We start from the raw sequence: 115,343 nt of genomic DNA on the forward strand, positions 1-115,343 counted from the left end.
ACCATTAATTTGTTTAGTCGCTATTAACGGTAGAGTATTTTGTTAGGGCTGGCAAGCCTTTTTTTATTTGTGCAACCTTCTAACATTTTGGTTGCAATACTCTGTACTTTTATTATGCATTAAACAGCTGCCATCATTTTGTCGTGTTATATTATTTAAATTAAATTCATCATAAACTCTGTATGCTATTTCTTCTAAGAAAAGTAAATCAAGATGAATGTATTCTGTATCGCTTTTTTTATCTAAAGATGGAATATCTAATGGCTCAAATGATTGATCCACAATGGTAATTTCATAGATTCTGCTTAGCTTGAATACCCTAAAATCCTTTTTATCTATACAATAGGCCTGTAGATACCAGGCATTTGATTTATATAGTAATTTTGCCGGGTTTACGAGTCTCTGACTCATTTTTCCTTGAGAATTTGCATATTCAAAGTGAATTTGTACTCTACTTAAAATAGCAGTTTTAATTACCTCAAATTTATTATGAACATTATTGTATTCTCCCCATTGAGAAAAATCTATGTCTATCCATTGATGTATATGAGTTTGAAATAGAGCCTTTAATTTCAATATTGTTTTATTATTTGAGCCATTTTTAGTTACTTCTAAATGCTGTAATGCTACTAATATATTTTGCTGCTCTTCGGCCGATAACAGAGCCCTGTCCAAGACAAAATTGTCTACCAGATATACACCGCCATTTCTTCCTGTAGATGTATATATAGGGATTCCGGCACTGCTTAAGACATCAATATCTCTGTATATTGTTCTGAGGGAAACCTCGAATTTTTCAGCTAATTCCGAGGCAGTAGCTCTTTCTTTATTCAAAAGGTAATACATAATTTTAAACAAGCGGCTTTCTTTCAAAATGAACCCTCCTATATTTAGATGGAATTATATCACATAACTTGTACAACAAGTTATCGTAATCAAAGTTTGTACTTTCTGGATGTATAATTTGGATTTAAGAAAATCATTAATTGTTGAACATTATCAAGAGTGGGGTGGTGGAAATAAGCATATTGGCAAAAAGGCGCTGGTTATTGCTCGTTTCTGTAAGAAAGTCAAAAATTGACTTAATATGGGCCCGTTGGGATAAAGTCTCGCAATATAATATGTTGTTAACAATTTTGTGCAGGTGAATTACAGCCATTTTAACTATATTTAGTAACTTGTTGATTTACTCTATAATTGCATAGCTAAAAAATTAATATTTTTTTAATAATCATGTATTACAGTATAGACAACACGATAAATCAAGGAGGTAAAAGTATGGATAAGGTGTTTATAATGCTGGCAATTATATCATTTCTGCTATCCGCAGCATTATTTGTAGTAGAAATTGTTAAAAACGGCTTTAAAGGAAGTAATTTTAAGCCAGCTATTGTGTTATTTGTTATTTATATCTTTAGTGTGATTTCATTTTTAATTATCCATAACGCTTAGGGGGAAATAATGATTATTTTAAAAAATGTTAGTTTTAAAGTAGGAAAATATAGCATTCTAAATGGTATAAATATGGAAATGAAAAGAGGTAAAGTTTATGGACTATTAGGCCCTAATGGAGCGGGAAAAACCACGTTATTTAAAGCTTTATTAGATATAATAGAATATGAGGGAGACATCTTCAGAGGTGATAATAGTATGGTTATTGGCAAATTAATTGAATATCCTTCCTTTTATCCAAACTTAACTTGTGTAGAAAATCTAAAGTTACATGCCTCATATGCTGATATGGAGTACAATGATTCAATTGTAAATCATTTATTAGGAACAGTCGGCTTACCTGATGCCAAACATAAAAAGTTTAAGGAATTATCTATGGGGATGAAACAGCGGTTGGGTGTAGCAAAAGCATTGATGGGAGATCCTAATTTATTACTATTGGATGAACCTACTAATGGGTTAGATCCTATGGGCATGAAAGATATGCGAAATCTCATCGAACAGAACCTAAAAGACAATCAAAGAACAATTGTCATCTCTAGTCATAATTTAAATGAAGTTTCTTTAGTTACGGATACTTTCGTATTCATGAGAGACGGCAAAAAAATCCTGGAAATTGATAATAAAGAAGACAAATATATGTTTGGCAGTGTGCAACAAATACCTGATAATCCAAATATTAAACAAGATATTAATATTTTGAAGGGTAGTAAAGAAGATTTATACTTCATCTTGAGCGAAAACAATTTCAACAAGTTAAAGACTACAAATGATTTTGTATATAGTGATGTAGAAAAACTAACTTTAGAAAATTTATATATTAAGCTAATGTCTACAGATTTGATTGAGGTGAACAGCTATGTTTAGGTTGATCAAAAATGAATGGATTAAAATGAAGAGTGAAAAGGTAATCCTGGTCATTGTCATACTTAGCTTGATTCCCTTACTAATGAATTTCGCCAATTTTGCTGTTAATAATAGAGATATAAGCTTAGATGGTGGATTTTACTTTACCTATTACAACCAGTATTTTATGATGTTACCGATCATTTCTAGTGTATTAATCTCCTTTACTTTTTATATGGAATATAAGAACAAGATGTATTTAGATTGGATAACGTATAATATTTCGCGTTGTAAATTGCTTTTTTCAAAAATATTTGTATCTACAATTATTATGTTAGCTATTTGTATAATGCAATTAGTTATTCTGTCTGTTTTCTATTTTGTAGTAGATGGGAGTATTGAGGATATTCTTCGCTTAATTTCCTCTTATATTATCCTGAATGTAATAGTGATTATGACCGTAACTTTAGCGTTTGCTGCCATTATCCAGTTGACTAAGAATATAGTAGCAAGCATATCGATTGGGATAGGTATTTCTTTAATGTCCATGATTCTAATGGCAGCACCTTTTTCTTATTTTATTCCTACAACATTTGGGTATAGACTCGGATTATTAGTCATTGATAATGGATATTATTATGAAGGAGATGTGTCTCCAACTATTATTGGCATAGGCCTGTTTGTACTAATAAATACTATTATGCTAGTAATAAATTTGAGATTGATTTATAAAAAAAGCTTGTAAAGGAGAGAATAAGTTTGGCTATGGAAGACATACTTAAACGGTTAAACATCTTTGTACTCGAAGATGACCCAGATATATCAAAGTTTTTAAACTCATTTTTGAGTGATTATTTTAATAAGGTAACTGTCAAAACAGATAATCGATTTAATTATTCAGATTTTGACAACATAGATATTTTTTTGTTAGATATCGAAATACCGTTTGATAGTGGTTATGAGGTCTGTAAACGAATAAAAATGGTTTATCCTAACAAACCTGTCGTCTTTTTAACAGCACATAGTCAACTAGATGATAAAATCAAAGGATTAGAATTGGGTGATGATTTTATACCCAAACCGTTTGAACCTTTAGAGCTTCTTGCAAGGCTTAAAAATCTTTTGAAAGACAAATATGGGGATCTTATTTATTTAAATGAGATAATAGTTGATAAACGGGCACATTTGGTTTCAGATAGTGTAACGGGAGAAAGAATACCATTAAGTGAGACTGAAAATAAGATATTTTTTTACTTATACGATAACATTAATATTAGTCTATCAAGAGAGCAAATAATAAATCATGTATGGGGAGTAGAAGCCCGTAGCAGTCAAGCAAATTCCTTAAATGTGTATATGAATAGTCTAAGGAATAAAGTAGATATGGAAGGCGAATTAATTCAAACAATTTATGGTTATGGATACAAATTATTGGATTTAAAGGAATGATGCTATTGAAAAAAAAGATATACTTTTTAACGCTTATCTCTGTCTTATTTTTTCCAGCTGCTTTTATGATTTCAAATTATATTGTATTGGGAGCCCATTTAATACATGATTATATCAATGGGACTGATACTCCTTTTATAGCATATGAAAATTATATATATGTATTTTCTATTTTTTTCATTCTGATTTTATTATACGTTTTCTTCCTATCAAAAATTATTATAAATATTTCATCTGAAATAAGGCTGCTTTCTCATCTTATAAGGAATATAGCAAAAGATCAAAAATATCCAGAACCAGTCGCCCCTCAAGTATTGAAAAATAGCGAAATGAAACATCTGGGCGAGTCAATAAATATATTAATTGATCGACTAAAATACAATCAAGATAAATACAGGGAATCGGAAGAAATGAGAAAAAGATATTTAGATCAACTTTCACATGATATTAAAACACCGTTGTCTATCATTAAAATTAATCTGTTCTACCTAAAAACAAAACAAAACGTAGATGAAGCAATAGATGAAATTAATAAAAATGCAGATATAATCACGACCCTGAGCGAGCGGATATATCATAAGAATTATCTGAACTCTGACTCTATCATTACTCATATGTCACCGATTAATTTAAATAACTGTATAAATGATATTATCGAAAAATGGAAGAATGCTTTAAGTCACAAAAAAATAAAATATACCAGCAATATAGACTCTAATATTATTTGGGAATTAGATAGAGTATGGTTTGAAAGGCTTTTTGATAATATTTTGCAAAATGTTTTATATCACTCTATGGCTGGTCATTTAACAATAGAGGGTGTTAGAGATAATGGACAAGAACAGTTGATTATAACTGATGATGGTGTGGGCTTCGATCTGGAAAAGCAGCTTCAGCGATCTAATCAAAAGGGATTAAATATTATTCATGAAGTTCCAAAGTTGTTGAACCTTCATATTGAAATAGACAGCAGTGATTCTGGCACAAGGATTATGCTAACTAAAATATAGAGAAAGAATTATTCAGATATTCTCGCAGCGACAACGACTTAGATAAAAAATATAGAAATTAAACACGTAGTAAAAATGAAGAAATGCAATGTCTATTTTATCCTTTAAAATTAAAAAGCAAAAATCCGAATGTGTAATTCAATTCTTTATTTGTATAATGCATGTAGAAAAGAGGTGACTACATGCCAGCTAAATCAATTGGATTATTTCAAGGCATTGCTTTATATATAGCAATGGTTTTAGGATCAGGGGTGCTCTTTTTATCAGGTGTTACGGCTTCCATAGCTGGGCCAGCCTCGATAATTGCCTGGCTGATTGTGATTATTATTAGTTTTCCACTCGCATATTCCTTTGCTTGCTTAGCAAGAGAATATCCAGATGCTGGAGGAGCTGCTACTTTTGTACGTAATTCATTCGGGAAACATCCAGGGAATATTATCGGGTGGTTCTATTTTGTTACAGCAGCGGTTGGTCAGACCATTGTTGCTTTAACAGGAGCTTATTATTTAGGGAATGCTCTTGATTTTTCTCAGATTCAAATATCATTTTGTGCCTTATTGATATTGGCTATTGCGGGAATCACTAATTATTTCGGTATTCAAGTAAGTGGTAAAATTGCATTATTGTTAAGTGGATGTTTATTTCTATTGTTAGTAACGGCGATTGTATTGTCCATCCCTAGTATAAGCTGGAGTCAATTCGTTCCGTTCCTCCCAAGCGGAAGTGGTTCCATTGGATCTGCTGTAACCGTTATCTTTTGGGCGTTTTTTGGTTGGGAAGCAATTTGCAACCTGGCAAATAATTTTAAACAGCCTAAACAACATATCGTAAGAAGTACCATTATTAGTGTCATCATTATAGGTGTGCTTTTTCTTACGCTTAGCTTTATAACGATAGGGACGGGGACGTATGGTAATGAGGAGAGTGATTTATCTCCAATTGCGATTATTATGAATGATACACTGGGGGTGAATGCTCAATTGCTTACTGGTATTCTTGCTTTTATTATTTGCACAGGAACAGCAAACGCATTTGTTGCAAGTCTTACACAGCTTGGATATTCACTAAGCAGAGATGGAGCATTTCCTGCATATTTTTCTAAGTTACACCCAAAAATCCCAATCTCCAGACGCATGGTTTTGTTTGTCGTTATATTTGCTGGGGCGGGGATTTTCATTACAAGTGCATTTTCTCTTACATTTAACGATATTTTATTTATTCCAACATCCTTAGGGATAATCGTTTATATTCTTTCGATGGCGGCTGGTGTTAAACTGTTTAAAAAAGGAACATTACCTTGGTGGTGCTCATTAGCTGCCTTCGTTTTATGTGCGCTTGTTCTTCCATTTTTTCGCTCATATATCATGGTGCCGTTAATCGTGGTTTCTATCTATATAGCATATATGTTTTGTAAGGAAAACTGGTACAACAGAACAGACAGGAGGTGAACGGAATGGTTTATACAAACTTTTCTTTCAACGAAATGGTCAAAATCGCTAATAACTGTGACGATTCCTATGATGGTCTATTTTTCTATGCGGTAAAAACAACAGGGGTCTTTTGCCGTCCGTCTTGTAAATCAAGAAACCCTAATAAAGAAAATATCACCTTTTTTCAAACAGCTGAAGAGGCAAAAAGTGCTGGTTTTCGTCCTTGTAAAAGATGTCAGCCTGAAATGATCAATTTTGATCCGCTAATGGATATCATTAATGACACAAAATTATATATTCAGAGACATTACACAGAAAACCTTACCATGAAGCAAATAGCGCAAAATATCGGTATAAGCCCATATTACTTGGGACGGATTTTTAAAAGGCATACATCTCGAACGCCGCGTTCCTATTTAGAGAATATCCGTGTGAGTAAAGCAGTTCATCTTTTAAAACACTCGGATCTATCCACTATGGACATTTGTTATGAAGTAGGGTTTCAAAGTTATTCCAGTTTTTATCATGCTTTTCAAAAACAGTTAAAATATTCACCTCAACAATATAGAAAGAATTTTAGTTATGACCTTTAATAAAAACCAAAAATTATTTCTATATTAATCTAATTAATTTGAATAAGGATGAATGTATAATGAAATTAAGACTCGAATTGTTTGTGGACAATATAGAAAAATCAGTGGAATTTTATAGTGATATTTTGGAATTTAACATCCCGAAGGAAATCAATAAAGGTTACATACCTGTAAGTAATGGTGAAGTAGTTTTAGGTTTAGGAGAAATGAAAAAATTGCCTGACCATCATCCCATTAAAAATACTGGTTTTGATCAACAAATGGGTTTAGGGGTAGAAATAGTTTTAGAAGTTGAAGATATAGAGAATATTTATAACAAAGTAGTTGCAAAAGGTTACCCTATTCAGACAGAGTTAACCCAAAGGCATTGGGGAATGGCTGATTTTAGAATAATGGATCCAGATGGGTATTATTTAAGAATAACATCGAGTGATTGACTATATTTTTTGTGCTAATTGATGATTGTTTTAACAATGATTAAAAATCATAAAATATTGCCATTCCATTTTTTGGTTTCAGTAATTTAGAAGTTGTTATATTAAAACAGGCTGCTAGATTAAACTTATCTTTATTTAAAAATAAAAAACGTATTTTAAGGTGGAAAGGAGAATAACATGTACTCTATAGGCAAATTTTCCGAAATATGTCATATTCCCGTTAAAACACTACGCTATTATAGCGACATTGGATTATTAAAACCTTCCTACATAGATCCGGTAACAAACTATCGCTATTATGACTATGACAAAATTCAAAGTCTCAATAAAATTAAGCTTTTAAAAAGCTGTCAATTCTCCTTAGCTGCAATTAAGGAATTTATTGAGAGTTCTGATCAGATACAATGGAAAAACATATTAGAACATAAAATGGATGAACTTGAGGATCAAAGAGAACAAATTTCTAGACAAATAGAAGAAATGCACCGATTGAAAGAACAAATTGAAAAAGACGTTTCCATAATTCCAGGGCCACTTTTATCCGAATGTTTTATTGAAAGTCGAAGGGAAATACGGTCATACCGGATTCTCCGTTTCTTACTTTGGTCGAAGTGAAGGCTTAAATGAAAAGGGGCTCTGTGTAGCATTTGCCTCATGTGGTATTCCAGTTGGAAAACATCCGGGGATGAAAAAGCCTGGTGTAAAAGGACTGCAGTTTATGGTAATAGTGAGAGCTTTACTCGAAAATTGCAAAGATGTTGAGGAAGGCATTTCCTATTTAAAGGATATGCCTATTGGAACTAATATGAATCTGCTTTTGGCAGATGTTAATGGTAATGCGGCTTTAATAGAAACTTATGGTGGAAAAAAGTAGTAGAAAGAGAAAATGAAAAATTAGGATTTTTTATTGCAACCAATCATGCTGTAATGCCAGAAATAATTAAGTTAGAACACGGGAAATTAGAACAATCTGAAATACGTTATCATATCTTGGAAAATAGATTAGAAAATAATAATTTGATTACAAAGAATGAATTACAACAATTAATGTTAACGGAATTCCCTAATGGCGTAACAGTACACAATTTTGAAGAAAATTTCGGAACTGTTCATTCTATACTATTTAACCTTAGTGACAAACAATTAGAGATTTCTTTTGGTTCCCCTATCAATAATGAAATCTATAAACTTAAAGTAGGAGAAAATTTGCCTTTTAATGAAATAGAAGTTTTTATTAAGAAAAATAACTATGGGCCAAGCTTTTGGAAATTTGTTAAATAATATTTCTAATAACCGAATGCTATTCTTATTCTGGATTTTCCGAATTATTAAATATAGAAGGTATGTCTTATAATTTTAAATTTAGATCGTAAAGTTAAAATTATATTGCTTAATGAATTCATTATACAATTTAAGGATATGAAAATATTTTTATTAAGGAGGATTATAAATCAATCAGTCAATGATAGAGTTAATAAGTAGAAGAAGAAGACAGATTTTAGTGCATTCTTTTCTTTACTACCAGTTGAATCAAGCTATTATAGATGATGTTACTTATGATAAATGGGCAATGGAACTATACCAATTGCAAATAAACTTCCCCAAAGAATCCAGAAAGGCAATATATTTTGAAGTTTACAAGGATTTTGATGGCTCAAGCGGGTTTGACCTGCCTTTTACTAATCCAGATATACAAAATATAGGCTATAGGCTTTTACAATACCTTGAGAAAAATAAAAAGAGCTTTTAATATCTTTACAAGTTGAATGAATTTCATAATTCTAAGCACTTGTATCTCAAGCATTTTGAAATATAAAAAAGAAGCACTCCCTAAGTCTCGTATAATGGGTATTGAACCATAAAAAGATTAAAGGAGTCCTCCTTGGTATTTTTATTCATTTCGGCGTCATTACAATGACACCTTATTATGCTTAGGAGGGCTCTTTGTTGATCAATTATTAGATTTCTAATTTCTTCACTATTGGGATTAGTATATAGAATTTTGCAATAAATGTATGTTAAAGTAAATTTACAAGGAATAATTTACAATATTTGAGACAGTTAGTAGAGGAGGAGAGATACACCTATTTATGAAAGAAAAGACAAAAAATATAATTGGAATGACACTTTTAGTTTTATTTATTGTGGGAATTATAGTGGCAATTTACTTCTTTGGAATAACTGGAATTTTTGTAATACTCGGTGTCCAATATCACTTGTCATCGAATTTCTTTTTGGATTTGCAACAAACTGGATTGTTATTATGACCGTAGATGCGTTCATGAACAGTATTATTCTTTCTTTGGAAACAAAGTTAATCCTTTCACTTATATTAACCTTCGCTGAATTATTGTTTCAAGATAAAAAAGAAGATTAAGAAAATTATCTTAAGTTTGTTCAGTTGCCGGGAAGGATTGTGAAATAGAAGGGAATGGAATTTGGGTTCCCTTTGAGAACTACAGACAACGATAAGATCTAACACCAAAATAAGAAGATAAGATCATTTTGACGATTTTATCTTGCCTGGCAGGGTTTTAGCTAATGAGTGCAATAATTAAAGGTAATAATTATTAAATGATTCGTTTCCTACATAAAACGCGAAAAATATTCAAAATATGTTTATACAATATACTGAAGCGAAGCAGCGAGTGTATTGGGGGGAGATAGTTGAGCGAAATGAATATAGTAAAATTGGAAAAGGAATTAAATGAATTAGTTGCATTAATGACAAATAACAATTGGGATTTTCATCCGGATCAAAAACCTTCAAACGAGCAGATTATAAAAGCATATCAGGAAGGTTGGTATCAGAAGGATAGAGAAACTTTTTGGATTGAAAAAAATAATATAAAAGTTGGGTTAATTATTATCCATGATATTACGGATACTATTCCTTCTTTTGACATTCGCTTAGACAGAATCGCCAGAGGGAAAGGTATTGGGGAAAAAGCAGTTAATTGGATTACGGATTACATTTTTAAGTTACCTGATAAGAAGATTAGGATAGAAGCATATACTCGAAGTGACAACATAGCTATGAGAAAAACGTTTAGTAAATGCGGATATGTTAAGGAAGGATACCTGCGAAACGCCTGGGAAAATAAGGATGGTACTGTTTCAGACTCCATTTGCTATGCATTTATTAGAAGTGATTGGGAGAATAAAGAAATAACACCGATAAAACTTAATGATTTACCGTTTTAAATAATAAAGGGCTAAGAAAGATATTCATAACAAAATACGAGAGGTGAAAGCCGTGAAATTAGGTCTGAACAGTGATGAAGTGAGATTAATGGACTATACACCTGCATGGAACGAAGAATTTATGAGAGTGAAAGAAGAACTGGCAGAAAAAACAGCCCTTGAAGAAAATCGGATCCAGCATATTGGCAGTACAGCAATTAAGGGGATGTCCGCAAAACCAATCATTGATATATTGGTGGGTGTTGACGATCTGACTAAGGTAGATAAATCCTTATTTAAAGGTTTTAGTAGAGCGGGCTTCTTAAGACTGAAAGTGGAGAGACCGGGAGAAATTGTATTAGCAAAGTTTACGGATGACACCTATGAAGTAAAAACGCATTTTATTCACTTAGTTGAATATCAAAAGGAGCTATGGAATAATCTAATTTTCTTTAGGGATTATTTAAATGCAAACGAGGCTGCAAGAAAACAGTATTTAGAAATAAAATTGGAATATTTGAGGAAGTCTTCCACTGGAGTCAATGATTATACTGATTTCAAGGAAGCGTTTGTTAAAGATATTTTTAACAAGAGGAAGGATTAAACGCTAATAAAAATGGGGGTATATTTATGTTAAACGATCCATGGTTTACGGTTCGGAAAATTGATGAAAAAACATATGCTATTAGCGAGCTTGGACATTGGGAGAAAGTACATTCTTTTTTGTTGATAGGAGATACAAAAGCAGCATTAATCGATACGGGCTTAGGTATTGATAATATGAAGCGGATTACAGACCAGCTCACCAGCCTGCCGATTGATGTTATTACTACACATGTTCATTCCGATCATATTGGAAGTCATGGGGAGTATAACAGGTTGTTTGTTCATGAGGCTGAAAGAGATTGGCTCATTCATGGAATTGTCGGGTTGTCATTAGAGCAAATTAGACAAAATACCGCGAGAGATATTAGCGTTCCAGTACCGGAAAGTTTTGATCCAAATACATATAAACCCTTTCAAGGTGAGCCGACAGGAGTATTAAAAGATGGAGATATTGTGGACTTGGGAAATAGAATGTTAATTATCTATCATACTCCCGGCCACTCCCCGGGACATATTGCAATATTTGATAAAGATACCGGCTATTTATTCACTGGCGATTTATTATATGATGAAACACCCATCTATGCTTTTTATCCAACAACTAATCCTGTAGAATTAGTAAAATCGTTAGAGAAGCTAACCAAAATAAATAGTATCTCCATGATTTATGGAGCTCATAATACACTTGGACTTACTCCTGAAATTTTAAATGAGGTTAAAAATGCGGTGGAATATTTACGAAAGCATGATTTAATGCGATTTGGGACGGGAATTCATTATTTTAATGGATTTAGCATTCAATTTTAATTTTGAATATTTGAATAAATCAAACAGAAGCATTTTCTATAGGAGAAAAGGCAGGAATTTTCTTTCAGGAAATGCATAACCAGCCGCCTGATATAAAGGGATTTGGTAAGTTGAAATGCAATGGGAAAAATCTTGAAGGAAGCATACAGGAAGAAACTGAACGAATTTGGCAAGATGACAATGACTTTTACATAAATATATTACATAAATTGATTTCAACGCATGTAACATTTGATATGGAACGGATTGCAGCGAAGATTGACAGTATCATTGAAAAACGACGTAACAATCCGCAAAAAATAGCATTGGTAAATCAGGATATAACACCAGAAAATATAATGGGGAATAAAGAAATGATAAAAAATAGGCTGGAATTATGTTTAAACCAGTTAGAAAGTTTATGTATAGATTTAGGCTAGATTAGCCAGGGAAGGGGAGAAAAAATGAAAAGCGTTTGGATGATATTAATAACAGGATTAACGGCACTAACATTAGCTGCCTGCGGTCAAAATGAGTCCGATGCAAACACTATTTCTATCAGTGAATTAACAGAGAGAGAAGACGTCATACTTTCAGTTACTTCAGAGCAATCCTTTGTTTTTGATTTCAACATAGATGATGAATATAAAGAAGTAGCTGTATGGATTGAAAAGTATGAAGCAGGTAATTTGGTTGTTTATGGCAAACTAATAATGTAGGGATTGGCATTTAATTTATGTATGGCCCGTAGGGCATACATAAATTAAATACGCCACTTGCCAACTCCTCCAAATAACTTTAAACTCCTCGTTGGACCAACAACGTTCGACAGGAGGTTATTAGGAGATGTTAGCAGTGGCACAAATTGATTATATCAGACATGAGGTAAATCAAAAAGGTGAATCCTATGCCGATGTGGCAAGGAGAATGGAAGTTGACCCACGTACAGTTAGTAAGTATGCAAATCAGGAAGAGTTCAAAAGAAAGAAAAAGCAAAAACGAAAAGCACGGGTAATGGAGCCAGTTAAGCCCATTATAGATAAGTGGATTAAAGAAGATTTAAAGAAGAAAAAGAAGTATCAGAGAACAGCTAAAAAAATGTATGAGCAATTAAGAGATTTTCATAGCTTTACAGGGTCAGACCGCACTGTACGCGATTATGTATCCAAAAGAAAAAAGGAATTAAAGGAATCGATGACAGAAGCAGCCTTACCTCTTGAATCTATACCAGGTACAGCTCAAGTTGACTTTGGAACTGGGCCATTTAACTATGATTCAGAAACGATCGATTTACCGTACTTAGTGATGTCGTTTCCGTATAGTAATAGCTTTTATTTTCAAGTTTTTCCTTCGGAAAATACAGAATGCTTATTGGAAGGTTTACAACGGATGTTTCAACATATGGGCGGGGTTCCGAAGACGATACGATTTGATAATTTATCCCCTGCAGTGAACAAAATATTTTCTAAAGGGGAACGTGAATTAACAGATACATTTGAACGCTTTGTATTACACTTTGGTTTTCAGTATGAGTTTTGTAATCCAGGTAAAGGCAATGAAAAAGGCCATGTAGAAGCCATGGTGAAATATGTAAGAAACAACTTTTTATTACCGGAAAATAGGATTATAAACGTTGATCATTTCAATGAAACATTATGGGAAATGGCAGAAAAAGATCGTGATCGACTACATTACGATAAAAAGATCCTTCAGTCAAAATTGTTTGAAGAGGATTTAAATAGCTTTCTTATGTTGCCTGAAAAGGGATTTGAATGTGCTCGATATGAGGAATTGAAATCAGACAAATATGGAATCGTCAATGTAGATACAAAACAATATTCGACATCTCCAAGGTTTGCGCAACAAAAAATTAGAGTCCGTATTACTTATAACGAAATTGCCATTTTGAACGAAGATAACGAAGTGATTGCCAAACACACCAGACTCTATGGTGTAAGGCGGAAATCTATGATTTGGCAGCCTTATCTAGATTTATTGTCCAAACGACCAAGAGCTATAAAATATTCAAGTATTTACAACCAGTTTCCATCTATTTGGACGGACTATTTAAAGAACTGTACAGAAGAAGAACAAAAAAATGCTTTACGCCTATTAGGAGAACTTTTAAAGAATGATGATTTTTCATTACTCAATGAAGCTCTTACGATGGCTTCATCTCATGGCCATCCAAGTACGGATCAAATCAAGCATTGTTTTTACACTGTAATAAATCAAAGCAATACATATAAGGAGATAAGTCCAGCTATTAATCTACCAACTATGCCTGCGGCAACCAGAGGGCTTTCTCATTATGATTCTTTACTTCAAAGCGGAGGTGTATCTTGATGAAAGAGCAAATTGAAGCACATGCCAAACGCTTNAACAGCAGGCTCCTTCAAGGATCACTACTCACAGGCGAGGCTTTTCTGGAACAGTATGACACCGGTGGAACGGGAGCATATTATCGGTGCTTACAGCTTTGAACTTGGAAGATGTCTTCATGTACCTGTACGTCAGCAGATGGTTGACCGCTTGGCGAGAGTCAGTAAAGAACTCGCTGAAAAAGTTGCGGTAAAAGTCGGGGTTACGGTACCGGATGTAGAAGAATCCAAGGTTACGAAATCATCACCAGCTGTAAGCTTGATGAATACGAAATTCGTGGCGAAAACGCTAAAAGTAGCTGTATTTCTGGCAGAGGGCTTTCCTGGGAAGGAAGTGGATGCCCTGCTGAAACAGTGGAGAAAAGAAGGGCTGCATGTAGTGATTGTAAGCAACAACCTGGGTGAAGTAAAGAGCAATGAAGGAATGACGTATGATGTCGATCAAAACTTCCTGACAGGATCTCCTCTAAGCTATGAGGGTGCCTACCTGGTCGGCGGAACCGGAGTGGATAATTATTTCCATCATCAGGCCCGTACCTTTATTATGAATATGTACAATCACTTCAAGCCGATAGGTGCGAGGGAAGAGAGTGCTCACTTAATCAAGGAAATGGGTATAGAAGGGATGCCGGGCGTTGTGATGGATACAGATTCTCAGTTTGGCCAGAAATTTATTGATGCTATGGCAAAGCAGCGCTTTTGGGAGCGCCCAAGTTTTCTTTATAATGTGAAGGGGATTAATGAGAAATAAGTACATCTTTCGTTTCTATTTTATAAATGTTGAAGATGAGATAAAAAAATCAGTATCTCCTGTCTGAATAAGGGGGCCTGCTAATCAAAGTGAAGTTTACTTGTTTAGGGCCTTCTTTTTTATTTACTCTGCCAAGTAACCGGCGATTCGTTTTCAAAAGGTTCCAGTTGATTTTCGTAAGCGCTTGACATCAAAGCTGCCCATGGTATACTAGGTGACATAGAGAGCGCTTTTTATAATCAAATATTTTATAAATCAAATCTTTATATAAAAACGAAATAATTTAAATATAATTTCTATATGATAGTAACGATTAGGATTGTTATAGCATGCTTCTGAGCTACACAAAACCTATTTACAAATATCTTTATTTGTAAATAGGTTTTTTTATATTCTGATATCAATAAAGATACAAATATGTAAATTAATACAATATAGTGCAGGTAAGGAGGCCAATGAAATGAAAATAAGAAAAATCCTTAACAATAGTGCTGTTATTACAAGAGATAGTAATAATAAAGAGATTATTGTAATGGGAAAAGGGATTGCTTATAACAAAAAGAATGGTGATTCCATCGATCAGGATAAAGTTTATAAAACGTTTTCCGCTGACTCTCAGACAATTCACAGCCGGATAATTGAGATGATAGATGAGATTCCGGTAAAATACATTGATTTATCCGAACAGATTATTAATATCGCGAAGGAAAAACTTGAAACTCCTTTAAATGACAGTATTTATATATCTTTAACGGATCATATTTATACGAGTATTCAAAGATATCATGAAGGGATCCCCTTGAAAAATAAATTACAATGGGAGATCAAACATTTTTATCAAAAGGAGTTTGAAATTGGACAAGAGGCTGTGATGCTGATAAAAAACGAAACGGGCATTTCGATGCTGGAGGATGAAGCGGGTTTTATTGCTGTCCATATTGTCAGTGCTGAATTAGATGGAGAGGTGCATAATTCCTATCAAATAACAAATTTTATTCAACAGATTACCCACATCGTTAAATATTATTTTTCCATCGAATTTGATGTGGAATCGCTCGCATATCATCGTTTTGTTACACATTTAAAGTTTTTTGGTCATCGTATTTTTTTACAAAATAATAAAAAAGAAAATCCGCTTGATAATGATTTATTAGAAATTATTAAAGAAAAATATGTGCAGCCTTATCTATGTTCCTTGAAGATAAAAGAATATGTGGAACAAAAATATGATTATATTCTGGATAATGACGAACTATTGTATCTAACCATTCATATAGCAAAAATAATAAAGCAATAGCTTCTATAATAACCTTTAAGGCGGTGATTGATGAACGATAGCTCTGACAGAGGATGGTGACATTAAGTTGGCTAAACCTTCATTAATACATTTAAAAATGGAGGAGAAAACATGAAAAATGAAAAATTAGTAAATCAAATTATAAAGGCAGTAGGGGGAAAGAACAATATAAATAATGTCGTTCATTGTGCTACCCGTTTACGGTTTACTTTGAAGGACGATTCCAAAGCGGATGATGAAGAAATCAAATCCATAAAAGAAGTATTGTCCCTTGTGAAAAAAGGAGGGCAATACCAATTAGTTATTGGGAATAATGTGGATCGTGTCTATAATGATTTAGCAAAAGTAATTGGTATCGGTTCGGGTGACAATGGCAAGAAAAATGATGACAGGTCCGTCTTTGATAAAGTTATCGGCACGATTACTGGATCGATAGCGCCAATAATTCCGTTACTTGCCGGCTGTGGTATGGGAAAAGTATTATTGCTTGTACTAACGATGCTTGGCTGGTTAACAACAGAATCGGATACGTATATTGTCTTAAACTTAATGTTTGATACAGGGTTCTACTTCATGCCCGCATTTATCGGCTTTTCTGCGGCTAAAATTTTTGGAGCCAACCAGTACTTAGGTGCGTTTCTTGGTCTGGTGATGGTGCATCCTGATTGGATGGCTTTAGTGTCAGAAGGAGATCCTGTTACATTTTTAGGTATTGGTGTTTCCTTAGTTAAATATTCAGCAACATTGGTTCCGGCCCTGCTTGCTGTATGGATTATGTCTTATGTAGAACGATTTGTTAAAAAAATAGTGCCTGAGATGATTAAAGTATTCGCAGAACCGTTGCTGGTAGCTTTAATCAGCGTACCTTTAGCGCTAATTATTGTCGGTCCAATCGGCGATTTCATTTCTTCTTTAATTGCCCAAGGAAGCATGTTTGTTTATAATCATGGCGGCTTTATTGCCATTCCATTATTGGCAATGGTATATCCCTGGTTAGTGTCTATCGGTATTCATAAGGCATTAAGTCCAATTAGTATTGATCTTGTAGCGACCAGAGGATTCGACCCGATTATTCGTGTTGTTGCCCTTTGTTCCAATATGGCCCAGGCTTCTGCTTCCCTTGCCGTATCCATTAAAAGTAAAAATACTCAATTGAAATCTTTGGCGTTTTCTTCAAGTATGGCGGCTTTCTTAGGCGGAATTACAGAGCCTGCTTTATATGGGGTTAACCTAAAATTGAAAAAGCCTATGTATGCATGTATGATCGGCGGCGCAGTGGCAGGGTTGTTTGCAGGTATAATGAAACTGAAAGCTTTTATTTATGTTACCCCGGGTCTTTTAAGTTTACCTATGTGGATTTCAGAAGAGGAAAACAATATTCTGCTGGCTATTTTCACACTGATTATATCAGCAGTTGTAACATTCATAGCAACTTTCATTATTGGGTTTGACGATCCGGAAGAAGAAAAATCCCAAGAAACAAATACAGTTAAAAATGAAGAAACTTCTAAAAAACATACCAAATTAAAAAGTCCTTTAAATGGTGAATTGATTCCATTGGAAAATGTTAATGATGAGACTTTTTCCAGCGGTATTATGGGAAAAGGCATTGGAATTAAACCGGAAAACGGGAAATTATATGCCCCTTGTGATGGTGTAGTAAGTGCAGCATTCAGCAGCGGCCATGCCGTTGGTTTAACTACGGATGATGGCATAGAGATACTGGTTCATATAGGAATAGACACCGTTTCGTTGGAAGGGAAGTATTTCCATTCATCTGTTGAAAAAGGACAGGCTGTAAAAGAAGGAGACTTACTTGTAGAATTCGATATAGACCAAATAGAGAAGGCTGGATATGAAACAACAACGATTGTCATTATTACAAATAGCGATGATTATTTAGATGTTGTTCCTGTAAATAAAAAGCATGTCAAAGCAGCAGATGATTTATTAGCGATTATTTGAAAGGGGAAGAGTTAAATGATTTATGCAGATTTACACGTTCATACCAACCATAGTGATGGTGTATGTGAAATAAAGGACGTTTTAGATAGAGCAAAGGAAAAAAATATAAAAGCGCTTGCTATCACTGACCACGATACTGTCGATCATTGGGCGGAGGTTAAGCAATATTCTGAGGAATTGGGCATAGAGCCGATTCGCGGGGTGGAAATGAGCTGCTATGATTTCGATGTTTATAAAAAGGTGCATGTGCTTGGCCTATGGATTGAAAAAACGAATCATATCGAAAAACTGTGTACAAAAACCTTACAGGCACGCGATAATTATCATAAAGAACTCATCGAAGAGCTGAAACAGAAAAATTACTATATTACCTATGCAGATGCCAAAAAATATTCTAAATATAATATTGTTTTTAAAATGCATCTTTACCAGGCTTTAAAGGAAAAATATCCGGATGATATGAACCCTGAAAAATATAAACAGTTATTTGCTTCCAAAACCTCTATTGAAACAGATATGAAAATGGAATATATAGATGTTAAAGAAGGCATTGAAGCCATTCAAAAAGATGGTGGTATTGCAGTGCTGGCTCATCCTTGTGTATACGATAATTATGATGAAATTGAAAAATATGTGAATTTTGGGTTGCAGGGAATAGAAATTAATCATTCAAAAATGAAAGCAATTGATTATAAATTGACAGAAGAATTTGCTTCTAAATTTAATTTGTATCGAAGCGGCGGAAGTGATTTTCACGATCCGGAATTGCTTCAGTTTGGCAATAATGGCTTAACGGAAGAGCAGTTCATAGAACTGAAGCGTAATGCCGGACATTAAATAAATTTAATGAATCAATTAATGTAGCACGTACTCTAAATAAACCGAGTACGTGCTAATTATTTATGGAGAAGATGCTTCCAGTTATTTATTTCAAAATATATCTGTAGAATATAAAAGATCCGAAATAAGTAGAGCAGAAGTAATTATTATTTAATTAAGTGAAGTTTATAGGTAGAAATGATAAAATATAAAGAAGATTTCACTTATTTAAGAAAGCCATTTGTAGATGGAAAAACGTGAAGGAGCTGCATTCATGGTTAAGAAATTTGCTAATTCAATTGAAACAGTTGAAAATCTAATGGAATCTAATGAGATTACTCCTATTGAAGTGATTGAGGAATTCTATGCTCGCATTTTAAAATTAGAGCCCACTATTAAAGCCTTTGCGCATTTAAGAAGTAAAGATGATGTTATCCAAGAGGTAATCTCTAAAATGAATAAAGATAACAGTTCTCAACCTTTACTTGGTATATCTTATGCAGTGAAAGATAATGTTCATGTTGATAGTCTTCCGCTCGAAGCTGGTTCTAAAATTTTGAAAGGATATATTTCAGATAAGAACGCTACTATTATTGAAAGATTGAATAAAGCTGGAGCGATTATGATTGGGAAAGCGGCGATGGCAGAATTTGCCAGTGGTGGCGGCGCACCAAAGACGAAAAATCCGTGGAATTTTGCTCATACTCCCGGTGGGTCTAGTATGGGGTCAGCTTCTGCCTTGTCTTCTGATATGTTGATGTTCTCAATCGGAACTCAGACATCTGGATCAGTTATAAGACCTGCTTCGTATAATGGACTAACAGCTCTTAAACCTACATTTGGACAAATAAGTAAAGCAGGAATTATACCAGCGAGCTGGAGTGTAGATGGTGTTGGTATCTTTACAAAGAATGTTAAAGACCTTAAATATGTCTATAACGAAATTGCAGGCTTTGATATTAAAGACCACTGTACTTACTCCTATAAAGATAAAATACTATATTTAACTGATGGTGATTTATCAAAACGATTTAAGATTGGAATTATAAGTGATGACTATTTTATAGCGACTGATGAAGTGATGACAGCCTTTACTGAAGCAGTACATTTGTTAGAAAGTCAAGGACATTCAATTACTGCAACTTCTATGCCTGCTTCATTTGAACAAGCAAATATAGCTCATGGGATTGTTGTAGATTCTGAAACAGCTTCTTATCACGCTTCATACTTCGACGAGAAAAAAGACTTATTTAGTTCAGAGTTAAGATTTGATATTGAACAGGGTCTTTCATATTCTGCTGTTGATTATCTACAAGCACAAGAAACAAGATGGAAATATAAGTGTGCGTTCAAAAAAGTCTTTGATAAGGTTGATTTGCTTATTACACCAGCTACAACGGAAACTGCTCCAAAGGGTCTAGAGAAAACGGGCTCTCCTAAATTCAATAAGCCTTTCTCTAACGCTGGACTTCCAGTATTAACTTTACCGATTGGATTTTCTGATGAAACAGATTTACCAATAGGTATTCAAATTATCGCAAATTATGATTGTGAGCAGTCACTCGTTGATTTAGGCGAACAACTTCAAACAGAGTTTGATTATCAAAATCAGTCTCCTAATTTAAATGAATAGACTTATACTATAAAAACCGAATAGTTATACATATAGACACTTTAAAATGAGATGTCTATTTTTTTGTCTTTGATAAAAAATGTGAAAGTCAAATTCATAGTAGATAAGAAAGTTGCGAAGAGTTTAGCTAAGGAACTGGGAAAAAGCGCAGAATTTCATGAGCTTTTGAGAATGTAAGGGACAGGAAAATCTGACTAGAGTTTGAATATTTGCAGAGTGAACTCTATGGTCCTTTTTAAACAGTAGATACTCCATTTTATCAGAACTAGTCCAGTTACCTTGTATTTGTCTAAGATGCATATAGAAAGAAACGCATGAGAAAGTATTAACGTATGAGCCTTGTAAGGGAGGCGTGGCTAGAAATAATGACACGCCTATTGGTCCTTACATAAGAACCCTCTGCACAACAAGCCCAAGTACCAGCCCTAAGAAAATAGAAGACAACGTACCTAGCAGGAAGTACTCCGCCCAGTTTCGATCATCTAACTGTTTGAACCGCGCAATGGATTTGGCTGCAATAATAAAAGCAATTGACGGATACGCACCAACCGCTGTTAATATAATCACTAGTAATCTTTCCAGATAGCCGATAAGTTTTCCGTGCGAACGAAGCGGGGTAGAGTAGGTAAAATAATGATATTCCTCTGTAAAACGATTATCTGCTCCCGCGTGAATTTTTTCCTTTCCGGCAGCGATTTGATTTTTTAATGTCAGCTCGCCTTCAAAATTAGCAAATTCAGAAGGCAGGGAGCCGATGATAAATTTTACGATATGCCCGCTGACGCTTGTGGCTAAAATATAAATGATAATCATAAATAATACGGTATGGAATGGATTTAAACTGCTTGTTCCATGCAACAAATCAAAGAGCTCCGCTGTCATTTCTACAGCTGTCATATGAAAGAAAAGGATACAAGCTATGAGTATCATGATGATATGCAAGACTTGATCTGATAGAAAGTATCCAAGTCTTTTTATATTATCCGTTGGGCTTTTGGGAATGGAATCTACTAATTTTATTTTTAACAAATCAATCACAAGATGCGTGAGGATAATAAAGGCAAAGGGCAGGATAAAATAGTAGATTATATGTTGAAATTCATATTGGTATCCCCATATTATCACCAGCGCAATGCCTGTTGTCACCAGATGATGAAGTAAGTGTTTTTTCAAATGTTTTATTTTATTTTGCACCATCTGATCTGTTTGCAGCCAAAAATCAGCAATCAGATGCGCAAGTAACAGCAATAATATAGTCATGACAAACTCCTTTCTTCAGGAAAATAATCATTTAGATGCGTCCTTATATTTTGTCTGATATTTTCCTGCAGTTTATCCGTCTGAACCTGCCAATCTTGTACACCTAATGAATCCAGCACCTTTACAATGTTATAAAAAGCATTCAAAATAAGATGCGTTTTTCCTTGTTTCATATGATGGGATATCGTAGCTGTTGTTCTTCCAAGGTATTCACTTACTTTATTCTGCTGGCCGAGAATGAAATATAAAGAACAGACGAGAGATTGTATTTCGGTTTGTTCATTTATTTGCTCCTGCTTTAAAGTTAAACTGGTATTTATTAGAGTCTCGAACTGCTTGCTGAAAACAGTAAAGCCCTGCTTATCTGATAAATGAGGTAATTTAAAGTGAAATAGTAATCTATTCGATTGTTTTTTCAGATAGTTATTGGCTTCTCTTGCCTGCTTCATTAACGGATGAATCCAGGTTTCTATATTTATTTTGCTGATATCCTCCTGAATATCCCCAAATGCTAAGCCGAAATAGGGCTTATGATCAGGGTACCGCCAAATACGGCTTAGATAGAAAGCAAGAGTATAAGCCGAAGCATAACCGCTGCTTACAACTACCAATTCATCGCCGGCGCGGTGGCTGACCTTTGTGACAACAGTATTCTCTGTCCATTCAGTAATGTAGTTTTTTAATTGCTCCAGGTATTCGCTTAAGTCATTTCCGATATTTTCTTTTGATGAATTACTTATATCCATAATGAAGATGGAGGCTTCATTTGCCATGAAGAAACAGCTCCTTCCTTATCGAATGTAAAATGAAGTTTGATTATATAATCGAATATAACAAAGGTTAGATGATATAGTCAAACTTTATTGAAGTTAGATGTTTTAGACTAACTTAGTAAAGGTATATGCTGTAAATATTTCATAGAAGGGTAAATAATTATTTGAAAAAGAGGGTATATACTAATTCAGGGCTGTCTTATCAGGGATAACTTAAAGCTAAATCTGGTCCTTCTTTGAGCTGATAGAGTACCGGTGCTATTCATAAATGATCAACTAACAACAATGGCGCAGGAAAATGAATAGGGGTTATGTAAATCGGCTAAGATAGAGACAAGAGGATAGCCTTCTCGAAATAGCCTGTTAGCTGAAGAAAGATCTTGTGTTCAAAGTACATAACCGTCAAAGACACATTCCATTTGATAAAAAGTTTCCTCAAGGCAATTAAATTGTTGGCATAAAAATAAAAGGGGTTTATGCTACACAATGTAATCAATTCAATTTAACTGCATCTAAACAAGATATGAAATTTTATAATTAAAACAGAGCTAAATATTAAAAGAAGAAGGGATAAGGATGGAACATAAAAGTATAGCATTTTCAGTCCAGGATTTAACGGTTTCTTACGGTGAACAAACCGCGCTTAAAAATATTAATTTTCAAGTGGAAAAAGGAAAGCTGGTTGGTGTCATTGGACCAAATGGCGCTGGAAAATCAACATTGATGAAAGCATCACTCGGTTTAATTTCAAAAGACCATGGAACCATTGAATTCTATGGTAAGCCCGTCAAGCAAATGCGTGAGAATATTGCTTATATTCCACAGCGTAATAATATTGACTGGGATTTTCCCATTAATGTTCTGGACACAGTAGTGCTTGGAACGTATCCGAAGCTGGGTGTTTTTCATCGTCCGAAGAAAGCGGATAGAAAACGGGCTCAGGCTTGTTTAGCGCAAGTTGGCCTGCAAAAATTCAGTAAACGCCAGATTGGCGAATTATCAGGCGGACAGCAGCAGCGCGTTTTTCTAGCGAGGGCTTTAGCCCAGCAAACAGAAATATTTTTCTTTGATGAGCCTTTTGTTGGCATCGATGCTTCCAGTGAAGAAACGATCATTCATATTTTGAAAAAGTTACGGGATGAAGGGAAAACGGTTATCGTTATTCATCATGATTTATCCAAGGCGCAGGAGTATTTTGATGACTTGGTCCTGATTAACCAGGACCTTATCGAGGCCGGACCGGCAGCTTCTGTTTTGACACCAGAGGCGCTCGGTAAAGCGTATAAATCGCAGCTTCCATTCTTGCAATCAGAGGAGGCGGATGAATCATGAGTATTATGGAGTTTATTTCAGAAATTATAGATTATGGTTTCGTGCAAAAGGCGCTATTTACATCCGTTATGGTCGGTATTATTTGTGGCATTGTCGGCTGTTTTATTGTTCTGCGGGGATTGGCACTGATGGGAGATGCGATTTCGCACGCAGTACTTCCAGGTGTTGCGATTTCTTTTCTGCTTGATATCAATTTCTTTTATGGAGCTGTTGCAGCAGGAATTTTAACGGCCCTTGGAATAGGCTATGTCAATCAAAACAGCCGTATCAAGAGTGACTCATCCATTGGCATTGTTTTCACTGCCTTTCTGGCCCTGGGAGTCCTTCTTATAAGGTACGCGCACAGCGGCGTGAATTTAGACAGTATTTTATTCGGAAGCTTAACATCTGTTCAGACATCCGATATGTGGATGACATTGATTGTTGGAGCTATCGTGCTGCTGGTTGTGGTTCTATTCTATAAAGAATTGCTTATATCTACATTCGATCCGACCATGGCGGCGGCATATGGTTTGCCAACAAAACTGATCCATTATATGCTGATGATTCTTTTGACATTGGTTACTGTTGCTTCGATGCAAACTGTCGGTGTCGTGTTGGTTGTAGCACTGTTAATTACACCTGCATCGACAGCATATCTGTTAACAAACCGGCTGTGGGTTATGCTGATATTATCAGCAGCCTTTGGTGTCATTTCTTCGCTTGCAGGGCTGTACTTCAGCTTTGCATATGACCTGGACTCAGGTGCTGTAATCGTGCTTACATCGTTTCTTTTATTTGCCTTCATTTTCTTCTTTTCGCCAAAGCAGGGAGTCTTGTGGCGCGCTATTCGCTCAAAACGTAAGCGGAATGCTGCGAGTTAAATGATGATAGGGAAAATAAAAAGGAGATAAGAAAATGAGAATGAAAAAATTTTTAACATTACTATTGGCAGGTGTTATGGCAACATTTCTATTAACCGCTTGCGGCAGTGACGGAGAAAAGGATAATGAAACAGCTGACAGCAATGGAGATGATGAAAAACTCCAAGTGGTAGGAGACTTTACCATTGTGTCTGATATTGCTGAAAAGGTAGGCGGAGACCGTGTGGAGGTTTATAATGTGATCCCAAAAGGGAAAGAGCCCCATGGGTGGGATCCGTCTCCTAAAGACACGAAAAGTACGGCAGATGCAGATGTTCTTTTCTACTTTGGATGGAATCTGGAGGGCCTGGATGGCGACAAAAATAACTGGGTTTATAAGATGTTGCATGCAGCTGATAAAGATAAAGACGATGAAAATGTCTTTGCGCTCTCCGATGGAATAGATCAGCTAGAGCTTGGTACCAAGGAATTTGCAGGAACGCCCAATCCGCATGGTTTTAATACTCCGAAGAACGGGATTAAGATGGTGGAAAATGCCCGGGATGCTTATATAGAAATCGATCCGGAATATAAAGAGGTTTATGAAGAAAATGCTGAAAAGCTTTTAAATGAACTGAAGGACCTTGATCAGCAATATGAGGAAAAAATCGGCGGCATTCCAGAAGAAGATCGTATCCTGATGAGCAGTGAAAGATCCTTTCAATATATAGCGGATCAATACGGATTAAAGGAAGGTTTTATTTGGGAGCGTGATGGAGAAAGTGAAGGTACTCCAGAGCAGATTATCAATGCTATCAATTTTGTGGAAGAAAATGAACCGAAAGCTTTGTTTGTTGAGTACACAAGTGATAAGAGACCAATGAATACGGTATCGGATGAAACCGGAGTTCCTATTGCCGGTTCACTTTACTCAGAAGATTTAGGCGAAGAAGACAGCTATGTTGACTACCTGCGACACAACCTGATGACCATTGTGGACGGACTCAATCCGGATCATCAAGATGATTAGTTCCATCCATTTTTATAGAAATTGTCCAACGAAAACCGCGGTATAGATTTTTATACCGCGGTTTTCGTTGGAATAAAGGCTTCTTTATTTGGAAACGTTCGCTTTACAGGAAAGGAAAAACCTAATATACCCGGTCTTCACCCCGCTCCTCATCTAAAATATGATAAGCAAACCAATCCAGATTTTGTTTGAGAATAGCGCGGTGGATACCCGGCTTGTTTGAACCATGCAGCATGTCTTTGAAAATGACCAGCTCGGTTTCTACACCGACATCCTTCAAGCCGCGATAGAGTTCATAGGCATTCGGAACAGGAACACGGGGGTCCTTTTCACCGTGCTGAATCAAGGTTGGCGTTGAAGCATTGTTAATATAAGTCATGGGCGAGGTCTTGCGATAGATTTCCTCATCATTCCACGGGGTATCTCCTAAATAGTAGCGTGTAAAATGAGTAATATCCGTATTGACATAATAAGTCATCCAGTTGGAAATACCAGCTCCGACCGAAATGGCTTTAAACCGGTCGCTGTAGGTTGCGCAAAAGGCAGATATATAGCCGCCCTGGCTCCAGCCCAGGATGCCGACTTTTTCCGGATCTGCTACCTTGCTGTCAACCAAAAAGTCAACTCCGGAAATAATATCTTGATAGTCTCCCAGCCCCAGCTTCCGGAAATTTGCCGAGCGAAAGGCTTCTCCATAGCCGGCGCTGCCCCTGTAATTAGGCTCCAGAACAACAAACCCTTTCTCTACAAATTGTTCGATTGGCTGATATCTATTTGTGGTCGGGGTTGCGAATGATATGCCGGTTGGGCCGCCATGAACGGCAAGTACAAGCGGATAGGTCTTTGATTCATCGTAATCCGCCGGTTTTGATAATATGCCTTCAATTTCCAATCCATCTTCTGTTTTCCAGGAAATAATTTCTTTTTTACTTTTCTTTTTTCCTTCGTAAAGCTTATATTGCTTGGTCAGCTGTTTATTATCAAGATATACTTCAGCAGCTGCTTGTGAAGTTGCCTTAACATATGCAGTATGCCTGCCATCCGACGTAATAGCCGGGTAAGTCACCACTATGTCAGATGAATCAACAAGCGGCGTTAATATACCATCTTCTGTAATAAGTCCGGTCATGTAATTGGTTCTTTCCAGCCAGGTAATGTGAATACCGTTTTTAGTCCAGCGGACAGGAGAAATATTTTCATCGATATCCAGTGGGAGCTGTTTGATCTGTTTCGTTTTTAAATCATAGATTTCCAGCATAACGTTTGCGTATATTTTTTTCTGTGTAAGGCGGCTATAGCAAATTTTTGACCCATCATAGGAAAATAGAACAGGTCCCGCTTGTAAAGGGCTGATATCTAATTTTACAAATTCATTGGTTTCCAGGTCCAACAAATAAGTTTCCTGATTTAACAGGTCAATAAACCTGGGAGTAGGGGCAGAGCTAAAGACAATCTTCCGGCTGTCTGGGGAAATATCAAAATAATAAATATATCTGTCCAGCGATTCCGTCAATGGTGTAATTGCCTTATCTTTTTTATTCTCATCGTTTTCGTCCGCCGCTTCCCTTAAATCTTTTGGCAGCTTGTCCAGCGCTTTGGCATGCTGTTTCCCTTTATCAAGATTCAGAAAGTACAATGCATTATAATGAAAATCTTGATCCACAAAATTCTCCGTACATGTCACTGCGGCTTTTCAGTTTATCCGGTTCAGGACGCTTTGCGGTGAAGAAAAGGCCTTTACCGTCTGGAGCCCATTTAAAATAATCAATAGTATGCTCGGCATGAGAAATCTGTATTGCTGCTGTTTCCTCGCCCGTTTGGATAAAAATCTGCTTTGTTTTTTTGCCGTCTTCACCAGCTGTGCTGAGAAAAGCAAGGGTTTGCCCATCCGGTGACCAGCATGGGTGTGTACTTTCATTTTCACCTATTGTTAAGGGATAATTTTTATCGGTATGTTTATCATAAATCCAGACATGCTGAGGATATGTATTGTTGTCCCAGTCCGTTGTGCTTTTTACATAAGCTACACGCTGTCCATCCTCGCTGATGGCAACATCCTGGAATGTTGGTAAAGCTATTATTTCTTCTATCGTTAAATAATTTGCATGGCTATTGGGCATAAGTATACTCCTTTCAGATTACTGTTTAATAGTTTTATTTTTTGAATTGATCATTCTCTGCGGGCGAAGTTTGCTGTAAAAGATTTTCGGTAGATTTCCTGTGCCCATACGGATAACTGACCAATTTTGGAAGGGTTTTCAATATATTGATAATAATCCTGTTTTTTTACAATTTCAAGTATTTTAAAAATATCAACGGTTATTTAATTGTCAGTTTAGGAAAGGGGAACTTTTTATTGCAAGAAAACCGGACTGCCAGGATATTGACTAACCCAAAAATCGCTATCTGAATCATCGGTAAATTTAAATTACATAAATTTACTAAAATAATCAATTCATTTAATTGAGAATTATTATCACTTATTGTATAGTAGATAATAACGATAAATAATATGGAGTGAGGAGAATATATAATGAAAATATACTGGACTAAAATAAACGAGATTATCGATGAAACCCCTGAGGTTAAAACATATATGCTCGAGTGCCCGGAAGATTATACATGGGAAGAGGGTTCCCACATTCATCTTGCACTGGAGGGTTTCAATGCCGGAGAGAAACCAAATCGCAGTCTGATTCGCCATATGTCGATTTCCACTTTACCGCATGAAAATTTAATCGGTATCACAACGCGTATCAAAGAGCAGTGCTCTGAATTTAAAACGATTTTAAGAGAGATGGAAGTTGGCCAGGAAGTTGCTGTATTTAAAACGCATACGAATGTACCGCTTAAAAGAGAAGACAGAAATGTGTATCTGCTGTCAGCAGGAGTAGGTCTGGCAACCTTCAGACCACTTGTCCTTGATTATTTCGAGCGTGCGGACAATGTCAATCAAATTCATTCCCTGAACATTGATTCATCAAGAGATTTCCTATTCACTAATATTTTTGAACCCGCACCTGACAAGAAATTTACATCACAGTTCGTAGATAATCGTAAAGATTATTATGAAGAAGTGAAAAATCTTGCTGAAGATAAGGATGGGCTCTTTTATGTTGTCGGCAGTGATGAATTCCTGGCGCAGAACATTGAAGTATTGCGTGAGCAGGGCATCAAGCCGGAACAGATTATGCTCGATAAGCATGAAGGACAACGTGCTGAATTTTTACCATCTGATGTTTCTATTTAAGTAAGATAAATCAACATTAAATAATGACCCATAAATGATAGAAAAGCTGCGTTTAGTATAATACTGAATGCAGCTTTTTTTCTGTAATTAGACAGAAGATAGACGTGTGAAGAGAAAGGTTTTCTTTTCCCGATAATACAGACAGTATCATCATCTAAATCAAATCGATTAATCAATAATCATTCGCAGCCCATCATTAAAAAGGTCATCAATTGTCTTTCCTGCTGAAAAATATTCATCAATACCTGCTGTCAGTGTAGGGTGCTCCCGATTAAACGATTCCATATGAAGCTCCTGCATCTCCTTTTCAGTGATCCTCGTTTGTTCTTCAATAACATGGCCGAAAGTAAAACGGGTTGCGGTTAAAATGATCAAACGTGATTGGCGCAAGTCTACTCCTGCATTCACCAGGGCTTTCATGGCAGTCTCGGATAAATCTGCCATCGTTAATGAAAGGTGTGCCCCTGCAACGACACGTCCTCCGTCGGTATACGCGAGCATTGCTTTTCGTAAATGATTGAACATATTAAGCAGCCAATCTTGCCAGGATTCTTCCTTTTCCCGCTCTTTTAAATCATGAAATTCTGTCTGCAGAATAGCTTCAGCCATTTCATTCACCAAAGCATGTTTATTTTTAAAATGCCAATATAATGCTGGAGCTTGGACATTTAATCTGCTTGCCAGCTTTCTTAGCGTAACTCCTTCAAGCCCGCTTTCATTAAGCAGCTCTAAAGCTTCCTTTATAATTTGTTGTTTTTTTAGCGCCATGGTGTGCTCCTTCCTTCAACTGTATGTGCTCTTGACAGTATATCATAAAAGGAGTATAAGTTTACTTAACACCGTTAAATTTAACGGTGTTAAATAAACTTATACAGGAGGTTTTATCATGAAGGCAGCCGTACTGCACAAATTTGGGGAAATGCCCCGTTATGAAGATTTCGTAGATCCGTCTCCAGAAAAAGATGAAGTTTTAATCCATGTGAAAGCTGTAGCTCTTGAAAATGTCGATCAGATGATAGCAAGAGGGGAGCATTTTGCAAGCCGTCAATTTCTTTCCGAATTACCAGCTATCGTCGGACTTAGAGGGGTGGGCGAGCGTCCTGATGGAAAATTGGTTGGATTTTCAGGTACAAAGTCTCCGTATGGCGCCATGGCAGAAAAAGCAGTTGTCCCTAAAGAATCTGCAGTCCTGGTTCCTGATGGAGTCAGCGCCGAAGAAGCAGTTGCTCTTCCGCCTGCTGCATTGACTTCACTTTTTCCGCTTAAATGGGGAGCGAAGATGAAGCCTGGGGAGACCGTGCTTATAAACGGTGCTACCGGGATTGCGGGTAAGCTTGCTGTTCAAATCGCAAAACTCCTTGGCGCAGGGCGCGTCATCGGCACCGGCCGGAACGAGGAATCTTTGCAGCGAGTCAAGGAATTGGGCGCAGATACAGTGTTGAACCTTAAATAGTCTGAAGATAATTTATCCGCATCCTTTAAAAAGGAGGTAGGTGAAGGAATAGATATTATTTTGGATTTTTTATGGGGGCCTCCAACAGAGATACTCCTAAAATCGATCGTACCAAAAGAAATAAGCTTAAATGGACGTCGTACTCACCTTGTCCAAATAGGGGAAAAGGCAGGATCAGATCTCAAGCTTCCCGCAAGTGCTTTACGGACCTCTGGTCTTGAAATTTCCGGAGGCGCTGCAGGTATAACTCCTGCATTCATACAAGAGGGAACAAACCTGATATGGAAATGGCTAAAAGAAGATAAACTTCATATGGACATGGAAAGCGTTTTGCTTCAAGATATTGAAAATGTCTGGAACCGTGCCGATTTTCAAGGGAAAAGGGTTGTAATTCATCCTTAAGGATTATATTAACAAGGGAGAAACAAGGAACAAAGATACGTATGTATTCATTTAATTATGTCGAACAGGCATATTTACTTTAAAAATTAAAAGCATTTACTCTCCCTCCGATTTTTCCTTTCCATATATTAACACGCCTATTTCATCTTGACTGCACGAATATAAGTTCGTATAATTTAAGTACAAACATACATTCGTGTCAGGAGAGAGTATGATGAAAAATATAATGATGGCGGATTACTCTAATGAACCGCGCCGGGATATTATGTGCATCGATGTCAAATCATTTTTTGCAAGCGCAGAAGCTGCTGCACGCAAGCAGCATCCTTTAAAAGCGCGGATTGCGGTTGTATCGAAACCGGATAATCAGGGTGGTTTAGTTTTAGCCTCTTCTCCTCTGGTAAAAAAAGAATACGGCGTTAAAACCGGAACAAGGATTTACGAGATCCCGCGTCACGCAAATATAGAAATTGTTGAGCCACGTATGGCGTTGTATTTGGAAAAGAACCTAGAAATATTACGTATTTTTAAACGGTATGTTACGAAAGAGGATTTGCTTGTTTATTCGATCGATGAGTCGTTTCTTGATGTGACTAAATCAAGAAAGCTTTTCGGCAGCACGCATGAGATAGCGAAGAAAATCCAGCGTGATGTATGGCGAGAATTAGGCTTAGTACTGACAGTGGGGATAGGGGATAATCCTCTTTTAGCAAAATTAGCGCTTGATCATCAGGCAAAACACGACGAAAAGCGTGGCTTTGTTGGTGAATGGCGTTACGAGGATGTGCCTCATAAAGTATGGAAAATTGAACCGTTGGCCGATTTCTGGGGAATCGGCCAGAAAACAGAAGCAAATTTAAATCGGTTAGGTATCAGAAATATTTATGATTTGTCTCAATACAGTATTGATAAATTAAAGGAAAGGTTCGGAGTCATTGGAGAACAGCTTTTTTGTCATGCACATGGGATCGACCGGACGCGGTTATCGGATAGTTACAAACCTAAAAGCACATCATTCAGCAGAAATCAGATATTAAACAGAGACTATACAGTGAAACATGATGTGGAGACGGTTATTCGGGAAATGACAGACGAGAATGCAGCAAGATTAAGAAAATACAATCTAATGACCGGTGTCGTAAAGCTGTATATTGGATATTCCAGAGATGTAGTACAAGGTGGATTCAGTCATCAGATGAAGATTGAGCCTACCGATTCCTCAAAAAAATTGAAAGAGTATATGCTGCTTATCTTTCATAAGTATTATAAAGAAAACACACCTGTAAGGACGGTTAACGTCACCTTTGGAAAATTTCAACCGAAGCAATTATTGCAGCTGGATTTATTTGAACCGCCAGAAGAAGCGATAGAAAATGAAGAGCTGGACAGGACGATTGATTTTGTCAGAGAAAAGTATGGTTATACTTCGTTGCTGCATGCCTCCAGCTTACTTGACGGCGGAATGGCGAGATACCGTGCGAAATTGCTTGGCGGTCACCGATCTGGAAAGGAAGAATGATATGGAGCAAATATCGATAACGCACTTCACACCTGAAAAAATTGGATATAAAGACAGAGGTATTATGAAATGGTTAGGGATGATGCTATCAGACCATTCCGAAGCACTGAAAAAAGAAGAAGTGGATGATCAGCTTATACAAGTGAAAGCAAAAGAAAAGATGGACGAAGAAGAAATAGCCAGTGTGTTGTATCAAGCTTTTGTAACCGATTCTCCGGTTTTAATTCAAGCAAATGTGATAAGAAACGGAAATTACTATAAAGACTTAGAGTGTAAGATATCCGGGTATGTTGAGAATCGGATCTATTTATTTTTAAAAGATGGGCGGGCAACCAGCTGTACGCTGGAGGAAATAAGGAATGTGGAGATGATGAATTTACTTGATTGGTGCAAAAAAAGAAAATAATAAAAAGGACTTCTCGATTTTTTAGCCTGGAATCATTGCCGAAGTTCCATATTAGCAACGAAAGACGCTAAGCATTTTGTTATATTCACCCTAATTAATTTAGCTTTTAGGTACATCTGCCTTTCCTTTTTTGCATATAGTTACATTTACTATTCATAGAGGAGGTTCAAAAAGCCCAATAAAAATGACACGGCGATAAGAGGATCTTCTACTAAGAACACCCACGTCGTGTGGGTAACGTAGAAGCCACCGCCTCCTGCGGAAGTGCGTTGACTAGATTTTTCCGATACTCACGTATTATAAAGCATACGCTCCGTTCGTAAAAATCTAGTCGCCTTGAACTTCTTGGTCTTTTTTACCGGGCTTTTTGAACACACACTCTCAAGAAAGAAATGGGGTGAATACAAATGCGTCGCAAACTAGAAAAATTTGTTGATCCGCTTCCAGAAATACGGCTTCTGAAGCCTTATAAGAAAAACAAGGATGGAGCGCATTACGAAATGACGATGAAGCAATTCAGGAAGAAATTACATCGGGATTTACCAGCAACAACCTTATGGGGATATAATGGTCAATTTCCCGGACCGATAATTGAAGCAAATCGAGATGAGCCCGTTCACGTAACATGGCTGAATCAACTGCCAAATAAACATCTGCTCCCGGTTGATTTATCGATTCATGGACTCGATCAAATGCCCGCTGTACGCACCGTGGTACATCTGCATGGTATTGAGACAAAATCAGACAGTGATGGGCATCCAGAAGCATGGTATACAAATAACTTCCGGGAAACTGGACCTGCCTTTTCGAGAAAAACATTCACGTATCCGAACCATCAGCGTGGAAGTTTGCTTTGGTATCATGATCATGCGATGGGGATTACACGATTGAATGTATATGCAGGACTTGCAGGGATGTATATTTTGCGGGATAAACAGGAGGAAGCTTTAAACCTGCCAGCAGAGGACTATGAGATTCCGCTTATGATTACAGACCGGAGTTTTAACGACGATGGTTCATTATTTTATCCATCACAGCCTGATGATGCAGCCGTTAATCTGCCAAACCCCTCTATTTTGCCTGCCTTCAATGGAGATACGATATTAGTTAATGGAAAGATATGGCCTTACTTGGAGGTTGAACCAAGAAAATACCGCTTTCGGATTTTGAATGCTTCAAATACAAGGTCTTATCGATTACAGCTTGATTCCAACACCTTATTCCAACAAATCGGGTCTGATGGCGGTCTGCTTAGATGTACCGTCGAAATGGAGGAAATCAGTTTCCAGCCGGCAGAACGAATTGATGTCATTATTGATTTTTCGAAAGCAGCCGGTCAATCCATCACCTTAAAAAATGATTTAGGAGAAGATGCTGATCCTAATGACGAAACTGGGGAGATTATGCAATTTCGCGTTACGAAGTCCTTAAAAAATAAGGATAGCAGTCATTTGCCTTCCGCCTTATCTGTTATTCCTTCATTAAAGCAAAATAACGTTTCTGCCATCCGCTATTTAAAGTTAGTCGGTTCTTCTGATGAATTTGATCGTCCATTACTGCTTTTAAATAATAAACATTGGTATGATCCGGTTACAGAAAATCCGCAGCTTGGGTCAACAGAGATTTGGGGATTTACAAATACAACAAACTTTTCTCATCCAATTCACATTCATCTGGTTCAATTTCAGGTGCTGGAGCATCAGCCATTCGATCTGGAGCAATATAATATAGATGGAAAAATTATATTTACAGGACCGCCTCAACCGCCGGCAGCAAATAACCGCGGCTGGAAAGACACCATCGAGGCGCCTGCAGCTAACATTACCAGAGTAATTGCCAAATTTGCACCATATAGCGGAGAGTTTGTGTGGCACTGCCATATTTTGGAGCATGAGGATTATGATATGATGCGGCCTTATATTGTAGTAGATGAAGACGAATATGACGAAAAGTAATGCTGAATTTATACAGGAAAAGAGCTGGAATTGATTCAGCTCTTTTTTGAGGTATTACATAAAATGAAACACCGGTGTATCGTTTAATTGGAAAACGGACTTCAGTGAGAAGAGTTTTTTCTGCCTAATAAAATTTCCATTTTACAGATTTTCCGAACGAGAAAGCCCACTTCTTTAGAGGTGGGATGTGTGATGAGGTAATTTTAAAGTTTTAAATAAAATGCATCCCTTTTTTATAGAAAAAGGAAACCCTTGATTCTGTTGATATAGATTTATGCAATGATGGATGGAACAATTTTATAGAACGGCATCATTGTGAAATCGAACGATTAAAACAGTCAACAAGTAAAACAATACGTTGGTTTGTCGTTTAATACAAACCTGATTGGTCCTGATAACGACCAGGAGAAGCGGAACGACAAGCACACAAGAAGTCTTTTAAGGCTGGCTTGGTGAAGTGCCTTGCAAACTCGCAATACGTCCGTTAATGTTTTAAGAGAATATATACCAGTATTTCAGTGGAAACTCTTTCTTTATAGAAAGATCAGGACGCTGTTAAGAAGTGTATTAGTACCTTAGAACCCCATTGCTTTAGCTGTGGGAGTTGTCAGTAAGAAATTATTGTGCATCAGGAAGAACTTATATAATAGTTATAGTACAATGGAATAAAGCGCTTACTTATAATGCAATAGATTTATCTAAGCTGATTATGCGAGGAGGATGAATAATGGAAGAAAAAATTGAAAAAGCAATACAGGATATCTACCCAGATGATTTCGCCTGGTGCTATGGATGCGGCAGATTGAATAAAGACGGTCATCACCTGCGAACCGGGTGGCAGGGAGATAAAACGGTGACGATCTTTACACCTGAATCAAAGTATATGGGAATCCCGGGTTTTATTTATGGTGGAATGATAGCTTCCTTAATGGATTGTCATGGTTCAGGATCCGCTGCACTTGCTTTACACCGCAAGAATGGTCATGAAATCGGTGATGGAGCTGAACCGCCCCGGTTTGTTACCGCTTCCCTTAATGTGGAATTCCTCAAGCCGACGCCACAGGAGGTTCCGCTGAAAGCAATTGGAACGGTGGAAGAAATCCATCCAAAAAGATGGAAGGTACATACAGAAATATTTGCAGATGATGTTCTCTGTGCCCGCGGTGAGGTAGAGCTTGTTGTTATGCCCAGTACGTTTTTAAAATAATATTTGAATACAGTTTAATGCATATGTACTGGGATAAAGAAAAGCTGACCGAGGACCAGATAAGAATAATGAACCATTTTCGAATACGGATTGAACGAAAGCATTCTTTTTTTGAAAACTAATAACAATGTAACACCTCTATTAAAGCGGAAGATTAGTTAATAAAACCAGTTAGTTGAACGGTAACGTTGTAAAAAAGCAGGGGAAAGAATACTTCATGCTAATGCTGATTAAAACATTACCGAAAAACAACTGGTTTATAACTAACTTTAAATTAATACATTGACTTTATCTGCAGGGAAAGATAAAATATAATCAATAAAATGTTAGTTACTAATAACACACATTTTTAAAAAGATGGAGGTAGCGTTATGCCGAAGAATAAATTAAGTACATCCGACCGGATATTACAATCCGCACTTCAATTAATGAAGGAAAAAGGATTTCATCTAGTGACCATTAAAGAAATTGCAGACGCAGCGAATGTAAGCGAAATGACGGTTTTTCGTCACTTTGAAACAAAAAAAGGTGTCCTGGAGGCAGCAATTGAAAGAAATACGGTTGTTCCCGGGTTCAAGCAAACGTTTGATAATAACATTGTTTGGAATTTGGAAAAAGATTTGCTGCAGATAGCCCATTTATACCTTGATCTTATGAAACGTTATGAATCTATTTGTTTAATTGCTGTTCAGGAAAGAGCATCGATGCCTGAATTAGTGGATCTGGTGTCTGACAACACAGAGCAATTAAAAAGGTATATCACAACGTATTTTAATTCCATGCAGGAGGAGGGGAAGATGAAACAAACAGATTCCTATACGCAGGCCTCGATATTTTTAACGACCTTGTTCAGTTATTTTATTTCTAATGCATTATGGAAAGAAAAATTTATCACTGTAGCAAAGGAGGAGTTTATAAAAAATAGTGTACAAACATTTTGTTATGGACTTCAACCGTAAAGGAGGTGTTTCAAATTGGCGGACTCCAATAGTAGAGTTTACTATTCCAGACAAGTGTTTCTTGTTTTAGCCTGGATATATGCTGTTTGTATTGTTGCTCAAACGCTTCTTGCCGGCATGGCGCTTTTTAATAACTATGCGTATTGGGGATACCATACAACCTTTGTTATCTGGTTTCAATTTATCCCAATTCTTATGCTAATGCTTGCTTTTACAGGGCAGCTTTCTAGGAAGATTCGCTGGAAGGTTGCTGGTTTATTCCTTCTTATTGTACCGCTCCAATACGTGAGTGTTCATGTACCTGTAATAGGAGCAGTGCATCCAGTCACTCCATTAATTCTTTTTTGGCTATCATAAAACAAGCACGCAGAGCATAATGGCAGGGAAGGAACATTAATTGTTCAACAAAAAATTTTTATAACAAATGTTAGTTATAACTAACTAACAAATAGTGTTGGAAGGTGTGTAATATGAAAGTTGCAGTTTTTGGAGCCACTGGTGATACAGGAATTCCATTAGTAAAGCAATTACTTCTGCAAGGTCATGAAGTAACAGCAATCGTACGAAACCCGGAAAAGTTAGAATTATCGGGACCACGGCTGAAGGTTGTAAAAGGTGATGTTTTAAATCCAGCTTCAATAGAAGGGAATCTGGCTGGCAAAGATGCTGTTCTATCCGTTCTTGGCGGAAATCATCGTCAGCCGACAACCGTTTATTCGAAAGGTATGGAAAATATAATAAAAGAAATGGGGGAATCAGGAGTTAACCGGCTGATTTGCTTATCTGCTGAAACACTTAAATCAAAGGAAGAATCTTCGTTTACAGAGCGTATCCTTGTAAAAGTTTTATGGAGAATATTTCACAATTTATATAGCGATATGCAGCGTATGGAAGAAGAAATTTATCAGAGTACAGTGGATTGGACCATTATCCGGCCGCCTTATCTGACAAATGGTGCTCCAAAAGGGAGTTATCGTATAAGCTTTGATAAACCGGTTAAGAAAGGGAAGGGGCGTATAACACGGGCAGATTTGGCTGCGTCTATAGTAGATCAATTGAAAAATCCAGATTCTGTCCATAGTGTTGCTTATGTTTGCGCTAAGTAGAATTTCATTAATAAAATGTACCTTTTAAAAAATACCAGGCCGCCCTTGCCTGGTATTTTGATTTTATTCAAAAAAAACTCTTTAATAAACCTTAAGGCTATTAAGTAAGAGATAAAAAATAAGAAGCCTGCGGTATATATGCAGAAGAATAAAGATAATTAATGATGTAAGATATATAATTACAGAAACAGAAATTCCAGTTTTAGATGAGAAACAAATAGAAGAAGATATTAATCCTAACCGGCATCAGAAAGCAAAATGAAAAAATATAATTGATTTTGAAACAATTCTAACCTTTTATTCGTGTTAGGAGTAGATTTCATTTATACATTTAATTTATTTAGTGTGTCATTCTGCAGCATTTTCTAATCACCTGGGTCATCCACTCCCGAAAATGATTAAACATACATTAGTCCATAGAAATTTCAGTTTCATCTTTTTTATGAATAACTTCTGTCCCTGCTTCCAGGGCTGTCTTGTAATACCAACATTTATGCTTGATGACTTCCATCGTCTTTTTCATTTTTTCCAGCTGTGCTTCTACTGCAGCTTCTCGTTCGATAAACATGTCATATCTTTGTTGCAACGTGGAATCTCCCTCAGAAATCCAATCAATAAATGTTTTAATTTCCTTAATAGGCATCCCTGTATCCTTTAGACATTCAATGACATTTAAAGTTTGGATATCGGATTCTTTAAACACTCTTGTCCCGCTAGCAGTACGTTTTACAAAAGGCATAAGTCCATTCTCACTTTTGTTTGGGTGAAAAGTGTTAATCCTTTTAGAAAAATTAAAAAAAATTACAATAAAGGTTGTTAAATATAAAATTATTTGTAATAATACAAGTATTAACTTAAGGAGGGATTGTACTGAATGATTGATATATTCCGTGCTTTGAACTGGTAAATGAATAGTTCAATGGCTCTGTAGTGATCAGAGTCTCACGGGATAAATCTATCCATTCTTAATTAATATCTCTCTTCGGTATATGTAAACAGGGAAAGGTGGATTTTCTGCCTTTCTCTGTTTTTGTGCATATTGTTAAACATATATTACAACAACAAAGAATGTCAGCGCACAAAATACAAGAAAAATTATGAATTCCTTATAAGGGAATGCATGTTTTTCTAATATGCCGTTTTAACAAGGTTTATTTACGTAAAAGAGATCCTTTTTCTGGTCACATACAGGGCTGAAGCTATGTCTTGATTTAGAAAAAGGAGATGACGTAAATGAGAAATCGAAAGAAACAAAAGTGGATTAACAGAAATATGAGCAAAGGGGGAAAAGACGGAAATATAAGTCGAGGCGAGCCCCCCAATTTTCTGGGGCAGCACCTATTACACAATAAAGGTATTATTAAAGATATTGTGAAACGTGCTGCTATCCAACAAGATGAAATGGTGATTGACATCGGCGCGGGTAAGGGTGCAATTACAGAAGTGTTAGCTGATAGATGCGGACGTGTATTAGCGGTTGAAATAGACAAGAGATTTATTGCTGGATTGGAAAGAAAATTTGCGGATATGAAACAAGTAAAGCCGATTCATCAGGATATCCTGAAATTTGTTTTACCAAGAAAAGAATTTGTAGTAGTATCCAATATTCCCTATGATATTACTACACCAATTATGAAGAAGCTGCTAAGCCATCCGCAGCATAAATTGTCTCGTGCCTTGATTGTAATGGCAGATGGTGCAGCCAAAGGCTTTACTTCTAAGCGTATAAAAGATGCTCATGTGCTTCAGTGGCGGATGTACTTTGATATCAGGATAGCAAGGCAGATTGCTAAAACAAACTTCTCTCCGCCGCCAAAGGTAGATTCAGCATTAGTTATTATTACACGAAAAAAGACACCATTACTTTCTTATCGACATGCCACGGCCTTTAGGCGAGTAGTGAAGCCTCTGCTGAAACAGCCGGAAATGCCCATTGGTATTGTTCTTTCTACTATCTTTACCCATAAACAGTTAAAGGTCCTAAGGAGGAAGCTAGGTGTCAACAATGAGTTTCCAGTTGGTTATCTTACAGAAGAACAATGGTCGATTGTTTTTGATACGATTGTTCACTATGCACCTGGATATATGGCGGGGAAGAAGAGATAAGCCATTTTTAATTGTGAGTAACAAAGATTTCTTGACTGTGCAACAAGGAAAAATGTAAACGATGATTCAAACCAAAACCGCCCGTTCAACGCGGGTGGTTTTGGTTTATCCGGTTATATATGATTTTTTATGCTTTCCTATCAAACGGATCAATTACTTTCTTTTCATGAGAAGACAGTACAATATTTGTTGATGGCGTTCCATATTCCATGGTATCATCAATAAATTGTTCTAAGCTCTCCACAGATTGTGTGGCTAATTTGACAATATAGCTCACTTCTCCGGCAACTCGATAACACTCAAGTACATCCGGATGGTTATTACAAAAGTTCGATAATGCTTTACAATCAGTTGATTTAAACATGACAAGTGCAGTAATGGGGCGATCTAACTTTTTTAATGAGACATGCGCATGATAGCCTTCAATAATTTGCTGTTCTTCCAATCGTCGTACTCTTTCAATGACGGATGGAGAAGTTAAATGAACAGCTTTTGCTAACTCCTTCATGGAGATTTTCGCATTCTCCTGTAATATCCTCAAAATTTTTCTATCGATTTGGTCCATATAATACCTCAACCTTTTTTTATAATGCAGAATAACTTAAATTCCTAATTATGAAAAGCTAAACACTCTAATTTCCTTTTTAAGGCTATGTAAAAGCTTTTTATTGTTATATAAAATAAGATAATAGAAGGAAAAAGGCATAAAAAATGAAGGGGTGACGTTATGGAAGGAAATAAAGCTTTAATCATAATAGATGTTCAAAAGGCGTTTGATGACAAAAAGTGGGGAAAGCGGAATAACCTTGATGCAGAAGAAAGTATGAAGAAGGTATTAGATCGATGTCGGGAACATCAATGTGAGATTATTCATATTCAGCACATTTCAGATAATCCTGAATCTGTATTTTATTATAAAGGAAAGGGATTTCCTATTAAACAAATGGTCGCTCCTTTGGAACAAGAAAAAGTAATAACAAAAAGAGTGAACAGTGCTTTTATTGGAACGGATTTAGACGAATACTTGCAGGCGTGTCATATTGATACTATCGCAATTGTTGGGTTAACCACGCCGCATTGCGTATCTACAACGACAAGAATGAGCGGGAACTTAGGGTATAAAACGTATCTGCTTTCAGATGCCACTGCTGCATTTGGAATGAAAGATCATCATGGTAAGTTCATCGATGCGGATACAATCCATCACTTGTCTCTGGCGACGATTCATGATGAATTTGCTAGTGTGTTAACTACACAGCAGTTTATTGAATCAGTGCTGTGAAGAAACTGAGAAAAAGAAAATATGAAGAAGAGTTGTTCTGAAAAGCTGTTAATCTAAAATTAATATGATATTTACTCTTAAATGCAAAACTATCGATAAGCAATATTGGATACAATATTGCTTATCGATAGTAAAAGGGAGTGCTGGTTCTTTTATAAAAGAAGCACTCCTTTTATTATTCTAGTCCACTATTTTTAGGCGGATTAGAATTGTAAAGAGAAAGTAGTAAATTAAAGGTGATTAAATATGATGCCGTTTGTTAGCTTCAATCGTAATAAACTCCGGTAAATAATTAGGAGTACATCCTTTTGATACCATTTCATCCTTGTAAAGACCCGTTTTCTCACCAAGCTTCATACAGCGTGTACGATTCTTTTCATCATAAATGCCTATCCAGCCTGCTGTGAAATTCATAGCCCATTGAACTTCCGGTTCTTCCTGCATAATATTAGCTTCTAATGCAGTTAGCAGCTCTGCAGTATTATCAGGCGGTGCTTGCCCGGTCCATCTCAAGCGCGCTTGATAATACCAAAAAGTTCGCCTTTGGAGAGCACGGGGGCTATTTTCCCACGACTGGATCAATGCAATTCTCTTTTTATCCTTGGTAAGCTGATTAGCCATTAACCAGTCCATTAAGTTATTTCGCTCATCAAAAGTGTGAATCTGCATATCCTTATCAAGCTTATTAAGCACATCTTCTGAAAGAAGCTTTTTATCCATAATTAAGATTGCTAATAGTCTGGGTAAAAACGCTTGGGTCGACCAAAGCTCTAGAGCTAGTTCATGATCTTTTTTTATCTCCTTTGCAATTTTTCGTAACTCTCCCAGCTTCGTTTTACTATTAATTTGAGCTAGAATGTCTTCTGCTTTTAAAGAGTGTTTTATTTCTGCAGTTATTTTTTCATCCATTTTATACATCTCCCTGATTATTTATTTTCGTGAATTTATCTATGAATCTGATTATACATTTCTCCCCACTTATTCATTTCTGTTATCAAGGGTATTAATGTTTCTCCTAATTCCGTCAAACTGTACTCTGTTTTCGGCGGAATCACCGGATAGACTTTCTTGGATATAATATTGTCTGCTTCCAGTTCATTTAACTGAAGAGCCAGCATTCTTCGTGAACAGCCTGGCATATAGCGTTGCAATTCACTAAAACGGCAGACCTTATGCTTGATTAAACGATATAAAATCACACATTTCCATTTCCCAGATATAATCTGTAATGTACTTTCTACCGGGCAGCCATCCATACAATCATGGATTTTTCGTTCCATTTCAACATCCCCTATCTGCTGGTTACAAAATGGTTACTATGTCACATATATTACACGATTGAAAAGCAATTTCATAATGTTAGAATCGTTCTAGAAAGATACAGAAGGAGGAAATGGAATGAATCAAACAATGAAAGCAATTGGTCTTTATCGTTATTTACCGATTGATCATGAAGAAAGTCTTTTAGATTTAAAAGTGGAAAAACCTAAACCAACAGGAAGAGATATACTTGTTCAGGTAAAAGCTATCGCTGTGAATCCGGTTGATTATAAAGTCCGCTCACCAAAAGACAAGGTGGAAGAAAACCCAAGAATCTTAGGATGGGATGTTTCCGGTATAGTAGAAGCAGTTGGAGAGGATTGTAAACTATTTCAACCAGGAGATGAAGTTTATTATGCGGGGGATTTAACCAGACCAGGGGGAAATAGTGCGTTTCATCTCGTGGATGAAAGAATTGCAGGTAAAAAGCCGAACTCTCTGGATTTTTCAGAAGCCGCTTCCTTACCGTTAACTTCTATCACAGCCTATGAAGCGCTGTTTGAACGTTTAGCAATCAGTCAGGACAAAGAAGTTAATAAAGGAAAATCCATTTTAATCATTGGTGCAGGCGGGGGCGTTGGATCAATAGCTGTTCAACTCGCTAAAATTGCCGGTTTAACAGTAATCGGTACGGCTTCCAGACCAGAAACAGCTGAATGGACAAAAGAGAAAGGCGCAGATTTTATTATCAACCACTATGAGGATTTTGTACTACAATTAGAAAATCTAGGTATAAACAATGTAAACTATATTCTATGCCTGCACTCTACAGAAAAACATTGGGAAAACATGGCGGAAAGTATTGCTGCTCAAGGCAAGATTTGCTCCATTGTGGAGACAGACGAGGCTCTTAACTTAACGCTGATCAAAAACAAGAGTGTCACATTTGCTTGGGAGACAATGTTTACAAAATCAATGTACCAGACAAAAGATATGATCAGCCAGCATCATTTATTAAACCATGTAGCTGAACTGGTAGACAACAATGTAATTCATGCAACAGTCAACAAACAATTATCACCGATTAATGCGGAAAATTTGAAGACGGCCCACGCATGGCTTGAAACAGGACAAGCAATTGGAAAGGTTGTTTTGAAAGACTTTTAATAAAGAATTAACATGATATTTACTGTCGATTGCAAAACTAACGATAAGCAATATTGGATACAAAATTGTTTTCTATAGTAAAAGGGAGTGCTTGCTTTTTTATTAAAGCAGCACTTCCTTTTATCGATCTAATCCACTAAATTTAATCAGAATTAAAACTGTAATTATAATGGAAAAGTAATAAATAATCCTTTTTTACTGTTGCTTTACACGCTGATTTTTTACGTAAATCAATAAAATAAAGGAAAAGATAACTCCTATGGCAGTAATCGCAGCACCTGCCAGATTAACAAAATTCATCCCAAAGCCGGTTCGTATAGTTTCTCCACCCAGATAAGCCCCAATGGCGTTGGCTAAGTTAAAAGCGGAGATATTGACTGCTGCTGCTAAGGTAGGAGCTTCTTTGGCAGATTGAACAATTTTTGTCTGCAATAATGGCACGGTCGCAAAAGCTGTAAAACCAAAGGCAAAAACAGTTATTGAAGCAAATATTTGATCGTGAACAGTCCAGGTGAACAAAACTAAAATGGCAGTTAACAGCACGAGTGTAATACTGAGTGTCGGCATCAACCATTGATTAGCAAGTTTTCCTGCTGTTACTGTGCCTAAGAAGGAACCTATTCCAAATATAAATAGAAGTGTGGTAATGGCTTCCGCTGAAAAACCAGCAAACGTTTCAAGCTGTGGTGCAATATACGTATAAGAAGCAAAAATACCGCCGTATCCAAAGATAGTTATCAATAGAACGAGAATAATTTGCGGATTTTTAAAAGCTCCCAATTCCGATTTCAAAGATTGGTACTGAAAGTTGATTTGACTTGGAATATGTATAACCAACATGATTACTGCTACTATACCAAGACAGGTTACTATCCAAAAAGTTGTCTGCCATCCCCAGGCATGACCAATAAATGTACCAAGCGGAACGCCTAAAACAGTCGAAAGAGTTAAACCAGCAGCAACCGTCGCAATCGCAGAGCCTTGTTTATCCTGCGGCGCTGTCTTGCTGGCCACAACGGTTGCAACTGCAAAAAATGTTCCATGAATCAAGGAAGATAAAATTCTTGCAATCATTAATAGACCAAAATTAAAAGAGATGGCGGCCACCACATTACTTAAAGTAAAAAAGATCATGAATCCGACCAGCAGCTTTTTTCTGGAATATTGACTTGTCATAGCTGTCACTATTGGACTGCCGATGGCTACACCCAATGCATAGCCTGTTACCAGCAGTCCTGCAGTCGGAATGGTAATGCTTAAATCTGTCGCAATAACGGGTAAAATCCCCATAATCACATACTCCGATGTCCCAATCGTAAATACGCTGATAAACAACGCTATTAGTATCCACTTATTATTTGTTTTTGTCATTTTATGTGCTCCTATTCATTGATACCCTTAATTCCTCTACTTTTTGAATCCTGCTTTCTATGCGAGATTTCACTTCTTTTAATGTATTTATCTGCTGTTCTACTTCTGTCAGCTTGTTTTGATAAAGCTCCAACACATCATCACATATTAATTGTTCATAAGGGAAAACAAATGGATCACAGTCCACAATTTCTTTAATCTCATCTGTACTTAAACCTAAATTAAAATACAGTTGAATGGTTTTCACCTGTTCTAAAATGGATTCATCGTAATCGCGATAGCCATTATCAAGACGCTTTGGATGAATTAACCCTTTTTCTTCGTAGTAACGTAAAGAACGCATACTCGCTCCCGTTTGAACTGAAAGCTCACTGATTTTCATTAGGTAACCTCCTTTCGATATTAGCAGTATAAACCTTGACATTATGTGAAGGTCAACTGGATAATCTTATGAATGTAAAAAAATCTGTTATTTAGACTCACATACAAAAAGAATCTAAGCTAGAATCTTCAGAGATACTCACTTTATACTAACATCTCATCTAAAAAATGCGCTTTTACTGAATAGGCTCAGGATTTACTACTATAATAAGCTTTACAAATGTAGATTCATCATATTTTGAAGAATTTTTTAATGGACATAAGAATTGTTCTGGAAATGATTCATTCAATGGCATAATGGAGTTAGTAAATAATATAAGGCGATATTAAAAATGAGTGTTAACCGTGAAGAGCTAAAACGTCTAATTGACTTTATTCATGAAGAAGATATTGCTGAAGTATATGACTTTATTGGTTATCTGAATATGAAACGGGAAAGAGAAGCCATCGAACATATGGATGTAGACCTTTTATCTTAAGAGGGAAAATGTTTACTGGAAGAGAAAGTAGCAAGTAAAAAATCGAAACTTACAGAGACGGTATTCTTTTATTAAAGTCAGTTAGTAAAAGAATGAAGAAGCGTATATGTTTTTGTTCATGTTATTCAATCTTCTGTAATCGGCAACTTTAGTTGAATAAGGGTTGGTAAAATAATTATATTCTTAAATGATTACTATATTCAAATGATAGAATCCATTTTGATAATCTTTTTTTTCAAAATGGATTCTTTTTTAATGTTTTTGAAAATCCCTTGCTATGCAGGGGGTTCTAGAAAGCTCACAGCGAGGGGTAAAAAAAGCTCCTTCTATGGTAAGATAAAGTTGGTTTCCCGACCACAACATCTCACGATAGAAGGAGGAGAGTCCTAATGAAGGACAAGAATAGTTTAGCACATACAACATGGAATTGTAAGTATCATATAGTGTTTGCGCCAAAGTATAGAAGACAAATTATTTAAGGGAAATATAAAAGAAGCATTGGAGAAATAATTAGAGAACTATGTGAAAGAAAAGGGGTTACCATTCATGAAGCAAATGCCTGCCCAGACCATATACACATGCTCGTAAGTATACCGCCGAAGCTAAGTGTAGCTCAATTTATGGGGTACTTAAAAGGGAAAAGTAGTCTGATGATTTTTGATCGACACGCTAATTTAAAATATAAATATGGTAATCGAAAGTTTTGGTGTCGGGAGTACTATGTAGATACAGTGGGCAGAAATAAAAAGAAAATTCAAGAATACATTCGGGATCAGCTTAGAGAAGACTATATGGGAGATCAATTAACCCTATTTGAAGAGTTTGATCCATTTACCGGAGAAAAAAATAAGAAAAAATAAGAGATTCTTTTAGAATCCGTGAGTGGATGTGGTGCAAAAAGGAAACCATTTCAATGGGCCTTTAAGGCCGAGGCCGGTAATAGAGGCTTTCAGCCGCAGAACAAACCACCAGTTCACACTGGTGGTTTTGATTTTATTCATCACATCCCCTCTACTTAGAACAATTCATTTATTCCAATATGTTTTTACTTTCAAAGCTTTTTAGAAGACAAGGGGATGATACTGCATCCTTATTTTATCAATTATATACTTGAATGAATTTCATAATTGCTCTTTTTAAAAATACAAAGACGAACAGAATTTTCGAAAGTGTATTTTAAAAAACAAAAATTATGCAGCTTGTTGTTGCTGAATAAGCTCCGCTTGGATGCGATCCGCAGCTAATTTGGAAGCATTGTAAATCAAAGCGACCATGTCAAAATGGACTTTCGCACGCTTTCCAGTGCGATAGCGAACATTATTTAACTGATAGAACTCTTTTAAATAAGCGTTGACACGTTCTACTGCTGTCCGTTGTTTAAAAATCTTTTTCCAAGCTCTTGATCCGCGCGCAGGCGCCGTATAACGTCTTAAATCGGTGGTTATTTTGACTTTATACACTTTTTGACAGATACCTTCATTTGCAAGTGGGCAGTTGCTACATTCCTTAGGTCTGGTATACTTCAATGTTTCGTATTTCGGATCAAAGCTGTCATATTTATAGGAATGTTCTCGCAAACAGGTCGGGGCAAAATCCTTATCAAACCCGATCATTTCGCCTTCATTGCGTTTATTATAGGCAATGACAGACTGTTGTCCCATGCGATGAATTTGTTCATAAATCGGCTCGAAATCATAGCCCGCATCCAATGTCTGGTAAGAAGCAGACGTAAGCGGAAGTCGTTGATCTATCCCCTTCAATAGGGCGATAGCGGCTTTTCCATCATTTAAGCTGCCGGAAGAAAACAAGGATTGTAGAATATACTGGCTTGATGCCCCAACTGCGAGGTGTCCTTTGTAGCCAAACCAATACTCGTTTTTACCATCTGCATTCTTTTTCACACCCCATTTTGGGTTCTGTGGCACTTCTGCACGCAATACGTCTAATGGAACGTCTAATTGAGCTTCTATTTTCTTTTCATACAATGGAAGATTCGCTTCTTTTTCTGCTTGTTCTTTGAGATATTGGTCGCGTTCTTTCTTGGATTTACGCCCACGCTTTTTGGGTCTGATTTCCGATTTTTCTTCTTTTTGAACGGGCGCCTTGTCCCGGGCTTCAAAATGGGTTGCGTCAATGGCGATGACTTCATCAGCGATAAATCCTTCTGTGATAGCTGCCAGTGTTACGTTTTCGAAGGATTTCTCTAAAATATCTGATTCACTCAGTTTTGTAACCAAGCGAGAATACGCAGCTTCTGACGGTGTAGAATCGGAAACAAGAAATCCGCAGTTCATTTTAAAGATAAAGTCATCATTTAGACGCTTGATTAAGTCTTTGATCGTTGGGATGCGCTCGATGTAGCGAATAAAAAAAGAAATAATCATCCCTGCATAATTTAGCTCAACAGGCGCTCCAAGCCGGGATTTCTTATTAATCGCATGATAAATACGATCCAGATCAATCGCTGAAATAATCGCTTCATATTTTTGGGTAGGTTCCATGTCATATAATTCTTGGATGCCAAATAGACTCGGTTGTCGTATAATGGTCATAAGAAGTACTCCTCCAGTCTTTTTATGGTTTTGTGGTTATTACCATTATACAAGATTTGGGGAGGTACTTCTTTTTTTATGCCCTGAACTCATTGGGACGCAAGGGTTAAGAATTATGAAATTCACTCACTTAAAAAATGTTTAATCCTTTTCATCAAATTTTCACATTAGGTGTCTAATATAGTAATGGAAAGGGTTTATTTGGAATGGAGGAAGATCTGAATGGCAATAGCTAGTAAACTAATTGCGATAGGAATCGTCACTGCCAGTTTTTTAGTGGGATGTCTTTCCTTATTCATCATGAATGATCTGCCTGCAAAGACCAAGAAAAAGCATATAGCAGAAATCATATCTCAGCTAATTAATTTTATCCTTTTTATGTGGATCGGGAAAATAGTCCTGAATCTCTCTAGCTTTCTGTCTGATCCATTAACTATATTAGCTTATCCAGCTGATTCAACTGCTTTTTATTTTGCAGTAATATCAAGTATTATTATGCTGTTCTATAAGGGGAAGCAAAAGAAATTGGATATGACACCATTCATGGATTCCTTTGTACATGTATTTTTAGTTGCTTCTTTTTTATACGAATTTCTTGAAATTATTTTGAAAGATAATGTATATGCTTTAGGATATCTGTTACTTCTCTCTGTTTTGATTATATTATATTTTTTCCTGCGGGAACGGATACAAATAAGATTATTGTTACTGATTATTCTAAGCAGTTGGTCTCTCGGAATAATAATCTTATCTTTCATTCAACCTTTCGTAACGGTTTTTGGTTATATCATGGAACCATGGTTTATTGGTGTCTTTTTTATTATCCTTTTGGTGTTAATCAATTTATTCTACAAAATAAAAGTGAGGTTTAAACAATGAGTATTATTGAGGCAGATACAGTGCTGCTTACTGGTATGTTTTTAGCAATGGGAGCAGGTATATTATCTTTTTTATCCCCCTGTGTATTACCGATTTTCCCAGCCTACATGTCATATATAACTGGAATTAGTGTAAAAGAATTACAAGGAAATAAGAATGTTCAGGTTCTTCGTCAATTATTTGCTCATTCTTTACTGTTTTTGTTGGGAGTTTCCCTCGTGTTCATTAGTTTGGGCGCAGGAGCTTCTATTTTAGGACAATGGGTACAAAATTTGCTGTTTGGAGACTCCGGATTGTTTATCCAAAGAATAGCTGGGATTTTTATTATCATTATGGGACTATTTATAGCAGGGTGGATAAATATACCGTTTTTGATGAGAGAACGTCGTTTCCATTCCACAAAAAAACAGGCTGGATATTTCGGGACATTTTTTGTAGGATTAGGCTTTGCTGCCGGTTGGACACCATGTATTGGGCCTATTTTTGGATCTATATTACTTTTAGCTGCAAGCAATCCTGGACAAGGAATATTTTACACTTTTTTGTATGTTATCGGTTTCGCGATACCATTCCTTGTTCTAACATTATTTATAGGAAAAACAAGATGGATTGTCCGGCATAGTAATATCATTATGAAAGTTGGAGCAGTAATGATGATTATTATGGGTGTCGTTTTGTTCTTTGGATGGATGCCTTTTATTTCAGGATTTTTACTTGATTTGGTAGATGATACATGGTTATCAAGGTTAGGCTAAGGAGGGTGTTGCAATGAAAAAATGGATTTTCGCTATTATTGTTGTCGGAATGGTTGGATGGGCACTGTATGATTATATAGATTCCAGCAGACAGTCTGCGGATGAATTTGTACCTGTAGAAGAAGAGAGCAATTTAGAAGAAGATGTGAGAGAACAGTTAAACACTGAAGAAAGTGACATTACATCAGGAGAGTCGGAAGTTGGTCTGGAAGTTGGAAATATCGCTCCGGATTTTGAGCTTCAAACTTTAAATGGAGAAACTGTAAAGTTATCTGATTATCGCGGGGAAAAAGTCATGATTAATTTCTGGGCAACATGGTGTCCGCCATGCCGGGCAGAAATGCCGGATATGGAGGAGTTTTATCAAGATAAGAATATTGTTATTTTAGCGGTTAATTTAACAGAGACAGAAAACAACCTGCAGCAGGTCGAAGATTTTATAAATGAACATGGGTTAACTTTTCCAATTCTGTTAGACGAGGAAATAGAAGTCGCCGAACAATATATGATCCAGCCCATACCTACATCATATATGATAAACTCTAATGGAGTAGTGTCATTTAAAGCCTTTGGTTCTTTGAATTATGATTTTATGGTTCAGGAATTTGAAAAAATGGAGTAATCTTCTTATAGAACAGCAGAAGGAAGGAATGGGGATGAAACAGACGATTTTAGTTGTCGAGGATGATAAATTGATTCGTGATCTTATCCGTATTTATTTACAAAAAGCAGACTATGAAGTTTTTACAGCTGCAGACGGCGAAGAGGCGAAAGAAGTTTTTTTAACAGAGCATCCTTGCCTTATTATTTTAGATCTTATGCTTCCAAAGTTAAGCGGGGAAGAATTTTGTGTATGGTTACGGGAGCAGGAACGTAATGAAGTTTCCATTATTATGCTTTCTGCCAAATCACGTACAGAGGATAAAATTAATGGTCTAAAAATCGGAGCGGACGATTATTTAGTGAAGCCCTTTGACCCGGATGAACTTCTGGCTCATATAGAAGCTGTTCTTCGCCGTACAGGACAATTTTGTCAAAAAATAGCATACAATGGTCTTTGTATTAAGCCTCGAAAAGGGGAAGTATTGTTATTTAATACGCAATTAGAGTTAACCAAGCATGAATTTAATCTTTTATATTATTTTATGGAGAATCCAAATGTTGTGATTTCTAGAGAAAGTTTAATGGAGCAATTATATCCTTACGCAAACAAATTAGTATCAGACCGGACCATTGATGCTCATATCAAAAAGTTACGTAAAAAAATCGAAGCGAATCCAGCTTCACCAGAGCGTATTATGACAGTTCGAGGAATGGGGTATAAATTTGTTACAGAATAAATGGGGAAGGAATTTTCTTCCTAAGCGATTTTTAATTCAACTGACGGTCATTAATATGATTGTAATTGTAGCTTTTGTGATGCTCAGCAGCTGGGCAATTTACAATACAGCCTGTATGCTGGCAGATGGATTGACTTCAATGACTGAGCAAAAACAAAATCAGTTTCAAGCAACACTTTTTCAATATTTATGGATATTTAGTATTTCCGCTGTTATTTTAGGAAGCCTGATCCATTTTTACTTAACGAAAAAAATGATCCAGCCATTAAGAGAATTAATTCAATCCACGAAAGAGATGAAACAGGGACAGTATCCCAGCTCCATTCATGTAAAAGGGGACGGAGAAGTAGGCGAATTAATCCGCCATTTTAATGATCTGGTTCAGCAGTTGGAAACCAATGAGCAGCAAAGAAAAAATCTTGTATCCGATTTATCGCATGAATTCCGTACTCCGTTGACAAATTTAAATGGTTACTTACTTGCTTTACAGAACGGAGTCATGGAAGGAGACGAAAAATTATATCAATCTCTTTATGCAGAATCATCAAAGTTGACGCAGCTGGTTGAACAAATGGAACAGTTAAAAGAATGGGATGATATGCAAATATATTCTTTTCATGAAAAAGAGCTAACTAATATGCAGGAATTCATTGAAAGGTCAATTAAAATATTTCAGTGGCCATTGGAAAAGAAACAGATTGAATTAAAAACAGATATTCAAACCGGTACTGCTGTTATAAATCGTACAAGTATTTCTCAGGTCATCAGCAATTTAATGGATAATGCGATTCGTTATTATGATGATGCAGGACCAATTAATATAAAAGGTGAAGAGATGCATAATGAATATAAGGTTTCTATAACAGGGCCGGGCAGAGCCATTTCAGAAAAAGATAAGGAGAGAATCTTTGAACGTTTTTATCGTATCGAAACTTCCAGATCACGGGAATTTGGGGGTTCGGGTTTAGGTCTTGCGATTTCAAAGGAAATCATTGAACGGCATCACGGGGAGATAGGCGTTCAATCCAAAGGAAACATGCATACTGTCTCGTTTATTATTCCCTGTTCCTAAACTATTAATGGGGCTGTAATATAGAGATTGGTAATTGATAATACTTCAGTAATCAGGGAGATGGGGAAAGAAGTTCTTGTCGTAACTACCTGTTATCCATTTCATATGGTCGGCAATGCACCAGATCGTTTTGTTGCATATGCTTATCCGGTAAGTAAATAAGTCAGCACAATAGAGAGAGTTTATAGAATTTATAAAATAAGATAAGTAATTAGTGATTAATTTTGTTAGAAAGTATTAACACTAAAGATTCACATAACAATAATGAATTTTAGCAAATAGCATCTTGCCTTTTTAATTCATCTCTCTATTTATAATGTCTCTGTAGAAAAGGTGGTTATTACTGTGAATATAGATAATTTGGAAATGTTTTGTAAGGTAATTGAACAAGGCAGTATTAGCCAAGTAGCTCGAACAAGCTATGTAACACAACCTGCAGTAACGAGTAAAATACGACAAATGGAAAATCATTATGGAGTTGCTCTATTTGATCGTGATGGCAGCTCAATACGAGTTACAAATGCAGGCTCTAAATTATATCCTTACGCTAAGGAAATCGTTGAATACTATAAACGATCTCAAGTAGTAATGGACAATATATCTAATGATAAAGAGGAAACATTACATGTTGGAGCCAGCTTAACAATCGGAGAATATCTTCTGCCAAAAGTGTTAGGTAAGTTTCAAAAAAAGTACAGAAATATTGAGTTTAGTTTAGCTATTGGAAATACACCTACTATCATTTCTAAATTAGAAAGTTCGGAAATTGATATTGCTTTAGTGGAAGGCATAGTTATGCATAAAGATTTTCACATTGAGAAATTTGCTAAAGATGAGCTGATTCTGATAATTCCGAAGAACCATCACTGGAAAAATCAAGAGTTGATAAATATCGAAGATTTAACGAAAGAGAAGATCCTTCTAAGAGAAAATGATGCAGGTGCCCGAAAAATTATAGAATCAGTATTTGCAGAAAATAATGTTTTGGAGGGAATACGAAATTATTTAGAGCTTGGAAGTACACAGGCAATTATCAGCGGCGTTGAGTCTGGTCTTGGTGTTGGAATAATCCCTAAACTATCTGTTGCACATGAACTTGAATTGGGAGTTGTTAAACATATGCCTATTTCGAATATAGCTATTTCTAGAGATTTATGGATAGTAAAAAAACCAACAAGATTCCCCAAAAGCAGTATTAACATATTTACTCAATTTTTGAAAGAAGGAAAGAGGTTTTAAATTTTAAGATAAAATGTATTATACACTTTTTTATAAATATAAGAAATAAAATATTTCAAACATAAGTTTTTATAAACAGAGGTTATACAATTTGATTAAGAAAATATTAAAAATCTGTACCAGTTACTGAAGAAACATAGTAACGGTACAGATTTTTTAATTAATAGAATCGTATAAAACTATTAAAATGAGAACTCCAATAAGAGTTATCTAAAGATAAAACAGCAACAATGTAGTTGTATCTGCATGGATAAACTAATATGTGTTTTCAAATGTTTAATGCATAATAAAAGTACAGAGTATTGCAACCAAAATGTTAGAAGGTTGCACAAATAAAAAAAGGCTTGCCAGCCCTAACAAAATACTCTACCGTTAATAGCGACTAAACAAATTAATGGTGGAGGTAAGTGAAAGGATGCTAGCAATGCCCGAAGTTAATCATATCAAAAATTTACGTAATAATAAATCACTATCAATTAATGAAATAGTAAAAAGAACAGGTTTTGCTTGGAAAACCGTTAAGAAATATGCGGATGAAGATCAATTACCCGAGGAAAAAACACCCATAAAAAAAGGTATGATGTATGAAGAAGAGTGGGGAGAAATTGTTTCTGATTGGCTAATGGAGGACCAAGCACTTAAAAAGAAATTGCGAAGGAATAATAAAAATATATTTGAAGAATTACAGCGATTAAAGTTCCCGGGTTCTTATCGAACCGTTTGTAACTATATCGCTGAATGGAAAGATAAAATGTTAGATGAAACTGACACAGTAAAAGAGGAATATGATAGGTTAACACATCCTCCGGCGGAAGCCCAGATAGATTTTGGAGTTACAGAAGTCGTACATGAAGGGAAAGTAAAAGATACGCATTGCTTGGTCTTGAGTTTCCCCTTTAGTAATGGTGGATTTGTAGCACCCTTACCGGCAGAAAATCAAGAATGCTTTTTGGAAGGTATTAAAATACTTTTTGAACAAGCTGGCTTTGTTCCAAGGACACTGTGGTTAGATAATCTATCAGCTGCCGTTGTAAAAGCTAGAGTTCATAATCAGGAAACCATTTTCAATGAGGGTTTTCAACGGTTTGCCAATCACTATGGATTTGAGCCGGTAGCCTGTAATCCAAGAAAAGGAAATGAAAAAGGGCATGTAGAAAATAAGGTTGGTTATGTTCGATATAATTTCTTTACGCCATCACCCGTTGTTCAGGATCTGACACACTTACGTGCGTTATTGCTCAAACATTGTCAGGATGATCATTTAAGGGTGCATTATAAAAAAGGAATTTGTATCGCGGATCTAATAGAGGAAGAAAAGAAATATGGTCTCGCATTACCTGAGAAAGAGTATCCAGTATTTAATAAAACACTGACTTCAGCTAATAAATATGGTGAGGTAAAAATTGATGGACAGGAAATCCACATACCGAATAGTTATCACTATACACAATTGTATGTAATTAAGTACTGGGATGACTTTAAAGTGATTTCTCCACAAGGAGAGGTACTTTATAAGGGACCTAGACAATATATGAATCGGTCTAGGGAAATTCCATGGCAATTCATTTTGAAAAATTGGATGAGGAAACCAAGATCAATTACCTATTCTAGATACTTCCCATATCTTCCAGGAAGAATCGCGCATTATTTGAATAGTGAATCAATGGAACTCAGAAAAGAACGTGTCGATTGGTTACAGAGCTTCATAATAAAATACAGTATGCAAGAAATAGATGAGCGTTTCTATGAATTGTTACCAGTGGATGATAAAGAAAATAGAAATGAATCATTACATGCTTCGGTTGCACATCCGTATGATATAAATTGGAGTATCTACGACTCTCTTCAACCCTTCAACCATTCGTTGACAGGAGAGGAAGTATAGAATGTCTAATTTGATTAGAGAGAAATGCAAATCGTTGCGTTTAGCATATGTCGCAGACATATACGAGCAGATTCCCTTCGAGAATCCTGAGCAGTATATCTCGGCTTTATTACAACAAGAATTAGAACATAGAGAGGTAGCTAAAGGAGAGCGTTTGATCAAAAAGGCGAAATTCATGAATGAAAAAGAACTAAAGGATTACCGGTGGAGTGAACATATTCGTCTCCCTCCACAATTGGATAGAGAAAGTCTCGAATCATTATATTTTATCGATAAAAAAGAGAATTTAATTTTAACAGGTGCGCCTGGGACTGGGAAGTCTCATCTGGTTACAGCGCTTGGTCGAAAGGCATGTAGATCTGGATATGAAGTCCGTTTCTATCGAGTGGCCGATTTGGTAGAACTACTTGAAAAGTCTTGGAGAGAAGGACGCTTTCAAGCCTTACGCAATAGGTTTAATAAAGTAGAGATGATTATTTTAGACGAGATGGGATATGTTCCATTTAGTAAGGAAGGCGCTGAATTATTATTCCAATTGATATCTGATTGGTATGAGAGGTCTAGCCTCGTGATTACATCCAATTTAGAATTTAGTCAATGGAATAGAATATTTACAGATGCGCGTTTAACAGCTGCATTAGTAGATCGAGTTATTCACCACGCGCACATTTTGAGCTTTACTGGGGATAGTTATCGCGTCACACATGCGCTTTCCAATCATCAATCATAATAAAATACGGGCTGGCAAAGTTCTAACCTTTTCATTGCAATCTTGTAACCTTTTAAGTTGCAAAACACATCAAACCAGGTTTTATTTTGAAAACGATCTTTTTTAAGGATAATAAAATGTTATACCCTATAATATTCTTCTATACTTTATAAAGGTTTTTATATAGTAGGATAACAATAACAGTAAAATATATAATCAATAGATTTTTCCGATGTAGATTATTAAAGTAATGTAATCTGGAAAGTTTTGATTAATTAAGTAACTCAACTTTCGCAGCTAGAAAGAAGCATTCAATTTAACTAGCCGTAAAGCTTATTACTGTTCAAATATGGTCGTTGACATTAGAAATAGGTATAAAAAAACACCTCAACTTTTGGTATAGTGTAATTGACTAGAAAACACTACCAATACAGAAGAGGTGTCTCCTATATGATAGCGAATAATGACCAAAATAATCAACTACCAAATGAACTTTCTTCCATCTTTAAAGAATTAAACGTGTATAAGCATCTTAGAAAAGCTGGTATTACAAAGTCTGTCGGTTTTACTTGTGCCTATCTTTTTCAATTGATTTTTTGTTTGATCTTTGAAAATAAGAACTGGTATCAAATACTTCAAAGTAACAAAGCGAGTGATTGTCCAGAGAAGAATGCTGTCTATCGTTTTTTAAACAAATCTACCTTCGCTTGGAGAAGGTTCTTACTATTTCTAAGTGCTCATACCATTGGAAAAGTAACCAGCTTAACGCGTCATGATCGCCCCAAAGTATTGATTGTAGATGATTCTTCGTATGATCGTAACCGCAGTAAATCGGTTGAATTATTAGCTCGCTGTTTTGACCATGCATCCCAAAAGATGCGCTTTTATAAAGGGTTCCGTATGCTCACGCTTGGTTGGTCAGATGGTGCAACGTTCATTCCCGTAGACTTTTCTTTATTGAGCTCGAAGAAAAGCCAAATAAATGGCATATCATCAAAAATTGATAAGCGTAGTTCCGGTTATAAACGCAGAGTAGAAGCATTACAAACCGCACCTGAGCAACTACCAAGTATGGTGGAACGCGCGATGAATGCCGGTATCGATGCTTCCTATGTGCTGATGGACTCTTGGTTCACGTATCAGCCTCTCGTTAAGGAGATAAAAGAGCAAGGCTTGGACGTCATTGGCATGGTAAAGAACTTGAAACAGCGTTACCTTGTGAATGGCCAACGTGTAAGCTTAAAAGAACTTTATCGTTTTGCGAAACCAACAGATGGAAAGAAAGGCATTCTTCGTTCGATTCATACGACACAAGCGAATGGCATTCCTATTAAAGTTGTCTTTGTTCGTAATCGGAATAAAAAGAGCGAATGGTTAGCTATTCTAAGCACCGATTGTACACTTAGTGATCAAGAAATCATTCGTATTTATGGGATGAGATGGGACATTGAAGTTTTTTTCAAAACAACAAAATCTCTTTTAAAACTTCAAAAAGAGTTCCAAAGTCGTTCGTATGACGGCTTAATTAGTCATACGACCATCGTATTCGCACGCTATATTGTTCTCTCGTGGCAAAACCGATGTAGCACAGACGAGCGAACACTTGGCGGCATGTTTTATGAATTGTGTGATGAAGTTAGTGATCTCGATTGGGCTGTGGCACTTCAGCAGTTGATCGAGCTTCTTGAAGATGCCTTGAAAATGAGCAATAAAAAGGTACAAAAATTAATCAAAAGTCAAGTCCAACAATGGATTGCAGGTTTACCCAGCTATATCAGGGCTTACCTGCCTATTTCAGTGTGCGAAAGTTGAGTTAATAAAAATTATTTATTTTCAAATCTATCTTAAAACAAATCAATTTAGGAGGGAAAAAATTGAGTGAAACTAAATTTTCTAAAATTGTTATAGCTGGTGCTGGATCAGCGGGGATTTCAATTGCATCTCGAATCATACGAAATGCACCCTATTTAAAAGGAAATATAACGATTGTTGACCCTTCCGAGGATCATTATTATCAGCCTTTATGGACCTTAGTCGGCGGAGGACAATCTAAATTAGAAGATTCTCATCGAAAACAAGAAACCCTTATACCTGATGGCGTTCAATGGATTAAAGAATATGTGACTGAATTTATACCGGATACAAATTCTATTATGACAGATGCACAGACACTGATTAATTATGATTTTCTAGTTGTAGCGACTGGTATTGAAATAAAATGGGACAGCGTTAAAGGACTGAAGGAAGCAATTGGAAAAAATGGTGTCTGCAGTAATTACTCACCTGAATTCGTGGAAAGTACTTGGGAAAATATTAGAAATTTTTCAGGTGGAACCGCTATATTTACTCAGCCAAGCACCCCAATTAAGTGCGGGGGAGCCCCACAAAAAATTATGTACCTGGCAGATGATTATTTCAACAATTCTAGTGTCCGCTCAAAAATAAAAATACAATTTATTTCTGGTACAGGAAATATTTTTGCAGTGCCCACCTATGCGAAAACATTAGAACAGGTAATTGATCGAAAAGGCATCGAAACAACTTATAGGACAGACTTGATCGAAATAGATGGGGAGAATAAATTAGCTGTCTTTGAAAATATAGAAACAAATAAAAAAATGGAAGTTAATTATGACATGATCCATGTTACGCCACCAATGGGAGCTCCCAGCTTTATAGCGGCCAGTCCGCTTGCAGATACAGCCGGTTGGGTGGATATCGATCCTTATACACTTCAACATAAAACGTTCCAAAATATATTTAGTGCTGGTGATTCATCCGGTCTTCCAACGTCTAAAACAGGAGCAGCCATACGTAAACAAGCTCCTGTAGTTGCTGAAAATATTCTTTCTATCATGAACGGCAGACAGATGAAAGCAAAATATGATGGCTATACATCCTGCCCCTTAGTGACAGGTGTCAACAAATTGGTAATGGCGGAATTTGATTATGATAAAAATCCAAAGGAAACTTTTCCAATTGACCAATCAAAAGAAAGAAGGAGTATGTATATTGTGAAGAAAAATCTGCTGCCAATTATGTACTGGAATGGAATGTTGAAAGGAACAATGTAATGAAATAATACAAATTTATTAATACTAGTATATTTATGAAATGGAGGTTTAAAATTGGACACTACTCAAAAGCAGTCAACGATGGATGACGTAATACAAGAACTGGAGAAAAAGGAACAGGTAGACGCTTTATATTATCTCGTCCAAAAACTGCCTGATTTTGTGTCAAGAGTACAGACACTGGATGATAAATTGGAATTTATTGAGAATATCATCGAAGACAAACAATCGTTATCTACTATTAGTAATGAAATAGAAGAAAAAATTGAAAACCTTCATATTAACCAAGAACATTTAACTGCTCTTCTTGAACTGATGCATTTATTGCCTAAGTTAGTTCCATTATTAAAAAAGGCTGATGAAATTTCTCAGTTCGTTACTGACTTTTCAACCGATTCAACATCTGTTGAATATGCATTAAAAGGAATAAACGATATTGTTCCACTGGATAAAGCAGTTAAGACCATGAAGGAGACAAATGAACGGTATAAACAGAATGATAATACTGCTCATTTTTCATTATATGGAATGTACCGTTTATTGAAGGATCCAACCATTCAAAAAGGATTCCGATATTTAGAATCATTCCTTGAAGTTGTAGACAAAGAAAAATAATGAATGATGGAGGGGATACGTATGTTTTTACGTTCTTTTTTTGATGAAAATTTAGCTCAAATGTCTTATTTAATTGGATGTCAACAAACTAATGAAGCGATTATTATTGATCCGGCACGCGAGACAGAAGACTATTTTGAAACAGCAGAAAAAGAAGGGTTGAAAATTGTTGCTGCTGCGGAAACACATATACATGCAGATTTTCTTTCTGGAGCAAGAGAGTTGGCAGTTAACCATGATATAAAACTTTATTTATCTGATGAAGGCGATGAAGATTGGAAGTACGACTATGCGGAAAACATAAATGCTTCTTTACTGAAAGATGGAAGTGAATTTAAACTTGGTAAGATTAAATTTGAGGTAATGCATACACCAGGTCATACTCCAGAAAGTATTTCCTTTATTTTAACGGATGAAGGTGGCGGTTCTAAAGAACCAATGGGCATTTTTACTGGGGATTTTGTTTTTGTTGGCGACATTGGCAGACCTGATTTATTGGAAAAAGCTGCTGGGATAGCTGATACAGCCCAAATAGGGGCCAGACAAATGTTTCATTCCCTGCAAAAATTTAAACAACTGCCGGATTTTCTGCAAGTATGGCCGGGACACGGAGCAGGAAGCGCCTGTGGAAAAGCACTTGGGGCTGTTCCAATGACAACAGTAGGCTATGAAAAAATCAATAATTGGGCGTTGCGAACAAATAATGAAGTAGAATTTGTAAAGATTCTTCTATCCGGACAACCTGAACCGCCCCGATATTTTGCCATGATGAAAAAGTTAAACAAAATCGGCCCTGACCTTATTAACCAAGAGCAAACAACTCAACTATCGAGTGTTTCCGAATTAGAAAAAAATAAAAATGGTGCTGTATTGATAGATACAAGAGATGCTTTTGAATTTTCCAAATCACATTTAAAAGAATCTATAAACATCCCATTTAATAAATCATTTACAAACTGGGCCGGCTGGTTACTGGATTATGATCAAGATATTATTTTAATTGCTCCAAAAAAGAATATTGAGGCAATAAAGATGAGCCTGCGTTCTATAGGATTAGATAAAGTGATTGCAGCAGCTGAACCATCGCTTGCTTTAGAAGATGAAAATAAACTGGAAAGTTATGATGAAATATCTGTCCAACAATTACAGGAATATCTACAGGTTGATAATTATTATCTTATTGATGTCCGAAATAATTCAGAGTGGGAAGAAGGAAGAATTGCTGGTGCACACCATATTATGTTAGGCACACTTGTTGATCAAATTGAAGAATTACCTAAAGAAAAAACATATTTGATGCAATGTCGTTCTGGTGCACGTTCAGCAATTGCTACCAGTCTGATGCAGGCAAATGGTTTTAAAAATGTATTGAACGTAAAAGGCGGATACTTAGCATGGACGAAAGAAAAGTTTCCAATAACAAAGAGATGACACGCTTTATCGTTTTAGTAACTGTATAATCATTATGTTTTTACTAGAAGATGGAATGTAAGAAAGTAACATGCTAGTATCGATTGGAAACAGGTGATCAAATGGAATTAGGCTTTATTATTGTATTATTTTTAATTGGGCTCTTTGCATCGTTTGTATCTGGAATGTTGGGTATTGGTGGTTCAATTGTTAATTATCCACTTTTATTATATATTCCGGTACTACTCGGAGTAGGCTCCTTATCTTCATCAGAAGTTGCCGGTATTTTAGCTATTCAAGTTTTCTTTTCAACAATTAGTGGCATGTGGGCATATAGAAATGATGGATATCTAAATAAATCTTTAATATTAACGATGGGAATTTCTGTTTTAGTTGGAAGTTTTATAGGTGGATTCGGTTCTGATTTATTATCAGATAGTAATATTAATTTGGTGTATGCAATTTTGGCAACTGTTGCTGCGATTATGATGTTTGTACCCAAGAAACATGTAGAGAAGCAGGAGAACAGTCAAGTGAAATTTAATTATTTGATTGCGATTATTTCAGCATTTATTGTTGGGGTGGGAGCAGGAATCATAGGTGCTGCCGGTGCATTTCTACTTGTTCCGATTATGCTTGTGGTATTAAATATACCTACTAGGGTAACAATTGCTTCTTCATTAGCAATCACTTTTTTATCCTCCATTGGATCAGCTATGGGGAAAATTATCACTGCTCAAGTATTATACGGACCAGCAGCTGTCATGATAATTGCCAGTTTAATTGCTGCTCCAATTGGTGCAATTATTGGAAAAAGAATGAATATCAAAATTTTAAGGGCCATATTAGCACTGTTAATATTTGTTACTGCAATTAAAATCTGGACAGATATTATTTGATTAATTTTATCTTTTCCATATGCAGACAACTAATAATTACGAGGGGACAGGGGTGAGTCAAGTTATAACAGTATATACATCAACATTATGTCCGGTATGTGGCATGGTGAAAAGTTTTCTAGATTCTTTTGAAGTTCCTTACAAAGAAGTGAATGTGGATATGAATCCTGTAGCAATGTTTCACTTAATTTCAAAAGCAAGAAGGTTATCTGTACCACAGACTATTATAAATGGAAAACGGATTTCAGGATTTAATCCAGAAAAAATAATGCAAGCCTTAATTATTGAAGAAAGAGGCTTTATGCATTGAGATGAATAAGAAAAAATAAAGTAATGAGGTAAAGTTTTTTCGCTTTACTTTACTATTATAAACATTCTATTCTTCTATGAGTTAGTATACGTAAATTATATTCAGATTTCGTGTTATCTGCCAATATGGCGATATGATTGTGTCAGATAAATTGTTAATAAAAAATCACTTATCTTTTTAGCCGGAGATAAGTGATTTTTATTGGTTCTATACTGAATATGATGGTGTCCTCCGTTCCATCGCCAGGTGGAACAGAGACAAAAAAATACACTTATTTTCCTCTCTCTGTTAACCTTGAGTTGTCAAGACAAAAGGCACGGGAGAGGAAAAGAGTGCACCAACATTTTATCACAGAGTTATCAGAAATTAAATGTAACACGTGCTCAGATTGCACTTGCATGAGTGTTAAACAAAGAAGAAATTACATCTCCCATTATTGGAGCAATTAAAGTGGAACAGCTTGAAGTTTCCATACATGCTTTCGAAATAAATTTACGACAGGAGGACATCGCTTATTTGGAAGAACCTTATTTATCACATCACCTGATAGGATTTGAATAATAGTTAGATTTTTGCAAGTCTTTTCTATAAATTATCAAAGTGTAACTGATTAAGAAATATTGTTTGCCATACAATTATTATGTTGTATGGTTTTTTTATTCGTGATAAGATATCTAAATATTATGATTGTTATTTAAAAATGTCTATTTTTAGTATGAAGGCGGGGAAAAGTATTGGGACACAAAGAAATAAACTCTGGTGATAATGAATCCTGGCTGCAGCCTTATATTGATTCTCCAGAAAAACAAAAACAACTATATAAAAAAACATTAATCATCGTCATCATGTCCCAAATTTTTGGAGGGGCAGGATTGGCAGCAGGAATTACTGTTGGGGCGCTTTTAGCTCAGGAAATGTTAGGTACAGATAGCGTAACAGGGGTACCTACAGCATTATTTACTTTAGGGTCTGCCGGAGCCGCTTTACTGGTGGGCAGACTTTCTCAGCGTTATGGCCGTCGATTTGGCCTCTCTGCAGGTTTTTTAACTGGAGGAATCGGTGCTATAGGTGTAATTATTTCCGCTTTAATGAGCAGTATTGTTCTGTTATTTATTTCTCTGTTTATTTATGGGGCAGGGTCAGCCACCAACTTACAAGCACGATACGCTGGAACAGACCTTGCAAAGTCAAATCAAAGAGCCAAGGCAGTCAGTATGGCAATGGTTTCTACAACATTTGGTGCAGTAGCTGGTCCGAATCTTGTGGAAGTTATGGGTGATTTTTCAAAATTTTTAGGTATACCTGCTTTAGCTGGTCCATTTATACTGGCGGCTGCAGCTTATATACTTGCAGGTTTAGTTCTCTTATTTTACCTCCGTCCTGATCCTCTGCTTGTAACTAAAGCAATATCAAATCTAAAAAATAAAGCTGGCAATAGACAATCAGAACAAAGTATTGAATTGTTGCCAAAAAACAAACGAGGAATATTTGCGGGAGCTTCCGTTATGATTTTAACGCAATTTGTTATGACTGCCATTATGACAATGACCCCGATACATATGGGACATCACGGTCATGATTTGCAAGCCGTTGGACTGGTTATTGGTTTTCATGTTGGAGCCATGTATTTTCCTTCTTTGATAACGGGCAGTCTTGTCGATAGAGTTGGACGTGCTTTTATGGCTGTTACTTCTGCAATCACACTTTTAGCCTCAGGGGCTTTAGCAGCTTTTGGACCTGCAGATTCCATGACAGTACTTATCGGGGCATTAGTTTTACTTGGACTGGGCTGGAATTTTGGTTTAATAAGCGGAACCGCAATCCTGGTGGATTCTACATCCTTTGATAATAGAGCGAAAACGCAGGGAACAGTGGATGTCTGGATTGCTTTATCCGGCGCATTAGGAGGAGGAATATCCGGTTTAATTGTCGCAAATTCCAGTTATGCAATTCTTTCAATAGCTGGGGCGCTGCTTTCATTACTGCTTATTCCGATCATTATTTGGGCGGATATTAATAAACAGCAGAAACTGGAAGAAGCAAGTTGAAAATTCAAGAGAATAATTTCTTTTAATACTAAAACATAAATAAGTTTCAAATGAAAATAAAAAATAGGAAAGGTCTGATTCTAAAATGAAAAATAAATTTGCTGAGAGAACACAGTTAGTTAAGCCTTCTGAAACACGGGAAATATTAAAAATAACAGCCAGACCTGAAGTTATTTCCTTTGCTGGAGGGCTGCCTGCTCCAGAACTGTTTCCCGTAGAAGATGTTAAAGAAGTTTGTCATAGAGTATTGACTGAGGAAGGGGCAGCTTCACTCCAATATAGTACGACAGAAGGGGATCAGGCATTGAGAGAAGCTATTTGCGAAAGAATGGAGGATATCGGAATAAATGCCACTGTTGATAACGTTCTGATTACGTCTGGATCTCAGCAGGCCATTGATTTAACCGGAAAATTATTTATTAACCCAGGAGATATCATTATTTGTGAAAGTCCGACTTATCTGGCAGCAATTAATGTATTTGAATCATACAATGCTACCTTTATAGAAGTAGCCATGGATGATGACGGGATGATCATGGAAGAATTAGAGAAAAAATTACAAGCATATCCTGATGCGAAATTTATCTACACAGTTCCGGATTTTCAAAATCCGACAGGCCGTACATTGAAGTACGATCGGCGAAAGCAAATGGTGGAGCTTGCAAAACAATATGATGTATTGATTGTAGAAGATAATCCATACGGAGCAATAAGATTTTCTGGAGAAAAAGTCCCGCCTATAAAACACTTTGATATAGATAATAGAGTGATTTATATCAGCTCTTTTTCTAAAATCTTCGCACCGGGTCTACGGCTTGGATGGATTTGTGCTGATGAGACTTTTATTGATAAGTACGTTTGTTTTAAACAAACAGCAGACTTACATACAGACAGCTTTGCCCAAAGAATAATTGCGAAGTATTTGGAGCTTTATGATATGGAGGAACATATTAATAAAATTAAAGGCGTATATAAACAAAGATGCACTACTATGTTATCTTGCATTGAACGATTTTTCCCGGAAAATATAAACTATAGTATCCCGGAAGGCGGTTTATTCATCTGGGTTGAGCTGCCTGAAATGATTGATTCAGAGCAATTATTAGTTGAATGTTTAGAAAATAATGTTGCATTTGTACCAGGTACTCCTTTTTTCCCTAATAGTACAAAGAATAATACATTACGATTAAATTATTCAAATATGCCTGAAGAAAGAATCATCGAAGGGGTGAAACGCATCGGGGAGGTTTTGCAGCATAAATTAAAAAATGAAAATAAAAAAGAAGTACAAGAAGCATAATAGAGTTAACGCCTGAATCCTGGTATATTAATAGGTTCAGGCGTATTTCAATTATTTATATCAGCTGATACTTTTTAGTAACCGCTCAAGAATAATCAATCCCCGTTCAAGCTCTTCAATCGTTTCCGGTGCACAAACAGCAACCCTTACAGCTCTGTCCGGACAGCTGTTTCCCACTACAAAACGCTCAGCTGCATATACCTGGACTCCTTGCTGTGCAGCAAGCAATTCAAATTGTGCACCTGTTATTGTTCCCGGTAAAAGCAGCCACCGGAAAATTCCTATTTCAGCACCTAAGCATGTATAATCGGCAAAATATTGATCTACCATTTTATTTCTTCTAATAGCTTCTGTGCGATGTGCTTCGATTAAATCTTCAAATTGGTTGGATACAATTGTACGTGCTGCTAATTCTGAAAGTAAGGAAGAGACGGATATATTTAAATTATACAATGCTTTTGAAATTAACTCCTTGAATTGAATCGGCACGGATACATAAGCTAAACGCAGCCCCGGAGCAATTGATTTGGATAGGCTTGCAATATAGATGGTCTGTTCAGGTGCAAATGATGCGATTGCCGGAAGCGGTTTGGGATGATGAAGATTGTAGGTAGCATCTTCAATAATAATTTTGTTATACATCCTGGCAATCGCAGCGATTTCTTTTCGGTTTTCGACAGACATGCAGCAAGCTGTTGGATTATGATAATCAGGGATTAAGTAGATTCCTTTTATATGCTCATTTTTACATGTATCCTCAAACGCAGATGAACTCATCATATGATTCTCGGCTTTTATTGGTACAATTTGTATGCCAAACATCGATGCAACGGTTTTTAATCCAGGGTAAGTATGGGTATTGGCACCAATACGGTCACCAGCTTTATAAAGACTTGCCAATATGGCAGTAATTGCATTTTGACCGCCATTTGCAAATAGAATATGCTCAACGGTCGTTTCAAAGCCGCCTCTTTTGATAAATTTTACAGCTGCGTCTTTTTGCCAAAGGCTGTCACCTGCGCGGCCATAACCGAACCATTTTTCAAAATCGGTTTCCTGTACCATATTTTTCAACTGAAGCTGCAGAGGTTTATATGAATCATTATCTGGTAATGTAGCTCCCATTTCTATTAAATGCTTCGGTTTTGTATCTTCCAGTAAATAGGCATTTGACAAAGCGTCATACGCTACAAAAGTTCCACTGCCAACAGATGAACTTAATAAACCTTTTAACCCGCACATTTTAAAAGCCTTCGATATAGTGCTTAAGTTTAAATTTAGATAATCAGCCAGCTCCCGCTGAGGAGGCAGTTTAGTTCCGGGCAGTAACACCCCGGTTAAAATATCATCCTCTAACTGCTTGGCGAGAGCTTGATAAACTGGTCTGTTATTTTTATCAATCAATGGCTTCCAAGTCATTGGATAGTCTTCAAAAGAATTAATAGACATACAAATCATCCTTTTTTATATTTCCTCTATTGTACTATATTTTATAGTGGTTTCTTGTGTTTAATCAATTCTTTCAGCTTCTTGCGGCGTATGAGACGACGCTTTTCGATGAAACGAGTAATCGCAAATGTTTTCGGCAGGCGTTGAAAATCCCTCTGCTGAATGAGGTTTTACTTTATGTGTGACGGCCCGTACTAACAATTGCAGAGAAAATTTTAAAATAAAAGAAAAATTTTTGAGCAATCGAGAAGAAGTCTTTGCTTTTCATTTGTAGTAAACTGATAAAAAAGGAGGCGTTTTAATGAGTACAATGATTTTTGTTAACTTTCCAGTCAAGAATGCAGCAGATGCCACTAATTTTTACGAAAAACTAGGATTTAAAAAGAACGATGACTTCTCTGACGTTCATGCAAGCTGTATGGTCTGGGATGATAATTTTTATATTATGCTGTTAGAACATTCTTTTTATCAACAGTTCCTTAAAGGTAAAAAGATTGCCGATACACAAAAAGAAAATGCTGCTTTAATCTGTTTCAGCATGGAAAGCGCTGAAGCAGTCAAAGAATTTGGGCGGTTAGCAAAGGAAAATGGCGGCGATGCTTATCGTGCTGATACGGAGGTGCCAGAAGAGCAAATGTATGGCTTGGAGGTATCGGATATTGATGGGAATATGTTAGAGCCGATGTGGATGAAACAATAGGTAGTGTATCGTTTTTATTTTATTCATGATGGTTATAAGCTGATTGCTTATAACCATCATGATAATCACCCTAAATCCTGGAGTTTACGAAAGCCTCGCATCTTCATAAGCTTTATTAACTTATAATTTTAGCTTGATGTTCTTCCGTAACATATCCTTCTTTCCCTGATCCAATCCCAACAATCAGTAGAACAATAGATATAAGAATGAGCAGGGAGAGAGGAATTGTCCATCCAGCAGTCATATCATGCAGTGCGCCGACAAGTATTGGTCCTGTTGCTGCCAAAAGATAACCAAAGGACTGTGCCATCCCCGATAATTCAGCCGCTTCTTTTCCATCCTTTGCTCTAAGTGAAAAGAACATCATCGATAGACTGAAAGCACTTCCTCCAGCAATACCAAGCATAATTGCCCATAATGGAACCAGTGCAGGACTTCCCTGCAGCAGCCCAAAAAATCCAACAATGAAAAGAGTGGCTGTTGCGATACTTAGACCAACTTGATTTTTCAATTTCTCCGCTATAACCGGCACAATAAAAGTGACTGGGATAAGTGCAAACTGCATCAGAAAAACCATCCATCCAGCAGTATTTGAATTATAGCCGTTCGTATGCAAAATATCTGGAAGCCAAGTGATTAAAGTATAAAACATTAATGATTGTCCCCCCATAAATATGGTAATCTTCCAAGCTAGCGGGGAGCGCCATAAACTATTTTTTTTCTCTGTTTTTACTTTTTCCTGCTCTTTTTTCTCTTGTTTACGGAGCTGCGGGAGCCATAATAGTAAGGAAACTAACGTTAACAGGCCCCATATAGCAAGGGCGCCCCGCCATCCTAAATTGCCAATAGAAGAAACAGGTACACTGATACCTGACCCAAGCGCACCAAATAAGTTCATAAATATAGCGTAAATACCGGTCATCAGGCCTATTTTCAGCGGGAAATTCATCTTTACAATTCCCGGAATAAGAACATTACCAATGGCAATTGCCAGACCAATTAAAATGGTTCCTGCAAATAAAAAAGGGGTTCCTGAAAGGGAGCGAACCACAATACCGATAATAAGTAATATTAGGGATAAAGCAATCGTTAATTCCATACCAATCCGATTTGCTATTTTTGGAGCAAACGGGGAGAGCAGCGCGAATGCTAGTAAGGGCAGTGTCGTAATACTTCCTATAAGTGCATTGCTGATTCCCAGGTCATCACGTATAAAGGAAATAAGTGACCCGGCAGAAGTTAATGGAACTCTTAAATTGGATCCTACTAAGATAATGCCGATAAGCAGTAACCAGCTGTTTTTTGTATTTTTATTTAAAGTAGATGATATGGTTTCATCATTCATGGTGCTATTCCTCCTCTATCATTTCAACCACTTCTTTTCTTAATACTTCCATATAATCTTCAACATAAGTGGCAGCAGCTTGTTTATCCTGGCTGCGTATTGCTGTAAATAACTCAATATGAAGTTCTTCTTCATATTTAAAAGGCTTATTCATCGCCATTAAATCTTGGACAAAAGAATATATGATTTCTGCCAGCGGTTCATATAAATCAATGAGGAGCTGATTATGAGAAGCTGATACGACAGCCTGATGAAAATGAATATCTAATTCAATAAATTGTTCATAATCCTTCTTTTCAACGGCCTGCCGTGAAAGCTGAATGTATGCCTCCAGTTTTGCTAAATCTGTTTCTGATCTATGTTCTGCAGCCAGTTGTGCAGCTTGTTTCTCTAAAGCTAAGCGCACATCAAGGGTCTCTAGCATCGCAGACTTTTTTACATGACGCTTTATTGCTGCACCGAGGGCGTTAGCAGAACGGACAATTGTTCCGCTTCCTTGTTTTGTTTCAAGCAATCCTGCGTGTACTAACGCACGAATCGCTTCCCGAAGCGTATTCCGGCTGACATCAAATTTTTCCATCAATTCCATTTCAGGAGGAATTCTGTCTCCAATCTGCCAATGTCCAGATCCGATTAATTGTTCGATTTGGGAAGCGACCTGTTCTACTAAATTCATACGGTTCGTTTTTTGAATCATTTTAATACCCCTTTTAAAATTTGTAGGATGATTGGTACATTGGTTATGTTAGCTCTGAAAGCAAGAATTGTCAACATGATTTTTGATGACTATTATTATAAAAGGAGTACATTGGAATGTTATCTGATATACTAAAGTAGTCTGATAGATTTATGATTTGACATAGTTTGCATTTTCACATAATATATGTTTAAATAAGCTTTAAGTATTTTACTTCTTTCTTATGGCAAGCTGTTATGTATTTGTTTCAAAGGTAAAAAAGCATACAGCCTGTACTTAAAGGATGCAAGTAAAAACAAAGCTATCAATTTCAGCTAACTTTTTGAACGAACATGTACAGGTAATTTATTTAATCAATAATTTCATATTTTCGTAATCACTAGGGGAGCGATTTGTATCGCTGAGAAAGGAAACTTGACTCTTAGAACCTGATTTAGTTCACACTAACGTAGGGAAGTGATGACTTGCTTAAGCAGTATTAAGCTGGTTATGTATTCATTTCCCATTCTTCGGTATTAATAGAATGGGTTTTTTTCGTGCTTATATAATAGATTCCAGTAAGAAGAGATACCAATTTAATAAAAAGTGTAGGGGGACCGGTGTTGCCGGTTGAGATACTATCCGTTAGATATAGACCCTTAGAACCTGATCTGGTTGAGACCAGCGTAGGGAACATACAAAGTGATTTCTATTATAAGGAAATGTATGTACCCTGGGCTCCGTGTCTGGGGTATTTTTTTGTTGCATAAGAAATTATAAAATTATTGCTTCGTGGATAACTAATTATAGAAAAACAGACTCGTCCAGCTCCAAGCGCCAAAAACTAGGAGATTTCACGTGAGCGCTCTGCGCTTTTGTTCTTTGAAAGGGGGATTCGCTAATAAATACTGTCAGAACATAATATTACATTTTTATTAGAATGAGGGTGAAAACGAAAAATGAGAGAACAAAATAAAAAAGCAGCGCTTCAGTTTAAAAATGTTGATTTCCATTACAAAAATACGGAAGGGAAAATTCCTATTTTAAAGAATTTGAATTTTTCTGTTGCCGATGGTGAATTTGTAAGTATTATTGGTGCGAGCGGGTCCGGGAAGTCGACAATCTTCCGTCTTATTGTTGGGCTGGAAGCACTGACCAGTGGATCTATCTGCTTAAATGAAAAGGCAGTAGACAATCGTTCTGGAAAAGTCGGGTATATGCCCCAACAGGATTTATTAATGCCATGGCGGACGGTTCAGCAAAATGCAGCTCTTCCATTAGAGCTGAAAAAAGAAAACCATCTCGATAGAAAAACTGTAAAAAATTTGCTGGAGGCATTTGGTTTAAAAGGATACGAGAATAAGTATCCTCACGAGTTATCCGGCGGAATGCGTCAACGTGTTTCCTTCTTAAGAGCTACTTTATCCGGTTCTAATGTGTTGTTGCTGGACGAACCTTTTTCAGCTTTGGATGCGATGACTAAGTTATACATGCAGGAATGGCTGTTAGAACAATGGGAACAACAGCAATCTACAATTTTATTTATAACACATGATATTTCCGAAGCATTATTTTTGTCTGATCGTATTTTTGTTATTACGGAGACTCCCATTACAGCATTAAAAGAGATTGAAGTCCCTTTAGAACGTCCAAGACGACAACAGGATTTAGATAAAAAAGAGGTGACAGAGTTAAAAAATAATTTACTGGAACAGTTTCGGACGAGGGTGTAATCAATGAAAAATTATCTTTATTCCATTATTTTAATCACGATATTTTTATTTATCTGGGAAACAGGAGCGAGATTTGTTCATACATCGTTTATTTTACCGGCACCGACCGAAATTGCCATGAAGCTATGGGAGTTGAAAGTAGAGCTCCTGCTGTATCATCTACCTGTTACACTTGTTATTATTGCAATTGGCCTTGGGATTTCATTGGTACTTGGAATAGCGCTGGCAATAAGCATGAATATATCTAAAACATTAGAACAAGCCATTTACCCAATTTTAATTACATCCCAAACCATTCCGATTATTGCACTGGCGCCTATTTTTGTACTTTGGTTCGGATATTCTATCTGGAGCAAAGTTATCGTTACAATAATCATTACTTTTTTCCCCATTACTGTTAGTACATTCGATGGTTTTCAATCAACAAGTAAAGAGCTGAAAGAGTTATTTCAAACACTTGGTGCAACTAAAAGACAGCTTTTTTTCAAGTTAGAGGTCCCATCTGCACTGCCTTCCTTCTTTTCAGGGCTAAAAGTGGCGGTGCCGATGAGTGTGATTGGAGCAGCAATAGGGGAGTGGCTGGGTGCACAGGCAGGCTTAGGATATTTTAGCCGGCGGATGATGACACAATTTAATGGAGCAGGGGTCTTTGCTCCGATTGTTATTCTCTCTCTAATTGGAATTTTATTATTTATTACAGTTGTTTTATTAGAAAAAAATATATTGAAATGGAGAAGATTTTAATATGAAAAAATTATCAGTCGTAGTTAGTATTCTAATAGGCTTTATTATTTTAAGTGCTTGTGGAAATGAAGAATCAGTGGCAGGTAATAACGTAAAAGAAACAAATACCGTTTCTATTATGCTTGATTGGTATCCGAATGCCGTACATAGTTATCTATACGTAGCAGAAGAAAAGGGTTATTTTGAGGAAGAAGGCATTGATGTTGATATTCAATTCCCAGCAAATCCGACAGACCCTCTGACACTTGCAGCTTCAGGCAAGGTGACGATGGGGTTATATTACCAGCCCGATGTGATTGCAGCAAGAGCAAATGAAGATATTCCTGTTAAGTCCGTTGCTGCTGTCGTTCGCGAGCCGTTAAACCGGATCGTTTATCGTTCCGATGCTCCGATAGGTTCACCAAAAGAATTAGAAGGGAAGCAGGTAGGCTATCCTGGAATTCCTGTAAATGAGGCAATTGTTAAAACAATGGTCGAACATGACGGTGGCAATTACGAAAAAGTAGATATGATAAATGTAGAATTTGAATTAGGTTCCTCACTTATTTCCGAACAAGTCGATGCAGTAAGCGGTATGTATGTTAACCATGAAGTTCCTGTCTTACGAGGCGAAGGGCATGCTATTGATTTTATTGATCCCGTAGATTACGGGGTGCCAGATTTTTACGAAATTGTCGCTGTTACCAGTGATGAAACATGGGAAGCCGAGCAGGAAAATATCGAAGCGTTTTGGCGGGCAGCGCGTAAAGGATATGATTTCATGATTGAAAACGAGGAAGAAGCACTACAAATCCTGCTTGATTATCAGGATGATGTAAACTTTCCCCTGGAAAAAGAAATAGAAACCGAAAGTTTATCCATTTTATTACCGAAAATGGAATCAGAGCAGGGCTTTGGTACACAGGGAAAAGCTTCATGGGAAGAAACAGCTGCGTGGTTAAAGGAAAACGGAGTAATTGAAGAAACTCCAGACATTGATGATATATTTGTTAATATTGAATGATAATTCCTGAAATGAAGACAGGCATCGTAACTTAGCTTTTTTTTGTTCAAAGTATTGTTGGAAATCCATCAAGAGTGCTTCAAGCAAGTATTTCTCATGGTATCCCGTTCTTTTGGCACACAGGAATAGGTGGAAAACAGGCAAAAGTGGTATTAGAATATATAGATAGATTATTATCTAAATCATAGGAGGCTGTGCATGATGATTAAAGTCGTTAACACATTGCGTGTCAAAAAAGGAAAAGTAAATGAGGTCGCAGCATTATTTCAAAAGGCTAAGGGCGTACACACATTTAATGGATTTGTATTCATGGAAGTTCTGATCAAAGAAAATACAGAAGAGCATGATGAGCTGCAGGTTTGCACGACATGGGAGGATCAGGCTTCTTTTGAGGTTTGGAGAAAAAGCAGAGAAACGAGAAAAGCTCATGAATTGCAAAGTAAACAGGAAAAAGAAGATAGTCCGATTCTTAGCTCAGAATTATCAACATTTGAAGTCTTTGTACAACATCATCCAGCATAATATTGCAATTAGGTATTGACAACTAATGTGATAATGATTATCATTATCATTACAGAAAGGGGTTTCTCTATCAAATTATTCTGTGAAATAATCAGGTCACTCATTGTGTTACCCCCCAACCAAAAACATATAGAGACTTGATAGAGATTCCTTCTCTTTTGTAATAGGTCATAAGAAATCCTGTAATTTTAAAAACGGATTTCTTACTTTATATACGAAAAATAATAAATAAAGGAAAGAAAAATCTGATGTATCGGGATACCGGGAAGATTTTTCTTTCCTTTATTTTTTTAATAATATTTCAATTTTTTCATTTTCTTTACAAATAAATTAAAAATGTTCAGATAGATAGAATTAGAGTTTACGAGCTGAAAAGAAGGGTAACTAGTAGTTAGTACATAGAAAGGGAGTTGTTATTATCAAGTATATTTCTTTAATCATTTTTTCTTTGGCTGGATTCGTACTCTTTGCAGGGACAGCAGCTGCTGAGAAGCATTATGAAGTAAAACCGGGAGACAATGTATATCGTATTGCACAAAACTATCAAGTAGATGTCAATGCTGTCATCGCGGCAAATCCATCCATATCAAATCCTGCTTATATTCAAGCAGGGCAAACAATAAAAATACCAGATCAAACCGGAACTTCTTTTACAGTGACGGCTTATACAGCCGGACCTGAATCTACTGGAAAAGAACCTGGTGATCCTGCCTATGGCATCACGGCATCTGGTGAAGAGGTAGAGGAAGGAAGAACAATTGCCTGTCCACAATCTCTACCTTTTGGGACGAAAATACATATCCCGGATCTGGATGAAACGTATGTGTGTGAAGATCGGGGAAGCGCTATTACAAATGGCCATTTGGATATTTATATGGAAGATTTAGATGACGCACTTGAATTTGGGGTACAGGAATTTCAAGCAAAAGTGTGGACATATTAACTTTAAAAACTGAATTAGACTTATTGTGAGTTAATGAGTATTCTTGAATTTATCACAACAGAGAGCTGCCATCCTATGGACTGCATTTAGGCTGGCGGCTTTTCTTTGCATAGGAATTCTAAAAAAAAAGTGGAAGGAGAGTTGATTTTCATTATGAAATGAAACAAAAAAGAATGCTCTAATAATTCGGATGAGCAAGAAATATCCAATTAATTTGTATAAGTATGGTTGATATTTCTAAGAAATAGGTGTAGCATATTTTTATAAAATATTTACATTTGTCGAATTTTGTCGATTTTTTAGTGGGTTGTAAAGATTAAAAGTCGAAATCATTAGACAATTAAAGGGAGAAGGGGTTATACAGATGAAAATAACAAATATTAAAGTAGAAAAACTGAAATTGGAATTATTTAAACCCTTAACAGTTGCTTTAGGGACAATAGATAATGTAGAAACATTGCTTGTGAAGGTAGAAACGGATGAAGGAATATACGGTATTGGAGAAGGGTCGCCTTTCACCTATGTGACAGGAGAAACATTGGAATCAGCTTTAATAACAGCAAAAATGTTAACGAAGCATCTGATAGGAGAGAATCCACTCCATATCGAAAAGATACATCATATCATGAATAGTGAAATTGTTAACAATACAGCTGCAAAGGCGGCAATTGATATCGCACTTTACGATATTAAAGGAAAGAAAATGAATGCTCCACTCTATCAAGTGCTTGGAGGATTCAGTAACCAGCTTGTAACAGATGTGACTATTGGTATCGATACACCGGAAAAAATGGCAGCAGAGGCCAAGGAAAGAGTACAGCAAGGTTTTACTATTTTGAAAATTAAAGCAGGGATTGATTCCAGACAGGATATTGAAGCCATCCGGATGATTAGAGAGGCAGCGGGTAATAAAATTCATTTACGTATCGATGCGAATCAGGGCTGGACTAAAAGTGAAGCTGTCCAGACGATAAAAGCTATGGAAGCTTATCATATTGAAGCGGTAGAACAACCTCTGCCATATTGGGACATTGATGGGATGGCTTATGTGAGAAGAAAAGTAGACACCGCCATTATGGCAGATGAAAGTGTACATTCTCCTATTGATGCAGCGAAAGTTGTAAAACAAGAAGCAGCAGATGTTTTAAATATTAAATTAATGAAGTCTTCAGGGCTATATCCCGCATTAAAAATCAACGCAATTGCGGAAGCATCGGGATTCAATTGCATGGTAGGCTGTATGCTGGAAAGTAAGATTGCTATTTCCGCCGGCGCCAGCTTAGCTGCTGCGAAAAAGAATATTACAAAGGTAGACGTGGACAGTTTCCTTTATGTGAAGGATACCGGGATTACAGATGGATTCACAATAGATAACGGGATAATAACTTTATCAGAAAAAGCCGGATTAGGTATAGAATTAAATATCTGACTATTGGACTTTGATAGCACGAAGTATAGAAGTTTTAATTTTGCTTTTCTCTGCGGGATAATACGAAAATCCCGCAGAAGGAAATTCTTTTTTAGGAGGTAACTTCATAATAATCTTATAATAATTAAAAGAAATATACACATAAGGAGATTTAACAATGGATGCACTATTTTCAAATACGGCAAGTTTATTAGCTATTATGGCTATAACAGTAGCATCGGGTTTTTATTTACAACGTTTTAAAGGATTTAAACTTCTTGGACCAGCTTTAATTGTAATTATTATCAGCGTTATCCTGGCTAATTTGAAAATTGTTCCTTTTGAAGCGGATGTATATGGGGTGGTAGCTGAATACGCTATTCCACTATCTATTTCGATGATGCTTTTAAGTGTGGATATTAAAGAGATGCTGAAACTTTCCAAAAAACCGCTGGCGGCTATGGGGATTGCGGCTGTCAGTGTTGGGTTGGTAACCTTGGTGGCGGGGATTGTCTTTGCTCCGCTTATTGATGAAGGATGGAAAATTGCAGGTATGTTTATAGGCACTTACACCGGCGGGAGCTCCAATCTTACTGCTATTGGTTATGGATTAGATGCAGCACCGACAACATTTGCAGCTGCCAACGCTGCCGATTATGTTATTGGCGTTCCGACGCTGATTATTATGTTTGCTTTTCCAACTATTGCGGCAAGGTCAAACTGGTTTAAGAAAATTTGGCCTTATTCCCTCTCAACCAATCAGCTTGAAGGTGGAGAAGAGCAACAGGAGGATGCTTTTTTAGAAAAGAAACAATGGAGCATTCAAGACATTGCCTGGAGCTTTGCCATTGCCTTTGCCATTACAGGATTAGCAACATTTTTATCCGGATATGCTCCGGAATCGTTCCAAAGTGCAGCCAGAATTTTATTGATTACGACATTTGCAATCATTGCAGCCCAGTTTAAACCGATAAAAAAAATCAAAGGAAATATGGATTTAGGTTTATTTATGGCATTATTTTTCCTGACAACGATTGGATATATGGTAAATATTAAAGAATTTGTAGGAGCAACCTTAGCTATTGCACTATTTTGTTTTGTGGTCGTTTTAGGATCATTAATTGTTCATGCATTAATATGCCGTTTATTCAAAATTGAATATCAATATGTTTTAATCTCTATTATTGCTTCCATTGCAGACGGATCGACTTCCGCATTGGTAGCAGCTTCAGCTAAGTGGAAGGCACTCGTCAGTCTTGCCGTTATTTTAGGGGTTGTTGGTATGGTCCTGGGAAATTATATTGGAATTGGAACAGCTTACCTTATCAAATTTATCATTGGAGCTTAGGAGTGTTTAGATGGCAACTTTTCAATTATACCGATCAGGAATTTTTGAGATGACATTTCAGTTTGATGCAGGACAGGTGATTTATCAGGAAAAAGACTGTACAAATAATCAATGGAGTAAGACATTTGAATTAACGGATGAAAAAGCCAGAGAATTGGAAGGTTATTATCATATTAACCCTCATTTTATTTTGGAGCATTTGCCGGTATACAATACTATTTTTCATACAGAAAAGAAGCAGGTTGTTACTCCTTGGGGAGATATTTATCAAAAAAATCAGTCTGATACATGGGTACAGCGGGAGAAGCAGTTTCCACTTGATATTGTAATGGTGGACCAGTCACCAGTTGCTTTCATCAGTACTTCCCGGGAAAACTGCTCCGTTCTGGTCAAGGAAGGATATGAAGAATATACGCCAGTTAACCTATGGAGAAATGGAAATGTATCCGCCGCAACATATGCAGTAGAATACGGTGGAAATTATATGGTGCCGATGCGTGATGGTATCAAGCTGGCTACCGATGTCTGGCTGCCCGGGGAAAATGCATCGCCATTACCTGCTGTTTTGGTACGGACACCATACGGAAAGAAGCTGTTCGCTAAATCTCATTCTCATTTTGTCCAAAGGGGTTATGCCTTAATTATTCAGGATACAAGAGGAAGACAGGATTCAGAAGGAGAATGGATTCCGATGTATTCAGAAATGACAGATGGAGATGACACGTTGAACTGGATTGCGGAACAACCATGGTGTAATGGGAATATCGGTATGATAGGAGCTTCCTACGGCGGTTATGTTCAGTGGGCAGCAGCAGCCAGCGGGAATCCGAATTTAAAAGCGCTGGTAAGTATGGTTACAGCAGGCAGCCCATTTCTCGATATCCCAAGAAAAGGCGGCGCACTGATTTCCGGGATGCTAGCTTGGGCATTCGCCATGTCTGAAAAAGAATTTAAACCGGAAAATATGCTTCGCTCCGACTGGGATGATGTATTAAAGATACGGCCGCTGCAGGATATTCCTAAAAAGGCATTGGGAAAAAATGTGGACTTTTGGGAGAAGTGGTTATCGCACCCTGTCAATGATGCGTTTTGGAAAATCCAGGATTGGCATCAGCACCACGCAAATATTCATGTTCCTGCCCTGATTGTATCTGGATGGTATGATGATAATGGAATGGGAACAACGGAAGCACTGGAGACGGTCGCCGATTATGGATCTCATGATAAAAAGATTTTGCTTGGTCCTTGGATGCATAATGCAAATACTGCAAGAGATTTGCAAGGGGTCCCGTTGGGTAATAACGCACTGCGGTATGACCTTGATTTTTATTACCTTCAATGGTTTGATAGAAAACTAAAAGGAATAGATAACGGAGTCGATAGCACCGCTCCTGTTGAATATTATATCACCGGAGAAAATAAGTGGGTTTCTGCCAATCAATGGCCGCCGGAAAATATTCAATGGCAGTATGCCTACCTGAGCAGTAATGGACATGCAAATACATCAGCAGGGGACGGAGCACTATTATTTGATAAGAATGTCATAAGTGGCAGTGATAAATATATCTATGATCCAATGGATCCTGCACCGCATTTAATTGATGTTTCAGAGAACGAAATTGGTGTACCTGCTAATTATAAAGAAGTGGAAAAACGGGAAGATATACTCGTTTACGATTCGGAGCCATTGGAGGCCCCTTTAACAATTGCAGGAGATATTCGGGCATATTTATACGCCTCGAGCTCTGCAAAGGATACAGATTGGGTGGTGCGTGTAACGGATGTCGATCCAGCAGGTAATTCGGTGAAGCTCGTCGATGGCGTGCTTCGCGCCCGTTATCGCAATGGCTTTGAAAAAGAAGAATTGTTAGAGCCAAACCAGATTGAGAAATACGTGATCCGCACTTCTAAAATCGCTAATACCTTTAAGAAAGGACACCGAATTCGCTTAACGATTACGTCGAGTGCCAAGAATTTTATTTTTCCTAATACAAATACAGGAGAAGATCCTGCAACAGATGTAAGGGTGGTAGAAGCGATACAACAGATATATCACAAGCCGGGAACCCTTTCTTATATTCAAATTCCTGTGTTGTCTGAAGTGAAAAAAGATTATTGATATGTTCAAACAATGGTTCATTATCTCTTTACCATTTTTATAGGTGAAATCACAAAGACGGCAAGATTCTCATCCTTATTTGTTCCAGCAATAAGATGAAGCATCTTGCCGTCTTTCTGTTTATCTTATAAAGTAAACGAAATAATTGCGGGCGGTTCATTCATAGAGTTTTATAAGCTGCGAGCTGGATAACATGCCCCAGGCCATTGTGTGATTTACCTTCAAAGCGCTCCACTTCACCATAATAAAAATGCTTGATTTTCCAATCTGTAAAAGTATCAAGTACTTCATATGGGGAGTATAAGAGACTCGAATCTTTTCCGCCATCAGCCCGATATGGAAGCTGGCGGTCAGAGCGGACCTCCATAATATAGAGTCCATTCGGACGAAGCGTTCTTTTGATTCCTTTCATTAAACGCTGACGGGCAGAAGCATCCCCTATATGCCCAAAAACATTCAATACTACATCCCACTGGTTTTCTCTAAAAGTGGGGTCTTGTGTTAAATCAACTAACGCTGTATTCACGTTGACACTTCTTTCATCAGCAAGCCGCTGCAGTTTGTCTAAGGCAACGGAAGAATAATCCCAGGCAGTCACATGATGTCCCAATTCAGCTGCATAGACGGCATTACGTCCTTCTCCCTCTGCCAGACTCAGTACATCAGAAGGAGGATAATCAGGCAGCATCGATTGAACAAAGACATTAGGGTCTTTTCCATAGCGATATTCCTGGTTATTATATAGTTCGTCCCATTTATTGGTTGTCATTTATAAATAGTCTCCTTTAAAAGTAATGACTAAATGCAACTCTAAGCAGTCACAGTAATTGTATCATATTAATTAAGGTATATTATGATGACCTGCTGATTTGAAAGAATAAAATATTCAGTGGATTAAGAAAAGGCGTAAACATTAAAATTATTTATACAATCTATAAATCAAAAGAGTAAAAGGCGTGGGCGGTATAAATTAAAGACTAAGCACTATTTTTCAGCGTTTTAACGTAATATTCTTATATTCAATAATACTATGTTTAAGCATTTATTATTAATAAAATAGTAGTTATGTCTTGAAAAATTATTTTGAAACTTTTACACTATAAAATAGAATATACGGAAAAGGAGGTGGAAAGAGATGTTAAATCTCACTGTTTTTGCGCATGAATTTTGGACGGAATATCTGTTTTTAAATCGTGCAAAGTTTGCTGGTTTAGTTGTTAACGGGATTCGTATGTCCTTTTTTAACAACTTGATAGAGGAACAAAAACAGTGAAAACACCTCTTATCCATCATGATATAAATTTGGTTTAAGAAGAGCTTTTCATGCTCTTCTTTTTTTTTGCTAAATTTGAAATGAAGCTATGGAGAGTATATTTTCTCAGAGCTTTTTTGTTGATTAAAAGGTCATACGTCATAAAACACAATTTTAGAGTTGACAACACGATTTGAAAATATATTGTGACAAAAAGGTTGGTTTATATGACAAAAAATATTTCTAAAGAGATACCAAAAGAAAAAAGATCTTTAATCATGATTATTCTATTAACTGGTGTGTTCTTCACCCTTTTAAATGAAACCCTTTTAAATTTAGCGATTCCTGTGCTTGTAAATGAGATGGATGCTGCACCTTCGACTGTTCAATGGGTGGTTACAGGATATATGTTAATCATGGGGGTGCTTATCCCTGTTTCTTCTCTGATGATTCAATGGCTTACAACAAGACAGTTATTTATTGGTTCCCTTCTGATATTTTCTATGGGTACCCTTGTATCTGGTTTAGCTGCTGATTTGCCATATTTATTTATCGGGAGATTCTTTCAGGCTATGGGTACTGCTCTGTTACTACCATTAATGATACATACCTTGCTTATGCTCTATCCTGTGAAAAAAAGGGGTACAGTTATGGGATTTGTTGGTTTAGTCATCATGGTCGCTCCAGCTATAGGACCGCCACTTTCAGGAGTCATATTAGATTTTTTGAACTGGAGGTGGCTCTTTTTCATGATGCTGCCACTTATTATCCTTGTATTGATTAGCTCCATATTTATATTAGAAAACGTGACGACTATTACGAGGCCAAAAATAGATTTCCGTTCCATTCTTCTTTCCATTTTTGGATTTGGCGGAATTGTTTTTGGACTTAGTTTTGCTGGTGATGAATCCGTAAGCTGGCTGCATCCAAGCGTATATATCCCGCTTTGTATTGGCCTTGTGAGTCTTTCAGGTTTTGTATGGAGACAATTAAAATCATCAATGCCTATGCTTGAAATGCGAACTTTCCAATACCCTATGTTTTCATTGGCTGCTTTTCTCATATTTATTGGAATGATGACACAATTTTCAACGATTATTTTACTTCCGTTCCTTTTCGAAAATGCACTTGATATCAGTACAGTAGCTGCCGGTCTTATTTTATTGCCGGGCGCGATTATAAATGGGGCTGTATCACCTTTGATAGGTCGGATATTTGATAAATTCGGTCCAAGAATATTAGTGATACCGGGAATGATTTTGTTAGTGATTGGTTTACAGTTATTCACCAAAGTAAACGCGGCAACTTCGACACTCTTGTTTATATTTCTCTACACATTAGTGATGATTGCCATTGCCACGATTATCATGCCGGCACAGACAAATGGATTAAACCAGCTGCCTGCTAAGTATTATTCACATGGTACTGCTATTTTCAATACATTACAGCAGATTGCAGGTGCAACTGGTATTGCCTTTTATGTCACAATGATGAATGCAGGGCAAAACCTTTATTTAAGAGGAGCGAGCAGTTTTGTATCCACTGTGGAGCAGGCAGATAGAGTTGTTGCCGGAATACAGTTTGCTTTTAAAGTGGGTAGTTGTTTTGCTTTAGCGGGTTTGGTATTTTCACTTTTTATAAGGCGAGCTGTACCACCTGATGAGGAGTAAGTAATTCACGGCAATGGACGTTTTCTAGCGAGATGAAAGAAGCTACCTTCATTTTCATTTGAAGATAGCTTCTTTTTGTGTTTATACCATTCAATAAATATCAAAAAACATCTTTCGCTACGTGCAAGAATTCCTTTACTGCAGGCGAAGCATTTTCAATGGACTGACATGCAAGTGTAACCTCACGTGTGTTTTTAATATTCAAGTTATTGATTTTTATATTCTGCTGTGTCTTTAAAAATAATTTTGGACCAATCGTAATGCCGAGACCTTCCTGTACCATATTAGCAATCGTTGTACAATCATGCACTTCGAAACGGATAGGAGGTTTTATTTGTGCCTCTTCAAACAACTCTTCTACATGAGATTGATACATTCCTGTTGGCATAATAAATGGCTGATCTGCTAAAGCTTTCATATCTACGATTTCTTTTGAGCGGAAGGGATGTTCTGGGTGATAAGCTACCACCATGTTGTCTTTAATCAAAGGAACCAAATCAAAACCTGGATTAGACTTTCCTTTTACAACAAACCCGATGTCGATAATACCTGAACTCAACCAATCGATAATTTCTTCATAGGTTCCTTCATAAAACTTAAATTCTATTTTAGGATGTTTTTTTTTGAAACTTTGCGAGCAATTTCGGTAACAAACAGGAAGAAGCACTTGCAAATGTTCCCACACGAATCATACCAGTTTCTAAATTGGTTGCTAATACAACTTCCTGATGAATACTTTCCATTCTTTTCAATATTTCTCTAATATGAGGAAGAACTTTTTGCCCTACCGTTGTAAGAGTAATTCCTTTTTTACGGTCGCGGATTAGCAGAGAAGCGCCCAATTCAGACTCCAGGCTGGCTACAGCGTGGCTTACTGCTGATTGCGTCATATTTAGTTTTTCAGCAGTGGCTGTAAAACTCCCCGACTCAACTACCTTCGTAATGATTTCAAAGCGAACAATGCTCATGAGTTTTTACTCATCTCCCTTATTAAAAAAACGAGTTTTACTTATGATAACACGGGGCTTACAATTAAAACAATGTTCAAAGAAGGGAGAAATATACACAATGAAAAACAAGAAAAATCAATTTACAATTATACTTTTAGCCCTCGGTGCTTTTGTAACAGGAACAGGAGAATTTGTTGTTTCTGGAATATTAGAACTGATTTCTTCTGATTTAGACGTTTCTATTTCAACAGCCGGTCAGCTGATTACGATTTATTCTCTGTCTTATGCCATCGGAGCCCTGGTATTGGTCATGTTAACGTCTAAATTAGACCGTAAAAAAGTACTTTTATATGCCATCTTTACGGTTATTCTAGGAAATCTGCTGGCATTTTTCAGCTATAGCTTTATCGTTCTTATGTTAGCCAGGGTCATTCAGGCAATGAGCGGGGGGCTATTTATTGTTGTAGCTACCAATTACGCCGCTCAAATTGCAGCTCCTGAAAGAAAAGGAAGTGCCATGGCAACGGTTCTTACCGGATTTACAATTTCTTTAGTTCTTGGCGTGCCAATAGGAACATTTTTAGCAGGATATGTTGATTGGCATTACGTTTTTCTTATTATTGCGCTTGGCACGGTTATTCTGTTAGCAGGACTTTATAAGTTATTGCCGGCTATCAAAGGGAACCCATCACTGCCGTTTAAGCAGCAGCTGCAAATTATTAAAGACAAACGGGTTCTTACTGGATTAATGACCACGATTTTCTGGATTTTAGGGTATACCATGGTGTTCGCCTATATTGCTCCATTATTAAGTAATACAGCCGGTTTCTCTATAAGGATGACAAGTATTGCTTTATTTGTTTTAGGCACTTTTGCATTTATTGGATCACGTTTTGGAGGATATGCGGTAGACAAGTGGGGACCAAATCGAACAATATCTCTCAGTTTATGTGTTCACATTGCTGCTTTATTTGTACTGGCATCTACCCAATACTCAACGATAGGTGTGTTTATCACCTTAGCTGTTTGGGGTGTAGCAACCTGGACGACAACACCGGCAAAGCAATTTTATTTAGTTTCACTGAGACCCGAGTCATCTGAAACAGTACTCAGTTTTAATACCGCATTAATGAATGTGGGAATGATGTCCGGTTCTGCTCTAGGAGGAATTATTATTCAGTATTTGGATATTATGAACTTAAGCTGGATTGCAGGATTGTTTGTTGTAGCTGCACTTATTTTTATTAGACGATCTCTTTATCTAAATAAAACGATAAAAGACCATGTTTCCTTAAATAATCATACGAATCAGGTATAAACTTAGCTGTCTATTTAAGTTAAGGTTTCAATCATTTCGCAAAAAATCTCTTGCCTTCAGGTTCACTTGAAGGTTTATACTCCACTCTGTAGCTTTGTTGATATACAAGCTAATAACAAAGGAGGATGAATCTTCATGGAAAATATACAAGACAAAGTAGTTATCATAACAGGTACCAGCAGCGGAATTGGGGGAAGTACAGCAAAATTATTGGCAAAGCATGGTGCTAAGGTAGTTTTAGGAGCTAGACGTGAAGAAAGATTAAGTAGTATAAAACAGGATATTAAAGCAACAGGAGGCACAGCTGTTTATAAAGTAACGGATGTAACTTCAAGGACACAAGTGCAGGAGCTAGCACAATTAGCTTTAGATAAATTCGGGACGATTGATGTTCTTATTAACAATGCAGGGATTATGCCCGTTTCTCCCTTACATGCACAGAAAGTAGATGAATGGGATCAAATGATCGATATTAATATCAAAGGAGTATTGTATGGTATATCCGCCGTTCTTCCAACGATGAGAGAGAATAAAAAAGGACAGATTATTAATGTTGCTTCTGCGTTAGCGCATGTTGTCGTAGAAAATGCAGCAGTGTATGCTGGAACAAAATTTGCGGTGAAAGCTATTACAGAAGGGCTTAGACAGGAAGAATGTGAAAATAATATTCGTACCACGATTATTTCTCCTGGTGCTGTTCAATCAGAAATTACAAATGGAATAACCCATGAAGAAACAAAGGATGCTGTAAAAGGAATGGTAAGTAAAGTGTGGCTGCAGCCAGAGAGTATTGCGAAAGCCATTGCTTATTCTGTAAATGAACCGGATGAAGTTTCTACAAATGAAATTATCGTCAGACCTGCTATTCAAAAAGCTTTTTAATTTCTCTCGTTATTAAGTGCAAGTGCCAAATGATTGTATCTTAGAAATGAATGGTCTAAGATACAATCAAAGAATACGACACTAAAATAATAAATAAAGGGAGAAGGTACATGACATATACAATAAAAGAGGCGGCTGCAAAGGCAGAACTCGCTCCGCATACTTTACGTTATTACGAGGAAGAGAAGCTTTTACCTTATGTGAAGCGGGATAAAAATGGTTATCGAATCTATACGGATGAAGATTTGTCATGGATTGAAGTCATTTCCTGCTTGCGTGATGCAAATGTTTCCATCGCTGATTTAAAAGAAATGATGGACTTATCAAAAGGAGATAAAGAGGTATTATCCGAACGGATTGAAATTTTAGAAGCACACCAGAAAAAGCTTCAGGAGCAACAGAAAGAATTAAAGAAAACAGAGGAAATAGTGACCATTAAAATTAAGCATTTAAAACAACTTGAGAATATGGATATCTCAAGCTTAAACAAACAAAAACTATGTTAAGTATTATCGAGGGGGATACAATCTTTCATAATTTAGTATGAATAGCATTAGTTTCAAAAAACGCTTTTCGGGGTATCGCTATTCAGATAAACAAATGAAAGTGAGAGACTAAATGACAATTACAAAATTTAAATCTATTTTCAACAAAATTGGTACCATTGCTAGTTTACTGGTACTAACAGGCATCTTTGTTTTGCTTTGGCGTTCCTTTTCTGCTAGTGGATATGGTACGTATTCAGGGCAGATCGCTTTTTACTTGCTTACATTCCCTTTAGCATTTTTCATTTTAGGTGGGGCGGCTTTCATTATTTTACTCCTTCTCATTTGGAAAAAATCTGCATTATTTTTAAAAATTGTTTGGGCGGTCATATGTATTTCCTTTTTAGGAATAGCGCTTCTTTCCGGGATTCAAAACAAACACTATGCAGATCGTATTGGCACAGAAACAGCATTGCTGGGTAACTATACATTCTCTTTTTCTGGTACAGATACGTATTCCGATTTAGAGGAAGATGTTGTTTATAAAACTGCGGAAGATGAAGATTTATTACTTGATGTATGGGATACGAAGGTTAATGATGAAAATCGTCCCGTTATTGTAAATATTCATGGCGGCGGATGGAGCGGTGGAGATAAAAGTGAGGTTTCCTCATGGAGTAAATGGTTTAATTCGAAGGGGTACGTTGTATTTAATGTAGAATATAATCAAAATGGACCCGGCATGTGGCAAAAACAAATTTCAGATACACATGCAGCGTTAAACTGGATTGTTGAACATGCAGATGAATATCATTTAGATATAAACAGAATTAATTTACTGGGATCTTCAGCCGGGGGCCATCTAGCCTTGTTAACGGGGTATACGGAACTAAAGGAAAACAGCCTTGTTCCCAAAGAAACGGATTCCGGTTCCACAGTGAAAATAAATTCAATTATTAATCTATATGGACCATCGGATTTGTTACAGCTTTATAGTAAAAATCATAGTAAAGAATTTGTTCATCCACTGCTTGAACAACTCCTGGATGGCCAGCCAAAAACAGAAGAGATCAAACATCGTTATCAGCAAATGTCTCCTATTCAGTATGTAAATAAAACTTCTGCACCCACTATTTCTTTTGTCGGTCAAAAAGATAAAGTGGTGCCTGAAGAGCAAATAGAAATATTGCATGAAAAACTTGATGAAAATAATATAGATAACCAAGCTTACTATTTTCCTTTTTCTGATCATAGTTATGACACTAACTGGAAAAGCATAGCTACTCAAACAACAAGAGAAAAAATAGAAGAGTTTTTAAATAAATATAACTAGTATTTATTGCGTGATGGGAAGCTACAAATCAATGAAAAAAGTAACTAAGTGAAGGAATTTGTATAACTTCCTCACTTAGTTACTTTTTTATTCTTTCATATCAAAATGGGAGATTATTCATATTCAGCATATTTCTGAGGACCCTGAATCCGTATTTTATTATAAAGGTGAGGGCTTTCCTATTAAACAAATCGTTACTCCCTTGCAAGTTTTAAAGTATTTCTAATTATGATGAAATTCAAGCTGAAAATGACAAAGGGCAGAATAACATGTAAAGAAGCAAGGAATCCATGAGCAGTGTAATATTGTACATTAGCAACAGCAAATAAAATAAGTGCGTACCAAGTAAGGCTGTTTGGTATTTTTCCTAATAACCCTACCATAAACATAACAAGATAAATATATTTAAATAATGAGAAGGCTTTATGAATATTCTAATACGTATAATCTTGAAATAAGGCAATCCCTGCAAGATATACTTGAATCAGGATACAAAGAAATACTAAGCATGCTAATTAATCCTAAGTACAGGTTTTGATAGCTATTTTTCATAATAACAATCCTTCCTTTTAATCGAGTAAAATTTGCTTTAATTTGTTGCCCCAAAGTTCGGTTTGGTCTAAAAAAGACAGATGATGACCCGGGAATACAATAAAAGGACATTTTAGATTTTTTGCTATGATCGGTGAAGTAACACCGTAGTATTTCTTTTTTTTCATTGTTCTTTTTCCTGATGCTAAATAGATATCGACATTATGGTCAATGATTTTTTTGTAATCAGGCACATATCGGGAAAGTCCTAATAACTCTACGAAAATCAACTGCTCGTTATTTTTATATTGAGTCATTCTTTCCTGAAAATCTTTAGGTATATGTTTAAATACACTAAAGGGCAGCGATAACGAGAAATTAAACCAGTTACTAGCCAGGTTGCTGCCATACCGTAAGCCTATATTGTAAGTTTTTGTCATAAAGCGAAGATACTTTTTTTTATTTTGTAAAACATTTACAACGGGAGGTTCATGAATAATTACTTTTTTGATAATCTCCGGCATACGTACAGCTGTCTCTAAAGCAATAATTGCCCCAGCACTATTACCTAGAATATAAGCACATTCATAGCCGTTTGCATGTAGTACGGCTTTCATGTCAGCAACGTGGTCTTGAATGTTAAAATTATTTGCTTGCGGTCTTGTGCTTCTTGAATAACCACGCCGGTCATAAGTGATTACAGTGAATGAATCCTTTAAATAATTTGCTAATTTAGTAAAGAAGCCAGCGTCACCTCCGCCACCAGATACACATATTAATGGTTCACCATGACCTCTTGTTTCGTAATATAACTGTACTCCATTATTTTCAGCAAAACCTTGAATTACTTCAGATTCTGTCATATTTTCACTCCTAAATATAATCTTCCAAATCTAATTCCTTTAATTTTTTTGTGATTTTTTTGTAGATTTTCTCCAAAACAGGTTTTAACATTTCTTTCTCTTCTGGTGATAGATCAGCAAAATAGTCTATATCTCTTTCTAGTCTTTTTTCATGCATGTTCATATGCTGTTTGTGAATTTCATATCCATTGGCAGCAAGCCTGTAATAAATTTCTTTTTTATTAGACTCCATTTGATATTTCTCTATACAATCATTTTGTATTAGTTTTTTTGTGATTTTACTGATTGCTCCCCGTGTCAAATTCATCTTTTCGGCTAATTTTGATACATTCATTGGCTCTTTAGAAAGCTCAATTAATTCTATTACACGAACTTCTGAATACGTATTTTCTTGCATAAACGGGTAATTCATCTCTATCGTTTTATTTATGATAGTATGACGTTCTATAACACGATCAAAAATAAAGCTTAAATCTTTATCAGAATGCAATGGTATCTCTCCTTTTAATCATATTGTTTCCTTGGTAAACAATAATACTATAAATTGTTTCCTGATTCAACAAAAAATGTTATAGTAATAAATATCATTTTTATGGTAAAGCAAGCGTTATTTTGACATTTAATACGTTGGCAGATACTCGTTACTTTCTTGTGTCCAACTAATCAAAAATAGGGAGGTAAGGAAAATAGAACAAAAAATTAAGGTCAAAGACACTGTTGAAATTGGTAAGGAATTAGTTCATCAGGACGGAAGAACGGTTACTTTTTTGAAAGAAGGACAAGATGAGGACGGAGAATATATTACATTGAAGCACAAAATGACACAGCAAGGAACAGTTAATGGACCGCACTCTCATCCGAAGCTGAAAGAAACGTTTAAAATTATGGAAGGAAGTATGCGTTTTGTAGTAGACGGTCAAGAGTTCATGCTTGTGGCTGGCGAAAAAATTACGGTTTATCCCAATCAAGTTCATCAATTTTGGAATGTAAGCCAGGGAAATCTGGTGGCCATTCACGAAATTCGCCCCCCGGGACAGCATTGGAAAATGTTCGTCCTGATGCACAAATTGGAATGTGAGGGTAAGTTAACTAAAAAAGGGATACCGCGTAATCCACTTTGGCTTGGAGTAGCTTGGGAATGTATTGACGGTTATCTTGAGGGTCCGCCACGATTTATCCAGAAATATATACTTGGGGGATTGGCTAAAACAGCTGGAAGACTAGGTTATAAAATATGAAGAAGGTTTATCGTAGACATCTGGGACCTTTTAAAACAGCTGCAAGGGAAACAGATGCGCAATTTATGCCGCCGGATTTTATGCTTGAGCAGTAAAATTATCTGGAGAAACAGCAAGAAGGAAAGGCCTGGTCCGGGACAGTGATCCGCCCGTAGGTTGTATGTGGATTTGGTTTAGGGGACCCGATGAATTTGGCGATGGTTATCGCTGTTTATAGATATTTTTGATGATTGTAAAAGACGTAAGATTATACCTTAGTAGGAGCCTGCTTATTATATTATGTGGAGTCTGCAGATAATGCGCTGCAAAAGATGCAATCATTACCTATAAAAGAAGAGGGATTATTTTTTGCAAAATTTATTCTTATAAGTCTGATGTATCTGGGGCTGCTTGTCATAGAATTTCTTGGACTTGGTTTTAGCTCTGTATACTGGTTTTCGGAATATCCAGATTTACCAATGGAATTAGCGAAAAATATTGGCTATATTTTTATACTCAGTCTCCCGGCAATCGCATTATCTGTATTGATTGCTTCATTCTTCGCAAATATATGGATTGCTCTTGGACTCGGGATTATTGGTATCTTTTTAGCGACCCAGCTCTCTGATCAAAGTATCATTTTAGCCGCTTTTCCTTTTAATCTGCCTTTTCAAACGATGCATGGTACAGATGCAGCTGCGCCAGATACATTGGTTTGGATTGCATTGATCGAAACGGTTGTGCTGCTGGTTATTCAAAAGATAAGTGTACATGTGAGGAGGTATTTTAGATGAATTTTATTCATTTAATTCAAGTGGAACGTAAAAAAATCCGGCGTTCCAAAATTTTATTGCTTTTACTTATCGCAGCGATCGTTCTATGGTTGCCTTCGTTATTTAATATAGATATGAGCTTTGATACACAAACAACGGGTATTACTCCAGAGAATAATTTCTTCATTCAAGGGTTTCTTGGATTTTCCTGGTTTTTATTTCCTGCTGGTATGGTTGTTGCTGTTGTGTTAATTCGTCAATTAGAGCTTGGAAATAAAGGAATATTAAAAATGCTTGCTTTACCTGTCAATCCAGCTTTATTAAGCCTGGCTAAGTTTGTAATTTTACTCTTGATTTCAGCAATATTTATCTTATTTGCTGTAATTGTCTACTATGTTGCAGCAGGCTATGGATCGATGGTGAATGACTATAATATGATACTGTCACCAACATTTGTGTTAAAAGAAGCAGCTGTCTTTTTTGTAGTATCTATCCCTATGCTTTCTTTCTTTTGGCTGCTTTCCGTTTGCCTGCAGACAATGATTTTTTCTGCAGGTATATCGTTAGTATCTGTTATCCCATCTGTTTTAATCATGAATTCAGATTACTGGTTTATGTACCCGATGTGCTATCCGTTTTTCGTTGTAACTGCTAAATACGGGCAATTAGCACCTGACCTTTCAACATCTCAAATTAGTTATCTGCCATGGATACCTGTTGCCATCGGGATTACTATTATTTGTTTAGCTTTTCCAGTTTATTCTTTGGAAAAGCTGAAAGGAGGTAAGTCGACATATGAATAAAGTGTTTACGAGTATTTGTACAATCATGATCTTTATCCCCTGGACCATTTTAATCTTTAGGCTGAATGACTGGGCACTTGAATCACCGACAGCTAAAATTATGATTTCAATTTATGCTGTATTCATGATTTTTAGCGGGTTTTTCACACTATTTACGTATTTGAAAATGGATAGGGGAGCATTAATGAAAATTTGTCTGATGATTAATTGTCTGTATGCTCTTGGCGGAGTTGCTGCAATCGTTCTTATAGTTGCCCCTATGTCATAATTGATGAAAAAAACTGTTTTCGCAGAAGGTGCTATATCTTTATTTTTCTAGAAGGTGATTTGGATTCAGCATAATGTTGTATTGTCGTTGAAGGAAATGTGGAGAGCCATATGGTCACAAAAGGACAGTAAGTTCATTATATGCAGAATTATTCACGAAACAGTGCAACCAGAAGTACCACCATTCTTATTTGGAAGTAATTATCATAAATCTGCAACATTGTTTTGTGCATACTAAAAAATAAGGAGGTGTCAGAAATGAGCAAAAAAAATAAAAACAAGAAAAATCAATTGTTTGAAGATAACAAAGGTGTCCAAGCAGTACAAAATCAATTGAATGAAAGTTATCAAAGTGGAGTAGTGGAAGATCAATTAGCAAACAATAGAGGAATCCACCATTTTAATAACAAGAGCAGATAAAACGATGATTTGATGGTAAAGCCAAGCCCTTACTGCCTGATTAGCTTATTGCAATCAGGCAGTAAGGGCTTTATAGACATAGAGGATAAGAAGCCGCCTATTAAAATTTGGAGAACAGGCGGCTTCTTTCTATCCTAATACTGCTTGCGCTACAGCTAAACGGGCAGCAGGGATACGATATGGAGAACAAGAAACATAATCAATGCCAATCTGTTGGAAGAAAGCGATCGATTCAGGATTACCGCCAACTTCGCCACAAATACCGATCATCATATTTTCTTTCGTCTGTCTCGCTTTGCTGACAGCAAGCTTAATCAATTCGCCTACACCGCTTTGGTCCAGAACTTGGAAAGGATCTTGCTGCATAATTTGTTTTTCTTTATAGACATTAATAAATTTACCAATATCATCCCGTGAGAATCCAAAAGTCATTTGAGTTAAATCATTGGTGCCAAAGCTGAAGAAATCGGCATTTTCTGCTAATTGATCAGCGATGATACATGCACGTGGTAATTCGATCATCGTCCCGATTTCGTAAGGGAATGGCTCCATCTGATGCTCTTTGAATGTAGCCTCGATGGTTTCGGTTAAAAAGTTTTTAATGTAGTCCAGCTCTTCTTTTTCTGAAATCAAAGGAACCATGATTTCCGGACAAACAGTCAGGCCTTCTTTTGCCAATTGAATGGCGCTATTGAAAATCGCCTTGACCTGCATTTGATAAATGAGCGGTTCCGTGATTCCTAAACGGCAGCCGCGATGACCCAGCATTGGATTGGTTTCTTGAAGTTGTTCAATTTGTTTTTCAACGGCAGCCGGATATCTGTTTAGCTGTTCAGCCAATGATTTGATTTCATTCGTATCATGCGGTAAAAATTCATGCATTGGCGGATCAAGTAAACGAATTACCATTGGTTTATCTTGAACGGTTTTTAACATTTGGTAGAAATCTTCTTGCTGAAAGCCTAATAATTTATCTAAAGCAAACTGAACTTCCTGTTCATCTTTAGCCAGAATTAAGCGGCGCATTTCCAGCACACGTTCTTCACCAAAAAACATATGCTCTGTTCGTGCCAAACCGATTCCTGTTGCGCCGAAATCAATCGCTGTTCGTAAGTCTTGTAATGTCTCAGCGTTCGCACGAACCTTCAACTCAGCGCATTCATCAGCCCAGGTAAGTAATTGCTGCAAACTCTGATCGTTTTCAGGAACAATGGTAGGGATTTCCCCTAAATATAAGCTTCCTGTACTGCCATCCACAGAAATCGTATCGCCTTCTGTTAGCGTATGGCTGCCGCATAATACGGTTTTAGCTGTTTCATTGACTGATAATGCTTCACAGCCGGTGACGCAGCAGGTTCCCATTCCTCTGGCAACCACTGCTGCATGCGAAGTCATTCCGCCGCGGCTGGTAACAATTGCTTCACTGACCACCATGCCTTCAATATCTTCTGGAGAGGTTTCCTGACGGACTAAAATCACTTTTTTTCCTAAAGCAGTGTATTCTTTTGCTTTATCAGCTGTAAAGACGATTACCCCTGTTGCTGCGCCCGGGCTGGCAGGTAAACCTGTTGCAAAAGCTTCTGCTGTTGCCAGTTTTTCTGTATCAAAGACCGGATGAATTAATTGATCGATTACCTCTGGAGATACACGCTTAATCGCTTCTTTTTTTGAAATCAAACCTTCAGATGCTAAATCCAAAGCAATTTTTAAGGTAGCTTTAGCGGTGCGTTTTCCGTTCCTGGTCTGCAAAATATACAGCTTGCCATTTTCAATTGTAAATTCGATATCCTGCATATCTGTATAGTGCTGTTCCAGCTTGTTAGAATATTTGATAAAATCATTATAAGCTTCTGGCAGAATTTCTTGTAAGGATTCAATCGGCTCAGGTGTGCGGATTCCTGCAACCACATCTTCTCCTTGTGCATTGAGTAGAAACTCACCAAATAATTTATTTTCACCAATGGAAGGGTTGCGAGTGAAGACCACTCCTGTTCCGCTTTCCTCACCACTGTTACCAAAGACCATCGACTGGACATTAACGGCCGTACCTAAATGATGAGGAATATGATGCAAATTGCGATATACCTTCGCCCGTTGATTATTCCATGACTTGAAAACAGCCTTCGTTGCTTCGAATAATTGCTCCATTGGATCCTGTGGAAAGGATACTTTATTTTTAAGGAATAAATGCTTATACTGCTCGATGACCTCCAAATGCTCTGCTTCGTTAAAATCACTTGCTTTTTTATTTAAACGGCTTTCCATTTGATGCAGCTGCACATTGAATTGTTCTTTATGAATTCCGTACACGACATCACCGAACATTTGTAAGAGACGGCGGTAGCAGTCAAAGGCAAAGTTCACATTGGTCAATTTTGCAAAAGCCTGCACTCTAAGGTCGTTTAAGCCAAGATTTAAAATGGTGTCCATCATACCAGGCATGGAAAAGGCAGCGCCACTTCTAACAGAAACTAATAAAATATTTTCATCGGATGTAAAAGATTTACCGGTTTCTGACTCTAAATTTTGAATCGCTTTCAAAACTTCTGCATTTAGCTGTTCTTCGAAAAATGCTGCATCCGCTAAATAGTTCATACAACATTCCGTGGTAATCGTAAACCCTTGGGGGACAGGTAAGCCTAAATGAGTCATTTCAGCGAGATTGGCTCCTTTCCCGCCTAACAAATCTTTGTCCTCACTTCGCCCTTCATTAAACGTATAGATCAATTTATTCATAATATACCTCCTGTGATTTAATTATGTGTCACATTCATTTAATAATCATCATATATCCTGTTAATATGTTTGTCAATACAGAATTATGCGATTATTCATTTGAATAATTCGTAAATATATGTATAATAAACTCATAATAAATTTAAAAAATGGTTTTAAAGCTTTCTTTTTGGAGGTCCGGGAATGAAATTAAGTGAAAGACAAGAGCAAATCATTCAATTAGTAAAAGACTACCAGCCAGTTAGTGGTGAAAAAATATCTGAGCTATTAGATGTTTCCAGAGCCACTTTACGTTCTGATTTATCTTTTTTGACATTAGCAGGTATTTTACAAGCCACACCAAAAATCGGCTACACGTATGCAGGATCGGATTTAGAAACCTTATTCTTTTTTAAGACCTTTGATACAAAAATCAATGAAATTATGATTCCACCGCTGCTGATTAATCAAAACACATCCATTCGGGATGCGATCACCAATTTGTTTATTTATGATGTGGGTTCTTTATATGTAGTGGATGAAGAAAAACTGCTGTTAGGTGTTTTATCGAGGAAGGATCTATTGAGGGCATCATTAAATTCAGATATTGATAATACGCCCGTTGTGGTGTGTATGACGCGAATACCACATATTAAAGTCTGTGAAAAAAACATCAATATCCTGGAAGCTGCCACGATATTACAAGATTTTGAAGTTGATTCGCTTCCAGTCGTTGAAGAGGAAAATCACAAAAAAGTGATTGGTAAAATTACGAAGTCACGATTGCTCAATTATATTACGCAGCAAGCCAGAAATGCAGAATTAAACAAATAAAGGGGATATCAATTTATTATGGAAAATGAAATCATCGTCTACTCCATTTCTGATTCATTAGGAGAAACATCACAAAAACTGCTAACAGCCGTCAGTGCGCAATATCCAGATTTGAATTTTAATAAAAGCTACCGATTTCCGTTAGTAAATAGGGAAGAGGAGTTATTGGAAATTTTGGGGGATGCTTTAAAAGATAAAGCGATTGTTATAAGTACCTTAGTGAATCGTCAGCTGGCAGAGTCTGCACGAAATTTCAGCCAGCGAACCGGTTTATTGTATCTGGATTTAATGCATCCTTTTTTTGAAATGATTCAAGCCAGAACCGGCTCGGAACCAATCGAAGAACCAGGAACTGTTCATAAATTGGATACGGAATATTTTAACCGCATAGCAGCTATTGAATTTGCAGTGAAATATGACGATGGTAAGAATCCGCAGGGATTTGTAGACTCGGATCTAGTCTTATTAGGGGTATCACGAACTTCAAAGACACCATTAAGTATGTATTTAGCTAATAAGGGATACAAGGTTTCCAATTTACCGCTGATTCCTGAGGTCCCATTACCGCAAATTTTGGAAAATGTAGACCCAAGTAAACTGGTGGGGTTAGTTTGCCAGCCGGACAGTTTATCCAGAATTAGAAGTAATCGCTTAGATTCTTTAGGTTTAAGTCATTCAACCAGTTATACCGATTTAGAAAAAATCTATAATGAACTTGAATACTCACAACAAGTTTTTAAACGATTTAGCGTGTATACGATTGATGTAACAGATAAATCGATTGAAGAAACAGCTTATTTGATTGAAGAGCATTTAAAAAATAGAATATAAAAATAATCTCTCTATTGTAAACTGATTTCTACGATGGAGAGATTACTTTTATGAGCGACAAAAAAGTATAGGAAGTAATGGAACGATTTACAAAAAAACATTATCATCACAACGGATCAAAGCCGAATTCTTTCGTTATTTCCGCATATCCGAGGTCTGTTACCTGAATAGAACGGTGTACTTTTCCATGCTTTATCCATCCTAATTCTAATAACCGGTTCGTGATTGCCAGTGCAAAAGGGCCCGCAATATGAAATTTCCTCGCCGTCCAGTCAACATGGTATGGGATGACCATATTATCCATTTTTCTTGATGGAGTGATACCAAAGCGTTTCATCCATTTCAGCCCGTTCTCCGTTAACAGACATCCATCCTTCAAATCTTTTACATAGCCTAGACGAATAAGCGCTTCTGTTAATTTAATCCCGATTTCTCCAGCCAAATGACCATAGCAAGTCCTCCCGGTATACAAAGCTTTTTTCTCCGTAGATTCTTTGAGTGATCTTACCTGAGAAGGGGGAGAAAGGATTGCAATTGCTTCGACTGCTTCTGCCACTTTCGAATTTGTCAGCATGTAATATCGATGCTTGCCCGACTTTTTTAAGACGATTAACGATCCTTCCATCAGCTTTGCCAAATGCGCGCTTGCCGTTTGCGGAGATATCCCTGCCATAGAGGCAAGCTCTCCTGCAGGTAAAGCACGGCCATCAAGTAAAGCTATCAGCATCGTCATACGGACAGGATTTCCAATCAATTTTGCGGTGGAAGAAATATTATCATATACAGACATGGTGTTTTACCTCCTGTTGAAGCATTTGTTGAAAGTATATCATCTTATTATTTCGACGGCACACGAAATATTCTGTTGCTATAATGCTCCTATCTTAAAAAATGGAGTGTTGGATAAAATGGAAAAGCGGACAAATCAACTTATTATATTCACTGCAGGTACAGGCATGTTTTTATCAACGTTGGATACCGGAATTATTAATGTAGCATTACCAACGCTGGTTCGTGCTTTCGATTCATCGATATCTATGATGACTTGGACTATCACTTTGTATACGCTGGCTCTTGTTTCTACAATTATTATTTTTGGCCGTATAGGGGATAAATTGGGCCGCTTAAGAGTCTATACTTCGGGTTTAATTGTCTTTTTTATCGCATCCATTGCTTGCGGTTTGGCAATTTCTCCAATCATGCTTATTTTATCCCGTGCATTACAAGGAATTGGAGCAGCAATGCTGCAAAGTACGGCAGCGGCAATTATTTCTGCTGCCATTCCTAAAAAAGAGCAGGGGGCTGCCTTTGGAACGTTAGGTATGTTGATTGGTTTAGGCCCGGTTCTGGGTCCAGCCATAGGAGGATTGCTTCTTTCTATTGGTTCATGGAGATGGATTTTCTGGATAAACATACCTTTTATTATTTTCGGTTTGCTCGGATGCAGATATATCACAAAACGTATTCAAGAAACGAAAAATTCTATTCCTATTAATTGGACGGGAAATATTTTTTTTGCTTTGACCAGTTTTGCGCTTTTATGGAGCATTTCTGTCTTCTCTGAAAAGGGATTTTGGAGTATGTCTGTGATAGGAGCGTTTTTGTGCTTTATAGTATTTCTGCTAGGATTTTTGGGCTGGGAAAGAAAAGCGGCACAGCCGATTTTAGATTTGAAACAATGGAAGAAATCAGCTTTTATTTTACCCATTGCTGGGATATTTGTACTTGGCGGCAGCACTTCACTTGGTTTTATTATTCCACCATATTTTTTAGAGGAAGTAATTCACCTGCTGCCGTGGCAGATCGGATTGATTAATTTATCTGCCCCTTTAGGACTGATGGTATTTTCCAATATTTCTGGAGGTTTGATAAATAAAAAAGGGACCGGCCGTCTGATGATATACGGATTAGTTTTAATGACGAGCTCTTATACTGTTTTAACAATGATGCAGTCTTCATGGCCATTATTTTACCTTATTATGCTTTTATTTGTATTTGGGGCAGGAGCCGGTAATTTTATGCCGGCAAATACTTCTGCAATTATGAATGCAGCAAGTGAGGAAATCCAGGGTGTTTCCGGAGCAATTCAACGTATGGTGCAAAATCTTGGTATTGCAATCTACGCAGCGGTTGCGTCCGCATTTATTTCGGGTTATTCAGAAACAGATATAACTGGGTTAATGAGTGGAATTAGAGGTGCCTGGACATTTGCAGCTGTCACATTATTAATTGTCTTTATTGCGTTTTTGTACGGATATAGATCCAGAAAATATTGAAAAATAATTTTATTGATGAAAACCTAAAAATTATAGTATTTCTTAAAGTACGAATCCATTTTAATTAATTTTATTAAAATGGATTCTTCTATTTTTGCAGTAATATACAAGTTTGTGAGGTGGTGATACAAGTTTGGTTCCTTTTAAGCCACATTAATTTAAAGATTTTGGAATTAATCGCATATTACATTGTAAATTTGCTTAATAGTATTTTTATTGAAATCCCCGAAAAAAAGTATTATTATTTAATGTGTTCCAGATTTTTATGCTGGCGTAGCACAGTTGGCAGTGCGCATCACTCGTAATGATGAGGTCAGAGGTTCGACCCCTCTCGCCAGCACCATTCTATGGAGAAGTACCCAAGTCCGGCTGAAGGGGACGCACTCGAAATGCGTTAGGATAGGCAACTGTCGCGTGGGTTCGAATCCCACCTTCTCCGTTCTTCAAATTACTGACCAGTACTCCATTCGGCTACTCTTCGATAACTTTCTTCCTTTGAAATATCTTCAATGCGGGACATAATGGACCATCGGATTCCGTTTGGATCCAAAATACTGCAATAACGGTCTCCAGACACGAAGTTCGTAACTGGTTCTCTGACGGTTGCTCCGTTGGCTATAGCCAAAGCAAGTGTTTTGTCTGTATCTTGTACATAGATGGACATAGAATAACAAGCAGCACCGTTTTCTGGAGGTAATACGAGTTTATACTCCTGGTTAGCTGCTCCGAGCTGAAGAAAGCCATTACCAAAATTAATTTCGGCATGCACGATCACTTTATTTCCTTCATAATCAAATTCTGTCACACTTTCTGTCTTTGCATTAAATACAGTTTCATAAAAGGAAATTGCTTCAGCAGGATTACTCACAACAATAAATGGTGTAATTGTCGTGTACTCGTTAGGAGTACCATTTTTGACGAATTTTCCTGTAACCCCAGCATGATTGCTTTGATTGTTCATTTTTCAATTCCTCCAATTTACAAAGTAGTTGCTCAAGCAAGCTTGCGGCTGCATTTCATCCCGTCTTGCTAAAGCAGTACTTATTTGATACCTTTTATTATAGATTCTCCCTTAATCCACCGTATTGTAAAAAAGCGACACAATCGAATATAAAGGAGGCTGCTATGTGTGAAAGATATAAAAAGTTCTTCCACTCGCGGGATTTTGCACGCGGCAGCAGGAAAAGATAAATTTACTCTATCTCGTTTTGAACCCGATACCAGGCTGAAACCTTTCGTCGAGCATTATTGGGTTGTCCGTTATGATTTACAAGAAGATAATCCCTATACCCAGACAGTTTTATCCTATCCTAATATTCATTTTGCCTTCGAAGAGGATGAAAAAGGACGCAGGGCTCTGTTGTATGGCGTTCCAACAACACCGTTCATCCGGAAACTGCAGGGAGCAGGGAGGGTACTTGGTGTGAAATTTAAGGCAGGCGGATTTTATCCTTTTTGGCAACAGGATGTTTCGCTGCTAACCGGAGCAACCATTCCTGCTTCGAAGCTGTTTGGTCAGGATGTCGATGCTTATGCGGATACAGTACTGGATGCCGAAGATGACGCATCTATGGCAAAGCAGGCGGAAATTTTTCTATTGGAGCGGCTGCCGGAATACAATGAACAAGCAGAGCTGGCTGCAGCTATCGTCATGAAGATAATAAATGACAGGAATATTATTAAAGTAGAACAAATTAGTGAACAAAACAACTTGCCAATTCGGCAGCTGCAACGACTTTTCCGCAAATATATTGGAGTTTCTCCAAAATGGGTTATCAAGCGATTTCGGCTTCAAGAGGTTGCGGAAAAGCTGGAGCAGGATGATACGCCTCAATGGGCGGAACTTGCTGTACAGCTCGGCTATTTTGACCAGGCCCATCTTATCAAAGACTTTAAATCGGTAATTGGTCAATCTCCCGGTGCTTATAAACAGTCTGAATCTTCATAAAGAAAATTGAAAAATATAATAGAAAAGATATTTAAATAGGAAATTATAACGTTCGGGCAGCCACCAAATAAATCATTACAATGGCAACAACAATCATGAACACACCGCCAACTCGATTCATTTTTAAAGCAGTACTAGAGGGTTCAGCGTCTTTAAAATGCCATCCTATTGATAACCACCAAGCTGTTCTAGGTGAAAAAATACTAATAAAACATTCAAAGGATAAATAGGAAATGGCTTCTTATGGTTATTGGAGTGATTACTTTAGGTCTGATTCACATTATTTCACCTTTTGTTTTATTTTTCCCAACTGGGGAATAGTTCTGAAATAAGATAATTATTTTGGAGGGTTTATTTTGAAGAAAATAGGTGTCATTTTAGGACTGTTCTTAATCAGCTTACTGCTCGCAGCCTGCAATAATTCGAATGAAACAGACTCTGCTGAGGGTAATTGGGAAGAGCCTGTCGAAATAGAACAAGAGTCGAATCGCGGGTATTATGTGATACCTTCTGAGGAATCGGAACGGGGAGAGTACACTTATATCAGCGGTTCTGAAGCAGGAGAACAAATTTATTCGGAAGATGATGAATTATTTGATTTTGGTCAGACAATTGAGGCCATGACGACTACAGAGAACGATGATGGCTCCTATCATTCCGGAATCTATGAAGGTGTGGAAATTGAGGAAGCAACGATCGATGGAAATCAAGCAATTGTTAAATACCATATCAATGATGATACAGAAGCATCACAGCAGGAAATGGAGGATTTTGAACAGGTTCTTCAATTAGCTGCACTTGATTTTCAGGCAGAGGAGCTAGAAATTATTAACGAAACAGAGCGAATTATTTCTGCTTATCCATTGCTGGTAGAAACGGAAGATAGTGCAAACGATAACAGCTCATCTGAAGAAAATTCCAATACAGAGGATCAAGAAGAAAATACGGAAATAACGGAAGAAGATGCACTTAGTATCGTAATGGATTTTGTGGATGAGCATAAAGACGTTGACCGGGAAGAAGTAAAAATGATGGTACAGGATAATCAGGAGACGGAAGAGTATTATAAAATACAAGCATTTGTCTTTTCAGGAGAAGAGGGGGAAGATCAGATGACAAATACCGTTGGCTGGTATCTGGTAGATAAAGAAACAGGGGATATAGAAGAGGATATGTAGTAATCCATTGAGTTATACTGCATCCATTGAAATACAAAAATGGGAAACTGACGAGTTAGTTAATACTGTTACAGATGAAGCACTGATAAATGATTTAATAGAAGAACTGGAAGCTGCAAATTCCTCATCAACCTCTAATATAGAATAGACACGCTTTTTTCAAGAAGCGGACAATTAAGATTGATAATACGCTAAAAAATTTGGTATCTTTAAACTAATCAAATAAATTTATAATTACAATTATTTTAACGGAGTATAACAGAAGGAGGGAACACATTAATATGAAACGAATTAATTACTCGATACAGTTAGTAAATCTGATGGAGTCTGTATCGAGGTTAACCTAAGTTTATCTATCAGTTAACTGTATCGTCCACATAACAAATTAAAAAGTGGAGGATTAGTTATTATGAATATAAATGCGTTAAAAAACGAATGGATAAAGTATGAAGAAGTGAAATTTGAAGGCTGGGATTTTTCTTATATAAAGAACGATTGGGAAAATGAAACTCTCCCATGGAATTATGCTGGAATCGTAAACAAGTACTTGTCTCCAGCTCTAGAATTACTCGATATGGGTACAGGAGGCGGGGAATTTCTTCTGTCTCTAAATCATCCTTATGAAAAAACATCGGTAACAGAAGGCTGGCAGCCTAATATTGAGCTTTTAAAAAGAAAATTAGTTCCTTTAGGAATAAATCTAGCTTCAATTGATGACGATGACATCATTGATTATGATGATAATAGTTTTGATATCATAATAAATAGACATGAATCATTTAATGTTAATGAAGTAAAAAGAGTATTAAAACCAAATGGAGTGTTTATTACTCAACAGGTTGGCGGGAAAAATGGGAACCGTTTATCAAATATGCTTATTCCGGACTTTCAACCTAAATTTATAAACTTAAATTTGAGAAATACACAGCACGAACTAGAGAACAGCCATTTTGAGATTGTGTTTGCTAATGAATATTTTCCTTACCAAAAATTTTTTAATATGAAAGCTTTAATTTACTATGCAAAAGTTATTGAGTGGGAATTTCCAGTATTTAATGTAAAGGATAACTTTGAACAGTTGTTGAATGCCTTTAAAGAATTAACACTTAATGGCTATATTTTAAACTATGAGCATCGATTTATAATAGTTGCTTATAATAAATAAATTTCAAGAAATATAAACCCGTTTTGAATATTTTTCAAAACGGGTTTATATCGTTCAACAAGTAGCGAAGAGAGGAGGCAATTTAGACTTTTTCTCTTTGAACAAAAGAAAACGAAAGTTATGTGATAGAAATAATACTAAAATACATTATTACGTAAAATATAAATTTGACGTAATAAATTGCAATTCTAATTAAATTATTATAAAATCTATCTATGAGGTGATCTGATGGCAAATCATTCAAAGCAACAACTATATAACAAACTTCAAACTTTACTTAAAGAGCTTCCTTGGTATGTCGAGGAATTTATTAATTATAAAGAAAGAAAATTATCGGCAGCTTCATTGCTGAATTATGCGCATGATTATAAAATCTTTTTCAATTGGCTCGTTACTGAAAATTATTATTCTGGCGAACTGAAAGATTTACCGCTTGAGTTACTTGAATCACTAACTGTTCAGGAGGCTGAGCGATTTTTGGCCTTCCTTAAATACGAGTTACATAATAAAGAACTTACGATTAACCGTAAATTATCAGCTTTAAAGTCGCTTTTCAACTACCTGCAAAATATTGCCGAAACACGTGATTTACAACCGTATTTAAGGCGTAATGTCATGGCAAAGCTTGAATTCAATGATATAAAAGAAAGCATGGAAACCACTGCAAACAAAATGGAAGGAAAAATTTTAATGGGTGATGAATATGAGCATTTCCGCCAATTTATTGCCTATGATTATGGCGAACTTTATAAAGATAACAAAAAACTCGTAAACTTTCACCTTCTGAACCGTGAACGTGACACAGCAATTGTCTCGCTTATTTTAGGTTCCGGATTACGGCTTTCAGAGGTTGTGAACCTGGATTTGGATGATATTGATCACAGCAAATACACTGCACGTGTTATTCGCAAAGGAAACAAAGAACAATATGTTTATTTCAGCATGCAAGCGATGGATGATTTAGACGAATATTTAAAAATCAGGTCGGAGCGCTATCATGTTGAGAAAGCAAATAAAGCTTTATTCATTGCTGCTGCAATGGGACCAAAAGGAACACCGAGACGGCTGACCGCGCGTGCTATTGAAAAATTAATCGAAAAATATGCAAAAGCTTTTGGAAAACCATCCTTATCCGTTCATAAATTAAGACATTCCTTTGCAACGAGGTATCATAATGAAATTAATGATGTACCGAAGTTAAGGCGTCAACTGGGACACTCATCGATACAAACGACGATGATTTATACGCATATTAACAATGACGATTTAAAAAATGCTGTAGATAAGATGGATATGCCAAAAATTGATGAATGATTATCCTGGTATTATATAATTCGTTTTAAAGTTTTAAATCCTCCTGGGTTTCCACTTGATTACACGAACAAATGTTTGTATAATGGAAGACAAGGAATACCATTGAAAGGAGATAAAACAATGCCTAGAAACCCAGGAATTACGGATGAAGATATTATCAAGATGTATAAAAGCGGTATGCCTTTTAAAGAGATGGTTCCACGAGTCGGTATCTCTGATCGGGCTATTCGCAATGTAATGTATAAACACGGCGTTAAAATGAATAGAGAGCAATCCTCAGGCCAGCCTCGCAAACATAAAGTTAACGAAAATTACTTTAAAATATGGTCTCATGAAATGGCGTGGGTTCTGGGGTTGTTTATAACGGATGGGTGTGTAAATAAAACACATTCCAGTGTTTCTTTAACACAAAAAAATCAAATAATACTGCGTCAAGTAGCAAAATATATGGATGCAGATTATATTTTATCGAAAAAATATAAAACAAGAACAACAGCAACCTTAATTATTAATTCAAAAGAAATAAAAAATGATTTGGCTAATTTAGGAGTATTACCTAATAAATCATTAACCGTACAATTCCCTAGTGTACCTGATGCGTTCCTCCCCTCTTTTATCCGAGGAGTTGTAGATGGTGATGGCTGGGTTCAAAAGAAAGGATATGTGATGAATATTACTACAGCCAGTTCCAGTTTTGCTGAAGGGCTTTTATTAGTTTTTCAAACATGGAAACTGCGTAGTGAAATAACTGAAGAAATAACGCAAGCTGGCAATCCAGTTTTTCGTGTTTGGGTAAAAGGTAAATTAGACCTTCCTAGACTGGCAGATATTATATACAATGATGAAATAGATTATTACGAATCCTACAAGGAAAATTACTTAAGGATTCATTCAAAAACACATAATCAAATAATAAAGGAGTAATAACATGTGGAAATTAGTAGATGGAAAACTAATTCAGACAATAGATACATCAAGAGTAAAATTTAGAACAAATGTAAGCAAATCAATTATTGATCAATTAAATACATTAGCCATTCAATATGACTCATATCCAAATTATTTATTGGAATCAGGATTACGAGTTGTTTTAGCACAAGGTGTTATTCAGTTTGATAAAAAAACTCGTCCAAAAGATCGTATTCAATATAAAACAACATATGATAAGGGTTTGTTACTTGAGGTAAAGGATTTTGCGAAAGAACATAAATTAAGCGTTAATGATGTACTAGAATATAGTGTCCCTTTTATTGATTTTAATTCGGTGAAGAAGAGAAGCAATAAACATCGAATTGAAAAGCTTTAATTTTTTATTTCCTATAACGCCATTTCCATAATATCTATTATGAGAAGCTATAAAATATTTTGTCTCATATCAAAGTATACTCTGGATAGTGAGACAAAACATAATTTTTTACTTTATTGGAATCTGTAAGTCATTTACTGTTAAATCAACGTTTTCAGATTCGTTTAAACCTCTGATTCCCGTAAAACTGGCATAAATTTGTTATGTCAGATATATTTCTTTATTTGTAATCCGTCTTGCTATTTGGCCCGATTTATCATATCTGCAGCAACTTACATGATCCCGTTCTTACATAAACATTGTTCCCGCTATTTCGCTTTCTGAAAGCCCGATAAACCTCTCATTTGGTGCATTATTTTCTAATAATGCTTCTTTAAAAAGTTCATTAATGTACCACATTTCTTTACCTGTTTGCTTCAACCATTCTGCAGCTTCGTTCAACATAGGTGAAAAATCATCTATCTCCCCTATTTTAATACTCCCTGCCATTAATCTCATTTAATAAAGCCTCCTTCGTTTATCGTAATATAATTTTCAGAATATTCATCAGGTATATTACATCACTTTACTGTAATTTGATAAATAAATTATGCTATCATATCTACTAAGAGGTGATTATCTATGAAATATGTATCTGCCAGAGTACAGGGGCGTGTACAAGGTGTCGGCTTCCGCTACTTTACACAGCATGCTGCGATGAATCATAACATTACCGGCTGGGTAAAAAATGAAGACGATGGCGCTGTTGCCTTAGAGGCATATGGAGAAGATAACAATATTGACCGTTTTCTTGAAGAAATAAAAAAAGGGCCGACAAGCTTTGCAAAAGTAAGTGAGATGGATGTCAATAAGCTTTCCGGAGATCCTGACTATACCTCTTTTGATGTTAAATATTAAAAAGAATAGACCTGGCACAGCTTATTCCATGCTATGCCAGGTCTATTCTTATAAAATTGGTGATAGTAACCGGGAAATACCCTCTTTGAATTTAATCCATAAGGAGCGTTTGCTATAACGCTCTGGTGTTAATTCAGAGCACAGCTTACAATCCTCTTCAAATATACGATATAGTTCTTCAGAAACTTCTTCATCGTACGTAGCTGCACTTACTTCAAAATTTAATCGGAAGCTTCGGGAATCAATGTTCATGGTTCCAACACATGCAATTTTCTTATCCACTACAATTGTTTTGGCATGCAGGAAGCCGTTATCATAGAGTAATATTTTTGCACCGTAGTCTAGTAGATCTCCTGCGTATGCCCAGGTTGCCCAATAAACAAATGGATGATCCGGCTTGCAGGGTATCATAATCCGGATATCCACCCCAGATAAAAGCGCCATTTTACAAGCATCCATAAAGCTGGTATCTGGTATGAAATATGGTGTTTGGATACAGACACTTTCTTTTGCGGATAATATCATTTTAATATACATATTTTTTAGATGCTCTGTTTCGGAGTTCGGGCCGCTGGAGACAACCTGTACAGGACTTGTTCCATGATGTTTTTCCATATGGAAGCAAAACTCTTTATAATCATCATGTCGTTTGTCTTTTCCAGCCTGATGCCAGTCCATAATAAATCTGACTTGAATATCATTGACTGCATTTCCGTATATTTTAAAATGTGTATCGCGCCAATAGCCGAATTTTTTATCCAACCCGAGATATTCGTCACCAACATTGAAGCCGCCGACATAAGCAAGCGCACCGTCAATAATGACCAGCTTCCTGTGGTTCCGGTTATTGATCCGGAAATTAATCAGCTTTAAAAAAGATGGGAAGAAAACCCGTACCTGCCCGCCTGCCTCTTTTAAGTCATTAAAGAAGCTGGCGGGCAGTTTTTTTGAACCGACTTCATCGTATAATACACGAACTTTTACGCCTTCTTTTGCTTTTGTTATGAGTGCATCCCGGAGTCTTCTCCCAAGATTATCAGGCTGAATAATGTAATACTGAATATTAATCTCTTGTTCAGCAGCCGCAATATCTTCAAATAGTGCGTCAAATTTCTTATGGCCGTCATTAAATATGACCATTTCATTATCCTCGGATACTCTGGCGCGGGAGGAACGTAAATTCATTGTGATGAGCTCCTCGTATTGTGTTAACCAGGGTACATCTGTTCTTTTTTCCTCATCAATTATCTTTAATTGTGTATCAACTTCTTCTTTGAGCAGTTTTTGTTCTTCCTTTGTTAATCCATAGAAATTATTCTGTTTTAAACTGCGTCCTAAAAAGATATAAATTAAAAATCCGACAATAGGTATGAAAAATAAAACCAGCAGCCATGCCCAAGTATAACCGGGATCACGTTTTTCAAAAAATAAAACACCCAGTGCCAGTAATAAATTAATAAAAATTGTAATGGAAGCAATTGTTGTAATAATATTTGCTATTTCTGTCTCCAATATAAAACACCTTCTTTTTCTAAATCGATAATTTTTATAATTTATTTTGATTTATACATAGTACACTAAATGTAATAAAAAGTTAAGTCAATTATTGCTGCAGATAAAAATAAATAAAAGGAACACTGCTGTAAAGTGCTCCTTTTATTTATCAATCGTCTAGGGTTACTTTTCTTAAAGGCTCTTTCGCAGGTCCTGCCATGACCTCTCCATCATAATGGTAACGGGACCCATGGCAAGGGCAGTCCCATGTCCTGTCTGCACTGTTCCAATTGACTTCACAGCCAAGATGGGTACATGTTGTATCAAGAACATGCAATTGATCTCCCTTATCTTTATAGACACCAACCCGTCCGCCTTTAACAGTTGTAATTGCTGCCTCACCTGGATTTAATTCATCTATATCCTTAGAGGCAGGGAAATCAAGCTTGCCTTTTATCAGTTCTGTCGCAACCTCCATGTTAAAGCTGAATAAGTTCTTTAACATCGGCTTAGAGGAGAAGCGTGCCGGAGAAAATAATTCTTTATAAGGATTTTCATCATTTCCAAGGATGGTATCCGCAATAATATTCGCAGCTAATGTCCCGTTTGTCATTCCCCATTTTCTATAGCCGGTCGCAACGAATATAGATGGATCTCCCTTCGTTATTGGACCGATATACGGCATTTTATCCAGTGTGGTAAAGTCCTGGGCAGACCATTGATAAGAAATATCGTTAATCTCAAACTGCTCTTTAGCAAAAGCCTTTAAATTCTCATAACATAATTTTTCGTCCATGCTTACTCCTGAACGATGATTCTCACCACCGACAAGGAGATAGGTGTCTTTATTATTTAACTTGGCTGTCCGGATGGAACGGGTTGGATTTTCTACGTTAATATACATCCCGCCCGGGTAGTCTCCTGTCCATTTGCCTGATACAATATAAGATTGCTCCGCGTACATTTTGGCAAAATAGAGACCCTGATGATCAATATAAGGAAATTGTGTAGCCGCTATCAGGTAATCACATGTAACACGATGTTCATCCTTCGTAATTACAGTGCTTTTTCTATTGTACTCCAGCTCCATAGCGACAGTTTGCTCATAAACCTCCGTTCCATTTTTTACAGCTTCCTCCAGCATAAACTGTAGATATTTTAAAGGGTGAAATTGAGCCTGTCCCGTCATTTTTAATGCTTGCTTAGATGGAATCTGCAGAGGCATCTCTGAGACAAGCTCTCCTGGAATATCCAGATCTTTATATGCTTCTGCTTCTTTTTCTAATTGTGATAAATAAGCCTCGTCATTTGTATATAGAAAAGCATCCTGTTCTTCATAGTTACAATCGATCCGGTTCTCTGTGATTTCATTTTTTATAAAATGCATCGTTTCCAGGGTGGCCTGGTAATATTGTCTTGCTTTTTCCTTCCCCATTGTTTCAATCAGTTCTGCATAAATCATACCGTGCTGGGCAGTTACTTTTGCTGTGGTATGTCCAGTGACACCGCTAAGCACTTGATCAGCTTCTAATAATATAACCTTCATACCCTTTTTTGAAAGTAGATAGGCAGCAGTAATTCCTGTTAACCCGGCTCCAACAATGCAGACTTCGGTTTGCTTCGTTTCCTGAAGCTTAGGGAATTCTTTAAGTGCGGTATCTGCCTGCCAAATTGATTTTGAACTCATATTTATTGCACCTCACATTTGCTTGTTTCCTTTAGTATCTCCTTTTCAGTTACAGTTACTCAAAAGAATTGAAAGCAATTAAAAGGCGCGCATAGAAAAAGACTGCTTCTATATTCAGTAAGCAGCCTTTGTATAATATAATTAACGGTTTTCAAAAAACAGCCGATTCAATGAAATATATTCATTTTCCTCATCTGGCACTTCGTCTTCCATATAGATTGCTTCTACTGGACAAACTGCCTCACATGCACCGCAATCGATGCAAATATCAGGGTCGATATAGAACATATCTTCGCCCTCTTCTATACAATCAACAGGGCATACTTCTACGCATTCCCCTGCTTTTTCTGTTTTACATGGTGAAGTAATAATAAAAGCCAACGAGATTCTCCTCCTCTTTATCAATGTTTTTCATGTATTAAGTAATTATAACGCATTTTAAAATAAATGAAAACTTGATTTTGTTTTCATACACCCTTAACGCAGCTTTGGTTTATCGAATAAGAGAAATATGTAAGAAGGAGATAAGGCATACTTTTTAAAGTAACCCTTATCTCCTGTCTGTTTATCTGATTAGCATTCTTCAAAATAATCTTTTCTGAAGCCGCCGATGCGGTCACTGTTATCAATGATGAAATAAAACTCCCCTGTTTCGTTTTTTACATCATAAACCTTCCCCGGAGTCAGCTTACGGTCAACAATAAATTTCTTAGCATCAGCATGTACACATTTAATTTGTTTTTCTGTCTCTCTGTTTTCCCAATTCTTATGAATCATTCTCTTGTTCTCCTCTTCTTGTTTACATAATAATATTATTAACTACTTAAATAAATAGAAGTAGTCAGCATATCCTTCTTCTTCCATCTTGTCCTTTGGAATAAAACGCATCGCTGCTGAATTCATACAATACCGTAATCCGCCTGCTTCTTTTGGTCCGTCTTCAAAAACATGCCCCAGATGGGAATCTGATTGTTTACTGCGGACCTCTGTCCGAATCATTCCGTGCGATGTGTCTGTCACATCTGTGACTTGTTGCGGGTCAACCGGTTTGGTAAAGCTTGGCCATCCGCAGCCGGCATCATATTGATCCTTTGATGAAAAAAGGACTTTACCGGAAATGATATCAACATAAATGCCTTCTTCTTTATTATTCCAATACTCATTTTCAAATGGACGTTCCGTACCATTTTCTTGCGTAACATGATATTGCAGCGGAGTCAGCTTTTCCTTTAATTCTTTTTCAGAAGGTTTGTTTTGCCAATTATCCTTAATAAACGCTTCCCGGCCAGAGCCTTTTTTATACATTTTGTAATGAAAAGAACGTTTTTTATAATAGTCCTGATGCTCTTCTTCTGCCGGGTAAAAAGGTTTTGCCGGAAGAATCGGTGTCACAATATCCTTTTTAAATTTTCCGCTTTGCTGCAGCAATTCCTTTGAATGCTCAGCTATTTCTTTTTGCTCTTCATCATGATAGAAGATAGCTGTCTGATAGGATTCACCACGGTCATTAAATTGTCCGCCCGCATCTGTCGGGTCAATTTGCTGCCAAAAGGTTTCAACCAGCTCTTTATACGGCATAATATTTGGATCAAATTCTATCTGAACAGCCTCTACATGGCCTGTTGTGTCTGAACAAACCTGTCTATATGTTGGATTTTCAACATGACCGCCAGTATAGCCGGAACGGATGCTGATAACACCTGGACGTTCGTCAAATGGTTCTACCATGCACCAAAAACATCCTCCTGCGAAAGTGGCGAGTTCTTTCTGTTGTGACATACTTATATCCTCCCATCACTATTTCTATTATTTATTCTCTCCCTATTTTTCCTTTTTTATAAAAAAAAATCAAGCAGAAGGCTTTTATAATTAATAATAGAGACAGCCCTCTTCTTGATTTTATACATATAATCTTGGCGTGGAAACACCTTTTGCCTGTATTTCCTCAGATACTTCTTCTTTCGGCTCCGCATGCTGGTGATTTATTTTAGCATTTGAATTTGAACCTTCATTTGAATTTGAGCTTTCAACTGGAGCTGTATTCTCTGGAGCAGCTTCATTATCCTCCTGATTGAATGTTTTAAAAGCTTTTACCATCCGATACATCGAAGGGATATTCTTAATCATTGGACCGTACTCCTGAATTAATGGAGCTGTTGACTGTACAACACCCAGAACCTGCTGCACTCCTCCAAGTGTTTTTGAAAGGGTTGAAATTCCGCCTGATTGTGCTAACCCTTGACTGGTACCTCCAGACAATAAACTTGATAAACCTCTTGATCCGCCTTTTGCACCTGCTGCTCCGCTAGAGTTTCTTATTTCTCTTGGAATCCCCCTCAAATTATTATGATTGTTACGAAAAGGGGGGCGCGGCGAACGAGGCATTTGATTTCTAGATGGGAAAACCATCACTATCTACCCCTTATTCATCTATATTATTTCACTTTCTGTCCTCTTATAGAGTATGCTAAAGCAATTCAACTGTGTAGACATTTCCCCGTATGCACACAATCATTTCCCGGGAAACCGCAGGAATCAACAAATAAACAATGATATTTATAAAGGTTGTCGAAAAGTTTCTATATTTGTCAGATATAAATTAATCAAACGTTTGATTAATTTATTATCCCAATATATTTATAAATAAAATAGATAACAGCCTATTATTTAACCATGAAAAAAGCAGCCTGTTTCAGCTGCTATATTTCCATTCGTATTCTGTCCAAAGCTCGTCAAAGGCTTTTAGTGCTCCCGGAAAAGGACTATTCCATTCCAGATAATCGCTGATTTCATCATAACTGGTTGCATATTGCGGGAAATGATGATCGTAAAAAGCCCAATCAGCTAACTTAGAATAATCATCCTGATTTAACTTCCCGCGATGTGTTAATAAGAATTGATAAAAAGATTGATGCATTGTTCCCCTCCCCTACTCATTCATAAAGGCTTCATGCTGTGCCTGTTTCTTTCTGTAAACAACTTTGCATAACTGAATACTGATCTCATAAATAATAATCAGTGGAACTGCTACAACCGTTTGCAGAACAAAATCAGGCGGTGTAATAAGAACCCCTATAACGATTAAAACAAAATACGCGTACTTCCGGTTTTTAACCATAAATGCCGGTGTCAGAATACCGAGGCTTGTCAAAAACATCGTAACGATTGGAAGCTCAAACAAAAAGGCAAATGGTGTTGTTATCTTTAACAAAAATCCAAAATAACGCTCTACAGTAAACATGACATTGAACATACCATCATTCAATGATAGTAGAAAAGGAAAAATCAACTTAATGAATACAACGTATCCAAAGATAAGCCCTAATACAAATAATATCAGTGAAGCTGGTATATAAGCTAATGAAACACGTTTTTCTTTTGAAGTTAAAGCCGGGCTGACGAATGCCCAGAGCTGGTAAGCGATAACTGGTATCGTTGCAGCAAAAGCAATTAATCCGGCCATTGAAAAGTAAATCCAGATAATTTCAGCGGGACTTATGACGGTCAGCTGCATATCAATATCGTTTACAAAAAAAGTATAGATGCTTTTCACGTTTAGAAAGCCGACAATAAAAAATAGTACAAAAACAATCGCTGTAACAATTAAACGATTCCGGAGTTCTGTTAAATGTCCCCCAAAATTCATTTCTTTTTCTCCGTTTATATGTTCTTCTGATTCTGGCATAGTTCAACCCACCCCTTAAGCTGATGACACAAAAGAGATGCAAGGAATACTCCCTACACCTCTGCAATTAATTACTGTTTCTTTTTAGGTTTGTCATTCATGATGTCCTGACTTGCATTTTTAAATTCTCTTAGCGTTGTTCCGAGTGCTTTTCCAATTTCGGGAAGCTTATTTGGACCGAAGACAATCAAGGCGGCAATGACTATTAAAATTACACCGGGAAATCCGATATTTGAAAATATACTCATTTTCCATCAACTCCGTACCTGAATTTAACTCATCTTTTCTTCTTTGATAATCGACTTAACCTCATCTGATTCGTCCTTAACATCCTGCGTTAAAGCCCGTGTAGATTTTTTGAATTCCTTCAGCGATTGTCCGGCTGCTTTCCCTATTTGCGGCAGCTTATTTGGACCAAAGATAATTAGAGCTAATATCACAATTAGTACAAGTCCTGGAACACCAATATTTGCGAACATCTATCGACACCTTCTTTACGTATAGAACATTATCTTTCTTCCCATATCATAGCATGTTTAGAAAACATTAGACAAGTTAATTTTTACGGTCATATTGCAGAAAATAATAGTCGTAAGGATTTTTATAGTTCTTTATTCCCTTCTCCTTTTTTGTAAGCTCCCACTCAGCTTCATCAAACGCCGGAGCAAATGTATCACCGGGAAAATCCTCATCAATTCTTGTAATATACATCCGGTCAGCAATAGGCACTGCTTGTTCATAAACTGCCCCGCCGCCAATGATAAAATATTCGGTTTCGGGGTGTTCCTGATTCCAATGCTCCACTACAGATAAATCATGAATGATTTCTACATTTTTTATTTCCAGATCTTTATTTCTGGTCAGTACGACATTACGCCGGTTTGGTAACGGTCCATTCATCGATTCTAATGTTTTTCTTCCCATAATAATCGTGTTCCCTGTTGTCTTTTCTTTAAAAAATTTCAAATCCTGCGGCAAATGCCAGGGCATCTTA

The 115,343-nt window shown here is 36.6% G+C and carries 122 protein-coding genes, 2 tRNA genes, 6 pseudogenes and 2 riboswitches (1 of these 132 running past the window's edge); of the genes and pseudogenes, 93 read left to right on the forward strand and 37 right to left on the reverse strand.

From position 1 onward, the window contains the following. Nucleotides 1-63: 63 nt before the first annotated feature. Nucleotides 64-873, reverse strand: coding sequence for a helix-turn-helix transcriptional regulator (locus BN1068_RS10855; protein WP_077602898.1), 810 nt, complete (start codon nucleotides 871-873; stop codon nucleotides 64-66). 405 nt (nucleotides 874-1,278) lie between these two features. Here BN1068_RS10855 and BN1068_RS23615 point away from each other — a divergent pair, with 405 nt between their 5' ends. From BN1068_RS23615 to BN1068_RS10965, 24 genes are all read left to right on the forward strand, one after another. Next, nucleotides 1,279-1,452 (forward strand): hypothetical protein, encoded by a 174-nt coding sequence (locus BN1068_RS23615; protein WP_175637133.1) that lies wholly within the window; start codon nucleotides 1,279-1,281, stop codon nucleotides 1,450-1,452. 9 nt (nucleotides 1,453-1,461) lie between these two features. Further along, complete coding sequence (locus BN1068_RS10860; protein ID WP_077602899.1) at nucleotides 1,462-2,319, forward strand: ATP-binding cassette domain-containing protein; 858 nt, start codon at nucleotides 1,462-1,464, stop codon at nucleotides 2,317-2,319. Continuing rightward, a complete protein-coding gene (locus BN1068_RS10865) occupies nucleotides 2,312-3,043 on the forward strand; it encodes an ABC transporter permease (RefSeq protein ID WP_077602900.1) in 732 nt (243 codons plus the stop codon). Before BN1068_RS10860 ends, BN1068_RS10865 begins: the two co-directional genes overlap by 8 nt. A gap of 20 nt (nucleotides 3,044-3,063) precedes the next feature. After that, nucleotides 3,064-3,747 carry a response regulator transcription factor gene (locus tag BN1068_RS10870; RefSeq protein WP_254846800.1) on the forward strand — a complete coding sequence of 228 codons (684 nt, stop codon included), beginning with the start codon at nucleotides 3,064-3,066 and terminating at the stop codon, nucleotides 3,745-3,747. Between the two features lie 5 nt (nucleotides 3,748-3,752). Further along, nucleotides 3,753-4,757, forward strand: a complete 1,005-nt coding sequence (locus tag BN1068_RS10875; protein WP_139344814.1) for a sensor histidine kinase — start codon at nucleotides 3,753-3,755, stop codon at nucleotides 4,755-4,757. Nucleotides 4,758-4,939: 182 nt separating this feature from the next. Further along, a complete protein-coding gene (locus tag BN1068_RS10880) occupies nucleotides 4,940-6,205 on the forward strand; it encodes an APC family permease (protein ID WP_077602903.1) in 1,266 nt (421 codons plus the stop codon). Between the two features lie 5 nt (nucleotides 6,206-6,210). Next, entirely contained in the window at nucleotides 6,211-6,780 is a 570-nt protein-coding gene (locus tag BN1068_RS10885) for a bifunctional transcriptional activator/DNA repair enzyme AdaA (protein WP_077602904.1), read from the forward strand. 59 nt (nucleotides 6,781-6,839) lie between these two features. Continuing rightward, entirely contained in the window at nucleotides 6,840-7,217 is a 378-nt protein-coding gene (locus tag BN1068_RS10890; RefSeq protein ID WP_077602905.1) for a VOC family protein, read from the forward strand. A 177-nt stretch (nucleotides 7,218-7,394) separates the two neighbouring features. Further along, nucleotides 7,395-7,832: a MerR family transcriptional regulator gene (locus tag BN1068_RS10895; RefSeq protein WP_077602906.1), complete on the forward strand. Its 438-nt coding sequence runs from the start codon at nucleotides 7,395-7,397 to the stop codon at nucleotides 7,830-7,832. Then, nucleotides 7,771-8,091 carry a carcinine hydrolase/isopenicillin-N N-acyltransferase family protein gene (locus tag BN1068_RS23950; RefSeq protein WP_254846749.1) on the forward strand — a complete coding sequence of 107 codons (321 nt, stop codon included), beginning with the start codon at nucleotides 7,771-7,773 and terminating at the stop codon, nucleotides 8,089-8,091. Before BN1068_RS10895 ends, BN1068_RS23950 begins: the two co-directional genes overlap by 62 nt. A 53-nt stretch (nucleotides 8,092-8,144) precedes the next feature. Beyond that, nucleotides 8,145-8,498, forward strand: coding sequence for a C45 family peptidase (locus BN1068_RS23955; protein WP_254846750.1), 354 nt, complete (start codon nucleotides 8,145-8,147; stop codon nucleotides 8,496-8,498). A gap of 181 nt (nucleotides 8,499-8,679) precedes the next feature. Beyond that, nucleotides 8,680-8,967: a DNA ligase LigA-related protein gene (locus BN1068_RS10905; protein ID WP_439822976.1), complete on the forward strand. Its 288-nt coding sequence runs from the start codon at nucleotides 8,680-8,682 to the stop codon at nucleotides 8,965-8,967. 513 nt (nucleotides 8,968-9,480) lie between these two features. Continuing rightward, nucleotides 9,481-9,594 (forward strand): hypothetical protein, encoded by a 114-nt coding sequence (locus BN1068_RS23960; protein WP_439822977.1) that lies wholly within the window; start codon nucleotides 9,481-9,483, stop codon nucleotides 9,592-9,594. 299 nt (nucleotides 9,595-9,893) lie between these two features. Then, nucleotides 9,894-10,421 (forward strand): GNAT family N-acetyltransferase, encoded by a 528-nt coding sequence (locus BN1068_RS10915; RefSeq protein ID WP_077604048.1) that lies wholly within the window; start codon nucleotides 9,894-9,896, stop codon nucleotides 10,419-10,421. 52 nt (nucleotides 10,422-10,473) lie between these two features. Then, complete coding sequence (locus tag BN1068_RS10920; RefSeq protein WP_077602908.1) at nucleotides 10,474-11,004, forward strand: GrpB family protein; 531 nt, start codon at nucleotides 10,474-10,476, stop codon at nucleotides 11,002-11,004. A gap of 26 nt (nucleotides 11,005-11,030) precedes the next feature. Continuing rightward, the gene (locus BN1068_RS10925; protein ID WP_077602909.1) at nucleotides 11,031-11,813 is read left to right on the forward strand and encodes an MBL fold metallo-hydrolase; all 783 of its coding nucleotides are present in this window, start codon (nucleotides 11,031-11,033) and stop codon (nucleotides 11,811-11,813) included. 110 nt (nucleotides 11,814-11,923) lie between these two features. Beyond that, on the forward strand, nucleotides 11,924-12,232 hold the full coding sequence (locus BN1068_RS10930; RefSeq protein WP_139344816.1) for a hypothetical protein: 309 nt from the start codon (nucleotides 11,924-11,926) through the stop codon (nucleotides 12,230-12,232). A gap of 24 nt (nucleotides 12,233-12,256) precedes the next feature. After that, entirely contained in the window at nucleotides 12,257-12,511 is a 255-nt protein-coding gene (locus tag BN1068_RS10935; protein WP_077602911.1) for a hypothetical protein, read from the forward strand. A 127-nt stretch (nucleotides 12,512-12,638) separates the two neighbouring features. Next, on the forward strand, nucleotides 12,639-14,138 hold the full coding sequence (istA, locus tag BN1068_RS10940; RefSeq protein WP_077112926.1) for an IS21 family transposase: 1,500 nt from the start codon (nucleotides 12,639-12,641) through the stop codon (nucleotides 14,136-14,138). 21 nt (nucleotides 14,139-14,159) lie between these two features. After that, nucleotides 14,160-14,924, forward strand: coding sequence for a catalase-related domain-containing protein (locus BN1068_RS10945; RefSeq protein ID WP_077602912.1), 765 nt, complete (start codon nucleotides 14,160-14,162; stop codon nucleotides 14,922-14,924). Between the two features lie 460 nt (nucleotides 14,925-15,384). Then, a complete protein-coding gene (gene licT, locus BN1068_RS10950; RefSeq protein ID WP_077602913.1) occupies nucleotides 15,385-16,221 on the forward strand; it encodes a BglG family transcription antiterminator LicT in 837 nt (278 codons plus the stop codon). Nucleotides 16,222-16,332: 111 nt separating this feature from the next. Then, on the forward strand, nucleotides 16,333-18,186 hold the full coding sequence (locus BN1068_RS10955) for a PTS beta-glucoside transporter subunit IIBCA (protein WP_077602914.1): 1,854 nt from the start codon (nucleotides 16,333-16,335) through the stop codon (nucleotides 18,184-18,186). A gap of 15 nt (nucleotides 18,187-18,201) precedes the next feature. Further along, nucleotides 18,202-19,023: a PHP domain-containing protein gene (locus tag BN1068_RS10960; RefSeq protein WP_077602915.1), complete on the forward strand. Its 822-nt coding sequence runs from the start codon at nucleotides 18,202-18,204 to the stop codon at nucleotides 19,021-19,023. A 256-nt stretch (nucleotides 19,024-19,279) separates the two neighbouring features. After that, complete coding sequence (locus tag BN1068_RS10965) at nucleotides 19,280-20,638, forward strand: amidase (protein WP_175637134.1); 1,359 nt, start codon at nucleotides 19,280-19,282, stop codon at nucleotides 20,636-20,638. A gap of 384 nt (nucleotides 20,639-21,022) precedes the next feature. On the opposite strand, the gene BN1068_RS10970 is transcribed toward BN1068_RS10965, so the two are convergent. Then, the gene (locus BN1068_RS10970) at nucleotides 21,023-21,898 is read right to left on the reverse strand and encodes a DUF3307 domain-containing protein (protein ID WP_077602917.1); all 876 of its coding nucleotides are present in this window, start codon (nucleotides 21,896-21,898) and stop codon (nucleotides 21,023-21,025) included. Continuing rightward, on the reverse strand, nucleotides 21,895-22,671 hold the full coding sequence (locus tag BN1068_RS10975; protein ID WP_077602918.1) for a hypothetical protein: 777 nt from the start codon (nucleotides 22,669-22,671) through the stop codon (nucleotides 21,895-21,897). The genes BN1068_RS10970 and BN1068_RS10975 overlap by 4 nt, the downstream gene beginning before the upstream one ends. 576 nt (nucleotides 22,672-23,247) lie before the next feature. On the opposite strand from BN1068_RS10975, the gene BN1068_RS10980 reads away from it, so the two are divergent. Genes BN1068_RS10980 through BN1068_RS10990 form a run of 3 tightly spaced genes read left to right on the forward strand, consistent with a single transcriptional unit; the run spans nucleotide 23,248 to nucleotide 25,875 of the window. After that, complete coding sequence (locus tag BN1068_RS10980) at nucleotides 23,248-24,003, forward strand: metal ABC transporter ATP-binding protein (RefSeq protein ID WP_077602919.1); 756 nt, start codon at nucleotides 23,248-23,250, stop codon at nucleotides 24,001-24,003. Beyond that, on the forward strand, nucleotides 24,000-24,866 hold the full coding sequence (locus BN1068_RS10985; RefSeq protein WP_175637135.1) for a metal ABC transporter permease: 867 nt from the start codon (nucleotides 24,000-24,002) through the stop codon (nucleotides 24,864-24,866). Before BN1068_RS10980 ends, BN1068_RS10985 begins: the two co-directional genes overlap by 4 nt. A 34-nt stretch (nucleotides 24,867-24,900) precedes the next feature. Further along, nucleotides 24,901-25,875 carry a metal ABC transporter solute-binding protein, Zn/Mn family gene (locus BN1068_RS10990; protein ID WP_077602920.1) on the forward strand — a complete coding sequence of 325 codons (975 nt, stop codon included), beginning with the start codon at nucleotides 24,901-24,903 and terminating at the stop codon, nucleotides 25,873-25,875. Nucleotides 25,876-25,996: 121 nt separating this feature from the next. Here BN1068_RS10990 and BN1068_RS10995 read toward each other — a convergent pair whose 3' ends face one another. Both BN1068_RS10995 and BN1068_RS24420 read right to left on the reverse strand, forming a co-directional pair. After that, complete coding sequence (locus tag BN1068_RS10995) at nucleotides 25,997-27,538, reverse strand: alpha/beta hydrolase family protein (protein WP_439822978.1); 1,542 nt, start codon at nucleotides 27,536-27,538, stop codon at nucleotides 25,997-25,999. Further along, nucleotides 27,516-27,995 (reverse strand): TolB family protein, encoded by a 480-nt coding sequence (locus BN1068_RS24420; protein WP_439822979.1) that lies wholly within the window; start codon nucleotides 27,993-27,995, stop codon nucleotides 27,516-27,518. The genes BN1068_RS10995 and BN1068_RS24420 overlap by 23 nt, the downstream gene beginning before the upstream one ends. A gap of 413 nt (nucleotides 27,996-28,408) precedes the next feature. Here BN1068_RS24420 and BN1068_RS11000 point away from each other — a divergent pair, with 413 nt between their 5' ends. Further along, the gene (locus BN1068_RS11000) at nucleotides 28,409-29,125 is read left to right on the forward strand and encodes a dihydropteridine reductase (protein WP_077602921.1); all 717 of its coding nucleotides are present in this window, start codon (nucleotides 28,409-28,411) and stop codon (nucleotides 29,123-29,125) included. 168 nt (nucleotides 29,126-29,293) lie between these two features. Here the strand turns inward: BN1068_RS11000 and BN1068_RS11005 are convergent, their stop codons facing one another. Further along, entirely contained in the window at nucleotides 29,294-29,893 is a 600-nt protein-coding gene (locus BN1068_RS11005; RefSeq protein ID WP_077602922.1) for a TetR/AcrR family transcriptional regulator C-terminal domain-containing protein, read from the reverse strand. 118 nt (nucleotides 29,894-30,011) lie between these two features. Between BN1068_RS11005 and BN1068_RS23965 the strand changes: the two genes are divergently transcribed. The 10 genes and pseudogenes from BN1068_RS23965 to BN1068_RS11045 all read left to right on the forward strand — a co-directional run bounded on the left by BN1068_RS23965 (nucleotide 30,012) and on the right by BN1068_RS11045 (nucleotide 38,132). Next, nucleotides 30,012-30,578, forward strand: coding sequence for a quinone oxidoreductase family protein (locus BN1068_RS23965; RefSeq protein WP_254846752.1), 567 nt, complete (start codon nucleotides 30,012-30,014; stop codon nucleotides 30,576-30,578). Nucleotides 30,579-30,638: 60 nt separating this feature from the next. Beyond that, the gene (locus BN1068_RS23970; RefSeq protein ID WP_254846753.1) at nucleotides 30,639-30,980 is read left to right on the forward strand and encodes a hypothetical protein; all 342 of its coding nucleotides are present in this window, start codon (nucleotides 30,639-30,641) and stop codon (nucleotides 30,978-30,980) included. Between the two features lie 214 nt (nucleotides 30,981-31,194). Next, nucleotides 31,195-32,499 carry a Y-family DNA polymerase gene (locus BN1068_RS11015; protein WP_254846754.1) on the forward strand — a complete coding sequence of 435 codons (1,305 nt, stop codon included), beginning with the start codon at nucleotides 31,195-31,197 and terminating at the stop codon, nucleotides 32,497-32,499. A 1-nt stretch (nucleotide 32,500) separates the two neighbouring features. Continuing rightward, nucleotides 32,501-32,905 carry a hypothetical protein gene (locus BN1068_RS11020; protein WP_077602923.1) on the forward strand — a complete coding sequence of 135 codons (405 nt, stop codon included), beginning with the start codon at nucleotides 32,501-32,503 and terminating at the stop codon, nucleotides 32,903-32,905. Nucleotides 32,906-33,312: 407 nt separating this feature from the next. Then, nucleotides 33,313-34,860, forward strand: coding sequence for a multicopper oxidase family protein (locus BN1068_RS11025; RefSeq protein ID WP_077602924.1), 1,548 nt, complete (start codon nucleotides 33,313-33,315; stop codon nucleotides 34,858-34,860). Nucleotides 34,861-35,587: 727 nt separating this feature from the next. Beyond that, nucleotides 35,588-36,067: a PaaI family thioesterase gene (locus BN1068_RS11030; protein WP_077602925.1), complete on the forward strand. Its 480-nt coding sequence runs from the start codon at nucleotides 35,588-35,590 to the stop codon at nucleotides 36,065-36,067. After that, a pseudogene (locus BN1068_RS23975) lies at nucleotides 36,061-36,189 on the forward strand (protein kinase); the annotation flags it as partial. The gene BN1068_RS11030 and the pseudogene BN1068_RS23975, both read left to right, overlap by 7 nt. 249 nt (nucleotides 36,190-36,438) lie before the next feature. Continuing rightward, nucleotides 36,439-37,026 carry a TetR/AcrR family transcriptional regulator gene (locus BN1068_RS11035; RefSeq protein WP_077602926.1) on the forward strand — a complete coding sequence of 196 codons (588 nt, stop codon included), beginning with the start codon at nucleotides 36,439-36,441 and terminating at the stop codon, nucleotides 37,024-37,026. Nucleotides 37,027-37,041: 15 nt separating this feature from the next. After that, entirely contained in the window at nucleotides 37,042-37,383 is a 342-nt protein-coding gene (locus BN1068_RS11040) for a DUF6220 domain-containing protein (RefSeq protein ID WP_077602927.1), read from the forward strand. Between the two features lie 113 nt (nucleotides 37,384-37,496). Next, nucleotides 37,497-38,132: an NAD(P)-dependent oxidoreductase gene (locus BN1068_RS11045; protein WP_077602928.1), complete on the forward strand. Its 636-nt coding sequence runs from the start codon at nucleotides 37,497-37,499 to the stop codon at nucleotides 38,130-38,132. Nucleotides 38,133-38,541: 409 nt separating this feature from the next. On the opposite strand, the pseudogene BN1068_RS11050 reads toward BN1068_RS11045, so the two are convergent. Further along, a pseudogene (locus BN1068_RS11050) lies at nucleotides 38,542-38,883 on the reverse strand (MerR family transcriptional regulator); the annotation flags it as partial. A gap of 521 nt (nucleotides 38,884-39,404) precedes the next feature. Between BN1068_RS11050 and erm the strand changes: the two are divergent. Next, nucleotides 39,405-40,238, forward strand: coding sequence for a 23S ribosomal RNA methyltransferase Erm (erm, locus tag BN1068_RS11055; RefSeq protein ID WP_139344860.1), 834 nt, complete (start codon nucleotides 39,405-39,407; stop codon nucleotides 40,236-40,238). 127 nt (nucleotides 40,239-40,365) lie between these two features. On the opposite strand, the gene BN1068_RS11060 is transcribed toward erm, so the two are convergent. Next, nucleotides 40,366-40,803 carry an Lrp/AsnC family transcriptional regulator gene (locus BN1068_RS11060; RefSeq protein WP_077602931.1) on the reverse strand — a complete coding sequence of 146 codons (438 nt, stop codon included), beginning with the start codon at nucleotides 40,801-40,803 and terminating at the stop codon, nucleotides 40,366-40,368. Nucleotides 40,804-40,965: 162 nt separating this feature from the next. Between BN1068_RS11060 and BN1068_RS11065 the strand changes: the two genes are divergently transcribed. After that, nucleotides 40,966-41,520, forward strand: a complete 555-nt coding sequence (locus BN1068_RS11065) for a cysteine hydrolase family protein (RefSeq protein WP_077602932.1) — start codon at nucleotides 40,966-40,968, stop codon at nucleotides 41,518-41,520. 240 nt (nucleotides 41,521-41,760) lie between these two features. Here the strand turns inward: BN1068_RS11065 and BN1068_RS11070 are convergent, their stop codons facing one another. Then, nucleotides 41,761-42,429, reverse strand: coding sequence for a DNA alkylation repair protein (locus BN1068_RS11070; protein WP_077602933.1), 669 nt, complete (start codon nucleotides 42,427-42,429; stop codon nucleotides 41,761-41,763). A gap of 35 nt (nucleotides 42,430-42,464) precedes the next feature. After that, a complete protein-coding gene (locus BN1068_RS11075) occupies nucleotides 42,465-42,800 on the reverse strand; it encodes a winged helix-turn-helix transcriptional regulator (RefSeq protein WP_077602934.1) in 336 nt (111 codons plus the stop codon). Nucleotides 42,801-42,918: 118 nt separating this feature from the next. On the opposite strand from BN1068_RS11075, the gene BN1068_RS11080 reads away from it, so the two are divergent. Next, a complete protein-coding gene (locus BN1068_RS11080) occupies nucleotides 42,919-43,947 on the forward strand; it encodes a zinc-binding alcohol dehydrogenase family protein (RefSeq protein ID WP_254846755.1) in 1,029 nt (342 codons plus the stop codon). Between the two features lie 195 nt (nucleotides 43,948-44,142). On the opposite strand, the gene BN1068_RS11085 is transcribed toward BN1068_RS11080, so the two are convergent. Further along, entirely contained in the window at nucleotides 44,143-45,318 is a 1,176-nt protein-coding gene (locus BN1068_RS11085) for an MFS transporter (RefSeq protein ID WP_077602935.1), read from the reverse strand. 1 nt (nucleotide 45,319) lies between these two features. Further along, the gene (locus tag BN1068_RS11090; protein ID WP_077602936.1) at nucleotides 45,320-45,700 is read right to left on the reverse strand and encodes a MerR family transcriptional regulator; all 381 of its coding nucleotides are present in this window, start codon (nucleotides 45,698-45,700) and stop codon (nucleotides 45,320-45,322) included. Nucleotides 45,701-46,031: 331 nt separating this feature from the next. Here BN1068_RS11090 and BN1068_RS23625 point away from each other — a divergent pair, with 331 nt between their 5' ends. After that, nucleotides 46,032-46,178, forward strand: a complete 147-nt coding sequence (locus tag BN1068_RS23625; RefSeq protein WP_175637132.1) for a hypothetical protein — start codon at nucleotides 46,032-46,034, stop codon at nucleotides 46,176-46,178. A gap of 389 nt (nucleotides 46,179-46,567) precedes the next feature. Continuing rightward, nucleotides 46,568-47,038, forward strand: a pseudogene (gene tnpA / locus BN1068_RS11095) (IS200/IS605 family transposase). Nucleotides 47,039-47,368: 330 nt separating this feature from the next. Here the strand turns inward: tnpA and BN1068_RS11100 are convergent. Next, nucleotides 47,369-48,730, reverse strand: coding sequence for a transposase (locus BN1068_RS11100; protein WP_077601279.1), 1,362 nt, complete (start codon nucleotides 48,728-48,730; stop codon nucleotides 47,369-47,371). Between the two features lie 222 nt (nucleotides 48,731-48,952). Between BN1068_RS11100 and BN1068_RS11105 the strand changes: the two genes are divergently transcribed. The 17 genes and pseudogenes from BN1068_RS11105 (at nucleotide 48,953) to BN1068_RS11185 (ending at nucleotide 66,265) form a co-directional block, all read left to right on the forward strand. Next, complete coding sequence (locus BN1068_RS11105) at nucleotides 48,953-49,609, forward strand: hypothetical protein (RefSeq protein WP_077602937.1); 657 nt, start codon at nucleotides 48,953-48,955, stop codon at nucleotides 49,607-49,609. After that, nucleotides 49,606-50,364 carry a cytochrome c biogenesis CcdA family protein gene (locus BN1068_RS11110; protein ID WP_077602938.1) on the forward strand — a complete coding sequence of 253 codons (759 nt, stop codon included), beginning with the start codon at nucleotides 49,606-49,608 and terminating at the stop codon, nucleotides 50,362-50,364. Before BN1068_RS11105 ends, BN1068_RS11110 begins: the two co-directional genes overlap by 4 nt. Nucleotides 50,365-50,377: 13 nt before the next feature. Continuing rightward, nucleotides 50,378-50,986, forward strand: a complete 609-nt coding sequence (locus BN1068_RS11115; RefSeq protein ID WP_077602939.1) for a peroxiredoxin family protein — start codon at nucleotides 50,378-50,380, stop codon at nucleotides 50,984-50,986. Nucleotides 50,987-51,020: 34 nt separating this feature from the next. Beyond that, a complete protein-coding gene (locus BN1068_RS11120) occupies nucleotides 51,021-51,704 on the forward strand; it encodes a response regulator transcription factor (RefSeq protein WP_077604052.1) in 684 nt (227 codons plus the stop codon). Beyond that, the gene (locus tag BN1068_RS11125) at nucleotides 51,691-52,776 is read left to right on the forward strand and encodes a sensor histidine kinase (RefSeq protein WP_077602940.1); all 1,086 of its coding nucleotides are present in this window, start codon (nucleotides 51,691-51,693) and stop codon (nucleotides 52,774-52,776) included. Before BN1068_RS11120 ends, BN1068_RS11125 begins: the two co-directional genes overlap by 14 nt. 36 nt (nucleotides 52,777-52,812) lie before the next feature. Continuing rightward, nucleotides 52,813-52,938, forward strand: a pseudogene (locus BN1068_RS11130) (class D sortase); the annotation flags it as partial. 183 nt (nucleotides 52,939-53,121) lie between these two features. Then, on the forward strand, nucleotides 53,122-54,015 hold the full coding sequence (locus BN1068_RS11135) for a LysR family transcriptional regulator (protein ID WP_139344818.1): 894 nt from the start codon (nucleotides 53,122-53,124) through the stop codon (nucleotides 54,013-54,015). A gap of 397 nt (nucleotides 54,016-54,412) precedes the next feature. Then, complete coding sequence (gene istA / locus BN1068_RS11140) at nucleotides 54,413-55,900, forward strand: IS21 family transposase (RefSeq protein WP_254846678.1); 1,488 nt, start codon at nucleotides 54,413-54,415, stop codon at nucleotides 55,898-55,900. A gap of 1 nt (nucleotide 55,901) precedes the next feature. After that, nucleotides 55,902-56,630: an IS21-like element helper ATPase IstB gene (gene istB, locus BN1068_RS11145; RefSeq protein WP_077601273.1), complete on the forward strand. Its 729-nt coding sequence runs from the start codon at nucleotides 55,902-55,904 to the stop codon at nucleotides 56,628-56,630. Nucleotides 56,631-57,059: 429 nt separating this feature from the next. Next, nucleotides 57,060-58,421 carry an IS4 family transposase gene (locus BN1068_RS11150; RefSeq protein WP_077600813.1) on the forward strand — a complete coding sequence of 454 codons (1,362 nt, stop codon included), beginning with the start codon at nucleotides 57,060-57,062 and terminating at the stop codon, nucleotides 58,419-58,421. A 62-nt stretch (nucleotides 58,422-58,483) separates the two neighbouring features. Further along, nucleotides 58,484-59,683 (forward strand): NAD(P)/FAD-dependent oxidoreductase, encoded by a 1,200-nt coding sequence (locus BN1068_RS11155; protein ID WP_077602941.1) that lies wholly within the window; start codon nucleotides 58,484-58,486, stop codon nucleotides 59,681-59,683. A 54-nt stretch (nucleotides 59,684-59,737) separates the two neighbouring features. After that, nucleotides 59,738-60,298 carry a DUF1641 domain-containing protein gene (locus BN1068_RS11160; protein WP_077602942.1) on the forward strand — a complete coding sequence of 187 codons (561 nt, stop codon included), beginning with the start codon at nucleotides 59,738-59,740 and terminating at the stop codon, nucleotides 60,296-60,298. A gap of 21 nt (nucleotides 60,299-60,319) precedes the next feature. Beyond that, entirely contained in the window at nucleotides 60,320-61,729 is a 1,410-nt protein-coding gene (locus BN1068_RS11165) for an MBL fold metallo-hydrolase (RefSeq protein ID WP_077602943.1), read from the forward strand. Between the two features lie 101 nt (nucleotides 61,730-61,830). Further along, entirely contained in the window at nucleotides 61,831-62,607 is a 777-nt protein-coding gene (locus BN1068_RS11170) for a sulfite exporter TauE/SafE family protein (RefSeq protein WP_077602944.1), read from the forward strand. 52 nt (nucleotides 62,608-62,659) lie between these two features. Beyond that, a complete protein-coding gene (locus tag BN1068_RS11175) occupies nucleotides 62,660-62,917 on the forward strand; it encodes a glutaredoxin family protein (protein ID WP_254846756.1) in 258 nt (85 codons plus the stop codon). A gap of 734 nt (nucleotides 62,918-63,651) precedes the next feature. Continuing rightward, nucleotides 63,652-64,965 carry an MFS transporter gene (locus tag BN1068_RS11180; RefSeq protein ID WP_254846757.1) on the forward strand — a complete coding sequence of 438 codons (1,314 nt, stop codon included), beginning with the start codon at nucleotides 63,652-63,654 and terminating at the stop codon, nucleotides 64,963-64,965. A gap of 85 nt (nucleotides 64,966-65,050) precedes the next feature. Continuing rightward, complete coding sequence (locus BN1068_RS11185; RefSeq protein ID WP_077602946.1) at nucleotides 65,051-66,265, forward strand: aminotransferase-like domain-containing protein; 1,215 nt, start codon at nucleotides 65,051-65,053, stop codon at nucleotides 66,263-66,265. Nucleotides 66,266-66,325: 60 nt separating this feature from the next. On the opposite strand, the gene BN1068_RS11190 is transcribed toward BN1068_RS11185, so the two are convergent. Beyond that, on the reverse strand, nucleotides 66,326-67,714 hold the full coding sequence (locus tag BN1068_RS11190; protein ID WP_077602947.1) for an aminotransferase-like domain-containing protein: 1,389 nt from the start codon (nucleotides 67,712-67,714) through the stop codon (nucleotides 66,326-66,328). A 301-nt stretch (nucleotides 67,715-68,015) separates the two neighbouring features. On the opposite strand from BN1068_RS11190, the gene BN1068_RS11195 reads away from it, so the two are divergent. Then, complete coding sequence (locus tag BN1068_RS11195) at nucleotides 68,016-68,414, forward strand: VOC family protein (RefSeq protein WP_077602948.1); 399 nt, start codon at nucleotides 68,016-68,018, stop codon at nucleotides 68,412-68,414. 115 nt (nucleotides 68,415-68,529) lie between these two features. On the opposite strand, the gene BN1068_RS11200 is transcribed toward BN1068_RS11195, so the two are convergent. Both BN1068_RS11200 and BN1068_RS11205 read right to left on the reverse strand, forming a co-directional pair. Continuing rightward, nucleotides 68,530-69,759 carry a CynX/NimT family MFS transporter gene (locus BN1068_RS11200; RefSeq protein ID WP_077602949.1) on the reverse strand — a complete coding sequence of 410 codons (1,230 nt, stop codon included), beginning with the start codon at nucleotides 69,757-69,759 and terminating at the stop codon, nucleotides 68,530-68,532. A 4-nt stretch (nucleotides 69,760-69,763) separates the two neighbouring features. Beyond that, entirely contained in the window at nucleotides 69,764-70,456 is a 693-nt protein-coding gene (locus BN1068_RS11205) for a FadR/GntR family transcriptional regulator (RefSeq protein ID WP_077602950.1), read from the reverse strand. A 371-nt stretch (nucleotides 70,457-70,827) separates the two neighbouring features. Further along, nucleotides 70,828-70,928: riboswitch (TPP riboswitch) on the forward strand. Nucleotides 70,929-71,035: 107 nt separating this feature from the next. Further along, a riboswitch (TPP riboswitch) is annotated at nucleotides 71,036-71,145 on the forward strand. Nucleotides 71,146-71,394: 249 nt separating this feature from the next. Between BN1068_RS11205 and BN1068_RS11210 the strand changes: the two genes are divergently transcribed. From BN1068_RS11210 to BN1068_RS11245, 8 genes are all read left to right on the forward strand, one after another. After that, nucleotides 71,395-72,168, forward strand: coding sequence for an ABC transporter ATP-binding protein (locus BN1068_RS11210; RefSeq protein ID WP_077602951.1), 774 nt, complete (start codon nucleotides 71,395-71,397; stop codon nucleotides 72,166-72,168). A 3-nt stretch (nucleotides 72,169-72,171) separates the two neighbouring features. Further along, on the forward strand, nucleotides 72,172-72,912 hold the full coding sequence (locus tag BN1068_RS11215) for an ABC transporter permease (RefSeq protein WP_077602952.1): 741 nt from the start codon (nucleotides 72,172-72,174) through the stop codon (nucleotides 72,910-72,912). A gap of 1 nt (nucleotide 72,913) precedes the next feature. Then, nucleotides 72,914-73,915, forward strand: coding sequence for an ABC transporter substrate-binding protein (locus BN1068_RS11220; RefSeq protein ID WP_077602953.1), 1,002 nt, complete (start codon nucleotides 72,914-72,916; stop codon nucleotides 73,913-73,915). 198 nt (nucleotides 73,916-74,113) lie between these two features. Then, nucleotides 74,114-74,437 carry an antibiotic biosynthesis monooxygenase gene (locus BN1068_RS11225; protein ID WP_254846758.1) on the forward strand — a complete coding sequence of 108 codons (324 nt, stop codon included), beginning with the start codon at nucleotides 74,114-74,116 and terminating at the stop codon, nucleotides 74,435-74,437. A 448-nt stretch (nucleotides 74,438-74,885) separates the two neighbouring features. After that, nucleotides 74,886-75,380: a LysM peptidoglycan-binding domain-containing protein gene (locus BN1068_RS11230; protein WP_254846759.1), complete on the forward strand. Its 495-nt coding sequence runs from the start codon at nucleotides 74,886-74,888 to the stop codon at nucleotides 75,378-75,380. Nucleotides 75,381-75,744: 364 nt separating this feature from the next. Further along, the gene (locus tag BN1068_RS11235; protein WP_077602955.1) at nucleotides 75,745-76,809 is read left to right on the forward strand and encodes a mandelate racemase/muconate lactonizing enzyme family protein; all 1,065 of its coding nucleotides are present in this window, start codon (nucleotides 75,745-75,747) and stop codon (nucleotides 76,807-76,809) included. 157 nt (nucleotides 76,810-76,966) lie between these two features. Next, complete coding sequence (locus tag BN1068_RS11240; protein WP_077602956.1) at nucleotides 76,967-78,136, forward strand: DUF819 family protein; 1,170 nt, start codon at nucleotides 76,967-76,969, stop codon at nucleotides 78,134-78,136. A 10-nt stretch (nucleotides 78,137-78,146) separates the two neighbouring features. Beyond that, nucleotides 78,147-80,255, forward strand: coding sequence for a CocE/NonD family hydrolase (locus BN1068_RS11245; RefSeq protein ID WP_077602957.1), 2,109 nt, complete (start codon nucleotides 78,147-78,149; stop codon nucleotides 80,253-80,255). A gap of 160 nt (nucleotides 80,256-80,415) precedes the next feature. Here BN1068_RS11245 and BN1068_RS11250 read toward each other — a convergent pair whose 3' ends face one another. Then, the gene (locus tag BN1068_RS11250) at nucleotides 80,416-81,024 is read right to left on the reverse strand and encodes a class I SAM-dependent methyltransferase (protein WP_077602958.1); all 609 of its coding nucleotides are present in this window, start codon (nucleotides 81,022-81,024) and stop codon (nucleotides 80,416-80,418) included. A 366-nt stretch (nucleotides 81,025-81,390) separates the two neighbouring features. Between BN1068_RS11250 and BN1068_RS23630 the strand changes: the two genes are divergently transcribed. Continuing rightward, nucleotides 81,391-81,528, forward strand: coding sequence for an RAxF-45 family protein (locus tag BN1068_RS23630; RefSeq protein WP_175637136.1), 138 nt, complete (start codon nucleotides 81,391-81,393; stop codon nucleotides 81,526-81,528). Nucleotides 81,529-81,734: 206 nt separating this feature from the next. Next, the gene (locus BN1068_RS11255; protein ID WP_077602959.1) at nucleotides 81,735-83,177 is read left to right on the forward strand and encodes a DHA2 family efflux MFS transporter permease subunit; all 1,443 of its coding nucleotides are present in this window, start codon (nucleotides 81,735-81,737) and stop codon (nucleotides 83,175-83,177) included. 100 nt (nucleotides 83,178-83,277) lie between these two features. On the opposite strand, the pseudogene BN1068_RS11260 reads toward BN1068_RS11255, so the two are convergent. Then, nucleotides 83,278-84,145: pseudogene (locus tag BN1068_RS11260) on the reverse strand (LysR family transcriptional regulator). A 100-nt stretch (nucleotides 84,146-84,245) separates the two neighbouring features. On the opposite strand from BN1068_RS11260, the gene BN1068_RS11265 reads away from it, so the two are divergent. From BN1068_RS11265 to BN1068_RS11280, 4 genes are all read left to right on the forward strand, one after another. Further along, nucleotides 84,246-85,445, forward strand: a complete 1,200-nt coding sequence (locus tag BN1068_RS11265; protein WP_077602960.1) for an MFS transporter — start codon at nucleotides 84,246-84,248, stop codon at nucleotides 85,443-85,445. A gap of 135 nt (nucleotides 85,446-85,580) precedes the next feature. Beyond that, complete coding sequence (locus BN1068_RS11270; protein ID WP_077602961.1) at nucleotides 85,581-86,327, forward strand: SDR family oxidoreductase; 747 nt, start codon at nucleotides 85,581-85,583, stop codon at nucleotides 86,325-86,327. Nucleotides 86,328-86,437: 110 nt separating this feature from the next. Next, a complete protein-coding gene (locus tag BN1068_RS11275; RefSeq protein ID WP_077602962.1) occupies nucleotides 86,438-86,833 on the forward strand; it encodes a MerR family transcriptional regulator in 396 nt (131 codons plus the stop codon). A gap of 112 nt (nucleotides 86,834-86,945) precedes the next feature. Beyond that, entirely contained in the window at nucleotides 86,946-88,145 is a 1,200-nt protein-coding gene (locus BN1068_RS11280; protein ID WP_077602963.1) for an alpha/beta hydrolase, read from the forward strand. Nucleotides 88,146-88,339: 194 nt separating this feature from the next. Here the strand turns inward: BN1068_RS11280 and BN1068_RS24275 are convergent, their stop codons facing one another. From BN1068_RS24275 to BN1068_RS11290, 3 genes are all read right to left on the reverse strand, one after another. Continuing rightward, complete coding sequence (locus BN1068_RS24275; protein WP_368483289.1) at nucleotides 88,340-88,576, reverse strand: DUF6220 domain-containing protein; 237 nt, start codon at nucleotides 88,574-88,576, stop codon at nucleotides 88,340-88,342. A 138-nt stretch (nucleotides 88,577-88,714) separates the two neighbouring features. Then, a complete protein-coding gene (locus tag BN1068_RS11285) occupies nucleotides 88,715-89,539 on the reverse strand; it encodes an alpha/beta fold hydrolase (protein WP_077602964.1) in 825 nt (274 codons plus the stop codon). A 10-nt stretch (nucleotides 89,540-89,549) separates the two neighbouring features. Next, the gene (locus tag BN1068_RS11290) at nucleotides 89,550-90,029 is read right to left on the reverse strand and encodes a MarR family transcriptional regulator (protein WP_077602965.1); all 480 of its coding nucleotides are present in this window, start codon (nucleotides 90,027-90,029) and stop codon (nucleotides 89,550-89,552) included. A gap of 277 nt (nucleotides 90,030-90,306) precedes the next feature. Here BN1068_RS11290 and BN1068_RS11295 point away from each other — a divergent pair, with 277 nt between their 5' ends. The 5 genes and pseudogenes from BN1068_RS11295 to BN1068_RS23635 all read left to right on the forward strand — a co-directional run bounded on the left by BN1068_RS11295 (nucleotide 90,307) and on the right by BN1068_RS23635 (nucleotide 93,019). After that, nucleotides 90,307-90,777, forward strand: a complete 471-nt coding sequence (locus BN1068_RS11295) for a cupin domain-containing protein (RefSeq protein WP_254846760.1) — start codon at nucleotides 90,307-90,309, stop codon at nucleotides 90,775-90,777. 275 nt (nucleotides 90,778-91,052) lie between these two features. Next, nucleotides 91,053-91,550: pseudogene (locus tag BN1068_RS11305) on the forward strand (ABC transporter permease); the annotation flags it as partial. Next, nucleotides 91,547-92,332, forward strand: coding sequence for an ABC transporter permease (locus tag BN1068_RS11310; RefSeq protein WP_077602968.1), 786 nt, complete (start codon nucleotides 91,547-91,549; stop codon nucleotides 92,330-92,332). The pseudogene BN1068_RS11305 and the gene BN1068_RS11310, both read left to right, overlap by 4 nt. Beyond that, nucleotides 92,325-92,600, forward strand: coding sequence for a hypothetical protein (locus BN1068_RS11315; protein ID WP_077602969.1), 276 nt, complete (start codon nucleotides 92,325-92,327; stop codon nucleotides 92,598-92,600). Before BN1068_RS11310 ends, BN1068_RS11315 begins: the two co-directional genes overlap by 8 nt. Nucleotides 92,601-92,857: 257 nt before the next feature. Continuing rightward, nucleotides 92,858-93,019 carry a hypothetical protein gene (locus BN1068_RS23635; protein WP_175637137.1) on the forward strand — a complete coding sequence of 54 codons (162 nt, stop codon included), beginning with the start codon at nucleotides 92,858-92,860 and terminating at the stop codon, nucleotides 93,017-93,019. 129 nt (nucleotides 93,020-93,148) lie between these two features. Here the strand turns inward: BN1068_RS23635 and ppdK are convergent, their stop codons facing one another. Next, complete coding sequence (gene ppdK / locus BN1068_RS11320) at nucleotides 93,149-95,755, reverse strand: pyruvate, phosphate dikinase (RefSeq protein WP_077602970.1); 2,607 nt, start codon at nucleotides 95,753-95,755, stop codon at nucleotides 93,149-93,151. Nucleotides 95,756-95,938: 183 nt separating this feature from the next. Between ppdK and BN1068_RS11325 the strand changes: the two genes are divergently transcribed. Both BN1068_RS11325 and BN1068_RS11330 read left to right on the forward strand, forming a co-directional pair. Then, a complete protein-coding gene (locus BN1068_RS11325; RefSeq protein ID WP_077602971.1) occupies nucleotides 95,939-96,568 on the forward strand; it encodes a CBS domain-containing protein in 630 nt (209 codons plus the stop codon). Nucleotides 96,569-96,586: 18 nt separating this feature from the next. Continuing rightward, nucleotides 96,587-97,399: a pyruvate, water dikinase regulatory protein gene (locus BN1068_RS11330; RefSeq protein ID WP_077602972.1), complete on the forward strand. Its 813-nt coding sequence runs from the start codon at nucleotides 96,587-96,589 to the stop codon at nucleotides 97,397-97,399. Nucleotides 97,400-97,505: 106 nt separating this feature from the next. Here BN1068_RS11330 and BN1068_RS11335 read toward each other — a convergent pair whose 3' ends face one another. Continuing rightward, nucleotides 97,506-98,189 (reverse strand): ArsR/SmtB family transcription factor, encoded by a 684-nt coding sequence (locus BN1068_RS11335; protein ID WP_077602973.1) that lies wholly within the window; start codon nucleotides 98,187-98,189, stop codon nucleotides 97,506-97,508. A gap of 118 nt (nucleotides 98,190-98,307) precedes the next feature. Between BN1068_RS11335 and BN1068_RS11340 the strand changes: the two genes are divergently transcribed. The 3 genes from BN1068_RS11340 (at nucleotide 98,308) to BN1068_RS11350 (ending at nucleotide 100,114) form a co-directional block, all read left to right on the forward strand. Beyond that, on the forward strand, nucleotides 98,308-99,675 hold the full coding sequence (locus BN1068_RS11340; RefSeq protein ID WP_077602974.1) for an MFS transporter: 1,368 nt from the start codon (nucleotides 98,308-98,310) through the stop codon (nucleotides 99,673-99,675). A gap of 267 nt (nucleotides 99,676-99,942) precedes the next feature. Continuing rightward, nucleotides 99,943-100,018 (forward strand) — tRNA-Thr (locus BN1068_RS11345). 6 nt (nucleotides 100,019-100,024) lie between these two features. Further along, nucleotides 100,025-100,114: transfer RNA gene (locus BN1068_RS11350), tRNA-Ser, on the forward strand. 9 nt (nucleotides 100,115-100,123) lie between these two features. On the opposite strand, the gene BN1068_RS11355 is transcribed toward BN1068_RS11350, so the two are convergent. Further along, nucleotides 100,124-100,636: a VOC family protein gene (locus BN1068_RS11355; RefSeq protein ID WP_077602975.1), complete on the reverse strand. Its 513-nt coding sequence runs from the start codon at nucleotides 100,634-100,636 to the stop codon at nucleotides 100,124-100,126. A 168-nt stretch (nucleotides 100,637-100,804) separates the two neighbouring features. Here BN1068_RS11355 and BN1068_RS11360 point away from each other — a divergent pair, with 168 nt between their 5' ends. Then, nucleotides 100,805-101,623 carry a helix-turn-helix domain-containing protein gene (locus BN1068_RS11360; protein ID WP_254846762.1) on the forward strand — a complete coding sequence of 273 codons (819 nt, stop codon included), beginning with the start codon at nucleotides 100,805-100,807 and terminating at the stop codon, nucleotides 101,621-101,623. 43 nt (nucleotides 101,624-101,666) lie between these two features. On the opposite strand, the gene BN1068_RS24280 is transcribed toward BN1068_RS11360, so the two are convergent. Next, a complete protein-coding gene (locus BN1068_RS24280) occupies nucleotides 101,667-101,858 on the reverse strand; it encodes a DUF6199 family natural product biosynthesis protein (RefSeq protein ID WP_368483290.1) in 192 nt (63 codons plus the stop codon). 121 nt (nucleotides 101,859-101,979) lie between these two features. Here BN1068_RS24280 and BN1068_RS11365 point away from each other — a divergent pair, with 121 nt between their 5' ends. From BN1068_RS11365 to BN1068_RS11385, 6 genes are all read left to right on the forward strand, one after another. Beyond that, nucleotides 101,980-102,801 carry a hypothetical protein gene (locus BN1068_RS11365; protein WP_077602976.1) on the forward strand — a complete coding sequence of 274 codons (822 nt, stop codon included), beginning with the start codon at nucleotides 101,980-101,982 and terminating at the stop codon, nucleotides 102,799-102,801. A gap of 7 nt (nucleotides 102,802-102,808) precedes the next feature. Next, the gene (locus tag BN1068_RS23640) at nucleotides 102,809-102,949 is read left to right on the forward strand and encodes a hypothetical protein (RefSeq protein WP_175637138.1); all 141 of its coding nucleotides are present in this window, start codon (nucleotides 102,809-102,811) and stop codon (nucleotides 102,947-102,949) included. A 261-nt stretch (nucleotides 102,950-103,210) separates the two neighbouring features. Continuing rightward, nucleotides 103,211-103,966, forward strand: coding sequence for a methyltransferase domain-containing protein (locus BN1068_RS11370; protein ID WP_077602977.1), 756 nt, complete (start codon nucleotides 103,211-103,213; stop codon nucleotides 103,964-103,966). A 228-nt stretch (nucleotides 103,967-104,194) separates the two neighbouring features. After that, nucleotides 104,195-105,280, forward strand: a complete 1,086-nt coding sequence (xerS, locus tag BN1068_RS11375; RefSeq protein ID WP_077602978.1) for a tyrosine recombinase XerS — start codon at nucleotides 104,195-104,197, stop codon at nucleotides 105,278-105,280. Nucleotides 105,281-105,382: 102 nt separating this feature from the next. Further along, nucleotides 105,383-106,204, forward strand: coding sequence for an LAGLIDADG family homing endonuclease (locus BN1068_RS11380; RefSeq protein ID WP_139344822.1), 822 nt, complete (start codon nucleotides 105,383-105,385; stop codon nucleotides 106,202-106,204). A gap of 4 nt (nucleotides 106,205-106,208) precedes the next feature. After that, a complete protein-coding gene (locus tag BN1068_RS11385; protein ID WP_077602980.1) occupies nucleotides 106,209-106,586 on the forward strand; it encodes an rRNA methyltransferase in 378 nt (125 codons plus the stop codon). Between the two features lie 288 nt (nucleotides 106,587-106,874). Here the strand turns inward: BN1068_RS11385 and BN1068_RS11390 are convergent, their stop codons facing one another. After that, nucleotides 106,875-107,084: a hypothetical protein gene (locus BN1068_RS11390; RefSeq protein ID WP_077602981.1), complete on the reverse strand. Its 210-nt coding sequence runs from the start codon at nucleotides 107,082-107,084 to the stop codon at nucleotides 106,875-106,877. Nucleotides 107,085-107,207: 123 nt separating this feature from the next. Between BN1068_RS11390 and BN1068_RS11395 the strand changes: the two genes are divergently transcribed. Further along, a complete protein-coding gene (locus BN1068_RS11395) occupies nucleotides 107,208-107,483 on the forward strand; it encodes an acylphosphatase (protein ID WP_077602982.1) in 276 nt (91 codons plus the stop codon). 48 nt (nucleotides 107,484-107,531) lie between these two features. On the opposite strand, the gene cls is transcribed toward BN1068_RS11395, so the two are convergent. From cls to BN1068_RS11450, 11 genes are all read right to left on the reverse strand, one after another. Then, nucleotides 107,532-108,998 (reverse strand): cardiolipin synthase, encoded by a 1,467-nt coding sequence (gene cls / locus BN1068_RS11400; protein ID WP_397334252.1) that lies wholly within the window; start codon nucleotides 108,996-108,998, stop codon nucleotides 107,532-107,534. 148 nt (nucleotides 108,999-109,146) lie between these two features. Beyond that, complete coding sequence (locus BN1068_RS11405) at nucleotides 109,147-110,664, reverse strand: FAD-dependent oxidoreductase (protein ID WP_077602983.1); 1,518 nt, start codon at nucleotides 110,662-110,664, stop codon at nucleotides 109,147-109,149. Nucleotides 110,665-110,805: 141 nt separating this feature from the next. Continuing rightward, a complete protein-coding gene (locus tag BN1068_RS11410) occupies nucleotides 110,806-111,045 on the reverse strand; it encodes a ferredoxin family protein (protein ID WP_040981312.1) in 240 nt (79 codons plus the stop codon). A 192-nt stretch (nucleotides 111,046-111,237) separates the two neighbouring features. Further along, nucleotides 111,238-111,441 (reverse strand): DUF6501 family protein, encoded by a 204-nt coding sequence (locus tag BN1068_RS11415; protein WP_077602984.1) that lies wholly within the window; start codon nucleotides 111,439-111,441, stop codon nucleotides 111,238-111,240. Between the two features lie 42 nt (nucleotides 111,442-111,483). After that, on the reverse strand, nucleotides 111,484-112,443 hold the full coding sequence (msrB, locus tag BN1068_RS11420; protein ID WP_077602985.1) for a peptide-methionine (R)-S-oxide reductase MsrB: 960 nt from the start codon (nucleotides 112,441-112,443) through the stop codon (nucleotides 111,484-111,486). 120 nt (nucleotides 112,444-112,563) lie between these two features. After that, nucleotides 112,564-113,073, reverse strand: coding sequence for a VrrA/YqfQ family protein (gene vrrA, locus BN1068_RS11425; protein ID WP_077602986.1), 510 nt, complete (start codon nucleotides 113,071-113,073; stop codon nucleotides 112,564-112,566). 283 nt (nucleotides 113,074-113,356) lie between these two features. After that, nucleotides 113,357-113,581: a YozE family protein gene (locus BN1068_RS11430; RefSeq protein WP_077602987.1), complete on the reverse strand. Its 225-nt coding sequence runs from the start codon at nucleotides 113,579-113,581 to the stop codon at nucleotides 113,357-113,359. A 12-nt stretch (nucleotides 113,582-113,593) separates the two neighbouring features. Further along, complete coding sequence (tatC, locus tag BN1068_RS11435) at nucleotides 113,594-114,349, reverse strand: twin-arginine translocase subunit TatC (RefSeq protein ID WP_077602988.1); 756 nt, start codon at nucleotides 114,347-114,349, stop codon at nucleotides 113,594-113,596. A 71-nt stretch (nucleotides 114,350-114,420) separates the two neighbouring features. Then, nucleotides 114,421-114,591, reverse strand: coding sequence for a twin-arginine translocase TatA/TatE family subunit (locus BN1068_RS11440; RefSeq protein ID WP_077604058.1), 171 nt, complete (start codon nucleotides 114,589-114,591; stop codon nucleotides 114,421-114,423). A gap of 30 nt (nucleotides 114,592-114,621) precedes the next feature. Next, nucleotides 114,622-114,828 (reverse strand): twin-arginine translocase TatA/TatE family subunit, encoded by a 207-nt coding sequence (locus BN1068_RS11445; RefSeq protein ID WP_077602989.1) that lies wholly within the window; start codon nucleotides 114,826-114,828, stop codon nucleotides 114,622-114,624. Nucleotides 114,829-114,904: 76 nt separating this feature from the next. Next, on the reverse strand, nucleotides 114,905-115,343 hold the 3' portion of the coding sequence (locus BN1068_RS11450) for a dihydrofolate reductase (RefSeq protein WP_077602990.1). The gene runs 53 nt beyond the window's last position; only the last 439 of its 492 coding nucleotides appear in the window; the start codon falls outside the window, past its right edge — the gene reads right to left on this strand; its stop codon occupies nucleotides 114,905-114,907.

It is taken from the genome of Oceanobacillus sojae, assembly GCF_900162665.1.
Taxonomy (GTDB): Bacteria; Bacillota; Bacilli; order Bacillales; family Amphibacillaceae; genus Oceanobacillus; species Oceanobacillus sojae_A.

What these genes read in the sequence shown, in the direction of transcription:
- BN1068_RS11185 (WP_077602946.1), top strand. Translation starts at nt 65,051, where the DNA reads ATGAAAAATAAATTTGCTGAGAGAACACAGTTAGTTAAGCCTTCTGAA.
- BN1068_RS11215 (WP_077602952.1), top strand. Translation starts at nt 72,172, where the DNA reads ATGAAAAATTATCTTTATTCCATTATTTTAATCACGATATTTTTATTT.
- BN1068_RS11445 (WP_077602989.1), bottom strand. Translation starts at nt 114,828, where the DNA reads ATGTTCGCAAATATTGGTGTTCCAGGACTTGTACTAATTGTGATATTA.
- BN1068_RS10935 (WP_077602911.1), top strand. Translation starts at nt 12,257, where the DNA reads ATGAAAAGCGTTTGGATGATATTAATAACAGGATTAACGGCACTAACA.
- msrB (WP_077602985.1), bottom strand. Translation starts at nt 112,443, where the DNA reads ATGTCACAACAGAAAGAACTCGCCACTTTCGCAGGAGGATGTTTTTGG.
- BN1068_RS10915 (WP_077604048.1), top strand. Translation starts at nt 9,894, where the DNA reads ATGAATATAGTAAAATTGGAAAAGGAATTAAATGAATTAGTTGCATTA.
- BN1068_RS11060 (WP_077602931.1), bottom strand. Translation starts at nt 40,803, where the DNA reads ATGGACCAAATCGATAGAAAAATTTTGAGGATATTACAGGAGAATGCG.
- BN1068_RS11390 (WP_077602981.1), bottom strand. Translation starts at nt 107,084, where the DNA reads ATGAGATTAATGGCAGGGAGTATTAAAATAGGGGAGATAGATGATTTT.
- BN1068_RS11240 (WP_077602956.1), top strand. Translation starts at nt 76,967, where the DNA reads ATGGATGCACTATTTTCAAATACGGCAAGTTTATTAGCTATTATGGCT.
- BN1068_RS11315 (WP_077602969.1), top strand. Translation starts at nt 92,325, where the DNA reads ATGAATAAAGTGTTTACGAGTATTTGTACAATCATGATCTTTATCCCC.
- BN1068_RS11430 (WP_077602987.1), bottom strand. Translation starts at nt 113,581, where the DNA reads ATGCATCAATCTTTTTATCAATTCTTATTAACACATCGCGGGAAGTTA.
- BN1068_RS11035 (WP_077602926.1), top strand. Translation starts at nt 36,439, where the DNA reads ATGCCGAAGAATAAATTAAGTACATCCGACCGGATATTACAATCCGCA.
- BN1068_RS10925 (WP_077602909.1), top strand. Translation starts at nt 11,031, where the DNA reads ATGTTAAACGATCCATGGTTTACGGTTCGGAAAATTGATGAAAAAACA.
- BN1068_RS11075 (WP_077602934.1), bottom strand. Translation starts at nt 42,800, where the DNA reads ATGGAACGAAAAATCCATGATTGTATGGATGGCTGCCCGGTAGAAAGT.
- BN1068_RS24420 (WP_439822979.1), bottom strand. Translation starts at nt 27,995, where the DNA reads ATGCCCAATAGCCATGCAAATTATTTAACGATAGAAGAAATAATAGCT.
- BN1068_RS10880 (WP_077602903.1), top strand. Translation starts at nt 4,940, where the DNA reads ATGCCAGCTAAATCAATTGGATTATTTCAAGGCATTGCTTTATATATA.
- BN1068_RS23630 (WP_175637136.1), top strand. Translation starts at nt 81,391, where the DNA reads ATGTTAAATCTCACTGTTTTTGCGCATGAATTTTGGACGGAATATCTG.
- BN1068_RS11310 (WP_077602968.1), top strand. Translation starts at nt 91,547, where the DNA reads ATGAATTTTATTCATTTAATTCAAGTGGAACGTAAAAAAATCCGGCGT.
- BN1068_RS11000 (WP_077602921.1), top strand. Translation starts at nt 28,409, where the DNA reads ATGAAAATATACTGGACTAAAATAAACGAGATTATCGATGAAACCCCT.
- BN1068_RS11335 (WP_077602973.1), bottom strand. Translation starts at nt 98,189, where the DNA reads ATGTCTGTATATGATAATATTTCTTCCACCGCAAAATTGATTGGAAAT.
- BN1068_RS11205 (WP_077602950.1), bottom strand. Translation starts at nt 70,456, where the DNA reads ATGATTCAAAAAACGAACCGTATGAATTTAGTAGAACAGGTCGCTTCC.
- BN1068_RS11405 (WP_077602983.1), bottom strand. Translation starts at nt 110,664, where the DNA reads ATGAGTTCAAAATCAATTTGGCAGGCAGATACCGCACTTAAAGAATTC.
- BN1068_RS11085 (WP_077602935.1), bottom strand. Translation starts at nt 45,318, where the DNA reads ATGACAAAAACAAATAATAAGTGGATACTAATAGCGTTGTTTATCAGC.
- istA (WP_077112926.1), top strand. Translation starts at nt 12,639, where the DNA reads ATGTTAGCAGTGGCACAAATTGATTATATCAGACATGAGGTAAATCAA.
- BN1068_RS11190 (WP_077602947.1), bottom strand. Translation starts at nt 67,714, where the DNA reads ATGTCTATTAATTCTTTTGAAGACTATCCAATGACTTGGAAGCCATTG.
- BN1068_RS11195 (WP_077602948.1), top strand. Translation starts at nt 68,016, where the DNA reads ATGAGTACAATGATTTTTGTTAACTTTCCAGTCAAGAATGCAGCAGAT.
- BN1068_RS11120 (WP_077604052.1), top strand. Translation starts at nt 51,021, where the DNA reads ATGAAACAGACGATTTTAGTTGTCGAGGATGATAAATTGATTCGTGAT.
- BN1068_RS10870 (WP_254846800.1), top strand. Translation starts at nt 3,064, where the DNA reads ATGGAAGACATACTTAAACGGTTAAACATCTTTGTACTCGAAGATGAC.
- BN1068_RS10975 (WP_077602918.1), bottom strand. Translation starts at nt 22,671, where the DNA reads ATGGCAAATGAAGCCTCCATCTTCATTATGGATATAAGTAATTCATCA.
- ppdK (WP_077602970.1), bottom strand. Translation starts at nt 95,755, where the DNA reads ATGAATAAATTGATCTATACGTTTAATGAAGGGCGAAGTGAGGACAAA.
- BN1068_RS11150 (WP_077600813.1), top strand. Translation starts at nt 57,060, where the DNA reads ATGATAGCGAATAATGACCAAAATAATCAACTACCAAATGAACTTTCT.
- BN1068_RS11245 (WP_077602957.1), top strand. Translation starts at nt 78,147, where the DNA reads ATGGCAACTTTTCAATTATACCGATCAGGAATTTTTGAGATGACATTT.
- BN1068_RS11020 (WP_077602923.1), top strand. Translation starts at nt 32,501, where the DNA reads ATGGAGCAAATATCGATAACGCACTTCACACCTGAAAAAATTGGATAT.
- BN1068_RS11015 (WP_254846754.1), top strand. Translation starts at nt 31,195, where the DNA reads ATGAAAAATATAATGATGGCGGATTACTCTAATGAACCGCGCCGGGAT.
- BN1068_RS11065 (WP_077602932.1), top strand. Translation starts at nt 40,966, where the DNA reads ATGGAAGGAAATAAAGCTTTAATCATAATAGATGTTCAAAAGGCGTTT.
- BN1068_RS11280 (WP_077602963.1), top strand. Translation starts at nt 86,946, where the DNA reads ATGACAATTACAAAATTTAAATCTATTTTCAACAAAATTGGTACCATT.
- BN1068_RS11395 (WP_077602982.1), top strand. Translation starts at nt 107,208, where the DNA reads ATGAAATATGTATCTGCCAGAGTACAGGGGCGTGTACAAGGTGTCGGC.
- BN1068_RS11270 (WP_077602961.1), top strand. Translation starts at nt 85,581, where the DNA reads ATGGAAAATATACAAGACAAAGTAGTTATCATAACAGGTACCAGCAGC.
- BN1068_RS11100 (WP_077601279.1), bottom strand. Translation starts at nt 48,730, where the DNA reads ATGACCATTATACGACAACCGAGTCTATTTGGCATCCAAGAATTATAT.
- BN1068_RS23615 (WP_175637133.1), top strand. Translation starts at nt 1,279, where the DNA reads ATGGATAAGGTGTTTATAATGCTGGCAATTATATCATTTCTGCTATCC.
- BN1068_RS23635 (WP_175637137.1), top strand. Translation starts at nt 92,858, where the DNA reads ATGAGCAAAAAAAATAAAAACAAGAAAAATCAATTGTTTGAAGATAAC.
- BN1068_RS10965 (WP_175637134.1), top strand. Translation starts at nt 19,280, where the DNA reads ATGGTTAAGAAATTTGCTAATTCAATTGAAACAGTTGAAAATCTAATG.
- BN1068_RS11005 (WP_077602922.1), bottom strand. Translation starts at nt 29,893, where the DNA reads ATGGCGCTAAAAAAACAACAAATTATAAAGGAAGCTTTAGAGCTGCTT.
- BN1068_RS11255 (WP_077602959.1), top strand. Translation starts at nt 81,735, where the DNA reads ATGACAAAAAATATTTCTAAAGAGATACCAAAAGAAAAAAGATCTTTA.
- BN1068_RS11080 (WP_254846755.1), top strand. Translation starts at nt 42,919, where the DNA reads ATGAATCAAACAATGAAAGCAATTGGTCTTTATCGTTATTTACCGATT.
- erm (WP_139344860.1), top strand. Translation starts at nt 39,405, where the DNA reads ATGAGCAAAGGGGGAAAAGACGGAAATATAAGTCGAGGCGAGCCCCCC.
- BN1068_RS10960 (WP_077602915.1), top strand. Translation starts at nt 18,202, where the DNA reads ATGATTTATGCAGATTTACACGTTCATACCAACCATAGTGATGGTGTA.
- BN1068_RS11370 (WP_077602977.1), top strand. Translation starts at nt 103,211, where the DNA reads ATGAATATAAATGCGTTAAAAAACGAATGGATAAAGTATGAAGAAGTG.
- BN1068_RS11105 (WP_077602937.1), top strand. Translation starts at nt 48,953, where the DNA reads ATGGCAATAGCTAGTAAACTAATTGCGATAGGAATCGTCACTGCCAGT.
- BN1068_RS11275 (WP_077602962.1), top strand. Translation starts at nt 86,438, where the DNA reads ATGACATATACAATAAAAGAGGCGGCTGCAAAGGCAGAACTCGCTCCG.
- BN1068_RS11045 (WP_077602928.1), top strand. Translation starts at nt 37,497, where the DNA reads ATGAAAGTTGCAGTTTTTGGAGCCACTGGTGATACAGGAATTCCATTA.
- BN1068_RS11325 (WP_077602971.1), top strand. Translation starts at nt 95,939, where the DNA reads ATGAAATTAAGTGAAAGACAAGAGCAAATCATTCAATTAGTAAAAGAC.
- BN1068_RS10895 (WP_077602906.1), top strand. Translation starts at nt 7,395, where the DNA reads ATGTACTCTATAGGCAAATTTTCCGAAATATGTCATATTCCCGTTAAA.
- BN1068_RS23960 (WP_439822977.1), top strand. Translation starts at nt 9,481, where the DNA reads ATGACCGTAGATGCGTTCATGAACAGTATTATTCTTTCTTTGGAAACA.
- BN1068_RS23955 (WP_254846750.1), top strand. Translation starts at nt 8,145, where the DNA reads ATGCCAGAAATAATTAAGTTAGAACACGGGAAATTAGAACAATCTGAA.
- BN1068_RS11090 (WP_077602936.1), bottom strand. Translation starts at nt 45,700, where the DNA reads ATGAAAATCAGTGAGCTTTCAGTTCAAACGGGAGCGAGTATGCGTTCT.
- BN1068_RS10955 (WP_077602914.1), top strand. Translation starts at nt 16,333, where the DNA reads ATGAAAAATGAAAAATTAGTAAATCAAATTATAAAGGCAGTAGGGGGA.
- BN1068_RS10905 (WP_439822976.1), top strand. Translation starts at nt 8,680, where the DNA reads ATGATAGAGTTAATAAGTAGAAGAAGAAGACAGATTTTAGTGCATTCT.
- BN1068_RS10980 (WP_077602919.1), top strand. Translation starts at nt 23,248, where the DNA reads ATGGAACATAAAAGTATAGCATTTTCAGTCCAGGATTTAACGGTTTCT.
- BN1068_RS23965 (WP_254846752.1), top strand. Translation starts at nt 30,012, where the DNA reads ATGAAGGCAGCCGTACTGCACAAATTTGGGGAAATGCCCCGTTATGAA.
- BN1068_RS11030 (WP_077602925.1), top strand. Translation starts at nt 35,588, where the DNA reads ATGGAAGAAAAAATTGAAAAAGCAATACAGGATATCTACCCAGATGAT.
- BN1068_RS11265 (WP_077602960.1), top strand. Translation starts at nt 84,246, where the DNA reads ATGAAAAACAAGAAAAATCAATTTACAATTATACTTTTAGCCCTCGGT.
- BN1068_RS10985 (WP_175637135.1), top strand. Translation starts at nt 24,000, where the DNA reads ATGAGTATTATGGAGTTTATTTCAGAAATTATAGATTATGGTTTCGTG.
- BN1068_RS11250 (WP_077602958.1), bottom strand. Translation starts at nt 81,024, where the DNA reads ATGACAACCAATAAATGGGACGAACTATATAATAACCAGGAATATCGC.
- licT (WP_077602913.1), top strand. Translation starts at nt 15,385, where the DNA reads ATGAAAATAAGAAAAATCCTTAACAATAGTGCTGTTATTACAAGAGAT.
- BN1068_RS11220 (WP_077602953.1), top strand. Translation starts at nt 72,914, where the DNA reads ATGAAAAAATTATCAGTCGTAGTTAGTATTCTAATAGGCTTTATTATT.
- BN1068_RS10970 (WP_077602917.1), bottom strand. Translation starts at nt 21,898, where the DNA reads ATGACTATATTATTGCTGTTACTTGCGCATCTGATTGCTGATTTTTGG.
- BN1068_RS10865 (WP_077602900.1), top strand. Translation starts at nt 2,312, where the DNA reads ATGTTTAGGTTGATCAAAAATGAATGGATTAAAATGAAGAGTGAAAAG.
- BN1068_RS11070 (WP_077602933.1), bottom strand. Translation starts at nt 42,429, where the DNA reads ATGGATGAAAAAATAACTGCAGAAATAAAACACTCTTTAAAAGCAGAA.
- BN1068_RS11225 (WP_254846758.1), top strand. Translation starts at nt 74,114, where the DNA reads ATGATGATTAAAGTCGTTAACACATTGCGTGTCAAAAAAGGAAAAGTA.
- BN1068_RS10890 (WP_077602905.1), top strand. Translation starts at nt 6,840, where the DNA reads ATGAAATTAAGACTCGAATTGTTTGTGGACAATATAGAAAAATCAGTG.
- tatC (WP_077602988.1), bottom strand. Translation starts at nt 114,349, where the DNA reads ATGCCAGAATCAGAAGAACATATAAACGGAGAAAAAGAAATGAATTTT.
- BN1068_RS11340 (WP_077602974.1), top strand. Translation starts at nt 98,308, where the DNA reads ATGGAAAAGCGGACAAATCAACTTATTATATTCACTGCAGGTACAGGC.
- BN1068_RS23625 (WP_175637132.1), top strand. Translation starts at nt 46,032, where the DNA reads ATGAGTGTTAACCGTGAAGAGCTAAAACGTCTAATTGACTTTATTCAT.
- BN1068_RS11200 (WP_077602949.1), bottom strand. Translation starts at nt 69,759, where the DNA reads ATGAATGATGAAACCATATCATCTACTTTAAATAAAAATACAAAAAAC.
- BN1068_RS11330 (WP_077602972.1), top strand. Translation starts at nt 96,587, where the DNA reads ATGGAAAATGAAATCATCGTCTACTCCATTTCTGATTCATTAGGAGAA.
- BN1068_RS11235 (WP_077602955.1), top strand. Translation starts at nt 75,745, where the DNA reads ATGAAAATAACAAATATTAAAGTAGAAAAACTGAAATTGGAATTATTT.
- xerS (WP_077602978.1), top strand. Translation starts at nt 104,195, where the DNA reads ATGGCAAATCATTCAAAGCAACAACTATATAACAAACTTCAAACTTTA.
- BN1068_RS11355 (WP_077602975.1), bottom strand. Translation starts at nt 100,636, where the DNA reads ATGAACAATCAAAGCAATCATGCTGGGGTTACAGGAAAATTCGTCAAA.
- BN1068_RS11110 (WP_077602938.1), top strand. Translation starts at nt 49,606, where the DNA reads ATGAGTATTATTGAGGCAGATACAGTGCTGCTTACTGGTATGTTTTTA.
- BN1068_RS11210 (WP_077602951.1), top strand. Translation starts at nt 71,395, where the DNA reads ATGAGAGAACAAAATAAAAAAGCAGCGCTTCAGTTTAAAAATGTTGAT.
- istB (WP_077601273.1), top strand. Translation starts at nt 55,902, where the DNA reads ATGTCTAATTTGATTAGAGAGAAATGCAAATCGTTGCGTTTAGCATAT.
- BN1068_RS10860 (WP_077602899.1), top strand. Translation starts at nt 1,462, where the DNA reads ATGATTATTTTAAAAAATGTTAGTTTTAAAGTAGGAAAATATAGCATT.
- BN1068_RS11285 (WP_077602964.1), bottom strand. Translation starts at nt 89,539, where the DNA reads ATGACAGAATCTGAAGTAATTCAAGGTTTTGCTGAAAATAATGGAGTA.
- BN1068_RS11170 (WP_077602944.1), top strand. Translation starts at nt 61,831, where the DNA reads ATGGAATTAGGCTTTATTATTGTATTATTTTTAATTGGGCTCTTTGCA.
- BN1068_RS11415 (WP_077602984.1), bottom strand. Translation starts at nt 111,441, where the DNA reads ATGATTCATAAGAATTGGGAAAACAGAGAGACAGAAAAACAAATTAAA.
- BN1068_RS11385 (WP_077602980.1), top strand. Translation starts at nt 106,209, where the DNA reads ATGTGGAAATTAGTAGATGGAAAACTAATTCAGACAATAGATACATCA.
- BN1068_RS10885 (WP_077602904.1), top strand. Translation starts at nt 6,211, where the DNA reads ATGGTTTATACAAACTTTTCTTTCAACGAAATGGTCAAAATCGCTAAT.
- vrrA (WP_077602986.1), bottom strand. Translation starts at nt 113,073, where the DNA reads ATGGTTTTCCCATCTAGAAATCAAATGCCTCGTTCGCCGCGCCCCCCT.
- BN1068_RS10990 (WP_077602920.1), top strand. Translation starts at nt 24,901, where the DNA reads ATGAGAATGAAAAAATTTTTAACATTACTATTGGCAGGTGTTATGGCA.
- BN1068_RS11165 (WP_077602943.1), top strand. Translation starts at nt 60,320, where the DNA reads ATGTTTTTACGTTCTTTTTTTGATGAAAATTTAGCTCAAATGTCTTAT.
- BN1068_RS11025 (WP_077602924.1), top strand. Translation starts at nt 33,313, where the DNA reads ATGCGTCGCAAACTAGAAAAATTTGTTGATCCGCTTCCAGAAATACGG.
- BN1068_RS11115 (WP_077602939.1), top strand. Translation starts at nt 50,378, where the DNA reads ATGAAAAAATGGATTTTCGCTATTATTGTTGTCGGAATGGTTGGATGG.